This is a genomic window from Pseudomonas synxantha BG33R, from assembly GCF_000263715.2.
GTDB lineage: Bacteria > Pseudomonadota > Gammaproteobacteria > Pseudomonadales > Pseudomonadaceae > Aquipseudomonas > Aquipseudomonas synxantha_A.
In genome coordinates this window covers 2,391,420-2,506,762 of sequence record NZ_CM001514.1, presented here as the reverse complement: position 1 = coordinate 2,506,762, position 115,343 = coordinate 2,391,420, and the positions used below count along the sequence as shown (strand labels likewise).

Annotated in this window: 90 protein-coding genes and 12 pseudogenes (2 of these 102 cut by a window edge); 38 read left to right on the top strand and 64 right to left on the bottom strand. The window is 56.4% G+C overall.

The features are described 5' to 3' along the window. The 3 genes from PSEBG33_RS15955 to PSEBG33_RS28005 all read right to left on the bottom strand — a co-directional run. A protein-coding gene (locus PSEBG33_RS15955; RefSeq protein ID WP_005787337.1) for a P1 family peptidase crosses the window boundary here: on the bottom strand, positions 1–918 show its 5' portion. It extends 192 nt beyond the left edge of the window; only the first 918 of its 1,110 coding nucleotides appear in the window; the start codon lies at positions 916–918; its stop codon lies off the left edge, out of view. Between the two features lie 321 nt (positions 919–1,239). After that, on the bottom strand, positions 1,240–2,235 hold the full coding sequence (locus tag PSEBG33_RS15960; protein ID WP_005787334.1) for a fimbrial protein: 996 nt from the start codon (positions 2,233–2,235) through the stop codon (positions 1,240–1,242). A gap of 49 nt (positions 2,236–2,284) precedes the next feature. Then, positions 2,285–2,791 (bottom strand): response regulator transcription factor, encoded by a 507-nt coding sequence (locus PSEBG33_RS28005; RefSeq protein WP_232289433.1) that lies wholly within the window; start codon positions 2,789–2,791, stop codon positions 2,285–2,287. A gap of 384 nt (positions 2,792–3,175) precedes the next feature. On the opposite strand from PSEBG33_RS28005, the gene PSEBG33_RS15965 reads away from it, so the two are divergent. Next, positions 3,176–3,529 (top strand): hypothetical protein, encoded by a 354-nt coding sequence (locus PSEBG33_RS15965; RefSeq protein WP_005787330.1) that lies wholly within the window; start codon positions 3,176–3,178, stop codon positions 3,527–3,529. Positions 3,530–3,692: 163 nt separating this feature from the next. On the opposite strand, the pseudogene PSEBG33_RS29740 reads toward PSEBG33_RS15965, so the two are convergent. Beyond that, positions 3,693–4,108 (bottom strand): annotated as a pseudogene (locus PSEBG33_RS29740) (P1 family peptidase); the annotation flags it as partial. 115 nt (positions 4,109–4,223) lie between these two features. Between PSEBG33_RS29740 and PSEBG33_RS15970 the strand changes: the two are divergent. From PSEBG33_RS15970 to PSEBG33_RS15995, 6 genes are all read left to right on the top strand, one after another. Further along, complete coding sequence (locus PSEBG33_RS15970) at positions 4,224–5,933, top strand: ShlB/FhaC/HecB family hemolysin secretion/activation protein (protein WP_005787325.1); 1,710 nt, start codon at positions 4,224–4,226, stop codon at positions 5,931–5,933. Positions 5,934–6,045: 112 nt separating this feature from the next. Continuing rightward, the gene (locus PSEBG33_RS15975) at positions 6,046–7,338 is read left to right on the top strand and encodes a filamentous hemagglutinin N-terminal domain-containing protein (protein WP_005787323.1); all 1,293 of its coding nucleotides are present in this window, start codon (positions 6,046–6,048) and stop codon (positions 7,336–7,338) included. 214 nt (positions 7,339–7,552) lie between these two features. Then, the gene (locus PSEBG33_RS15980; RefSeq protein WP_005787321.1) at positions 7,553–8,770 is read left to right on the top strand and encodes an MFS transporter; all 1,218 of its coding nucleotides are present in this window, start codon (positions 7,553–7,555) and stop codon (positions 8,768–8,770) included. 62 nt (positions 8,771–8,832) lie between these two features. Further along, entirely contained in the window at positions 8,833–9,948 is a 1,116-nt protein-coding gene (locus PSEBG33_RS15985; RefSeq protein ID WP_005787319.1) for an efflux RND transporter periplasmic adaptor subunit, read from the top strand. An 18-nt stretch (positions 9,949–9,966) separates the two neighbouring features. Then, a complete protein-coding gene (locus PSEBG33_RS15990; protein WP_005787317.1) occupies positions 9,967–13,071 on the top strand; it encodes a MexW/MexI family multidrug efflux RND transporter permease subunit in 3,105 nt (1,034 codons plus the stop codon). A 10-nt stretch (positions 13,072–13,081) separates the two neighbouring features. Beyond that, a complete protein-coding gene (locus PSEBG33_RS15995; RefSeq protein ID WP_005787316.1) occupies positions 13,082–14,515 on the top strand; it encodes an efflux transporter outer membrane subunit in 1,434 nt (477 codons plus the stop codon). Between the two features lie 127 nt (positions 14,516–14,642). Here the strand turns inward: PSEBG33_RS15995 and PSEBG33_RS28690 are convergent, their stop codons facing one another. Then, positions 14,643–15,515: a fimbrial protein gene (locus PSEBG33_RS28690; protein WP_087945243.1), complete on the bottom strand. Its 873-nt coding sequence runs from the start codon at positions 15,513–15,515 to the stop codon at positions 14,643–14,645. A 1,481-nt stretch (positions 15,516–16,996) separates the two neighbouring features. Beyond that, positions 16,997–20,275: a hybrid sensor histidine kinase/response regulator gene (locus tag PSEBG33_RS16000; RefSeq protein ID WP_005787313.1), complete on the bottom strand. Its 3,279-nt coding sequence runs from the start codon at positions 20,273–20,275 to the stop codon at positions 16,997–16,999. A gap of 195 nt (positions 20,276–20,470) precedes the next feature. Between PSEBG33_RS16000 and PSEBG33_RS16005 the strand changes: the two genes are divergently transcribed. Both PSEBG33_RS16005 and PSEBG33_RS16010 read left to right on the top strand, forming a co-directional pair. Then, positions 20,471–21,319 carry an EAL domain-containing protein gene (locus PSEBG33_RS16005; protein WP_005787311.1) on the top strand — a complete coding sequence of 283 codons (849 nt, stop codon included), beginning with the start codon at positions 20,471–20,473 and terminating at the stop codon, positions 21,317–21,319. A 109-nt stretch (positions 21,320–21,428) separates the two neighbouring features. Then, positions 21,429–25,061: a transporter substrate-binding domain-containing protein gene (locus tag PSEBG33_RS16010; RefSeq protein WP_005787310.1), complete on the top strand. Its 3,633-nt coding sequence runs from the start codon at positions 21,429–21,431 to the stop codon at positions 25,059–25,061. An 11-nt stretch (positions 25,062–25,072) separates the two neighbouring features. On the opposite strand, the gene PSEBG33_RS16015 is transcribed toward PSEBG33_RS16010, so the two are convergent. From PSEBG33_RS16015 to PSEBG33_RS16040, 6 genes are all read right to left on the bottom strand, one after another. Further along, positions 25,073–25,702: a response regulator transcription factor gene (locus PSEBG33_RS16015; RefSeq protein ID WP_005787308.1), complete on the bottom strand. Its 630-nt coding sequence runs from the start codon at positions 25,700–25,702 to the stop codon at positions 25,073–25,075. Between the two features lie 148 nt (positions 25,703–25,850). Beyond that, positions 25,851–26,834, bottom strand: coding sequence for a fimbrial protein (locus PSEBG33_RS16020; protein ID WP_005787307.1), 984 nt, complete (start codon positions 26,832–26,834; stop codon positions 25,851–25,853). Positions 26,835–27,134: 300 nt separating this feature from the next. Next, positions 27,135–29,597: a fimbria/pilus outer membrane usher protein gene (locus PSEBG33_RS16025; RefSeq protein ID WP_005787305.1), complete on the bottom strand. Its 2,463-nt coding sequence runs from the start codon at positions 29,595–29,597 to the stop codon at positions 27,135–27,137. Positions 29,598–29,695: 98 nt separating this feature from the next. Next, the gene (locus PSEBG33_RS16030; RefSeq protein ID WP_005787304.1) at positions 29,696–30,415 is read right to left on the bottom strand and encodes a molecular chaperone; all 720 of its coding nucleotides are present in this window, start codon (positions 30,413–30,415) and stop codon (positions 29,696–29,698) included. A gap of 57 nt (positions 30,416–30,472) precedes the next feature. Further along, entirely contained in the window at positions 30,473–31,060 is a 588-nt protein-coding gene (locus PSEBG33_RS16035) for a fimbrial protein (protein ID WP_005787302.1), read from the bottom strand. A 511-nt stretch (positions 31,061–31,571) separates the two neighbouring features. Beyond that, positions 31,572–33,047: an aldehyde dehydrogenase family protein gene (locus tag PSEBG33_RS16040; protein ID WP_005787300.1), complete on the bottom strand. Its 1,476-nt coding sequence runs from the start codon at positions 33,045–33,047 to the stop codon at positions 31,572–31,574. Positions 33,048–33,133: 86 nt separating this feature from the next. On the opposite strand from PSEBG33_RS16040, the gene PSEBG33_RS16045 reads away from it, so the two are divergent. Continuing rightward, a complete protein-coding gene (locus PSEBG33_RS16045) occupies positions 33,134–34,054 on the top strand; it encodes an AraC family transcriptional regulator (protein ID WP_005787298.1) in 921 nt (306 codons plus the stop codon). On the opposite strand, the gene PSEBG33_RS16050 is transcribed toward PSEBG33_RS16045, so the two are convergent. The 5 genes from PSEBG33_RS16050 to PSEBG33_RS16065 all read right to left on the bottom strand — a co-directional run bounded on the left by PSEBG33_RS16050 (position 34,051) and on the right by PSEBG33_RS16065 (position 39,467). Further along, complete coding sequence (locus PSEBG33_RS16050) at positions 34,051–34,800, bottom strand: SDR family NAD(P)-dependent oxidoreductase (protein WP_005787296.1); 750 nt, start codon at positions 34,798–34,800, stop codon at positions 34,051–34,053. The genes PSEBG33_RS16045 and PSEBG33_RS16050 overlap by 4 nt on opposite strands. A gap of 145 nt (positions 34,801–34,945) precedes the next feature. Continuing rightward, entirely contained in the window at positions 34,946–35,755 is an 810-nt protein-coding gene (locus PSEBG33_RS27300; RefSeq protein ID WP_032803462.1) for a fimbrial protein, read from the bottom strand. A gap of 217 nt (positions 35,756–35,972) precedes the next feature. Then, positions 35,973–37,808 carry a Gldg family protein gene (locus PSEBG33_RS16055; protein ID WP_005787293.1) on the bottom strand — a complete coding sequence of 612 codons (1,836 nt, stop codon included), beginning with the start codon at positions 37,806–37,808 and terminating at the stop codon, positions 35,973–35,975. Positions 37,809–37,812: 4 nt separating this feature from the next. Continuing rightward, the gene (locus PSEBG33_RS16060; RefSeq protein ID WP_005787291.1) at positions 37,813–38,547 is read right to left on the bottom strand and encodes a heme exporter protein CcmB; all 735 of its coding nucleotides are present in this window, start codon (positions 38,545–38,547) and stop codon (positions 37,813–37,815) included. After that, entirely contained in the window at positions 38,544–39,467 is a 924-nt protein-coding gene (locus PSEBG33_RS16065; RefSeq protein ID WP_005787289.1) for an ABC transporter ATP-binding protein, read from the bottom strand. The genes PSEBG33_RS16060 and PSEBG33_RS16065 overlap by 4 nt, the downstream gene beginning before the upstream one ends. Positions 39,468–39,707: 240 nt before the next feature. On the opposite strand from PSEBG33_RS16065, the gene PSEBG33_RS16070 reads away from it, so the two are divergent. Both PSEBG33_RS16070 and PSEBG33_RS28685 read left to right on the top strand, forming a co-directional pair. Beyond that, a complete protein-coding gene (locus tag PSEBG33_RS16070) occupies positions 39,708–40,463 on the top strand; it encodes a hypothetical protein (RefSeq protein WP_005787287.1) in 756 nt (251 codons plus the stop codon). Between the two features lie 86 nt (positions 40,464–40,549). Beyond that, on the top strand, positions 40,550–41,518 hold the full coding sequence (locus PSEBG33_RS28685; protein WP_005787285.1) for a fimbrial protein: 969 nt from the start codon (positions 40,550–40,552) through the stop codon (positions 41,516–41,518). A 32-nt stretch (positions 41,519–41,550) separates the two neighbouring features. On the opposite strand, the gene PSEBG33_RS29335 is transcribed toward PSEBG33_RS28685, so the two are convergent. From PSEBG33_RS29335 to PSEBG33_RS16135, 15 genes are all read right to left on the bottom strand, one after another. Then, complete coding sequence (locus PSEBG33_RS29335) at positions 41,551–41,751, bottom strand: hypothetical protein (protein WP_157264149.1); 201 nt, start codon at positions 41,749–41,751, stop codon at positions 41,551–41,553. A gap of 27 nt (positions 41,752–41,778) precedes the next feature. Further along, positions 41,779–42,753 carry a type 1 fimbrial protein gene (locus tag PSEBG33_RS27995; RefSeq protein WP_122735736.1) on the bottom strand — a complete coding sequence of 325 codons (975 nt, stop codon included), beginning with the start codon at positions 42,751–42,753 and terminating at the stop codon, positions 41,779–41,781. Between the two features lie 60 nt (positions 42,754–42,813). Then, on the bottom strand, positions 42,814–43,317 hold the full coding sequence (locus PSEBG33_RS16080) for a GLUG motif-containing protein (RefSeq protein ID WP_198287280.1): 504 nt from the start codon (positions 43,315–43,317) through the stop codon (positions 42,814–42,816). A gap of 247 nt (positions 43,318–43,564) precedes the next feature. Beyond that, the gene (locus PSEBG33_RS27990) at positions 43,565–43,867 is read right to left on the bottom strand and encodes an integrase arm-type DNA-binding domain-containing protein (protein WP_232289419.1); all 303 of its coding nucleotides are present in this window, start codon (positions 43,865–43,867) and stop codon (positions 43,565–43,567) included. A 566-nt stretch (positions 43,868–44,433) separates the two neighbouring features. Then, on the bottom strand, positions 44,434–45,018 hold the full coding sequence (locus PSEBG33_RS16085) for a cytochrome b (protein WP_005787275.1): 585 nt from the start codon (positions 45,016–45,018) through the stop codon (positions 44,434–44,436). A 110-nt stretch (positions 45,019–45,128) separates the two neighbouring features. Next, positions 45,129–46,406: an OprD family porin gene (locus PSEBG33_RS16090; protein ID WP_005787273.1), complete on the bottom strand. Its 1,278-nt coding sequence runs from the start codon at positions 46,404–46,406 to the stop codon at positions 45,129–45,131. A gap of 163 nt (positions 46,407–46,569) precedes the next feature. After that, positions 46,570–47,070 carry a flavin reductase gene (locus PSEBG33_RS16095; RefSeq protein WP_005787271.1) on the bottom strand — a complete coding sequence of 167 codons (501 nt, stop codon included), beginning with the start codon at positions 47,068–47,070 and terminating at the stop codon, positions 46,570–46,572. 19 nt (positions 47,071–47,089) lie between these two features. Continuing rightward, the gene (locus PSEBG33_RS16100; RefSeq protein ID WP_005787269.1) at positions 47,090–48,052 is read right to left on the bottom strand and encodes a PDR/VanB family oxidoreductase; all 963 of its coding nucleotides are present in this window, start codon (positions 48,050–48,052) and stop codon (positions 47,090–47,092) included. A 60-nt stretch (positions 48,053–48,112) separates the two neighbouring features. Next, positions 48,113–48,853 carry an SDR family NAD(P)-dependent oxidoreductase gene (locus PSEBG33_RS16105; protein WP_005787266.1) on the bottom strand — a complete coding sequence of 247 codons (741 nt, stop codon included), beginning with the start codon at positions 48,851–48,853 and terminating at the stop codon, positions 48,113–48,115. 10 nt (positions 48,854–48,863) lie between these two features. Next, a complete protein-coding gene (locus tag PSEBG33_RS16110) occupies positions 48,864–49,340 on the bottom strand; it encodes an aromatic-ring-hydroxylating dioxygenase subunit beta (protein ID WP_032803841.1) in 477 nt (158 codons plus the stop codon). A 2-nt stretch (positions 49,341–49,342) separates the two neighbouring features. Then, positions 49,343–50,629, bottom strand: a complete 1,287-nt coding sequence (locus tag PSEBG33_RS16115) for an aromatic ring-hydroxylating oxygenase subunit alpha (protein ID WP_005787262.1) — start codon at positions 50,627–50,629, stop codon at positions 49,343–49,345. Positions 50,630–50,676: 47 nt separating this feature from the next. Further along, entirely contained in the window at positions 50,677–51,201 is a 525-nt protein-coding gene (locus PSEBG33_RS16120) for a nuclear transport factor 2 family protein (RefSeq protein WP_005787261.1), read from the bottom strand. A 9-nt stretch (positions 51,202–51,210) separates the two neighbouring features. Then, entirely contained in the window at positions 51,211–51,570 is a 360-nt protein-coding gene (locus tag PSEBG33_RS16125) for a hypothetical protein (RefSeq protein ID WP_005787259.1), read from the bottom strand. Between the two features lie 31 nt (positions 51,571–51,601). After that, the gene (locus tag PSEBG33_RS16130) at positions 51,602–52,774 is read right to left on the bottom strand and encodes an acyl-CoA dehydrogenase family protein (protein WP_005787257.1); all 1,173 of its coding nucleotides are present in this window, start codon (positions 52,772–52,774) and stop codon (positions 51,602–51,604) included. A gap of 28 nt (positions 52,775–52,802) precedes the next feature. After that, complete coding sequence (locus PSEBG33_RS16135; RefSeq protein WP_005787255.1) at positions 52,803–53,915, bottom strand: amidase; 1,113 nt, start codon at positions 53,913–53,915, stop codon at positions 52,803–52,805. A gap of 705 nt (positions 53,916–54,620) precedes the next feature. Between PSEBG33_RS16135 and PSEBG33_RS16140 the strand changes: the two genes are divergently transcribed. The 5 genes from PSEBG33_RS16140 (at position 54,621) to PSEBG33_RS16160 (ending at position 60,033) form a co-directional block, all read left to right on the top strand. Beyond that, complete coding sequence (locus tag PSEBG33_RS16140) at positions 54,621–55,769, top strand: ABC transporter substrate-binding protein (protein WP_005787252.1); 1,149 nt, start codon at positions 54,621–54,623, stop codon at positions 55,767–55,769. A gap of 80 nt (positions 55,770–55,849) precedes the next feature. After that, a complete protein-coding gene (locus PSEBG33_RS16145; protein ID WP_005787250.1) occupies positions 55,850–56,887 on the top strand; it encodes a branched-chain amino acid ABC transporter permease in 1,038 nt (345 codons plus the stop codon). Next, positions 56,884–58,674, top strand: a complete 1,791-nt coding sequence (locus PSEBG33_RS16150; protein WP_005787249.1) for an ABC transporter permease subunit — start codon at positions 56,884–56,886, stop codon at positions 58,672–58,674. The genes PSEBG33_RS16145 and PSEBG33_RS16150 overlap by 4 nt, the downstream gene beginning before the upstream one ends. 2 nt (positions 58,675–58,676) lie before the next feature. Next, a complete protein-coding gene (locus tag PSEBG33_RS16155) occupies positions 58,677–59,447 on the top strand; it encodes an ABC transporter ATP-binding protein (RefSeq protein ID WP_005787247.1) in 771 nt (256 codons plus the stop codon). A 109-nt stretch (positions 59,448–59,556) separates the two neighbouring features. Beyond that, entirely contained in the window at positions 59,557–60,033 is a 477-nt protein-coding gene (locus tag PSEBG33_RS16160; protein WP_032803452.1) for a MarR family winged helix-turn-helix transcriptional regulator, read from the top strand. 112 nt (positions 60,034–60,145) lie between these two features. Here PSEBG33_RS16160 and PSEBG33_RS16165 read toward each other — a convergent pair whose 3' ends face one another. Both PSEBG33_RS16165 and PSEBG33_RS16170 read right to left on the bottom strand, forming a co-directional pair. Continuing rightward, a complete protein-coding gene (locus tag PSEBG33_RS16165) occupies positions 60,146–61,633 on the bottom strand; it encodes an aldehyde dehydrogenase family protein (protein WP_005787243.1) in 1,488 nt (495 codons plus the stop codon). 61 nt (positions 61,634–61,694) lie between these two features. Then, complete coding sequence (locus PSEBG33_RS16170; protein ID WP_005787241.1) at positions 61,695–63,041, bottom strand: aminotransferase class III-fold pyridoxal phosphate-dependent enzyme; 1,347 nt, start codon at positions 63,039–63,041, stop codon at positions 61,695–61,697. Positions 63,042–63,240: 199 nt separating this feature from the next. On the opposite strand from PSEBG33_RS16170, the gene PSEBG33_RS16175 reads away from it, so the two are divergent. Further along, entirely contained in the window at positions 63,241–64,170 is a 930-nt protein-coding gene (locus PSEBG33_RS16175; RefSeq protein WP_032803839.1) for a helix-turn-helix domain-containing protein, read from the top strand. Here PSEBG33_RS16175 and PSEBG33_RS16180 read toward each other — a convergent pair. Beyond that, positions 64,141–64,719 carry a TetR/AcrR family transcriptional regulator gene (locus tag PSEBG33_RS16180; RefSeq protein ID WP_005787237.1) on the bottom strand — a complete coding sequence of 193 codons (579 nt, stop codon included), beginning with the start codon at positions 64,717–64,719 and terminating at the stop codon, positions 64,141–64,143. The two genes, PSEBG33_RS16175 and PSEBG33_RS16180, sit on opposite strands and share 30 nt — an antisense overlap. 172 nt (positions 64,720–64,891) lie before the next feature. Between PSEBG33_RS16180 and PSEBG33_RS16185 the strand changes: the two genes are divergently transcribed. Together PSEBG33_RS16185 and PSEBG33_RS16190 are read left to right on the top strand one after the other, a co-directional pair. After that, entirely contained in the window at positions 64,892–66,052 is a 1,161-nt protein-coding gene (locus PSEBG33_RS16185; protein ID WP_005787234.1) for an efflux RND transporter periplasmic adaptor subunit, read from the top strand. A gap of 30 nt (positions 66,053–66,082) precedes the next feature. Then, positions 66,083–69,223 (top strand): multidrug efflux RND transporter permease subunit, encoded by a 3,141-nt coding sequence (locus PSEBG33_RS16190; RefSeq protein WP_005787232.1) that lies wholly within the window; start codon positions 66,083–66,085, stop codon positions 69,221–69,223. A gap of 670 nt (positions 69,224–69,893) precedes the next feature. Here PSEBG33_RS16190 and PSEBG33_RS27985 read toward each other — a convergent pair. Continuing rightward, positions 69,894–70,389 (bottom strand): annotated as a pseudogene (locus PSEBG33_RS27985) (ABC-type transport auxiliary lipoprotein family protein). A 40-nt stretch (positions 70,390–70,429) separates the two neighbouring features. On the opposite strand from PSEBG33_RS27985, the pseudogene PSEBG33_RS29330 reads away from it, so the two are divergent. Continuing rightward, positions 70,430–70,546 (top strand): annotated as a pseudogene (locus PSEBG33_RS29330) (IS5/IS1182 family transposase); the annotation flags it as partial. 159 nt (positions 70,547–70,705) lie between these two features. Here PSEBG33_RS29330 and PSEBG33_RS16195 read toward each other — a convergent pair. Continuing rightward, a complete protein-coding gene (locus PSEBG33_RS16195; RefSeq protein WP_005787228.1) occupies positions 70,706–71,554 on the bottom strand; it encodes a VOC family protein in 849 nt (282 codons plus the stop codon). A 2-nt stretch (positions 71,555–71,556) separates the two neighbouring features. Continuing rightward, positions 71,557–71,721 (bottom strand): Com family DNA-binding transcriptional regulator, encoded by a 165-nt coding sequence (locus PSEBG33_RS28670; RefSeq protein WP_087945240.1) that lies wholly within the window; start codon positions 71,719–71,721, stop codon positions 71,557–71,559. Between the two features lie 920 nt (positions 71,722–72,641). On the opposite strand from PSEBG33_RS28670, the gene PSEBG33_RS28665 reads away from it, so the two are divergent. Both PSEBG33_RS28665 and PSEBG33_RS30130 read left to right on the top strand, forming a co-directional pair. Then, positions 72,642–73,076 carry a DUF932 domain-containing protein gene (locus tag PSEBG33_RS28665; protein WP_420066308.1) on the top strand — a complete coding sequence of 145 codons (435 nt, stop codon included), beginning with the start codon at positions 72,642–72,644 and terminating at the stop codon, positions 73,074–73,076. Positions 73,077–73,369: 293 nt separating this feature from the next. Then, positions 73,370–74,683, top strand: a pseudogene (locus PSEBG33_RS30130) (integrase core domain-containing protein). Positions 74,684–74,693: 10 nt separating this feature from the next. Here the strand turns inward: PSEBG33_RS30130 and PSEBG33_RS29985 are convergent. Together PSEBG33_RS29985 and PSEBG33_RS28645 are read right to left on the bottom strand one after the other, a co-directional pair. Continuing rightward, positions 74,694–75,038 (bottom strand): annotated as a pseudogene (locus tag PSEBG33_RS29985) (IS481 family transposase); the annotation flags it as partial. Beyond that, positions 75,022–75,582 carry a recombinase family protein gene (locus tag PSEBG33_RS28645; RefSeq protein WP_005787215.1) on the bottom strand — a complete coding sequence of 187 codons (561 nt, stop codon included), beginning with the start codon at positions 75,580–75,582 and terminating at the stop codon, positions 75,022–75,024. The pseudogene PSEBG33_RS29985 and the gene PSEBG33_RS28645, both read right to left, overlap by 17 nt. Positions 75,583–76,070: 488 nt before the next feature. Between PSEBG33_RS28645 and PSEBG33_RS27250 the strand changes: the two genes are divergently transcribed. The 7 genes from PSEBG33_RS27250 to PSEBG33_RS16225 all read left to right on the top strand — a co-directional run bounded on the left by PSEBG33_RS27250 (position 76,071) and on the right by PSEBG33_RS16225 (position 83,702). Then, positions 76,071–76,379: a hypothetical protein gene (locus PSEBG33_RS27250; RefSeq protein WP_032803446.1), complete on the top strand. Its 309-nt coding sequence runs from the start codon at positions 76,071–76,073 to the stop codon at positions 76,377–76,379. A gap of 69 nt (positions 76,380–76,448) precedes the next feature. Beyond that, positions 76,449–77,915 (top strand): calcium-binding protein, encoded by a 1,467-nt coding sequence (locus PSEBG33_RS16200; protein WP_005787213.1) that lies wholly within the window; start codon positions 76,449–76,451, stop codon positions 77,913–77,915. A 101-nt stretch (positions 77,916–78,016) separates the two neighbouring features. Continuing rightward, positions 78,017–79,285, top strand: a complete 1,269-nt coding sequence (locus tag PSEBG33_RS16205) for an HlyD family secretion protein (RefSeq protein WP_005787211.1) — start codon at positions 78,017–78,019, stop codon at positions 79,283–79,285. An 11-nt stretch (positions 79,286–79,296) separates the two neighbouring features. Then, positions 79,297–81,447, top strand: coding sequence for a peptidase domain-containing ABC transporter (locus PSEBG33_RS16210; RefSeq protein WP_005787209.1), 2,151 nt, complete (start codon positions 79,297–79,299; stop codon positions 81,445–81,447). Continuing rightward, positions 81,444–82,862 carry a TolC family protein gene (locus PSEBG33_RS16215; protein ID WP_005787207.1) on the top strand — a complete coding sequence of 473 codons (1,419 nt, stop codon included), beginning with the start codon at positions 81,444–81,446 and terminating at the stop codon, positions 82,860–82,862. The genes PSEBG33_RS16210 and PSEBG33_RS16215 overlap by 4 nt, the downstream gene beginning before the upstream one ends. 269 nt (positions 82,863–83,131) lie before the next feature. Then, positions 83,132–83,431 (top strand): hypothetical protein, encoded by a 300-nt coding sequence (locus tag PSEBG33_RS16220; RefSeq protein WP_157264147.1) that lies wholly within the window; start codon positions 83,132–83,134, stop codon positions 83,429–83,431. After that, complete coding sequence (locus PSEBG33_RS16225; RefSeq protein ID WP_005787204.1) at positions 83,421–83,702, top strand: hypothetical protein; 282 nt, start codon at positions 83,421–83,423, stop codon at positions 83,700–83,702. Before PSEBG33_RS16220 ends, PSEBG33_RS16225 begins: the two co-directional genes overlap by 11 nt. Positions 83,703–83,951: 249 nt before the next feature. Here the strand turns inward: PSEBG33_RS16225 and PSEBG33_RS28640 are convergent, their stop codons facing one another. The 23 genes and pseudogenes from PSEBG33_RS28640 to PSEBG33_RS16305 form a co-directional block, all read right to left on the bottom strand. Then, a complete protein-coding gene (locus PSEBG33_RS28640; RefSeq protein ID WP_005787202.1) occupies positions 83,952–85,211 on the bottom strand; it encodes an enterotoxin A family protein in 1,260 nt (419 codons plus the stop codon). A 463-nt stretch (positions 85,212–85,674) separates the two neighbouring features. Further along, positions 85,675–86,010 (bottom strand): hypothetical protein, encoded by a 336-nt coding sequence (locus tag PSEBG33_RS29325; RefSeq protein ID WP_157264145.1) that lies wholly within the window; start codon positions 86,008–86,010, stop codon positions 85,675–85,677. 351 nt (positions 86,011–86,361) lie between these two features. Continuing rightward, positions 86,362–87,747 (bottom strand): OprD family outer membrane porin, encoded by a 1,386-nt coding sequence (locus PSEBG33_RS16230; protein ID WP_420066307.1) that lies wholly within the window; start codon positions 87,745–87,747, stop codon positions 86,362–86,364. Between the two features lie 35 nt (positions 87,748–87,782). Further along, entirely contained in the window at positions 87,783–88,745 is a 963-nt protein-coding gene (locus tag PSEBG33_RS16235) for an HlyD family secretion protein (protein WP_005787197.1), read from the bottom strand. Next, entirely contained in the window at positions 88,742–88,945 is a 204-nt protein-coding gene (locus PSEBG33_RS16240; RefSeq protein ID WP_005787195.1) for a DUF1656 domain-containing protein, read from the bottom strand. Before PSEBG33_RS16240 ends, PSEBG33_RS16235 begins: the two co-directional genes overlap by 4 nt. Beyond that, a complete protein-coding gene (locus tag PSEBG33_RS16245; RefSeq protein ID WP_005787192.1) occupies positions 88,935–91,082 on the bottom strand; it encodes an FUSC family protein in 2,148 nt (715 codons plus the stop codon). Before PSEBG33_RS16245 ends, PSEBG33_RS16240 begins: the two co-directional genes overlap by 11 nt. A 7-nt stretch (positions 91,083–91,089) precedes the next feature. Then, positions 91,090–92,037: a pirin family protein gene (locus PSEBG33_RS16250; RefSeq protein ID WP_005787190.1), complete on the bottom strand. Its 948-nt coding sequence runs from the start codon at positions 92,035–92,037 to the stop codon at positions 91,090–91,092. Then, on the bottom strand, positions 92,034–92,453 hold the full coding sequence (locus PSEBG33_RS16255; protein WP_005787188.1) for an OsmC family protein: 420 nt from the start codon (positions 92,451–92,453) through the stop codon (positions 92,034–92,036). The genes PSEBG33_RS16250 and PSEBG33_RS16255 overlap by 4 nt, the downstream gene beginning before the upstream one ends. Positions 92,454–92,548: 95 nt before the next feature. Continuing rightward, on the bottom strand, positions 92,549–92,932 hold the full coding sequence (locus tag PSEBG33_RS16260; RefSeq protein ID WP_005787186.1) for a DoxX family protein: 384 nt from the start codon (positions 92,930–92,932) through the stop codon (positions 92,549–92,551). An 806-nt stretch (positions 92,933–93,738) separates the two neighbouring features. Continuing rightward, the gene (gene ycaC, locus PSEBG33_RS16265; RefSeq protein ID WP_005787184.1) at positions 93,739–94,365 is read right to left on the bottom strand and encodes an isochorismate family cysteine hydrolase YcaC; all 627 of its coding nucleotides are present in this window, start codon (positions 94,363–94,365) and stop codon (positions 93,739–93,741) included. 64 nt (positions 94,366–94,429) lie between these two features. Beyond that, entirely contained in the window at positions 94,430–95,119 is a 690-nt protein-coding gene (locus tag PSEBG33_RS16270; RefSeq protein ID WP_005787182.1) for an isochorismatase family protein, read from the bottom strand. A 929-nt stretch (positions 95,120–96,048) separates the two neighbouring features. Next, positions 96,049–96,556, bottom strand: a pseudogene (locus tag PSEBG33_RS28635) (transposase); the annotation flags it as partial. Positions 96,557–96,603: 47 nt separating this feature from the next. Then, on the bottom strand, positions 96,604–97,533 hold the full coding sequence (locus PSEBG33_RS16275) for a catalase family peroxidase (RefSeq protein WP_232289418.1): 930 nt from the start codon (positions 97,531–97,533) through the stop codon (positions 96,604–96,606). A gap of 215 nt (positions 97,534–97,748) precedes the next feature. Beyond that, positions 97,749–99,206 (bottom strand): aldehyde dehydrogenase family protein, encoded by a 1,458-nt coding sequence (locus PSEBG33_RS16280; protein WP_005787176.1) that lies wholly within the window; start codon positions 99,204–99,206, stop codon positions 97,749–97,751. A gap of 17 nt (positions 99,207–99,223) precedes the next feature. Then, complete coding sequence (locus PSEBG33_RS16285; protein ID WP_005787174.1) at positions 99,224–100,864, bottom strand: GMC family oxidoreductase; 1,641 nt, start codon at positions 100,862–100,864, stop codon at positions 99,224–99,226. 119 nt (positions 100,865–100,983) lie between these two features. Then, positions 100,984–101,898 (bottom strand): LysR family transcriptional regulator, encoded by a 915-nt coding sequence (locus PSEBG33_RS16290; protein WP_005787172.1) that lies wholly within the window; start codon positions 101,896–101,898, stop codon positions 100,984–100,986. Positions 101,899–101,955: 57 nt separating this feature from the next. Next, positions 101,956–102,953 (bottom strand): annotated as a pseudogene (locus tag PSEBG33_RS27975) (IS30 family transposase). Between the two features lie 297 nt (positions 102,954–103,250). Further along, a pseudogene (locus PSEBG33_RS27970) lies at positions 103,251–104,637 on the bottom strand (IS4 family transposase). Positions 104,638–104,874: 237 nt separating this feature from the next. After that, positions 104,875–105,837 (bottom strand): FecR family protein, encoded by a 963-nt coding sequence (locus tag PSEBG33_RS27225; protein ID WP_032803441.1) that lies wholly within the window; start codon positions 105,835–105,837, stop codon positions 104,875–104,877. Continuing rightward, on the bottom strand, positions 105,834–105,929 hold the full coding sequence (locus PSEBG33_RS28630; RefSeq protein WP_269745281.1) for a sigma factor-like helix-turn-helix DNA-binding protein: 96 nt from the start codon (positions 105,927–105,929) through the stop codon (positions 105,834–105,836). Before PSEBG33_RS28630 ends, PSEBG33_RS27225 begins: the two co-directional genes overlap by 4 nt. Positions 105,930–106,032: 103 nt before the next feature. Beyond that, a pseudogene (locus PSEBG33_RS29320) lies at positions 106,033–106,575 on the bottom strand (TonB-dependent receptor domain-containing protein); the annotation flags it as partial. Further along, a complete protein-coding gene (gene tnpA / locus PSEBG33_RS28625) occupies positions 106,536–106,775 on the bottom strand; it encodes an IS66-like element accessory protein TnpA (protein WP_005787162.1) in 240 nt (79 codons plus the stop codon). The gene tnpA and the pseudogene PSEBG33_RS29320, both read right to left, overlap by 40 nt. 278 nt (positions 106,776–107,053) lie before the next feature. After that, the gene (locus PSEBG33_RS16305; RefSeq protein WP_005787160.1) at positions 107,054–108,007 is read right to left on the bottom strand and encodes a LysR substrate-binding domain-containing protein; all 954 of its coding nucleotides are present in this window, start codon (positions 108,005–108,007) and stop codon (positions 107,054–107,056) included. 135 nt (positions 108,008–108,142) lie between these two features. On the opposite strand from PSEBG33_RS16305, the gene gtdA reads away from it, so the two are divergent. The 8 genes and pseudogenes from gtdA to PSEBG33_RS28620 form a co-directional block, all read left to right on the top strand. Continuing rightward, a complete protein-coding gene (gtdA, locus tag PSEBG33_RS16310; RefSeq protein WP_005787159.1) occupies positions 108,143–109,183 on the top strand; it encodes a gentisate 1,2-dioxygenase in 1,041 nt (346 codons plus the stop codon). Between the two features lie 22 nt (positions 109,184–109,205). Continuing rightward, a complete protein-coding gene (locus PSEBG33_RS16315) occupies positions 109,206–109,904 on the top strand; it encodes a fumarylacetoacetate hydrolase family protein (protein WP_005787157.1) in 699 nt (232 codons plus the stop codon). Positions 109,905–109,961: 57 nt separating this feature from the next. After that, a complete protein-coding gene (locus PSEBG33_RS16320) occupies positions 109,962–111,278 on the top strand; it encodes an MFS transporter (protein WP_005787156.1) in 1,317 nt (438 codons plus the stop codon). A gap of 10 nt (positions 111,279–111,288) precedes the next feature. Beyond that, positions 111,289–111,930: a maleylacetoacetate isomerase gene (gene maiA, locus PSEBG33_RS16325; RefSeq protein ID WP_005787154.1), complete on the top strand. Its 642-nt coding sequence runs from the start codon at positions 111,289–111,291 to the stop codon at positions 111,928–111,930. A gap of 69 nt (positions 111,931–111,999) precedes the next feature. Then, positions 112,000–112,158 (top strand): annotated as a pseudogene (locus PSEBG33_RS27215) (transposase); the annotation flags it as partial. Positions 112,159–112,241: 83 nt separating this feature from the next. Continuing rightward, the gene (gene tnpB / locus PSEBG33_RS16330) at positions 112,242–112,601 is read left to right on the top strand and encodes an IS66 family insertion sequence element accessory protein TnpB (protein WP_005787153.1); all 360 of its coding nucleotides are present in this window, start codon (positions 112,242–112,244) and stop codon (positions 112,599–112,601) included. Positions 112,602–112,619: 18 nt separating this feature from the next. Beyond that, positions 112,620–114,131: pseudogene (tnpC, locus tag PSEBG33_RS27965) on the top strand (IS66 family transposase). A gap of 45 nt (positions 114,132–114,176) precedes the next feature. Further along, positions 114,177–114,877 (top strand): annotated as a pseudogene (locus tag PSEBG33_RS28620) (IS5 family transposase); the annotation flags it as partial. 104 nt (positions 114,878–114,981) lie between these two features. Here the strand turns inward: PSEBG33_RS28620 and PSEBG33_RS16335 are convergent. Beyond that, a protein-coding gene (locus PSEBG33_RS16335) for a hypothetical protein (RefSeq protein ID WP_032803433.1) crosses the window boundary here: on the bottom strand, positions 114,982–115,343 show its 3' portion. The gene runs 208 nt beyond the window's last position; 362 of the gene's 570 nt are visible here — the last part of the coding sequence; its start codon lies off the right edge, out of view; its stop codon occupies positions 114,982–114,984.

Below are 115,343 nucleotides of genomic sequence, written 5' to 3'. Positions count from 1 at the left end.
TAAGGCCGTGGTCGGCGGGCCGGGTTGCCCGAGATTGGCAACCGGCAGGCCGGTATTGCCCACCGAAAACGCGATGAAGATGTCGCCGCTGTCGTCCTCGGTGCCGCCACCGACCCGCGCCAAACCGATACTCGCGCGCTGTGCCAGGCGCGTGCATTGATGGGGCAGCAAGGGCGCGTCGGTGGCGATGGTGATCACGATGGAACCCATGCCAGGCACGCCGACGTTCACCGGCCCGTCATAAGGCGAAGGCGTGTCCTGCAATACGCTGCCCACCGGGTAACCCGCCACGCGCAAGGCGCTGCGTACGCCGTAGTTGGCCTGCACCAGTGCGCCCACGGTCCAGCCGCCCTCTTCGGTGCTCAGCACGCGAGACGACGTACCAATCCCGCCCTTGAATTCATGGCAGATCATGCCGTTGCCACCGCCCACGCAGCCCTCCTGCACCGGCCCGCTGCGTGCATCCGCCAATGCGGCGTGCACATGCTCGGCGGTGACGTGCTGGTCCCAGATATCGCTCAAAATGCCATCGTAGGTTTCCAGCACCACCGGCATGCACCAGTAGGTGTGCTGCTTGCCCATTTCACGCTCGGCGGCCACCAGTGCGTCACGTACCACGCCGACACTGTGGGTATTGGTGTAGGCGATTGGGGTGGTCAGCAAACCTGCTTCGCGAATCCACTCCAGACCGGTGGCGTCACCGTTGCCGTTGAGTACGTGAACGCCGGCGAAACACGGGGCCAGATGGGCCGCGACCGGCCGCGGCTCGATGATGGTCACGCCGGTATGCGTTGAACCCTCCAAGCTTTCGGCATTGAGGGTGTGATGGCCGACGCGAACGCCGGGCACGTCGGTGATGGCGTTGAACGCCCCGGGTGTGCCCGTGCCAATGGTGATGCCCAGGTCTCGTAAGCGCATGTTTTTTCTCTCGATAAGCCCGTGAAGAATTGGCTCAAGTCTAGGTAGTCGGCCGGCCGTTGACGATAACCCACAGTTGTTACCCCCGATGAGTTAGGTCGGCCCCGCTTTGGACGATGGCAAATGAAGCCCGGGGTTTCGGGCATGGTGCCAATCGCACCGGTCCGTATCATTTGCCAAGGAGTGCGGCTGACGACTTATCTGACGCACCACCACTTACAACTCAACAGCCCCATATACATGACTGAAACTTGCAGAAATACCACGCACGAGAAATCAAAAGATTCGAGCACAACGCTAAGATTGCACATCTACTCGACATCAATTATAAGATAGAAGAATCACTACTTCGCCTACAAACTTTCCAGGGTTAATGGCTACCATGGAGCGGCGTACATAGCTGACGTCCAGGGTCTTTGAAAAATAGCCACCCTGGGATTGAACCAGCCCCAGGGAATAGAAAGTACCCATATTCATAACCGTCGAACCCTCGGCAATCTGTAGAGCAACTGAACCGATATTGTCACCACCCGATGCAGGGCGGAGCGCGACATACTTGTCGGTTGCCGACCAGTCATTCATATCAACGAGAGAATATTTTACATTGTAAGCAGAGGAAGCACCCTCGCACACGGCAGCAACCACCACCGGCGTTGTGCCGGCAATCGCGCCAACCACAGGAATATCAGCGAGTTTTATTTTAGGAAGTGCAATCGTCGTGGCGGACAAAAACAACTTGCACGTTGGACTTTTTGCAGTGACAACTGTTCCACTTAACGATGTAAGTGCCGACCCTGTGTACACTGCATCCTTAGTAATGCCGGTACTCAGCAGCGTCTCGGCAGAGACATTATACGAACCCGAGTCCAGCCTTGTTGTCGCTACCAGGCGGACCCTGACTTTAATTCCATATGTGCTGAATACAGGGGCATTGCCCTTATACTGAGTCAACTCTATGCCCTGATAAGGCAGCCACTTCCCATTGGTATCCGCCACCGCCATAATCAATGATATACCCGGGACTGAAGTATTGAGTAGCGCATAGAGTGTATTTTCAAAGGAAAACGTACCATTCACCGTCAGAGCACTGCTAGTCGTGACGGAGTACGGCCCGGAGCTCGTCAAAGTGCAAGTCATAAGCGTTGGACTACTTGCTTCGTGCCAGCTCGACGAGATCATCCCCGGCTGGCCGGAGTCATGAGCGAAGCTGACGGGCAATGTTAAACTCAAGCTACTGTAAGTGCAGCTCGTATCTGCCTTGACTTGCCAGCCGAACATAATTAAAGCCAGGCCGATACACAGTTGTATAATTGTCACGAGGAAGCTCCTTATTAAGTTTTACAGCCCTCAGGCGAACACTAAAAATTCACACAAGACCATTTCGTTTGGCCAGCTCAACCAGATGAATGAGATTGGCCACATTCAACTTGCGCCGCAAGCGGACTTTATAAATACTGACGGTCTTGTGGCTAAGCATCAATTGCCCGGCGACATCCTGATTACCCAAACCACAGACCAATAGTTTAAGGGCCGTGATCTCGCGGTCTGACAACAGGCTCAGCTGCATACTTTCATGGCTGGCAGCCTCTGAGTTATCGCGCAGTATATGAATCGTATTGGCCGGAAAATAGTTATAACCCGATAGTACCGCTTTTACGGCTCCAATCAGTTCATCGAGATTATCGTCCTTGCATACAAACCCGTCGGCATCTGCTTGCAACGCCAGAATTGCAAAATTACGTGACTCACCAGAGGTCAGAATCAGCACCTTGCTGGAAACAACAATCAATTTCAGATTAGAGATGACCGACAAACCGCCCATTTCGGGAATACTTAAATCCAGTACGACAAGTTCAGGCAGTAATTTACGAATGACCTCCAGCGCGTTAACACCGCTATCGGCTTCAGCCAGGATGCTGTGCCCTTCCCCTCGAGCATTACCCTTACTGCCATGCGCATCAATGGATGATCGTCGACAACGACTATGTTACCCATTACTTTACCTTTCAAAGAGATGCCGATAACAAAACAAACTTGATACCCTGCCACCAAACATGCTGCACGGTGGAATATTGCATTCTCTTGCACTGTGTAAAAAGACAATAAAAAACCATCGGTCAAAGAGTTCGAAAAGTCTACCCGAATCAGCGACTGCTACCACCGCAGGAATCTTAGTAGCGCACCAGATATAACCATAATCGGCGTAGGATTAATCCTACTCATAATAATTCCAGATACTACCCGCAGACCTCCAGACATGAGCAGCTCATGCTGTAAACAGGCTGAAAGCCCAGCACCGTTGACGCTACATGCCCCACTGCGCCTTAACCCGGCCGTGCAGCATGCCGTGATCAACACCCTCTACACTGCTCAGTCCTGCCCCGTCGCCGAAGGCATGTTTGTGCCATTGCACGTACTCAAAAGCCAGGGCATAAAGGCCGCCACCGCTATCCGCGCCCTGCGTGAGGTGTCGATGCTGATTCGCTCGACGCAGCACCAAACGCCCACTCATACGCGCGAAGTCGATGGCCATACCACCACTGGTGTGATTCTCGACCCACGGCCTATCGCGGGATTGACGCCGATGACCCCAGCGCAAGCGGGCTCATGACATGTTGCGTCCCTATGAAATGCCCTGGCGTCGCGCCTATGAACTGTACGCGGCCATGGCCTGGGGCGGCGCACTGCTGTGACTGCTGGGAGCCCATCTGGCGGGCGTTTTAACCGCCCCCCTGGCCTGGCCGCTCAGCGCGGTCGGTCTGCTCATGGCCGTGTGCCAGGCGCGTGCATTGATGGGGCAGCAAGGGCGCATCGGTGGCGATGGTGATCACGATAGAACCCATGCCAGGCACGCCGACATTAACCGGCCCGTCATAAGGCGAAGGCGTGTCTTGCAATACGCTGCCCACCGGGTAACGCGCAAGGCGCTGCGCACGCCGTACCTGCACCAATGCGCCCACCGTCCAGCCGCCCTCTTCGGCGTTCAGCACGCGAGACGATGTAACAATCCCACTAGTGCATCACGCACCACACCAACGCTATGGGTGTTGGTGTAGGCGATTGGGGTGGTCAGCAAACCTGCTTCGCGAATCCACTTCAGACCGGTGGCGTCACCGTTGCCGTTGAGTACGTGAACGCCAGCGAAACACGGCGCCAAATGGGCCGCGACCGGGCGCGGCTCGATGATGGACGTACGATTTATCGCAGCACCCATACGACAGCGACCTCCCCATCGTCAGTAACGTCCTTGGGTCGCCGAGCTTCATCTTATTTTTTCTTGCGCTCGGCCTTCTTAGCATAGGCGGATGAAATCAACGCCCGGCACGCTCGGCTTCCACGCCTGTATAACGACCACCCTGTATGTAACGACACTATGGCTGTTTACGGCGATTCAGGTCGCGCGAGCGGCCAGCCCGATCGATACCGTCACCAGCACTCAACGCCTGCAAGACCTCCAACTGAAAAGCTTGCAATCCCAGGCACTTGGAACCCCGGATGCACTGACCGCAACGCCCCTGCCCTTCGCCAATGCGCTGAAGCTGCCGGAAGAATCACCCTGTTTCGTTATCCGCACGGTGGAGTGGAAAGGTGCAGATGATTTCGACTGGCTGGAGCGCGCGCCGGCGATCCTGGGGCAATGTGTGGGCGGTGAAGGGTTGACGATTTATCGTCGCTGGGTAGCGGCGCAACTGATGGCGAGCGGATACATCACCACCCAGGTGCTGATACCGGCTCAAGACCTGAGTAGCGGGCACTTGATCGTCCAACTTATCCCTGGGCGCATGGGCAAGATTGATCAGCAACCGGCATCGCTTGGCTGGCCAGGCATGGCCTTTCCCGCAGCAAAAGGCGAACTGTTGAACGTGCGTGACCTGGATCAGGCACTGGAAAATGTGCGCCGCCTGCCAGGCCAGGCGACAACGGCGTTGAATCTGATTCCGGGTGCTGACCTGGGTGAAAGCGATGTGATCATCCAGCAAGCGCCGCAGGCGCGCCGGGTGTTTGGCTTGCTGACTGCCGATAACAGTGGTATCGACGCCACGGGCCGTCACCAGCTCGGTGGGATTGTCGCCGTCGATTCTCCGACCGGGCTTTACGACCAACTGCTGCTGACCTACAGCACCGACACCGACTTCAATAACCACACCCGTGGGTCTTCGGCTAAAAGCCTGGCCTGGAACGTACCCGCAGGCTATGCCCTGCTGTCGTTCGGTGCCAGCGAGTGGACCAGCAAGCAAGCCTTATTCAAAGACCCCGGCGGACGAAGCATTACATTCAGCTCCCGCACCCGACGTATAGATGCCGGGCTGGACTACGTGGTGAGTCGCTCCAATCGCAGCAAAAGTGTGCTCAACGCTCGCCTGGTCAATCGTGAGGATCGCGCCTGGGTAGCCTCCACCGAACTGCAGCAATTGCACCGGCAGATCACCAGCTATGAACTTGGCCTGACCCACCGAGCCAACCTGCGCTTTGGCAAGTTGACGGCACAGGCTGGAGTGCGCGGCTCACTGCCCGGACTCAGCAAGACGCCCGGCGCGCTCTATGAGCAACAGGACTGGAACGGTCGCTATCACCTGTTCACTGCCAAGGCGGCGTTTGAGATTCCGTTTGACCTGGGCGCAATGCGTTTGGGCTATCGCAACGCGCTGGTCTACCAATATGCGCCGGTGCCGGTGCCGTCGACCGAATACATGCAGATCGGCGGGCGCTACAGCGTGCGCGGCTTTGACGGTAACACCACCCTCGCCGGCCCCACTGGCTGGACCCTGCGCAATGAGCTGTCCATCCCCACCTTCAGTGGCAGCCAGGCGTATGCGGCATTCGATGCCGGGGCGGTGTCGCCGGTGGGCGGCCAGCGGCGAGGTCGGCAGCCATTGATCGGCGCAGCTGTGGGCTTGCGTGGCAATGTCAGTCGCTTTGGTTACGACCTGGCCCTGGGCATGCCGATCAAAAGCACCGACGAGATGAACACCGCCACGCCCACCGTCGATTTCTCTCTGAGCAGCCGTTTCTAGGCGAACGCTTTTTCCCAGGGATGGGAATCCGAGTGCCACCCAGTGCGCTCACCCGGCGCCCGCAGTCACAGCTGCGGGACGCCTCTTTAACCTTCAACTCTCGAGGTCTTGTATGAACCCAATGATCCAACCCACTCGGCGCCCATCCAAGCGCACGCTGCTGGCCCTCGCATTAATGGGCAGCCTGCCGCTGTTGCAACACAATGCCCAAGCGCAACCCGCACTGACGCTGGACCCAAGCGCAGCCCAAAACGCCGCGTTGTCGCAGATCAACGACACGCCCGTGGTCAACATCGTCGCTGCGAACGCCGCAGGTGTGTCCCACAACCGCTTCACCGAGTTCAATGTCGGCGCTGCCGGGCTGATCCTCAACAACAGCACCGCAGGCGCCCAAACCACCCTGGGCGGCGCCATTGCCGCTAATAGCCTGCTCAACGGGACCTCCGCCAGCGTCATTCTCAATGAAGTCACCGGTAAAACCGCCTCAAGTCTCAATGGCATGATTGAAGTTGCGGGGCCGAGCGCTCGTGTAATCATCGCCAACCCCAATGGCATCACCGCCAGCGGCGCTGGCTTTATCAACGCCAATCGCGTGTCGTTGGTAGCGGGCACGGCGGTATTGGACGCCAACGGCCAAGTAGCTCGATTGCAAACCGACCACGGCCAGATCCGCGTGGAAGGTGCCGGCCTTGATGCGTCCGGTGCCAATGAGGTCGACCTGGTCGCACGCACCCTGCAGATCAATGCGCAGCTGCAAGCCAAAAAGCTCAACGCCGTGGCCTTGAAAGGCGAAGTCGACGCGATGGACCCAACCACTGTTCTCAAGCACCTTGGCGCCGATGGCAAAGCCGATATCGCCATCGACGTGGCCCAATTGGGCAGCATGCACGCCGACTCGATCCGTCTGCTCGGCAAGTCGGCCGGCGTAGGCGTGAACGTTCAAGGCAACGTCAAGGCCCTGACCGGCGACTTGAAGGTCACCGCCGATGGCAAGGTACAGATCGCTTCAACGGGCGTGTTGGACGCCAAGCAGGCGCTGTCGATCGCTGGCGATCTGAACAATCAGGGCGTGCTGCGTAATGGTGGCCCGTTGAGTTTGGTCGGCAACATCAATATCCAGGGACCGATTCACTTCGGCGGCACGGCTGGGTCGGTTAACAATCTCAAGCCTGGCACTATTGTGACGGGCGGAGCCGCCGCCACAGGCGCTCAAAATGGTACGGGTGTGGTGATCAATCGACCGATCGCTTCGCGCCCGTCCTATGTCGTCGCGCCGCCTGTATGGAGCAAGCCGGTGGTGAGCTACCCAGCGTTCAACTGGAGCGCCTATCCGTCGTTCGCCTTTAACACTGCGACAAGCCTGAAACAACCGACCCGCATCCTCCCGCAACCACGCTACTGGTAAACCGCTCCAGCCGGGCGCGGTGGTCCACACCCGCCCGGTCACATCTCAAGCGTTGCTGCCTGGACGATGACGAATGAAGCCTGGGGTTTCGGGCATGGTGCCAATCGCACCGGTCCGTATCATTTGCCAATGGGCAAAGCCCTCTAAACCGCATTCACATCCCGCTTGCAAACATTCACTCGGCAAAAGCCCTGAGCGCTGGGCTGGGAGACACATGTCCGTCGATATCACTAAACACAGCTCAAAAGGCTTGTTGTTTTTTCTCGCGCTGTCACTGACCGCAGCGCTCATGAACAGCAGCGCACCCACGCCGCTGTACCCGTTTTACCAAGAACATCTGCAGATCAACGCTGTGGACCTGACCTTTATATTCGGCGCCTACGGTGCCGGTGTTTTGCTGGCTTTGATCACCCTGGCGCGCATCGCCGGCCATGTCAAAGACCAGCGTTTTTTGCTGCTCCCAGCCATTGCACTGGTGCTGATCGGCGCCTGGTTGTGCGCCGAATGCGATTCGTTGTGGGCCCTATGTGCGGCCCGCGCCATCTCGGGGCTTGGTGCGGGAATCATGACCACTGCCGTGAACGTAACGCTGGTACGGTTCGGCCCGCTCGACAACGGCAAGCTGGCGGCGACGCTGGCCACCTTGGCAATGATCCTGGGGTTGGCTTTCGGCCCGGTACTCAGCGGCGTGGCGTTGCAACTGAACCTGTACCCGGCCAGCCTGCCCTTTTGGTTAATCATGACACTGGTGACTGTCGCCGCCGTCGGCGTATTGCTGCTCTGGCCGCGTAACGCCACCCAGGCGGACAGCCGCGTCCACCACGACCAATCGTCGTTACGCGAAGGCCTGCGGGGTATCGGTCGGCCCTTCCACTTGTGCGCGTGGTCGGTGTTTTTCAGCTGGTCGTTCACGGCCTGCGTCTTCGTGATTGGCCCCGGCGCTGCCGAACAGCAACTGGGCTTGAGTGACCGTGGGATGTTTGGCTACAGCATGGCGGTGTACCTGTTGATCGCCGGGGCCAGCCAGCTGTATTGCAAACGCCTGGATGCAGCGCGTGCATTGCGTTCTGGATTGCTCGCCCAGTGTGCCGCCTTCCTGCTCCTGCTGACGGCCTTCTCGGTCCATTCGCTGACGCTCGCGGCGCTGGCCCTGGTAATCGGCGGCTACGCTTATGGCGCCATTTTTGTCGGCAGTGCGCGGCTGATCAATCAGCTGGCTCCCGCCAACTGCCACGCCAAGTTGGTGGCGTATTTCTATATGACTATCTACTTGTTCAACGCTGTGCCCATTCCACTTGGGCTGCTGGTGGATGCGATGGGGCTTGCCCCGAGTGTGCTCGCCGCCTTGGTCTTTTTTCTGGGGCTCGGTGCCGTGCTGGCGATTCTCGCTACACGGGTCCGACTCCCTCATGCGCATCAACAGTCCAGTTGAGCGCTCGTCACCGTTGAGCCATCAGGGCTCTTAATTTTTTGCCTTACGTCAGTACCGGAATCATGCATAAAAAACTCAAACTGTGCGTCACGATTGCTGCGGTGCTCGCCATTGGCGGCGCCGTCGGCCTGTACCGGCAGTCCACCTCTGCCCAACCTACCCAAACGTCGGCCGGAACGGCTGCGCCGGCCATCCAGGTGGCCGTCGCCACCGCCACGCAAGCCGATATGCCCAACACTCTGGCGGGTATCGGCGAACTGGAAGCCACCCGCCAAGTCATGGTCACCGCCGAAAGCGGCGGCCTGGTACGTTCCATTGCATTCCAACCCGGCGAGCGGGTGAAAGCCGGGCAAACCCTGGTGCAGCTCAACGATGCGCCGGAACAAGGCGAACTGGCCAGGCTTCAGGCCCAGGCCGCCAACGCCAAGGCCCAGTTACTGCGAACCCAGCGTTTGCTGCCTCAGCAGGCGGCGACGCAAGAGGAACTGGATCAAGTGCAGTCCGCCTACTCCCAGGCGCAGGCCGATATCGTGCGGATCAAGGCGCTGATCGATCAAAAACGCATCAAGGCGCCCTTCACCGGCGTGCTGGGTGTGCGCAAGGTCAACCTGGGTCAGTTTGTGCAGGCCGGCGATGCCATGGTGTCGCTGACCGACGCACAGACGCTGTACGCCAACATCACCCTGCCCGAACGTGCCCTGGCACAGCTCAAAACGGGCCAGGAGATGAGCGTCAGCGTAGACGCGTACCCACAGCGCTTGTTCAAAGGCCACGTCAGTACCCTCGAACCGCGTATCGACCCGGGCACCCGCACGGTGCTGGTCCAGGCCACGGTTCCGAATCCGGACAACCTGTTGTCACCCGGCATGTACGCCAATGGCGAAGTCCATCTGCCAGCCAAAAAAGATGTCATCAGCGTGCCCGAAACGGCTGTGAGCTACAGCGCCTACGGTGACTTTGTCTACGTGGTCGAGGGAGCCGATACACAGCTGACCAACACGGTACGCCAGGTCTACGTGAAGACCGGTGAGCGCTCCGAAGGCAGGGTCGTGCTGCATGACGGCGTAAAGGCCGGTGATCGCGTGGTCACCTCCGGTCAGTTGCGCTTGAGCAGCGGCGCCCTGGTACGCATCGCGCTCAAGGACACCGTAGGGCTCGACCAGGCCTCGAGCCGCTGATACACCAAGGATCTGAAAATGAAATTCACCGACTTGTTCGTGCGGCGCCCTGTATTGGCGCTGGTGGTCAGCACCCTGATTTTACTGATGGGGTTGCTGGCCATAAACAACCTGCCGATTCGTCAGTACCCCCTGACGGAAAGCTCCACGCTGACGATCACCACCCAGTACCCCGGCGCTTCGCCGCAACTGATGCAGGGCTTCGTCACCCAAGCCATCGCGCAATCTGTTGCTACGGTGGAAGACGTCGATTACATGAGCTCGACGTCGACTCAGGGCAAAAGCGTGATCACCGTGCGCATGAAGCTCAACGCCGACTCCAACAAGGCCATGACCCAGGTGATGGCCAAGGTCAACGAGATCAAATATCGCTTGCCGGAGCAGGCTTACGACCCGGTGATTGTGAAATCCTCCGGTGAAGCCACAGCCGTGGCCTATGTGGGTTTTTCCAGCCCAACGCTGTCCACTGCTGCACTCTCGGACTACTTGCAGCGCGTGGTGCAACCGCAACTGTCTTCCATCGAAGGGGTCGGCAGCATTGACCTCAACGGCGGGCAGAAGATGGCCATGCGTATCTGGCTGGATGCCAATCGCATGGCCGCCCATGGCATTTCCGGCAGCGATGTGGCCCAGGCCCTGTTGAATAACAACGTGCAGGCTGCGCCCGGCCAGGCCAAAGGTTTGTATGTGGTATCGGATATCCAGATCAACACCGACCTGGTCGATGTCGCCGAGTTTCGCCAGTTGGTGGTCAAGTCCAGCCCTGCCGGGGTGGTACACCTGAACGATATCGCCACGGTGGAACTGGGCGCGGCGTCCACCGACACCAGCGCCACCATGGACGGCGTGCAAGCGGTGTTTTTCGGTTTGAATGCCGCCCCCAATGCCAACCCTCTGGTGATCGTCAAGAAGCTCAACGAACTGCTGCCGGGCATCCGCGCCAATCTGCCACCAGACGTGAAAGTCGCTGTGCCGTTTGAGCTGGCACGCTTTATCAGCGCATCGATTGATGAAGTACTCGGTACGCTGGGCGAAGCCATCGCCATCGTGGTACTGGTGATTTTCTTGAGCCTCGGCTCGGCGCGGGCAGTGATCATTCCGGTGGTCACCATTCCCCTGTCGATGTTGGGTGCGGCCGCGTTCATGTCGATGTTCGGGTTCAGCATCAACTTGCTGACCTTGCTGGCGATGGTATTGGCCATCGGCCTGGTGGTGGATGACGCGATCATTGTGGTGGAGAACGTTCACCGTCATATCGAAGAAGGCAAGTCTCCCACTTATGCAGCCCTGCTGGGCGCACGTGAGGTGGCAGCGCCGGTGATTGCGATGACCCTGACACTGGCGGCGGTATATGCCCCCATCGGCCTCATGGGCGGGCTGACCGGCTCGCTATTCAAGGAGTTCGCCTTTACCTTGGCCGGCTCGGTGGTGGTCTCGGGCATCATCGCGCTGACGCTGTCGCCGGTCATGAGCTCACTGCTGCTCAACAGCCAGATGAACGAAGGCTGGATGGCGCGCAAGGCCGAGGGCTTCTTCCATCGCCTCGGCAGCGCTTACGGCCGCGTGCTGGATCTGTCGCTGCATCACCGTTGGGTCACGTTCACGATTGCGGTCATTGTGTTGATCAGCGTGCCGTGGCTGTACAGCCGTGCCCAAACCGAACTGGCGCCCACCGAAGACCAGTCCACCGTCCTGACCGCAATCAAGTCACCACAGAACGCCAACATTGATTACGTCGAGAAGTTCGGCAAGCAATGGAACGACGTCATGGTGACCTTGCCGGAGCAGAGCAACCTGTGGTTGATCAACGGCAGCAACGGCGTATCCAACAGCATCGGCGGGGTCAACTTCGTCGATTGGGAAAAACGCGAGCGCAACGCCGACCAGATCCAGGGCGATATGCAAAGTCGCGCCAACACCATCGAGGGCAGCAACGTCTTTGCCTTCCAGTTGCCTTCACTGCCGGGCTCGACCGGTGGCCTGCCGGTACAGATGGTGATCAAGAGCGCCGGTGACTACAGCGTGGTCTATGAGGCGATGGAAGCACTCAAGCACGCTGCACGTGAAAGCGGCTTGTTCATGGTGGTCGACAGTGATCTGGACTACAACAACTCGGTGATCAAGATCAAAGTCGACCGCACCAAGGCCAATAGCCTGGGCGTGACCATGAAGGATCTGGGCGACACCCTGGCGGTGCTGGTGGGCGAAAACTACGTCAACCGCTTTGCCATGGACGGCCGCTCCTATGATGTGATCCCGCAGAGCCTGCGTGGTGAACGCCTGACGCCAGAAGCACTGACGCGCTTTTATGTGACCAGCACCACGGGTGGGCAAGTACCGCTGTCCAACCTCGTCAGCGTCTCCACCGGGGTCGAGCCCAATCAACTAACCCAGTTCGACCAGCTCAATTCGGCGATCTTCCAGGCGATCCCCAACCCAGGCGTGGCCATGGGCGACGCGGTGAAGTTCCTCGAGGTGCGAGCCAAACTGCTGCCGCCGGGTTTCACCTACGACTGGCTTTCGGATGCACGCCAATACCATCAGGAAAGCGGCGCGCTGGTCATGGCGTTCCTGTTCGCAATCATCGTGATCTACCTGGTACTCGCTGCGCAGTATGAAAGCCTGCGTGACCCGTTGATCATCCTGATCAGCGTGCCAATGTCGATTTGCGGCGCCTTGATACCGCTGGCCCTGGGCATGGCGACCATCAATATCTACACGCAGATCGGCCTGGTGACCCTGATCGGCCTGATCAGCAAGCACGGCATCCTGATGGTGGAGTTCGCCAATGAGATGCAGGTCAAGCAGGGCCTGGACCGGCGTGAAGCGATTCTGCACTCGGCAAAGATGCGCTTGCGGCCGATCCTGATGACCACGGCGGCGATGGTGGCGGGCTTGATTCCCCTGCTGTTCGCCTCCGGTGCCGGTGCCCATAGCCGTTATGACCTGGGCCTGGTGATCGTGGTGGGCATGTTGGTGGGTACGCTGTTCACTTTGCTGGTTTTGCCGACCATGTATTCGTTCATTGCCGTCGACCATCGTATGGCGGCCACCACACCCCGCGCCCGTGAGCTGGCCGCTGCCGATGCAGCCGACGCCGCCGCCACGGCCCATACGGTGTAAGGAGACACATATGCACCCCTTTAATACCTTCGTGATTCGCCCGCTCGCGCTGCTGATCTGCTCGGCCTGGATGACGGGCTGTACCGTTGGCCCGGACTACCGGGCCAGTAACGAGCCCGCAGTAGAGCTGACTCAAAGCCCCGATACCGCGCTGTATAGCAGCACCCGCGTGCAACAGGATTGGTGGCGACAATTCCAGGACCCACAACTGGATGCGCTGATCGATCAAGCGCTGGCGCGTAACCATGACCTGCGCATCGCCCAGGCCCGGTTGCTGGAGGCACGTGCGGTGCTGGATCAGCGTCAGTTGGACCAACTGCCAACGGTGACCGCCAGCGGGGCTTATTCCCGTAGCCTGTCCCAGGCCAACCCCGGCCCGAGCGGTGAGCGCAACCTGGCCAAGACCTATCAGGCCGGCCTGGATGCGCAGTGGGAGCTGGACCTGTTCGGCAGGTTGCAGCGCCTGTCGCAAGCGTCTTCGGCACGCGCCGAGGCCGTCGCGGCAGACCTGGCGCAAACCCGCATCGTAGTGACCGCCGACGTGGCGCGTCACTACTTCGAACTGCGCGGCGCGCAACGGCAGTTAGCGGTGGCCCAGGCCAACCTGAGTAATCAGGAAAAAACCGTGGTGCTGGTCCAGGGCCGCGTGGATGCCGGGCGCGGCACCGCCGACGAACTGGCCAGCGCCCTGGCCGAGCGCGCACGGGTACAAGCCACATTGCCGAGTCTGGAAACCCGTCAAGCGCTCAGCCGTTATCGACTCGCTGTATTGACAGGTTCAAGGCCCAGTGACCTGCAAACGCTGACCGACCTGAAACCCTTGCCGGCACTGGTCACACGCCTGCCGATTGGCCAGGTCAGCGACTTGCTGCGACAGCGTCCCGATGTCGCCAGCGCCGAACGCGCTTTGGCGGCGTCGAATGCGGACATTGGCGCGATGACGGCCGAGCTTTACCCACGGATCGACCTGGGCGGCTTTCTCGGCTTTGTGGCCTTGCGCGGTGGGGATTTGGGCGACAGCGGCAGCCGCGCGTTCAGCGTGATGCCCTCGGTCAGTTGGCCGGCGCTGCACCTGGCCAGCGTCAAGGCCAGGCAGCGAGAGGCGCAGGCGCGTGAGGTGGGCAGCCGGGCGCGTTATGAGCAAGTGGTGTTGAATGCGATTGAGGAAACCGAGGGCGCGCTGACGACCTATAGCTTGTCGCAGCAACGGGTACGTAGCCTGGCTGAAGCAGCAGCGCAAAGTGAGCGTGCGGCTCGACTGGCACATGCGCGTTATGAAGCAGGTAGTGCGGCGTATCTGGTAGAGCTGGACGCGCAGCGTACGCAACTGAACGCTCAGGACGCGCTGACGCAGGCAGAGACCGCGTCGTATCTCAATGTGGTGCAGCTTTATAAAGCGTTGGGTGGGGGATGGCGTGCACCTCAATCAAGCGTATCGAACTGAGAGAATCTGCTGCCATCCATCCTGGTTGGCAGCACTCATCCGGTAATTATTTGCGTTAGGGAAAAAACCGATAAACAAGCATTCAGAATGGGTCACCTACAGACTTTTAACATGAAATGCCGTAAAGCTAATTATAGATAATATTAACCACTATACCAGCAGAAAACTTCCCGAGCGCTGCTGCAGGCGAGATCCATTTCAACCGAGCCTCATAAGCCTTAGAGCTTGACAAAGCAGTTTCTTTTGGTGAAAAGACAAACCGCTGACCATAATTTATTAGCTTATTCGCCGAAACGTCAAAAATACCTATCCCAACCGACTTATTGTTAATTGGCACCAACACATTCAAATCCTGCACGATGCCCGAAATAGCATTTATCGACAAATCCACACCATAAGCAGAGCTGCACGCGCGATTTTCAGTAATCGTGAATGCAACGCTTTTAACTACTTCTCCCTGCTTTGAGTTATTAAGATACGCTTTTCCGAAGTCAATATCCTTAGGACTGATTGATAGCCTTGACTCACAAGGCTCGTATTTTAGCCCGCCAATTCCACTCAGTGTTGGCGCCACTGTCTTAGGGGCGCCCACGCCACCAGCACCGTCAAATTGAAATGCAACCATATTATTTGTCGTGGATAGGTTTCCTGTTTTCAGCGCTGCTGATGGCGTTTTTTTATATAGAAATACCGAATAACTCAGGACCGTAGGATTACCTTGACGACATCCCGAACTACTTATGCACCTAGGCACCATTATGGGTGTTTGGATTTTCTTGGTTTCTGGATACGTGTAAGATTGCCCCATAAACTCGATGCCCAAGCCAATCTCCGCCCCCAGATCGACCGCCTTGGGATTCAAATAAATGTATATATACTCAGCCTCGTTGCGGTTGTCTGCCCAACATTCCAGGCTGATGGTTGTCGGGCTCACCGACCTCCAAACAAAATTGTTTTTTGGCATGATACTAGGAATTGGAGCAGGGTTAATAATAGCCATATGTGTAGAGTCCCCCGTTCCCTCGCATGTCACAGCACTGCATTCCGCACTGCAAACTGCGGCTAACACCACAAGCGCTGCATAGGCGATTCGCTTTTGCAAAACTTTATCTTGTTGATGGCACGACTGAAAACTCAAACTCCTCAAAACACTAACTCCTATTTGGGAACTTTAAAAACAGCCATAACCCTAACATACTCAACCACCTATTCAACCAGCAGTCGCCCCCCCCCCCGGAGACAAAGCCATTTTTCTATTCGATTTATCCTACACCGAGCCGTATGACGCGTGTCATTCTATTTTTAATGTCATTAATACTGTCAACCGAAATACTAGCGAACGGAGCGTACGCACCTGCAAACTCCATTATTCATCCTATAAGGCATCTCGGAAACCCTACACCTAGAACCGAATCCTCCGACAAAGCTAGGCTTTAAACCGTAGGATACTTACCGAACTCTTGTCGGGATTGACTCATAATTAAAAAATATGTTTTTTATTATTAATTTTGCTATCCAATATAGTTTTAGCAGACGGATTTTATACCCCCTCAACGTCTATCATTAAACTACCCAAAACACTCATTGTGTCAGGCAATATCCCGACAGGGCAAACCCTATGGAAATCGATACCCGTCACCACTTCTGCCACATTGAACCAATCCAGCTGGAGCCGTTCTGAGATTTATGCAACGATGAACAGCAGCGTTCTATCCTCTTACGGACAAGACGTTTATTAAACCAATATTCCTGGCATTGGCATTAAGTGGCGGGGCACATGGAAGGGCCCATCAATTCCATCTGGTTATACCGAGCCAATAAGAGGAGGAAATATTATCGAACCCGCCCGTGACATTAAGGGATTTACAGATACTCAAACCATTTGGGTGAAACTTATAAAAACGGGCCCAATCAAGCAAGGGACGTTATCGATCACATCAAATGTCGAAGTCGTGTACTACTGTCCTTGCGACAAAAAATGGGCAGTATCTGTTGTTGGTACCAGTTCAGTAGCAGCTGCACCGAAGTGCTCGCTATCTGCCCCGTATCAACGGTACCTCTAAGTAAATCTCTACAACTGCTTTCAATGGAGTAGGCGGACGCTCCAGCCCAGTAGTGTTTTCCATTAATCTGTCTTGCTCAGGAGGGGATCCAGGAATCAGTATTGCCTCGTACGTCACGCTCACAGATACCTCAAACCTCAATAATATTTCTGACATATTATCATTGCCCCATGAATCAAGTGCATCAGGGCCCGGCATTCAGATAAGCAAAGATGGAGGTATAGTCAAGTATGGCCCCGACTCCACCGCGATAGGAACTATCACCAGTGGAAAGCTGGCGACATACAAACTGGGGCGTCTGTATTTAGAATTCTACTTCGTGCCAGCTATATACAAACCAAGCCAAAAGCCACTACTGGGACAGCCATCGGCCGGGCCAATTTCACACTCAGCTATCACTGAGCCAGGTAGACGACCGTCATGACTGATCCTCCATTTTATCCGTTATGGCAGTGGCGCGCTTATAAACCAGAATTGCTACTTCGACTCGCCCGACGAACACCTCGACATCTTCATGGGTGCGGGCCAACCCATTCCGCGCAACTAATGCCTCCAACTCACGGCACACCAGAATCAGTGTTTTAGCTTTGCCGACAGCCAATGCACCTCGAATCCGATGCAATAACTGGACAGCCTGATGACTGCCCTGATCAGGATCCAGCGCTTTAAGCTCACTTAAATCTCGCGTGATAGTTTCAATGAACAGTTCGAGCATGCGTTCAGGCACGTTTATCCCGCCCGCATCGCTTGCCTGTGCCGCGATCTCGCAGACTCGGTATACCGTAGGATCAAGCACACTGCGCAAACACAGATAAAGCCCCTGGATATTCATCGGTTTGGACAACCAGTTGTTCATGCCCACGCGGATGCAATGCTCGCCCTCTTCACGCAGCGCATTGGCGGTGACGCCGATAATCGGCATATCCACATCGCGCTGGCGCAACGTATCGGCAAGTTCATAGCCGTCCATGAGCGGCATGTTCACATCCGTCAACAATACGTCGTAGGTCTTGAGTTCCAACTGCCGCAACGCCTGGACACCATCGGGCACAACATCTACCGCACAGCCGATGCGCTCCAGTTGCTCCTTCATCAGCACCTGGTTGACCGGGTTGTCTTCCGCAACCAGCACTTTCAGACCGAGCTGCAGGTGCGTCACCGGAGTCTGCTCCAACGCAACCTCCGGTTCACCGCTGATCGCCATCGCCAATGCACGGCACATGGACCCGACACTGTTCTGGTTGACCATCAGGTCCTGGCCGATGAACTGCGGCGTGCTACTGAAATCATGCTGAGCAAAGACGTTGGTCGCGCCTGAGCGTCCCACCTCGACCTCTTGCGGCATTACCGTCAAGATGGCATCAGGTACTGCGCCCGCGTCATCGCCCATTACGGTAGTGTGTGCACCGTGCCACTCCAGCCAGGCGCACAGGTTATCGGTCAAGGTTGCATAGGGCGTACGAACATCGATGCACTTGCCTGATAACTGGGGCAATAAAGATCGGGGGGCCTCTAGCGTTTCAAGGCTCAACTCAAATATGAATGTACTGCCCTCACCCGGCGCACTGTCCACGGTCAACGCACCTCCCATCATCTGGCTGAGGTGGGCGCAGATAGGCAGCCCAAGCCCGGTGCCTGCGACGGTGTGATGTTTGCTGTCGGCCTGGTAAAAACGCTCGAACAGTTGCGCCTGCACCACTTCGCACATCCCTGGGCCGCTATCGACCACGCGCCATTGCAGGCTCACCTCGCCTGCGCAGACTCCGATAGGCGACAGGAAGACTGCGACATGCCCGCTCTGGGTGAACTTGATCGCATTATTGAGCAGGTTGCCGACGATCTGCTGAATACGCAGGCGGTCGCCCTGCACCAGGTTCGGCACGCGAGGGTCAACACAGCAGTAAAGCGCCAGCCCTTTATTCGCAGCCATCGCCGAGAACCCGCGTACAGTTTCTTCGAGCATTTCCAGTGGCTGGAACGCGACGGACTCCAGAACCAACTGGCCCGCCTCTATCTTGGACAGGTCCAGCACATCGCTGATCAAGTGCATCAATACCGCGGACGAACTATCAATGGTGCGCAGGTAGCCACGTTGGCGTTCATCCAGAGAGGTCATGCCCAACAGCTCCAGCGTGCCCAGCACACCGTACAACGGCGTGCGTAGCTCGTGGCTCAGGGTGGCGACGAAGTTGCTTTTCTGTTCATTAGCCGCATCCGCCGCCTGGCGGGCGAGGAGCAACGATGCAGATGCTTCGCGGTGGGAAGAAATATCAGTGAAGGTACACAGCAACACGCTATCGCCCAGATATTCGGTGGGTGTATAGCGCACGTGCAAGACCCGCTGATTGACCAGCAGGCAGCCTTCACCGGTAAGGGGTTTATTTTGCTCAAACAGCGGCCATAGCGCCATCATTTGTGCAAACTCGGTCGGCTCGCCCAACCATTGCGTATACAAACTGTTCTGCGTCACCAGTTCGATCTGCGGCCCCTTGACCACACACAACGCCAGCGGCACCGTTTGCAACAAAGACAGGTTGAAGTCATGGTTGACCAATAACTCCCGAAAGTCATTACTCGCCGGCACCACGATGCGCCGTCGATACCATCGGATGACCGACCAGCCACTGATGACGCATAAACCCAACAAGCCGACCAGCCCAAGCAACTGCCAACGTGCATCCAGGATCAGTTGTTTATAGGGGATACGATACAGGGCCTGCCAGGCGCCCATATCCCCGGCACTGCGCTTGATCAGCAGCCCTGAAGTAGTGAAATGGAAGCCGCTTTCATATTGGTAGATCTGTGGCGACTTGCCGCCCACTACACGCGTGCCGTCCGGCGCGACGATGTCGACATTGCTGTACAGCGGCAGATCAAAAAACTGCTTTTCTATCCTTACCCCGGGCGTGTCAAATTCGTCCCAATACAGCAAGGTAGCGGCCACCAATTCCCTGGGGGGGCCCTTTCGTTCCCACTGGTCCTCTTCAATGCGACCGGAGACGTAGCCCAGTATTTGTTGAATGTCCTCACCGCCCAAAAAGAAATGACTGGGCCGCCAGCGCACCAGCAAGTCACTGCTCAAGGGCGGCAGCTGACGCGCAGATTGCTTGACCTCGTTCAAGACTTGGGAAAAATTGCGCTGGCCTGGATGAGGCTGGGGGCTGATCGCAGGAATCGCGATGTCGAAATCGCTCGACAGATCAAACACGAACATTTGCGGCGACGCGAAGGTTGAACCGCTCCAGAAGTCGCCATACACATTTGCCAGCGCACCCCCCAATTGCAACTGTTGGCTCAATACACCGTCATGCGCGTCGGCGGCCTTGATAGGCAATGCCGCCGAAAACGTTGTGGCGACCTGGGACGCCTGGCCTTCATAAATGCGCATGTTGCCCTGCGTCGTATGCTTGACCACATAGGCTTCAGGGTTAAATACCGGTTTGTATTCCAATTGGCTGCTGGCCTTAATGGCCCGCAACAGAAATATTTCATGGTCGTAAGCACGACCCACGAAACGCATAAAATGATAATCGACTTTAAGCACTTCCCCGCGAATGACCTTGTAGGTCACCCAATAGCCGGCCACGGCGAAGAACACTAGCAACAAAAAAGACACCAACAGGCCGAAACCCAGGCGCAGCGAGACTTTTTCAAGTTTACCGACGCTCGATTGCCTATAGCGCATACGCGGTGCCATTTGCAGCGTTCATGAGGGTGCTTTGAGCCTTTGAAAGTTCATGTGCGGTTACCGGACAACCGTCCGCTCGGGTGAGTCTATAGGCTTTTCATTAGTTGGTAAGATTAGTCCTACGCACACGCTCGAAAGAGCTGACGTTTATGGTTACGCATATCCCGCAAAATTGACTCATGGTCATCCCTTGCAGGGCATTACATGAAAACCTCAGCCGCACTCAGCCTAAGTCAGATTCCAGCCGCCCCCAAGGTTCAAGAGCCCGACGCCCAGGAGCTGCGCCAAGGGTTGGCGGATCACGCGTTTGTGGGTTTTTACCAACCTCAGCTTTCGTTGAAAACGGGTACGATTAGCGGCTTGGAAGTTCTCGCCCGCTGGCGGCACCCTCACAACGGCCTGTTGACGCCCGGTTATTTTCTACAGGCCCTGGAACGCCATGACCTGATGGATGAGCTGTTCCTGCGCCTCTTCGAGCAAGGGCTGATCCTGCGCCAGAAACTGGCCAGTCTGAACCTGCCATTGACGATGTCATTCAACCTTCAACCGTCTCAACTCAGCAACCCCATACTGAGCCAGGCGATTAAAGTGCTGCTGCGTGCACATGAGTGCCCTGCCCGAAGCATCATCTTCGAGATCACCGAAACCGGCACGCTCAATCCGTGCAGTGTCGCCATGAACAACCTCTTGCAACTCAAGCTGCTGGGCTGCGGTTTGTCCATGGATGACTTTGGCACCGGTTTCTCGTCACTGGAGCGCTTGTGTGATGTGCCTTTCACCGAGCTCAAACTCGACGCCGGTTTCGTACACAAACTCGACACGCACTCGGCCTGCACCGCCATTGTCGCCCATACCGTCAGCCTGGCAGCCAGCCTGGGTGTGTCGCTGGTGATCGAGGGTGTCGAGACCCCGGCCCAGCTCAAGCGGCTCAAAACCCTGGGCGTATCCATTGTGCAGGGATATGCCATCGCCCCGCCGATGGCGGATACCGCGCTGCTGCCGTACATCCTTGAATACATTGCGGGCTCACAGGTGGTGCTGACGTCAGTCTGAACGCCCATTCACATCGCTCTAACTTCCTACCCCACCCGCCACGTCCGTGGTCGACCTTGAGCCGGCCAGCGCGGCGTACTTGGCATTTTGCAGTCAGGTATACGTTTTCATGTCCACGCTCAAAGCCTTCGTGGCTTTCTTCACCGTACTGCTGCCGGCTGTATCGTACGGCGGTGCCGCAACGATACCCATGCCGCAACAGCCCCTTCACTTGCTTAGCCAAGTGAGTCAGGAACCACAAAAGCTGCAATTACCGGAAGCAGACTGGGCCTGGTTGCGCCAACGGCGTGTCCTCACCCTGGGCGTGGTCGCACCGTTCACCCTGCCCTTCGACATGGTCTACGGCAACGGTGATTACGAGGGCATCAGCGCTGACGTGGCGACAATGCTCAAGCAGCAACTGGGCTTGGATATCAAAGTCGTCGGGTTTGCTGACCGAGGGCAAGCGATGGCCGCCTTGCGAGCCGGCGAAATCGACTTGATCAGCCGGTCCAGCGACTATGATCGCGACTCTTCTGACACGGTGGTGACGCTGCCGTACAGCGTCAATGCCCCCGTACTCTATCAACGCCAGGACAGCGACATTGCGGTTCCCTCAGATCTCAATGGACTAACCGTAGCAGTCTCCAAGGACTACCTGCCATACGCGCTACTGACCGACCGCTATCCTCATGCACAGTTTTTTACCTACGGCACCACCGCGCAAGCCCTGGCCGCCGTCGCGTTCCAGAACGTCGACGTGTTTCTGGGCGACTCGGTAACCACCCACTATCTGGTCAACCATAGCTTTTTCAGCTATCTCAAATTTATCCAGTTTGTGAAAATCGACTCAGGTGGCTATGGGTTTCTACTCAAGCAGGAAGATCAACGCCTGCTACGCATTCTCAATGCTTCACTGACCACATTTGGCCAACTGCGCATGAGCTACCTGATCAAGCGCTGGACCGGTGGCGGCACGGTGATGCCGGACGATAATGTACACCTCACCGCCCAGGAAAAACGCTGGCTGGCCCAGCACCCAGTGGCGCGCTTCATGATCAACGATGACATGGCACCCTCGGCATTTTTTGACGCCAAGGGCCGCTTCAACGGTGTGATATCCGATTTGTTCGAGATCATCACCCAACGCACCGGGCTCAAGTTCGAGATTCAACGCGCCTCGAGTTTTGAAGGCATTCAGGACGCTTTACGCGACGGCGATACTGATTTAGCCGTGTTGACGGCCAGCCCGGAGCGCTTGAACCATATTCGTTTCAGCCATCCATTCGCAACCAGCTCGTTTGCGCTGGTCGCGCCGACGGCTGAATCGGGCCGAGAGCGTTCGAGTCTCAATGCTTTGGCCGGCAAGCGCCTGGCCATTGTCCAGGGGCATGTGCTGATCGACAGCATTCGCAAAGGCTTTCCCACGGTGCAGTTGATTACCCCGGCAAACAACCTGGAGGCCATGCGCATGGTGGTTAATGGCGACGCCGACGCTGTGTTGATGACCTTATCCATGGCTCGTTACTACACCGCGCGCCTCTATGAAAAAGAACTGCGCGTGGCTGGTGTCGTCGACGGCCAGGCGGCCACCGCCAACTTCGCCATGCGCCGAGGCGAAACCGAGCTGCAGTCGATCATGGATAAAGCCCTGCTGAGCATCCCACCTGACGAGCTTAATGCAATCACCATTCGCTGGCGTGCCAATGCGGCCATGAGTGGCCAGAACTGGCGTGACTACAAACTGGTAATCCTGCAGATCATTTGCTGCGCATTGCTGGTGCTGCTGGTTTCGATCATTCGAATCGTGCAATTACGCCGTCAGATACGGCGCCGAGTCACCGCTGAAAAAGCCCTGAATGATCAGTTGGAGTTTCTGCAAACCTTGAACCATGCCATGCCCGTGCCGGTATATGTACGCGACCGCGAAGGACGCCTGCTGTCATGCAGCCGCAGCTATGAACATGTCATGAAGCTCTGCCAATCCCAAGTGCTGGGTAAAACCGCGTTGCAAACGAACCACGGTGATATCGAACTTGCGCCCTCGCTTCACCAGAGTTATCTGCAAGCGATGGAGGATGGCAACGCCATCGAACAGCAACTGCAGATCACCATCGAGGGACAACCCCACTTCATCGAGCATTGGATTCAGCCGTTTCGTGACTCTAATGGCACGATCGCCGGAGTGATCTGCGGCTGGCAGGACATCTCGCAACATCATCAACTGATTGAGCAACTGCAGCAGGCTAAAACCCAGGCTGACGAGGCCAGCCGCGCCAAAACCCAATTTCTTGCGACCATGAGCCACGAAATCCGCACGCCCATGAGCGCGGTGATAGGCACATTAGAGTTAGCGCTCAAACGCGCTGATCATGGCGTACTGGATCGGGTGAACATCGACGTGGCCTACACGGCCGCCAAGAACCTGCTTGAACTGTTGGGCAATACGCTGGATATCGTACGCATTGAATCCGGGCACTTGAGCTTCTCACCACGCCGGGCCAACCTCAAGAATCTGGTGGAGATGGTGGCGCGGGTATTCGAAGGGCTGGCGAGAAAGAAGAAACTGGACCTGATTCTGGAAATCGACGCCGGTACCACCCTGGACGTCTCTATCGACCCTCTGCGCTTCAAGCAAGTACTGTCGAATTTGGTGAGCAATGCGATCAAGTTCACTGAGCGCGGCCGTATCGTCATCCGCTTGGTATGCCGCGTGTTGAACGGGCAGACACTCAACATGCATCTGCAAGTTCAGGATACCGGCATAGGCATCAGTGAGGCAGACCGGCAGACGCTGTTTCGCCCCTTTGCGCAAGTGATTCAGTCGGACCTCTCGGTCCATGGCGGGAGCGGCCTCGGGTTGGTTGTGTCGCGGTCGCTGTGCGAGATGATGGGTGGCCGCCTGGAACTTACCAGCACGCCGGGGCAAGGCACTACGGTCAATGTAACGCTCAAGCTCAAGCTTCTGGAACCGCTGCCTGAAGAAGAACTGCCATTGCCCGCGTCCTCCGAGGCTACTCCGAGCTGGGCCATGCGAGTGCTGATCGCAGACGACAACACCTTGAACCGTCAAATGCTGCGCGCGCAGCTGGAGTACCTGGGCTGCAAGGTGATTGAAGCCAGTAATGGACTGGAGGCGTTGGAGGCCTGGCGTGCCTTTCCGGTTGACTGGCTTATCACGGATTACCACATGCCGGTCATGGACGGAGTAGAACTGACACTGGCGATCCGCAAGGAAGAACAGCAACGCAACGCCAGTGCATTGACGATTCTGGGGCTGACAGCCGACGCCCAGCAGGAAGAAATGGACCGCTGTCTTAATGCTGGCATGGGCGACTGTCTGATCAAACCCATCAGCCTGGCCATCCTCGAACAGCGCCTGGCATCACTGGAGCCAGCGGATAAGCCAGCCTATAAAGGCGCCAAACCGACGCTGCATGGGCCTGAATTCGACATGAATCTGCTCCAGCCGATTACCGGTGGCAACCCGGCAATCATTCAACAACTGCAAGCTGAATTGATGCGCAGCAATCAACAGGATATCGAACAGTTGCGTGACTTCAGTGAGACACGGGACCTCGCCGGCATTGCCGAGCTGGCTCACCGTTTGAGGGGTAGCGCGGCATTGATGCGCAATGATTATTTGCTTGGGTTGTGCAAGGAACTAGAGCATGGCTGCCGAACCGGCGCCGAGGACGTACCGGCGCGGGTCAGGCAGGTGAAGAAGGAGTTACGGCGCATTCAAAATATGCTCGAACCCTAGGCTGTGAACGACTACGCCAAGCCATTGCGCTTGGCCAACTCACCCAGGGCAATCAGGTTTTCTACACTCAGCTTGCGTTGCAGGCGGATTTTGTATGTGCTCACCGTCTTGTGGTTGATCATCAACTCATCGGCAATGGCCTGGTTGCCCATACCCCGCGCCAGCAGTTTCAACACGGTGATCTCACGATCGGACAGTTGCGCAATCAGCTGGCTTTCCTCGCTGGCGGCCTGGGTATTGTCGCGTAACTGGTGGATGGTATTGGCCGGGAAATAGCTGTAACCCGACAGCACTGCCTTCACCGCGCCTATCAGTTCGTCCAGATTGTCATCTTTGCAGACAAAACCTGCCGCACCGGCTTGTAAGGAGCGCATGGCGAAGTTGCGAGTGTCACCAGAGGTGAGGATCAACACACGGGTGGAAATGCCGATAGCCTTCAAGTGCGCGATGACGGAGAGGCCATCCATTTTCGGAATACTCAGGTCAAGAACGATCAGATCTGGAAGCAATTTTCGGATAATTTCCACCGCGTCCACGCCGTTGTCGACTTCGGCGACAATCGAGTGGCCTTCTTGCTCGAGCATCACGCGCACAGCCATGCGCATCAGGGGGTGGTCGTCGACGATGACTATGTTGCCCATGGTCTGGTTATTCCTGAGGTAATATATTCATAGATAATGCCTTGCATGCAGAGCAAAACAAAGGATTATACGCACAAACGCAAAGAAAGCCTGCTGGCTAAACTTGAACTATTTAGGGAATAAAATAAAGCGTACCCAAGAACAAGCATTATTTGTAGGACAACGTAACTGTCACACCTGCCCTCACTGAACCAGGGCGCGCGATGGTCGAGGTTCGTATATAGCGAACGCTCATGGATTTGCTTATCATGCCGCCGCCATTTGGCATACTCCCGAGCAGGCGTTTCGACGTAGAACCGAAGTTAACTGGTGTCATGCCATCGACCACCTGTAATGAGACACCCGAGGCCTTTTTCGCCGCATCAGCTAATGTGAGCGTCGAGGACTGGTTGGCTGAATCGTTAACATCGCTCATCGAATAGCTGACCTGATAAGCTGGTGTACTACCGGCACAGGTTAACCCTAGTTGAAAGCTGGCAGCCTCGTTGCTATCCCCTGGCATAGGAATTGCCGAGAGATTTACTGATTTCAGCTTTAACTCAGCAGGAATTGCCAGTGTGCATGAAGGACCATTCACAATAAATGAGAAGGCCGAAAGATTCATGCCTGATTCGGCAACGAACCCCACAGAGGTAATCTTACCTTTGACTAACCCAGCGCTATTAATTGTGTACACACCAGGCGTCATCGATTTTGACGGAGAATAGAACTTGATTCTCACAGTAGCAGGAAGCTTGAATTCGGTAATCACGGGGGGGTATATAGCGTGGGAGTATGATGTACCAAACGGGCGAAGAACTCCGTCAGGCCCTGCCACACCGCCAAAATAAAAAACATCACGCTCGCTCGTCGTGTATAGCTTGTAAGAAACGCCCTCGAACAACTGCGTCTTGCCGGAATCGTTGCCCGCCGGCGTTATCTCATTTCTCAAGAGATAAGAACCGCTCATACCATTGCAGCTAACTTGAAGCTCTGCAGTGTGCCATGATTTCGACAACATGCCTCCCGTGTTATTGGCTATAGGTGGGATCCATGGAGCGAGGCTAAACCCCGACTCTTGCACACACCCAGCCGCCACTACGAATGGAGCATATGCGGCCAGCAATACAATAATAGCTTTGAGAAATTTCATTTATTTACTCCCAACATAATGAATCGTCGACTTTCGCGCTACCTCCTTCACTAAGAATTGCTTAAACTATAAATATCACTTACAAAAAGCGTCTCAACTAAACCCTGCATGAACAGACCGAACTACAATCTAACGCCTTATGAATAAAGTAGACACTCCTAAATTTGCCGAGTGCCTAGTCGTCATTTGGCGCATTATCAATACGTATTGATACCTACCTCCCTATATCCAATACCAAAAGAATATTGATATCCTATCCCCTATATCTTCCATATAAAAATACCAGCTTATCTCTCCGATCTACAAACACACACCGCTGTACTGCTCGTACATCAACTCTTTATTAACCGGCGGCAGATCATATCTAACTTCACACGCCAGACTACCCCATTTGACTTTGAATGTGCCCACATCTTTCAAACCAAAAACAAGTAGTTTCGAAGCGTTATCCACCAACCCAAGAACCTTCCCTTCATCGTCATATGCCTGCGCGCCAAATGGTAAATGCGCACCTTTGCCGTCCGTTAAGTTAAATTGAAGTCTACGCCCTGACTCGACCTCAAAGTGAGTTTTAACAACTGCGCCGCGAGTCGGCACTACTTTCTTCGAACTTTCCGCCACTTCGATACTGCTGCCCATCGTACTGGTATCCAAATTAATCCAGTTATAACGATAGGGCTGCGCATAAGGCACAACCGCATAACCCTTGCTATCGGTTCTTACCGCATTGGATGAATCAATACCGATACCTTTGGTATCAGGTATTTCGACCAAGGCAAATGTTTCACCCACGGGCTGCCCCAACGTGACACCACCGCTGTGAACGACAACCGAACCTGACGCGCCGACATCCAAATGCTTGTTATCACGTCCCTGCCCATAGTTACCGCTGACTTTTGCAGTCGGCGTATCCCAGTTGACACCGAAACTGGCAGAGCTGCCGCTGGTTTTACTGTGGCTGCCTTGCGCTGAATAATTTAGAGTGTTTTCATCATTCAAGTTACCGGACAGTCCTGTCTGAATCGCAGACTCACCCTGGTTTGAGGTGGTAACGCTGGTGTACAGACGCTGCGAGCGGCGAGTGTCGCCAAACGGAATGCTGAACGATGCCGTCATCTGATTATCGGCACCTTGGCTCCCAGCCTGCCCTTCGGTACGGGATACCGCAAAGCTGTAGCTGATATCCGAATAGTTACCGTTGTAGCCGAACTGCCAGCGCCGGGTACTGCCTTGCCTGTTCCAATAACTGGTTTCGCCGAGGCTCAAAAACAATGAGCCACGTCCGTCCAGAGATTGGTTGACGTTCACATCAAAGCGACTTTTCTGTCGGCCATAATAAGGTGTAGCTACGTGCTCTTGTTCTTCAACATGTTGACTGAAGGTGCGATAGGACTCAGTGGAGTAGCGATAACCGACCATCGTAAAGGTGGTATCGGTCTGGCTAAGTGTCTTGGAATAAAGGAATCGCGCACTCTGGCCGACGTTTTTACGCCCGGAACGCTCTTGCGAACTGCTGTTGGTGACGTCAAAGGATAATCCACCCCACGGAGAGTTAACCCCCACCCCCAAGTTTAATGCCTTATACGCCTGGGCCGCTATCAGGCCACCGTAGCCAGTGAAATTATCCGTCACCCCGTACACCAAGGTACCTTGGGTAAACTTAGGCGCTGCTTGGCCTTCATTAGAATATTCACCTGCCGCCAGACTGTAGCGCGTGTTACCACGACGGGTCATGACCGGGAGATAAGAATAGGCCTGGGAGTATTGGCGCTCGCGCCCGTCAGCCTCAATGATCTTGATGCTCAGGTCGCCGTTGGACCCACTGGGGTAGATATCGCTGATCTCAAATGCGCCCGCAGGGACAGTGGCCGAATAGATGACGTAGTTGTTCTGGCTGATTTCAACCGTCGCATTCGTTTCCGCAATACCTCGCACCACCGGAGCAAAGCCCACCTCATCATCGGTCAACATGCCCAATTCCGAGGATAGCTGCGCGCCTTTGAATCTCACGCTGTCAAAGATTTCACCCTGGCTGTACAACTCCCCCGCCGCGAGCTTACCTTTAAGGCTGCGAATGTCGCGCTCTACATAAGTACGGTTGCTGGTGAATTTGTCACGTACCCCCGTAGAACCTGAAATCGACGACTCATTGCGCAGGCGCCATGCGCCAATATTCAAGCCGTTGCGCAGACCGACATAGCGGTAATCGCTATTGTAGCCCTGGTTGATATTGCGGCTGAAATTGGTCTGGTAATTTGAGTAGAACGCAGTAATACCGTCATCCCATAATGACGGATCAACATACCCACGAGACTGGCGCTGGATATACGCTTGAGGCATGCTGATCTGCAAAGCCAGTGCCGTGACGTCGAACTCCACGCCCGCACCAGGCGCAAGCGACTCTACGTCAATCAATGTTTTATCATCTGCCTTCGCGGCAATCAGCTTTTCCTGCTCCAGGCGAACGACGTTGACGCCCACTGCCTTGAGCACCGAGAGAGGTATGAGCGGCTTGACCTCATTGTCTTTACCATTGGTAGCAAACTCAATACGCTGGCGCAGGATGAGTTGCTGGTTTAGATAAATATCGACATTGTAGTGACCAGGGGCAACCGAACTTCCCTGCTCGAAATACTTCAACTCAACCGGCGCACCCTGCTTACTCAGAAATGCACTATTGAATTCGACCGCAGACGCAACCGAGGGAACCGAGGCGCCGAGGGCAAAAAAACCCGTCGACCCAAGACTCCCGAGCAGCGTCATCGTGCGCCGACTCCCTGATCGAAACACCCACATAAGATTATGCCTCACAACTATCAACGCTTACTCTTAAGCGGCAACCAAACAGAAAACCTGAAAGATTAACCAGCAGCCCCTTCACCCACATAAGCTATTGGTGCCCCATAATCGTTAATGGCTTTATACTCAACGCTAAACCGCTCTTTGGAGGCCAATATGCCTCCCGAATCAACCGGGAATTTTAACGTTGCGCCAGGGCTGATCATTTCTGCTTGAACCGTATAGCGCTTGCCTGACTGCTTTAAATAAACCTCTCCAAATGAGATATAAAATGGCGATGTATTACTTGCGACAAGCCACGCCTTTCCGGACTCATGAATCAGCTGCCACTTCAGTTGCTTGGCGGACTCCTCCTCCGAACCTATAAGGCCTGTAGGACGGTAGAAAATCTTGATACGTTGGCGAATGGCGATCTGTAACGTATTATCCGATTCTGATTTTTGCGGTATTTCTTGTACGTTTAGCCAGAACACAGACTCTTTATCCGCTGGCAAGCCTTTGCCCGCATAAAAAATGCGCAAACTTTGTTGTTTACTGGCCCCGAGACGACTAAGTGCAGGGGTTAAAGCGAAAGGCACATCTTGTTCTGAAACATTGGCCGCTGGCTCTATCCATGACTGAACCATGATGTCTTTATCACCATCATTCTTGACCATGATTGAGGTTTCTTTAAGCTTCTCCTGATAAACAACACGTGTACCACCCAATGTAATACCCGCACTTGAAACACCACTGAACAGCAACACACATCCCGCCAAAAAACATTTGGATAGCAGCTTCATTATATTTTGCCTGTGCAGAAGCTGGAGAAGCACTTACGTGCTTCTCCAACAAATGACTTACTCGTAGGTCAGCGTAAACGGCAGGTTGCCATTGGCCGTACCCGGTACGACTACGTCACCGTTGGCGACATAAGAAGCACGCAAGTTCAAGTTAGCCGAGTATTTAATATCTGGATCAGTACCGGCCTTGATCAAAGGGGAGTCAAACGAACCGTTACCGGCCAAATTAATCAGGTTATTGCTGGCGTCATACAGACCGATCCCCACGCCAGTAGCAGTGCCCGTAGTTTTCAGCAAATTGTTATTTTTAAGATCTACACCGCTACCCGAATTCGGATCGAATTTCACCTTAACTGTGGTCAAGCCAGCAGCGGTATTACCGCAATCAAGATTGATATTGATCGCCGAGCCCGCAACGATTCCTGTCTGGCTATTTTTCAACGAGTCGATGCTCACCTTACCCATTTTTACGTCAATAACTTTCTGGGTGGTACCCGTGACACCGGTACCGGCACCGGCACTGATACCGCAAGAAGCCGCAGTCACTTCACCGGTAAAATTGATAGTACCGTCAGCAGCCATAGCAGATGTAGCGAAAAGCCCAACGATGGACGACGCGAGAATTAGTTTGAATGGAATAGACACGACTGTGTACCTCTAGGTTGGCAACAACAAATAGATAAGTTCACTCTGCTTAAGAGTTCCCGAATTCTACCCATCTCACACAAGCAGCCAACCGCAGCGATCCACACAGACCAAAGATAGATCCTCAGACGCTGTAGGACTATTCCTACACCGTATAAATAATTTTTCTCTGCCGACATCAACCCTAACAAAACATGATGAATTAGAGCATATAAAATATGATGAAATATATTCTGACGGGAATTCCGATAGCGGAAAACCAATCACACACCGAGAGGGATCATTGATATTTCTAACACGATTCACATTCAGGCATGAAGTGAGTCACATCATCAGTGGAAAAGAAACTCGACCGCACCGAGACAAAAAAATTGGCGTGCCTCTGTGAGGCAACGCCAACCTAAACTTCTACATTTTAACCTTGCATGTTTTTATCGATTCTAAAGCACTCAACATGCGCAAGGCGCTGGTGGGCGCAAAAAAATCAACTACCCAAATGAATTGCCTGTTTTTATCTTTCGGCGAACCATACATTCGGCAACCTTGCTTGTACCGTCACAGTTTTGATCTGCGTGTAGGCATTCAGGGTCTCCCGACAGAACTCTCGGCCAATACCACTATTTTTATAGCCGCCAAAGGCGGTGCCATCGGTAATGTTCGAATAACGATTGACCCACACCGATCCCGCCTCCAACCTTGCTGCGGTTTCCATAGCGTGCTGCAAGTTACTGGTATAGATTCCGGACGCCAAACCGTATTCGGTGTCATTGGCCTGGGCGATCATCGTTTCATAATCATCCCACACGATCAGCGAGAGTACCGGGCCAAAAATCTCTTCCTGGCAGATGCTCATGTCATTATGCGTTAGTAACAAGGTTGGCTGGATGAAGTAACCGTATTCACTACCTGATACGACTGCGCGACCGCCCCCCGCGAGCAGCTCGGCGCCCTCCTCTAAGCCCATAGTGATGTAGCTCAACACACGCTCACCTTGTTGCGCGTTGATCAGGCAACTGACCCGCGACTCTTCGGACAGCGGAGACCCCACTTTCACACGATTGAACGCGGCAATCAGCTTTTGCTTGAACACTTCAAAAATCGCGGCATGCACAAACAAGCGGGTGCCGGCCAGGCATGACTGCCCGTTGTTATGAATAGCTGCGAAGGTGGCGTTATCGACCACCGCATCAATGTCGTCGATATCGGGGAACACAATATTGGCGCTCTTGCCCCCCAGTTCGAGTGTCGCGGGCACCAGACGCCGGGCGGCCACACCGGCCACGGTGCGACCGACTTGCGTACTGCCAGTAAATGACAGCTTCCTGACCAGAGGATGCTCGCTCAACGCCGCACCGACTACCTCACCCAACCCGGTGACCATGTTTACCACCCCGGCTGGGAAGATCTTGTTAATCAGCTTGCCTAATTCAAGCGTCGATAAAGAAGCGTTTTCATCGGGCTTCAGGACAACGGTATTGCCGGCTACCAATGCCGGAGCGAGCTTGAACGCAGCCATAATCGCCGGCGCGTTCCAGGGAATGATCTGTCCGCACACACCCAAGGGTTCACGCTTGGCAATAGCGTAACCACCGTCGATTTCCCGACCAGTGTCTTCATGAGCCATGATCACTGAGGCGAAATAGCGATAGTGCCGGACGGCGGTAAGGTAGTCCTTGCGTACTTCGCTGATGCAACGGCCCACGTCATGGGCATCGATCATGGCCAGGCGTTCACTGTGCTCTTCTATCTCGTCCGCCAGCAGATTTACCAAACGTGCGCGCATCTGCTGGCCCATGGCACGCCAGGCTGGAAACGCTGCATGCGCTGCATTAACGGCGCGGTCGACGTCCGTGGCATCGCAATAGCGGATATAGGCCAAGTGCCTGCCCGTGGCGGGGTCGACTGCGGCAAACGAGCGCGATTTATCGTCAGTTTCAAACACCCCGTTGATCAGTGGACCATAAGACGCATCAAAATGGATATGCATGGAGAACCTCATATTTAAAGGTGAAATCTGGATGAACCCTGATATAAAATTGCAATTACTTTATTTTTCGTCCAATCAGGTGCTGCATGGATCCTCTGTCCGACGTCCTTTCATTGTTGAGAATCCGTAATTACCACTCCGCCACGCTGTCCTTGGGCGGTGATTGGGCCTTCACCTTTCCTGAACGCGAAGGCATCAAGTTCACCGCGGTGGTCAAGGGCAGTTGCTGGCTGCAAGTGGATGGAGAACAGCAACCGCAGCGACTGCATCAGGGCGATTGCTTTCTGATGACCAGAGGCATGCCTTTTTCGCTCTACAGTGATATGTCCCAGCCGGTGATGAATTCCGACGGTCACTTTCAAACCCTTGCGGCGGACGAACTGGCCCTGCATTACGGCGGCGATGAAACTCAGTTGGTCGGTGGCCGCTTTGACTTCACCGGTGTCCCTACTCAATTGCTACTCAGCGGCCTGCCCTCGCTGGTTCACGTACAAGGCAATGAACCGCAGGCCTCGGTCCTGCGCTGGGCGCTGGAGCGGTTCACCTCGGAGTTGCAGCAGAAGCGCCCAGGCCGCTCGCTGATGAACGAACACTTGGCGCACCTGATGCTGGTCGAAGTTTTGCGCACTCACTTGGCGACCCTGGAAAGCAGCGGCATCGGGTGGTTTTACGGTTTGGCCGACCGCAACCTCAGTGTTGCCTTGAGCGCGATGCACGCCGACCCAGCCCATCGCTGGAGCGTCCAGGAACTGGCGCAACTGGCAACCATGTCGCGCTCGGCGTTCGCGTTGCGCTTCAAGCAGGTGGTCGGCGCAGCCCCCATGGAGTACCTGACGTACTGGCGCATGTTGCTGGCCAGTGATCGGTTGAAGAACTCCGATGACTCGGTGTCCACCATTGCGTTCTCATTAGGTTATGAGTCCGAAAGCGCATTCAGCACGGCATTCAAGCGCGTCATGTTGCAGTCGCCCCGCCACTATGTGCGCGAGCATGCCGCCCAGGTTTAGTGCAGCCCGCCGCCGATTATCAGGGTTTCACCGGTGATCCAGCCTGCATCCGACGACGCCAGGAAGGCGACGGCGGGTGCAATATCCTCGGGCAGACCGATGCGCCCCAGCGGTGTAATAGCTTCAATTTTTTGCCGGAACGCCTCTTCGAAAAAGCCACTGGCGTGCACACCCTCGGTCACGACCAACCCAGGATTGACCGAGTTAACGCGGATATTTCTAGGCCCTAACTCGTTTGCCAGAGTACGAGTGATAGCGTCAACCGCAGCCTTGGAGGCGGTGTACACCGCCGAGTTGGCAGGTGTGAACGAGGTGACGCTGGAACTGATATTGACGATGCTGCCACCCTGAGGGTTGAACACTTCAACGGCTGCTTGCGTGCACTGGATCAGACCCAGGACATTGAGGTTGAACTGGCGGTGAAACTCCGCCTCGGTGATGTCGGCCAACGCGCTGGTCGAGTAAACGCCGGCATTATTGACCAAAATATCGAGGTGACCATGCTCATGCACAATGGTCTTGAACAGCGCCTTGAGGTCGGCGCTGTTGGACACATCGGCCTGCACTGCATGTGCTCTCGCGCCGGTTTGCAGGATATGTTCAACCACCCGGTCAGCGTCCTCGCGGCTGTTGGCATAATTAACGATGACAGTGGCGCCATCCTGGGCCAATTGTTTGGCAATGGCCGCGCCAATGCCCTTGGAGGCGCCGGTCACCAGCGCGACTTTCTTGTGCAACCTTTTCATGTTCACTTCCTTTCTGTTGCTGGCTGAAACTCAGTGAATCCAGCTTAAGAGGATGTGGGGAACCGGTTAATAGCCAATGCTCCAGAAAAGCTCTTTGATCGTCCAGCTGACAAACCGCACATTGATAATTGACGCGAGCCACTGACTAGTCGTACGTAAAAGTCACACTGACCGCCGCGGTTATTTTTCCGGGCGTGGCGACTTTTTCCGTTCGAATGTACTGAACATTCATCGCCTTACTAAGAGCTCCATGCGTCAAACTACCCATTGAAGATTTCACCGGTGGAGAAAAAATAACGGCCCGGCCCTCGTCCGATAATTGCAATGCTATGCCGTTCGCCTTCAAAGGTTCATCAGCCAGGGTTAAGACAGTAGATGTATTCGCTGGGTTGTAAACGTCAGTCATCGCGTAGCTGACCTTGAATGAGGGGGCGCTAGCATTACAGGCTAAACTTAAGGTGAACGCCCCCCCTTCCACCATTGAACCTATCGCAGGAATAGAAACGATGCTTACCTGTTTCAATTTGACGGTGGCGGGCGTTGTCAGTACGCACGACGTACCTTTTGCCACAAACGAAAAACCTTCACTTTGCATAATCCATCTACCAGAATAGACGCCGGGCTTCAAAGAGTTAATATCACCTCGAACAAGATCTAAAAGCTCTATATTGCGCACACCGGAAGACAGACTCTTGCCGGGGCTATAAAACCTTACTCTAACTAAAGCTTTCATATCAAATGCCGAGGTCGCGGGACCCGTTACTTCTTTTAAACTTACGTAGGGAACCGAACCGAACTGCTGTTCCGCTCCACTATCTACTGCAAAAGTACCAAAATAGAAAACATCATTAACATTTGTTTTATAAAGCTTGTAATTAACCCCTTCAAACATCACTGAAGTGCCGGCAAAGGCACCAACCGTACTCATGACGTTAGTATAGTCATCATTGGTCATTCGAACACACTTGAGCATCATGGTACCCGTATGCCAAACAGTAGATATCACACCCCCACTGTCGTATGGTACATCCGTAATTTTTGGATAGATTTTATTTCCGCTGATTACACAACCTGCCAATGCAGAGCCCGGCAATGCAATCAGTAGACCTACAACAACAATCCAGAGACTTCTTCTGCACCTGCGAAAACCCCACATATACTTAGTGCCTTTATTAAATATTGCGCTGGCGTTGCGCTCGCTTTCTTAAGAAGGCCACACACAACAACAAACAAGTAATCACCACGGGGACAGATACAAGATTGAGCCATCTCATACGCACACCCAATTGCTCAATCTGAAAGTTAAGATGGCGCGCGACCTGACGCATCTCCTTGTCTATCGCATCTTTTTCATTGCTGAACTGATCAAAAGTCGCTTGCTGCTCTGCCGTCCGAGGCATATCACGGCCCTGTTCAGCGGCCAACGCAACGAGACGCTTTTCAACCAGATCGAGCTTATCTTGCAGCTCGCGTCTCATGTCGCGATAACGCTCGCGGGCTTGCTGCTGCAACTGTTCGACCACAGTGAACGTTCGGCTGTAATGCCCCCGCGAGCGTAAGCTGATCAAGGCATCCGATCCGGACAGGCTGTCCAGCGCATTGAGCACCAACACCGCATTGTCGGCCCATGGCTCCGTGACTGGCCGCCCCCCTTGCTGCTGCACATCCGCCCACAGGTTGTCGCTCAATACGTCTGTATCCGCCACCACCACAACGTTGATATTCTGCGCCTCGGTAAGCGCTCCCGGAGAGTCCAGGAAAGCCGAGCGTGCCGCCCCTTGCAGGCGTACCGCGATCAGGTAACGCTCGCCGGTAGCCTTGAAGCTCTTGGACAACTCATCAGGCTTTTCCAGATGATTCAGAAGCGCCGTCTTGTAGGGCATAGCCTGCTCCGAACTGTGCAACAGCGGTGTCAGAGTAGTTGTTGCACCCGGCAAGGCGCTCAAGATACCGACGGTTGTGAGGTTAAGGCTGCCAATACCAGCAGTAATCACATCCTGTTCATTCATCGCAGAGGGTGACAGCCCCAGGGCGGTCGGTTGCCAGACCGGCTCTGCGCCTTGTGCCAATGCCACAAACTGACCGTAGCGGCTGTCGCCTAACACGCTATCGGGTAGAAGCTTGATGCCCCACGCCTTGAACAAAAGCGCGAGGTCAGAAGACTTGTCTTTGCTGGGTATCCCAAAATAGTAATCGCCACGATCCTGCTCACTATAGGGGTCGACGAACACCAACAAACGTCCACCACGCAGCACAAACTGGTCAATAGCGCGCAGTGTCGTCACAGGTAACCGTTTGGGATGCACGAGCATCAAGACATTGAGTGCACTGTCGATGGTGTCGACATCGGACGCCAATTCGCGCACTTCAAACGCATTGTTGATCTCCTGCATAATGCGCCACGGCTGCCGGGTTCGCCCCGACTGCACATCGAAGCCACCTGCCAATGGCAACGAAGACATCAGCCCAATCACGGGCCGCGCAGGCCGAGTCAACTTCTGCAATGTGCGGCTGATGTCGTACTCAAGGAACGTTTGTTGTTCAAGCGCAAAGAACCCAATGCTGGCGTGGTGCGCCTGGGCGTCAACGATGGCCAACCCAAAGAAAACCGCAGCACCCGCCTTGCCGATAGGGGCAGGTTGCAGGCCAAGTTCGACTGCGCGGGCTTCGTCTGCTGAAAACGGCGCAGGGTCAATCATGTGCACCCGTAGTCGGCCATTTGACACACGTTCATATTCACGCAGCAATGCTTTGATGCGCACCGCGTAACCGCGCATGACCGTAAGGTCCCTGGCGGCCTGGCTGGAAAAGTAGAAGTACAGGTCGGTGGGTTCCAACAAGGCCTGAATGATCTGACGCGACCCCGGGCTCAGGGTGTAAAGCTGCTGCTCGGTAAGGTCCAACCGCATGGACGCCAAACGTGGTGCCAACTCGAAGTTGACCGCCACGAACCCAGCGATAATGACCATTAGGCGCAAGCAAGTGCGCGTCACCGATTTGAATGACATGGCGTCATACTGCCTTTTTCAATTCAACCGCAATCACGGTGACGGCGAGCCAGCCAATGATCTGGCTGAAAAAATACAGCACGTCCTGCGGGTCGATTACACCTCGGCATAGTCCTTCGAAATGTGTGAGAAAACTCAACGAAGCCACCCCATCGAGCCACGGCAAACTTGACCAATCACGCAAGACATCCAATACCACCGGGAAGCCACAGGCCATGAATGCCAGACATAACGCCATTGCAGTAAGGAAGGCAATCAGTGGGTTCTTGGTCAGTGCCGACAGGCACCCGCCAATAGCCAGGCAACTGCCGGCCAGTAGCCAACTGGCCATATAACCACAAAGGATGACGCCGTTGTCTGGCGCCCCCAGGTAGTTGACTGTAATCACCAGTGGAAACGTCAACGCCAGCGCCAACCCGCTGACCACCCAGGCGGCGAGGAACTTGGCTACAACCGCCTCAGCCGTACCCACCGCCAGGCACATCAACAGCTCGATAGATCCGCTCTGCCGCTCGATGGACCACATGCGCATGGCAAGGGCCGGCAGCAGCAACGCATATAGCCACGGCAGATAGTCGAAGAACGGTGCCAGGTCGGCCTGGTTACGCTGGTAGAAGTCACCCAGGTAAAACGTGCTGATACCGCTGAGCAGCAGTAGCAAGAGGGTAAACACATACGCGACGGGAGTGACGAAATAACTGCACAGTTCGCGCTTGAACACCGGCCAGAACGTCCTCATGGTTGTTGCTCCCGCGTCAGCAACCGGAAGACCTCCCCCAGTGAGCCTCGCTCGACTTCCTGGCGCGGTACATCCCAACCGCGACTCAGGATCAACGAATTGATGGCCGGTAATATGACCGTTCCCGTGCGCGCCAGCACCCGCACGCTATAGGGTTCAGGCCCCGCCTCTATGCCTGCAACGCCGGGCAGCATGCCAAGCGTCATTACATCCAGAGGCCGGGTGGCGTACAACGTAACAGCCTGGTGATAGCGCGAACGACCTTCCAGTTCCAGAGGGGTGCTGTCGACCAACAGCCGACCTTTATCCATGACCAGCACGCGGCCGCACAATGCAGTAACCTCTTCGAGGATGTGGGTAGAAATGATGACGATTTTGTCGCGGGCCAACTCCTTGACTTGCTCGCGCACGCGGTACTTCTGATTCGGGTCCAGGCCATCGGTGGGCTCATCGAGAATCAGTATCTTTGGATCATGCAGAATCGCTTGCGCCAATCCGACCCGGCGCTGGAAACCCTTGGATAGGGTGTCGATGGTCTGGCCACGTACTTCCATCAGCTCGAATTGCTCAAGCATGGCCGTGACCCGCGCCGTCTTTTCGCGCCCACGAAAGCCACGCACTTGAGCAATAAAACCCAAAAAACTTGCGACGGACATTTCGTTATAGCAAGCAGCTGTTTCAGGAACGTAGCCGATCAGACGTTGAGCGTGGCGTGTCTGACGGCGTATATCAAAACCAAAGAGGTTGGCGGTGCCTGAGGTGGGCGCCATGAACCCGGTGAGCATACGCAGGGTGGTGGACTTTCCCGCACCGTTGGGGCCGAGCATCCCCAGTACCTCACCCGAGGTGGCCTTGAAAGACACATCGTCTACTGCCAGGGCTTTGCCGAAACGTTTGGTCAAATGCGTTATATCGATCATGGTTGCCCAGTTACCTGCTCAGACGCGGCGAAGCGTCTGAGAGTGCACGCTTCGTTTCGCGACGCACCTTATCGATAGGGTACGGATACTGAAACCTCATTAACGGAAAATCCGATTGTTCCTTGGCGCAAGTCGAAGTGTCTGCCGGAAAGCACGAATTGTCTTACGACACCTCCATCTTCCAGCGGTTACGCTACCGCCCCTCAACCAACCGCCCATGCTAGCGGAGCCATCTTTCCCATGTTATTTCGAACGCTTGAAGTACCCGATACCCAAGGCCAGCTACTCAACGCAGTGGTCCTGTGTGGCTTCACCGCAACCCGCATCAACCGACAGTTTCTGGTTTATAGCCTTAATGAAAAATCGGGCGATGAGTTGGTCAAAATTTACCTGACGAACATTGAGGGGGAGGGACAAAAACTGCATATGTGTGATGTGCCGGCCGAGATCCTTAAGACCGCCGCTCAAGTGCTCAAGCATATTTTCCGCGATGTCTGCGCGCCTGACCCCACACAAACCGAAGATACTTATGCGCTGATGGACCTGACCGACACAAACATTCAGTGCAGCGCTGTAAGTACTCATTACAACTTGAAGATCAGTGAGGCGTGGCTAACGAGCCTGCTGAGATACGACCCCCAGAAAAAAGCAAGTAGCGCCTCTGTGCAGTCAGATGACAATATTGGCTCCGCAACTATTACAGTCCCAGCGGCCGATGAGCCGTTGGCAACACCGATCGAACAAACCACATCTGAAAAATTTGAGGTGAACCTCAAATCACTGATCGCCAGTATCACCCACCACAAGCAAATACTATTGAGCCAGTATGTGTTGCTGGATGAGCGCCAACGACAACTGGACCAATTCGATCAGACATTAAAGCACCGGGAAGCAGCATTAAAGCTTAGCGAGCAAGAAGCATTAACTAATATTCAATTAATACAGGAGGCCGAAAAGATGCTTAACGAAATCATGAAAACCGAGGCAAACCCTTAATCTGAAGTTGAATATCGAACACTGAACACTACGCAATATATCACTTCATTGACAACCGCTTATCACTACCACCTAAAGATCAAAAAATGAAAACCATATGCTTTATTGCGACCCTATACGCAGTTCCTGCATTCTTCTGCCCCTCGGGCATTGTTTCAGCAGACTGTCATTATGGCAACATACCAATGGCACATGCCGATAAATTCTCAACCAGCATGCCACGCTCACTTGTTATCCCTCGAGATACACCAATAGGTTCAACCCTTTTTGAATCAGCGTTTTTTACTCATAGCTCATCCAATTACAGCATCATCTGCTCTGGCGGCAATACATGGGGCGCAATAAATAATTTGGGAACCACACCCGCCGGCTCTAAATTGCACCCCATAGACAACTCAGGACTGTCATTCCAGCTACTCTACGATGGCGTTCCAATCAAAGAGGCGAGCCAAATATCACTTCCAGACAAGACTTACACAATGGAGAACAGAACCATCCAACTAAGAATTATAAAAACAGGCGACACCATAAGCGGCGCAATCATCCCAGCCGGTGAAATTTCGGGCCTCAAGATGGGCAATCTTAAAGTTTCAACAATAAATCTGTCGAACAGCGTGACCCTGACCGCCCCCGCTTGTCAAACGGCGAACGTCAACGTCCACATGGGACAACACCGCCTGAGTGACTTCCCCAAAGATGGCGCACCGTCAAATAAAACCATCCCGTTCAACATCGAAATTTATAATTGCCCGGCCGGGATAAACAAAGTCATGTATTCGCTCGTACCAACGCCCTCTTCACCTTCGTTAAACGACAACCAAGGCATCATCAAGCCAAACCCTGGTTCGACAGCAATGGGAGTTGGTCTGCAAGTCACTGACGACAGTATGGTCCCGGTCCCCCTAAATATTTCCATACCATTCAAGGAATACTCAAGCGCCGGTGGAAATTTTACAATCCCTCTCAACGCACGCTATTTCAAAATCGCCGGTGGCTCAGGCATCACTCCAGGTACAGCAAATACCGAAATGACATTTGTCATGAGCTACCTGTAGTTGCCAGCGCTCACCACTTCGTCCAATCGATGTCACTGAACATGCAGCCGCCGCTCAAGGAAACGTAAACGTGAACTCCGCCGCCCATTAGCGGCGCCTGCCCTCAACGCTTCCTCACTGCTCAACCGAATATAGTGCGCACTTAAAGGTATTTTCGCGCCCTCACCTGCCCGCTTCATCGCATACCCTGCGCCGTCATATCGAATCACCTGCTGGCTCAGTTCATTATTCATGACAATCCCGAAACCCCGGGCGCTGGCCTATGTCGGCTCAAGCGTTAGAACGGTGGGATTCACAGAAGGTCCATACCTGTCATTAAACGTAATCACCGGCTTGGCATTGGCCGCGCATTGGCTCAACTCGATGGCGAAGTGCACAGGCATTGAAGTCGCACCCATCTGCGGAAAATCGTTCAGGCTCAAGCGCCCCAATTGCACAGGTATGGTCTTATAGGTTTGCACGTTGCAGGTATTGGGAATTTCAATCGGCCCACCGCCGTCCCCCATATTGATGATCGCCGGCCCCATTAGCAGGTAGGGCACGCGACAGACTCCACTGGGTCTGTTATCTATCGGTATATCCACGCTGCTGCCAAAACCCACTTGGCCTTTTAGTAAGTTGATGGCGTAGAGCGTGAGTTGAGAGCTCCCGGCGACGCGCTCGACGATCAGTTTACCAGCAGGCAACTGGCTGGGTGCGACCGTCAGGATCAACTGTTGCACATAGTTGGTGGTCAGTGTCGAACCACGCGCCTGGGCAGCGGCTGAATCATACTGCACTGACTCCTTCTCAACTGCGACGGGCAGAGGCGGTTGCAGCAAGGTCCGGTTTTGTCCGTCCGAGGAACGCACGTTAATTTTCAGGCCGATACCGTCAATATTTGTGGGAGCGATGCCCTCCGATAAAGTCGTCCCAGGCCCCCAATGGCCCGTAGAAACCAGCTCATGGGCGGCGCCGGAAGGTCCGGCGTAGGCATAGTTGACGTTGAGCGCTACACCGCGCTCCCATAAAACCGAGCCTCTAGGTGTAGTACTGGTCAAAGGCGTCACTTGCGACCATGGCCTGCCCGTGCCGTTGGTGAACGTGCAAAACCTCGCCACGCTATTGATAGCCTTGACGTCAGTCGCACCCCACAGCATCAACAGCCAGGCTCCGGCCCGCAAAAGCCTCGATCCGAAACACCGTATGTTTATTACACTTATATCAAGCACATCGCCGAAGCCGAAAGACTGCATGGCCAACCCAGCGCCATGCAGTCTATAGCTACTTCAAAGAAAGGAAGGAAAGCTCAACGATCAACGAATAGAGCCGCGATTGATGCTGTACAACGGCACCAGCGCAGCTTCTCCGGAGACTCCGTTAAACGCCATATCACCGAAGTTGGCCCCGACCAAGCCACCAAATGTCTGGCGATTAACAGGCGCCATTGTGGTGATCTTGCCCGAAGCGACAGACTGACGAACAGTGCCGGAATTCGTGCCGATCAAGCCCCCCAGTGTGGCCGCGACGCCACCACTGACCCCACCCGTGGCCGACGAATTGGTGATCTGGCTTTGGTTCTGGCCGACCAAACCACCCACGTTCGCACGCGCGCCGCCCTGAACCGTGCCGCTGGCCTTGGACGATTCAATGTAACTGGCGAAATTGTTGCCATGGGTACCCACCAAGCCACCGATGTAACTGCTTTCTCCGCCCACAACCGCACCGCTGGCCTCGACCGATTGCAACGCGCCGTCATTGGCTCCAACCAGGCCCCCAACTTTGCTTGAAACCAAGCCACTGGTCTTGCCGCGTGCCACGGAATGCAAACCTGCCTCCAACCGACGCAGCACATCGCTACCGTGACAGAGCGCGACCGTCTGTTAAGGCTGGTCAGTGATGAGAAGCCGCTAAATGAGCGCACTCAGAGCGGCTATGAATGTGTAATCGGCGCAATGTTGCAAGTTATCTTCGGGAGCTCTCCGGCAGGTCGGCGCTATTCCGTGTTCGAAAGCCAGGAGTTTCTGGCGACCGCTATTATTGCCCACAGCGGCGAGCTGTTTGGCATCAGCAAACGCAGGTGATGCTTTTGATGGGGCGCTCGGCCATCGTGGGCAGTACGTCCTTTTTAAAGACCCTGAGGATCTGCGACAGCGTGCTTTGGCGACCTTCATTCAAACTCAGGCGGCGGAAGTCGATCCACTCGTCATAGACCGCTTGGAAGGTATGTTTTACTTCGGCTTCAGCCTCAATGCGCCGCTGCTTACGGTGTTCACATGGGTTGATATTCTGAGCAAGCAGTTTGCGTGCTTCATCACGACGTTCACGTGCTTGTTTCAGACTGACTGCTGGGTAGCTGCCTAAGGACATTTTGGCTTGCTGGCCCTCCCAATAAAAACGGAACAACCATCGTTTTTTTGCCAGCGGTAGTCACCATAAGTGACAGGCCGTCAAAATCGCCAATGGTGTAGTTTTTATCTGTAGGTCGGGCGTGCCGAATTGCCATATCTGAGAGAGGCATGGTGAGCTCCTGTTAGAGAGTCAGCACCCGATGCTCGTCTGGCGACCTGAGAGGATCCATCAACAATACGAATTTGAGTCTCCCCGGAAAAAGGTACTCAAAAAGGTACTTAAACGTACTGGATCACCCTGGTTTTCAGTGGTTTTCCGCAGAAACGAAAAAAGACGCCTAAGCGTCTATTTCGTGGATCACAGCGCCCAATGGACATCTATGGATCAAATTTTGGAGCGGGAAACGAGACTCGCATCTAGCGTCAGACCCATTGAAATCTAAGGGGTTTCTTTTCTTTCGAAAGCAAGAAAAGACTCAATTCTGGACTTGTTTTTGGGGTGTTTCAAGAGCGAAAAAGGGTTCAATGGATTTAAATAATGAGAACAAAGGGCCAACGCACAAGAAGCATTGTTTGCAAGCGATGTTACGGATTATTACGGCGAGGCAGCATGCCTTTGAGCACCTCATCTTTCTGTACGAAGTGATGCGTGAGCGCCACGAGAACGTGCCCTCCCACCAAAGCTCCACATAGCCAAGAGATGTACGTATGAATCGCTTTCGCCAACTCATAGAGACTTTGATCTGGATCGACCAGGGGTGGTAGTAGAAAGAGCCCCGCCACCGAGATGGGTTTATCCGCTACCGAACTCCAATACCACCCGGAGAGTGGTAAACCAATCAGAGCGACTCCGTAAAGCAACAAGTGGCCAAGCAAGGCACCCCGCTTCATCAGTGGGCTCATTGTCTCAGGCAAAACCGGCGCGGGGTGAGTAATCCTCCAAGCGATACGCACTACAATCAAAAATAGCAACGGGCTTGCCAGAGCTTTGTGCAGGAATGTCAGCCCATGGTGGGCATTGAACTCATCACGCCAGTGAGTTGCTAGGATTCCAATGAGCCAGGCGCCGACCCAGAGGAGTGCCATACCCCAATGCAACCACTTCGCAAGACTTGTGTAGTTCTGAGCTTTTGCCAAAACCTCTACCTTTTCCGGCATGATTGAGCGCATATTATTGCCTTTGAAAACAATCAAAAAAAATCGTAATTATTGCTAGGAATTATCGAGTCCATCGATTCATTGGCATGCACCCAATTGCGTACCCCCATTAGCCAATGGGCTTAGAACTTGAGCACATAGGTGGTGATCAAACGTGTTTCGGTGTAGTCGGGGCCCGCCGCTCCACCACTGCCGTAGCGGGTCTTGACGTCGAAGCGACGCCACTCCAGCCCCAGGTTCTTGAAGCTGCCGTCCTGTACCACGTACCCTAGGCCCAGCCAGCGTTCACTTTCAACATTCTGGTCCAGGGCGTTACTGCCTCGGTCGATTCCTGTGCCACGAAAGTACCGGGTTTTAAACTTCAATCCCGGTATACCCATGGCGGCAAAATTGTAGTCATAACTCACCGACCAAGAGCTTTCATTAGGTTTGACGTAGGACACGATGGACCAATTCACCAGGTACGGCTGAGGCGCATAGCCATTGATGGTTGGAAAGGTACTTTCGCCGAGCATGCGCTGGTAGGCGACGCCAAAAGTATGGCCGCCCTTTTTCAAGGTGGTCATCAGGCCATAGGAGCGGTTGTCGATGTTTCCGTACAACGCCTTGCCATCTTCGCGGTTATCGAAATAACGCAGGTCGCTTTTCAAGGCATAGCCGCCGCCCAGGTCGAGGTCATGGCTCAGGCCGACGTATTGCTGCTGGTAGATATCTTCCAACTGGCCGTAGAAATACGTCGCCGATAACTGTGGGGTCAGTGCATAAGTGGCACCGGCAAAGTTCAGGCCGTCGCTGCGGCGTTTTATATCCGGGCCATTAAACAGGTACATTTTTTCGCGGTCGGATGATTCCCGTGAACTGATCTGGTTGAAACGCCCGGCGGTCAATGTCCACTTATCAATGTCCTTGGACTCGATACTGACCCCATTAAATGTGGTCACCAATTGCCGGGTATCGTCGTAATACGCCACCGGCAAGGTCGGGCGGTGCTCGCCCAGCTTCAATTCGGTTTTCGAATAGCGGACTTTCGCCGCGAACGCCGCCCGGCCGTAGTCCTGCACCGGTTCACCACGGCTGTCGTCGTACGGGATCACCGAGTCCGGCCCGCGCCCGCCGCCGCCGTCCAGGCGGTACGCATACTGCCCGTAGAGATCGAGGGCGAACTGCACAGGGCCTTCGGTGTAGCCTGAGGCGGCCTTGAAGTCGAAACCCTGGGTCCAACTGCCGACCCGGGACTTGGGTGCATCCGTCTGGTGAAAGTCCCGGTCCAGGTAGAAGTTACGCAGGCCCAGGCTGATTTGACGGTCGTTGATAAAGTCGGCGTGGGCAAATAGCGGCGTCAGGCAGCCCAGCAGGCCGACGAACACGCAGTCGCGGGCCATTCTATTTTCAAGAGGCATCGGTGGTTCCTTTATATGCGCGCAAAACATTTGAGTGGGGCAGATCACTAATGGGCAGTTAATCCGCAGTCTTATTTTTATAACCACTTGCTGCAAAAAGACGCATGCGTGCGGGGCACGCTTATTGTTGTTTTAGAGAACCGGACAAGTTAGTTGGCAACGATCAAGAAGCGGCCTTCGATGCGTCCCCCAGGCGATGATAGGCACGGTTGAAATACACCAGGCCTTCCTGGCTTTCGCCATTGCAGATACCCAGCACCTCACAGTAGAAAATCGTATGGGAGCCCACCTCATGGGCCTGGGCGATGCGGCAATCGAAACTCACCAGTGACTCCTGCAAAATCGGCGCGCCACTTTCCAGGGTCACCCACTGGGCACAGGCAAAACGCTGCTCGGTGTTCATGTCACGGTTGGCAAACACCCCGGAAATCGCCTGGTGATCGGCGGTCAGTACGTTGACACTCAACACACCGTTGCTCTTGAAGTTGATATTGGACGTCGACGCCCGGTTCATGCACACCAGCAGAGTCGGCGGCTGATCCGTCACGCTGCATACCGCCGAGGCCGTAAAGCCGAAGCGCCCGGCCGCACCATCGGTGGCGATCACCGAGACGGCGCCGCCGAGCAATGCCATTGCATTGCGAAAACCTGTTGTATCTACCATGGTCTTGCCCTCCGCCAATTCAGATGTCCAGCACCAGTTTTTTCGATTTGGCCCGCGAGCAACACACCAGGATCTGGTCATTGGCGGCCTTTTCGTCGTCGGTGAGGTAGACATCCCGATGGTCGGGCTCACCTTCCAGCACATCGCACAGACACGTCCCGCACACCCCCTGCTCGCAGGAGATTTCAATCTTGATACCGACACTGGCCAGGGCATCGAGGATGCTTTGGCCTTCTTGCACCTGCACCTGCTTGCCGCTGCGCGCGGCGACCACTTCAAAGCCCTGGCCGCTGCTATCGACCTCGACCTGGAAGTACTCACGATGGATATGGTCCTGGGCATGACCGGCCTTGGCCGCCTGACTGATGACCCAATCCATGAAGCCGGCCGGCCCGCAGACGTAGACATGAACCCCAGCGCCCGGCACCCCGAGCACCGCTTGCAGATCAAGCCGTTGCCCCTGGTCTTCGTCATCGAAATGGGTGTGTACCCGCGACGCGAATGACGCGTGCTGCAGCTCGTCAATAAAGCCGCAGAGGCTGCGTGACCGCGCGCAATAGTGCAGCTGGAATTCCCGCTCCTGGGCCTGCAAGGCATACGCCATGGCCACCATGGGCGTGATGCCGATACCACCGCCGATCAGGATCGAGCGTTGCGCATCGGCCGCCAGGGGAAACAGGTTGCGCGGCGCGCTGATTTGTACCACCTGGCCTTCGAGCAGTTGCTCGTGTACCGCCAGGGAGCCGCCGCGCGAGCCCGGATCTTTCAACACGCCCAGGCGATAGACCCGGGAATTGGCCGGGTCGCCACACAGCGAGTACTGGCGGACCAGGCCCGCTTGCAGGTGAATGTCCACATGGGCCCCGGCCTCGAAGGCCGGCAACGCCTGGCCATCAGGGTCGGCCAGGTCGAGGACCACCACCCCCTGGCCCTGTTCCTGGCGTTTTTGCACCACCACTTTCAATAATGTTTGCACGCTCATATCGGCTCGTTCCGCTGGTTATTATTGGCCAAGGCCGATCACGGTCGGCCCGTTGTCGCATCAGCGCATGAATAGCCCGCCGTTGACGTCCCAGGTCGCTCCTGTGACGAAATAGGCATCCTGTTCCGCCAGTTGCACCACCAGGCGACCGATGTAATCGGCACTGCCCAGGCGCTTGACCGGGATCGCTTCGAGCAGTTGCTCCATGCGCTCGGGCGCGACCACGGCATGCACTGCCGGCGAGTCGATCGGCCCCGGGGCGATGGCATTGACCGTCACCCCGCGTGCCGCCAGTTCCTTGGCGAAGATCTTGGTCAGGGTGATGATCGCGCCCTTGGACGCCGCGTAATGCCCACCGGTAGCAGTCCCGCCGTTCTGCCCGGCCAGGGACGCCATGTTGATGATCCGCCCATAGCCCTGGTCAGCCAGGTAAGCCCCCAATACCTGACAACCAATAAAGGTGCCGCGCTGGTTGATGTTGGTGACCCGCTCGAACTCCTCTGGGCTGATCTGCATCAACGGCGTTGCCAGGGTCATGGCCGCATTGTTGACCAACACATGCAGGGCGCCGAAACGCTCGAGGGTCGCCGCCAGTGCCTGCTCGAAATCGGCCTTGCAGCCCACGTCCAGACGTAGCGCCAACACGCGCTCGCCGCTCGGGTCCAGGCGCCGGGCACTGGCGTTTGCCGCCGCCAGGGAAAGGTCGCTGAGCACCACCGCATACCCCGCCGCGTACAACTGGGCGGCGATGGCGTACCCCAGGCCCTGGGCAGCGCCCGTCACTAAGGCTATGTATGTCATGCCGGCGCCCTCACAGGATGTAACCGATACCGGCGAGGGTGTCGGTGGAGTTGATCAGGTGGATCAGCTTGCGCTGGATCTTGAAACTGTCGCCGTCACGCAGCAGCTCGAACGTGATATCGGCGGTGTAGTGCTTGAGCACGTCCTTGCGGCATTCGCGCAGGTTCTGTGCGCAGCGCACGGTGACGGTTTTGCCGTCATCGGCGAGCAGGCAAAACCGTGACAGCGTGCGCACGGTGCGCGCCCGTGGCGTGGTGGAAATCGACTCGCCGCTGGTCAGGCGTGTGACCCGCAACTGGCGCATGTGATGGTCGTCATAGGCATAGTTGAGGGTGTTCTCAAAGTCGGTTTCCAGCGGGTCGATGGGGATGATGTAGGTCGCATCCTGGGTCCAGAGCGCCAGCCATGATTCAAACTCACCGTGATCGAGCATGTCCGCTTCTTGCCAGATAAAAGCGCTGGCCTGGTTGAGCAGTTGTAGGTTGATCATCACTGGGTCTCCTGGGCCGACATCATTTTTTTCCACTGCTGATAGCCGGCACGCATGCCGGTTTCGGCGCTGACATCACTGACCAGGCCATCGGTGCTGGCCTGCTCGCCCGCCAGGCCGCGATTGAGCATGACCCACAGGTCGGTGCCGGCACTGGCGCCCTTCTGCACCCGCTCCCACGCCTCGGAGTCGTCTGGCGTGCCAAAGCCCATCGGCCCCTGGAAGTACTCATGCAGGCGCAAGCGGTAGCGGTTGGCGACCGCCGGGCCGCCGTCCATGGTGATCACTGCGTGGTGGATCTCGGTCTCGTCCACGGCAATCGGTTGCAGCACCCGGAAGAACGCCATCGAGCACGCGATGTTGGGGAACAGATTGAGGTTGAACCCCGAGCCGCCCACGGCGCGGACGATGCGCCGCACTGCTTGCTCGTCATGCCCTTCTTCGCGCAGTTGCCCGGCCAGTTCTTCGAAACGCGCCGGGATCGGCAACTCAAGGTTGGCTTCCAGGTCGATCAGGTCGGGGATCATCACCATCACGCTATGGCCGTTGCCCAGGTCCTCGACATAACCGCTGCCGCCGACAAAATTGAGCATTTCTTCGGTCTGCTTATCCACCGACGACAGGAACGACTTGTGCACCAACGGGAAGTGGTAGGCGTCGGTGGTGTTTTCCAGCTGGATTTTCCAGTTGCCGGGGAAGCGGAAGCGGTGTTCTCCGGCGACCTTGATCGGGTAGCCACAGCCCTGTTTCATAAACAGATCCATCCATTTTTTCGCCGCACCGAGAAAGTCTTCCAACGGCTCGATGGCATCGTTGAAAGTGGCAAAAATCATCCCCGCGTATTGCTCGACCCGCAGGCTCACCAAGGGGTGCTCACCCTTGTCCAGCATGTCGGCGTAACTCTCCGGATGGGGCACGCCACGCAGCGAACCGTCGAGGGCGTAGCTCCAGCCGTGGTAGGGGCAGACGAAGCTGTTGGTCTTGCCCTTCTTGTGCTCGCACACCGTCGCGGCGCGGTGGCGGCAACGGTTGAGCAGCACATGGATCGCCTGCTTGCGGTCACGCACCACAATCACCGGCTGCTTGCCGACGTAGGTGGTCTTGTAGCTGCCCGCATCGGGAATTTCACTGACGTGGCCCACCCAGATCCAGGTCTTGTAGAAAATCTTCTCCAGCTCCTGGTCGAAGACTTGCGCATCGGTGTACAGCGACGTGTGCACCCGGTCCGGCAGGACGCGTTCGGACGGGCAACTTTCAAGGTTCACGGCTTGAATCAGGTTATTCACGATGTCTCCTCGTCGACCCACCGGGCCGACTCACTTGAATGCGGGTTTCACTCACCCGGCTTATGGGGCACCGGCAACCGGGCGCTGTGGTTCCACAGGCTCACGGGGCGGCTGAACAGGTTCTCGGTCTGGAAATGGGCGATCCGCCACTGGCCGTCCTCACACTCGAAGGTCACGCTCAGGCGTGCACTGTTCAAATGGGACGCGCCACTGGCAAAGGTCGAGGTCTGCAACATCACCCAGGCACCGCTGGCCTGCAGGCCCCGGACCTCAATCTGTTCGCTGGTCAGGAAGTGCACGTTGAGGGCAAAGTGCGCGGGCTCGACCATGTAGGTGGCAAACATCCCGCGAATGGCCGCACGCCCGTGATAGCCACCAAAGGCCTCCTGGTACTTGCTGCCCTTGCCTTCCCAGATCGCGCTGGGGGTGAACAGGCCGGCCAGTTCGTCCAGGGGCGAGTGGGCGCCCAGGTCGTCGCACAGCTGCATGTAACGGTTCATGCAGGCACGGATGGCGTTGGCACTTTCCAGGGCGTCCAGGCGTTGTTCCAGGGTTTGGAGTGGGTCGTTCATGGCCGGGCCTCAGCGCTGGATAATCAGTTCGCGGCCGGTACGGGCCTCGACCTTGCAGTACTTCCACAGCTTGTAGGTGCCGTCCCCCACCGGGGTGCTGCGAAACAGGTTGCAGGCCGCATGCACGCTGGCGATATCCGGCACGTCCGCCAGCAGGTAGGTGGTCCAGGGATAGCCGGTGGACGGGCCGACCATGCTCTGGTCGTCATCCATGTTGCCGAACACCTTGACGCCCGGCAGGTCATGGATGCCATTCCACATCTGGCTGAACGCCGCCCAGACTTGCAGTTGTTCGTCCCGCGGCGCGTCGAAGAAATTTTGATTGATGCCCATGCAAAACAGCACGCGCAAGGCTTTGGTATCGCTCATTGCAGTCACCTTTTTTCTTGAGAATTGAACGTCACAGGTAGCCGGGCAACGGCTTGTTGCCGAAGAAAATCGCACCGGCGCTTTGGTAAGTCATGTCACCCATAAAGGCGTGCTGGGTAATGACCTGGGCGTCGTTGACGAAGCGCGACAGCGGGCTGCTGCGGTACACCCCGCTCATCCCCGAGAGCATCTGCGCGGTGCGCGCCACATCAGCGGCCACGCGGGTGGCATGGGTCGACGACAGGCGCAGCAGGTTGGTTTGTTCCACCGACACCGGGTCGCCGGCTAGGATGCTGCTCCAGGCATCATCGATGGCCTGGTAGAACCAGGCCCGCGCCGAAAGCAAGGCCGCCTCGGCCTTGGCCACTTCCACCTGGGCCAGGGGGCGATCGGACAAGGACGGCGCGCCAGTCACCGAAATGCGCCCATTGGCCATGCCACTGAGTTCATCCAGTGCAGCACGCGCCACGCCCAGCCCGACCACCGACAACACCTGGGTGGCGAACGACAGCGACGGGTAGCGAAACAACGGCTCGGTCAGGCTCGACGGCCCGCCACGCACAAACGTCCACTCCTCCGGTACCACCACGCCCTCGACCACCAGGTCGTGGCTGCCGGTACCGATCAGCCCGGTCACGTCCCAGGTCTGCTCGATGCGCACCTTGTCCCTGGGCATTACGGCCATGCGTGGCAGGCCGAGCATGTCGCCATTTTTCGGGGCGATACCGACCCCGATCAACGAGGCGCCCATGCAGCCGCTGGAGAACTTCCAGCGCCCGTTGACCTCCAGGCCACCGTCGACAAACGCGGCCGGTTGCGGCGGGAAGATCCCTCCGGCGAACACCACATCCGGGCCGTTGGCGTAAACCTGCTCGATACTCGCTAGGGGCAAGGCCGAGAGGTACACCAGGCTCATGCCAAAACTCGCGACCCAGCCGGCGGAGCCGTCGGCATGGGCAATGTCTTCGACCATCTGGCAGAACTGCGCCGGCGAACACTCGTCCCCGCCAAAACGCTTGGGTACCAGGGCCCTATACACACCCAGGGTGCGGAAGCGCTCGATGATGTCCTGACTGATGTGTTTTTGCTGGTCGAACTCACCGCTACGCGCGCGCCGACGGATGTCATCCAACAGTTGCTGGAAGTCTTCACCGTCGATGATCGACAGGTCGGACCTCGGACTTTGTGCACGGAGTGCAGTCATGGAATACCTCCAAAAAGAATCAGGCTGGTTATTGTTCTAGGCGTTGCGAAATCATCAGGGCCACGGCGCACAACAACGCGTCCTGGCCTTTGCCGGCGATCAGCTGCAGGCCCACTGGCAGGCCACTCGGACCTTGCAGCGGCAGGCTCAGGGCCGGGTGGCCGGTGAGGTTGAAGGGGCGCACCAGGTGGGTCATGCCGATGGCGGCGCGGGTGTCTGCCGCCTGTGCCACTTGCAGGGGGTAATCGGGCAGGGTGGGCAAGGCCAGGATCGGGTGCTGCGCCAGGGCCGCGTCCACCTCATGGGTGAACGCTTCGCACACCTGTTCGGCCTGCTGCAGTGCTTCGTCGCTGGTCAAGGCCGCGGCTTGCAGGCGTGCTGCGATGTCCGCGCCCAGCAGGCCGCTGGGCAGCAGGTGGCCACAGGCGTTCCAAGTCTCACGATTGATCACGGCCAGGCCCGCGTTGTAGGCCGCCTCCATGCCAGGCAGCGGCGTTGGGTGCAGGGCAAAACCGCTGCGGGCCAATGCCGCGTCGAGGGTTTGCAGGATCTGCGGGTGCGCCGTGACGGGCACCACGCCGATGCTGAGATTGGGTGGGCAGGACTGGGCAATAAACCCAGGGTCAATGACCTGCATGGCCGCGATCAACAGTTCCATGCTGGCGGCAAAGGGGCCGACACAATCGAGGCTGGAGACGCCGGGCATCACCCCCGCACGGCTGATCCGGCCAAAGGTCGGCTTGAGGCCAAACACGCCACAACAGGCGGCCGGCACACGCACCGAGCCACCCGTATCGGTGCCCAGGGCGAAGTCCACCAGCCCTGCCGCAACCGCCGCCGCCGAACCACTGGAGGAGCCGCCAGGAATCAACCCGGGGTACAGCGGGTTGTCGGCGGTGCCGCTCCAGTGGTTGATCCCGGTGGTGCCAAAGGCCAACTCATGCAGGCTGGTCTTGCCGAGAATCCGACAGTTGCCCGCGAGCAGGGCCTCGACCACTTGGGCATGTTCCTGCGCCGCTGCTGCGTTCTCCAAAGCCTGGCTGCCAGCACGGGTTGCAAAGCCTGCGATGTCGATCGTGTCCTTGACCATCACCGACAGACCACTCCCCCCCAACGCCATATGCTCGACGACGATAGTCATGCCACCTCCCGCTCAATGTTGTGACGCCTGTGCGTCGCCTGTCAGTGGACTGGACAGATCAACCCCTGCCCAACGCTTAAATCTAAAATCATAATATTTACGTGAAATGTCAATTGAATTATCTATTTTAAAATATGGGTATTTTCGGTGCACATTTTCCACGAGATGCACCGGAGCCGTGCATTTCGGCAACACTCTTAAAAACGCAAAATCCAAACGAAAAATTATAAAATGTACTTATATTTTAAATAGATAAAAGAGAACCACAACATCGACAACGCTTTACTTCTGTTTACCTGAAGCACAAAAAATCTTAAAAAATACGCAGAAACGAAAAGTTACCGATTGTTTTCTTGCAACAAAAACCATCGAAATAATTCTGATTTTTTGCATATTTTTTCGATTAAAAAACCATAAAAAACAGCGATAAAACCGCGAGCTAGCGCCTTCGCATACCGCTGGCTTGCCTCGCCCCGGAACGACAAACACAGCGACCACTACCCGGGATAAACCCTGCTTCACACAGCTGTCCCGAATTTTTCTGGCATGCAACCTGCTATCGCCCTACTCGCCCATCAACAGCGGCTCGCGCCGTTGCGGTAACCGCCAAGGGCTCGCTTCCATCGCGCATCGCGACCGCTGTTCAAGCGGCGACGGGCCGAGGGACGGGCGCTTGCTTAGCCTTGCAATGCTTCGGAGAATTTCATGCTCTTGAAAAAAGCTGTGTCCACCTTGCTACTGAGTGCCGCCTGCGCATCCCTGGCCCAGGCGCAAGTCACGATCGGCGTGATCACCTCGGCCGCAGGCCCTTTGGCCATGATCGGCGTGCCGCAGAAAAACACCGTGGCGTTGCTGCCGACCCAGGTCGCAGACCAGGCCATCCGCTACATCGCGCTGGACGACGGCAGCGACCCGACAGCCACGGTCAAGGCCCTGAAGAAGCTGATCAGCGAAGACAAAGTGGATGCGATCATCGGCCCGAGCGGCTCGCCCAACGCCATTGGGGTGATCTCGTTTGTCGCCGAGGCCCAGGTGCCGCTGTTGTCGCCTGTGGGCACCGCGGCGGTGATCCTGCCGATGACGGCAGAGAAGAAATGGGTATTCAAGACCACGCAAAATGACGAGCTGATCGCCAAGGCGCTGTTCGAGCACATGGCCCGCCACGAGGTGAAAACCCTGGGCCTGATCGGCACCGCCGACCCATACGGCGAGAACTGGGCCAAGGTGGCCACAGCCCTGGCGAGCGAGCATGGGATCAAGATCGTCGCCAACGAACGTTTCCAGCGCCAGGACACCTCCATCACCGGGCAAAGCCTGAAAGTGCTCGCCGCACGCCCCGACGCGGTACTGGTAGCGGCCCCCGGCAGCCCGGCCGTAATGCCCCAGGCCACGCTGTTCGATCAGGGCTACCGTGGCCAGGTCTACCAGACCCATGGAGCGGCGCTCCCGGATTTCCTCAAGCTGGGCGGCAAGAAGGTCGAAGGGACGATTCTTGCCGCCAGCCTGATGCTGGTACTCGATGAGATACCCGACAGCAATCCATCGAAGAAAATCGCCGCCGACTACACCGCCGCCTACCAGAAGCTCTACGGCAGCAAACCCGCCACCTTCGGCGCCAACACCTTCGATGCCGGCCTGCTGCTGCAAGCCGCAATTCCCCTGGCTGCCGCCAAGGCCGCGCCGGGCACTGTGGAATTTCGCCGGGCGCTGCGTGACGCCCTGGAAAGCACCCATGAGTTGGCGGGCACCCAAGGGGTCTACAGCATGACCCCGGACGACCACAGTGGGTTCGATGAGCGAGGCCGGGAGTTGATCCAGGTGAAAAATGGCACCTGGACCCTGCTCAAAGACTGAGAGTGCACCCAATCGCCCGCTCGGCCAGCCGTGTCCGACGGGCGCCGCAAGCCTGATGACCCCGTACAAAGAGTTGCCCTATGAATGCCCAGATAGCCTTGCTGCTTGGCCAGGACGGCATCACCAATGGCGCCATTTATGCGCTGCTGGCCTTGTCGATTCTCCTGGTGTTTACCGTGACCCGGATCCTGTTGATCCCCCAGGGTGAGTTCGTCACCTATGGCGCCCTGACCATGGCCAGCCTGCAAGCGGGCCAGCCCACTGCACTGGTCTGGCTGCTGCTGGCCCTGACCCTGCTCGATGGCGCACTCGACCTGCTCGCCTCGATCCGCCGCCCCCACGCCTGGCGCTTGCCGCGCAAGAGCCTGGTAAAGATCGCCTACGCGGCGGCGATGGTGGGCCTGGTCAACAACCTGCCGCTGGCACAACTGCCCATGGCATTGCAGGCCCTGCTGACCCTGGCGTTGGTCGTGCCGTTGGGGCCGTTGATCTATCGACTGGCCTTCCAACCCATCGCCTCGGCCAGCTCGCTGGTGTTGCTGATCGTCTCGATTGCGGTGCATGTGAGCCTGGTGGGCCTGGGCCTGCTGTTGTTCGGCCCGGAAGGTGCGCGTACCCGGCCCTTCTCCGAACAAGGCCTGGAACTGGGACCGGTGGCGCTCAATAGCCAGACGCTGTGGATCATCGCCGCATCCCTGGGCTTGATCATCGGCCTGTTTGTATTCTTCGAACGCACCCTGTACGGCAAGGCCCTGCGCGCCACGGCGGTGAATCGCATGGGTGCGCGCCTGATGGGGATTTCCCCGGAAATGGCCGGCAAGAGCACCTTCGTCCTCGCGGCGCTGATCGGCACCCTGTCCGGGATTCTGATCGCACCCATCACCACGCTGTACTTCGACTCAGGCTTCATCATCAGCCTCAAGGGCTTTGTCGGCGCCATCATGGGCGGACTGGTCAGCTACCCGGTGGCGGCCCTCGGCGCCCTCGCGGTGGGCCTGATCGAAGCCTTCTCGATGTTCTGGGCCAGCGCCTACAAGGAGGTGATCGTCTTTACCCTGATCATTCCGTTCCTGCTGTGGCGCTCCCTCACCAGCCGTCACGTGGAGGAACACGAATGAAACCACGCTACCTGATCCTCGGGTTGATCGTCCTGCTGGGCCTGGCACCGCTGGTACTCGCCCCCTACTATGTGACCTTGCTCAACTACATCGGCCTGTATGCCCTGGTGGTACTTGGCCTGATGCTGTTGACCGGGGTCGGCGGCATGACCAGCTTTGGCCAGGCCGCTTTTGTCGGCCTTGGGGCCTACACCACGGCATGGCTGACTACCGCCGACCAACTGCCGACCTGGCTGCAATGGGCAAGCGCCTCGCCGTGGCTGACGCTGCTGGTGGGCGTGGCGCTGACGGTGACTGTGGCGCTGATGCTGGGCGCCATGACCCTGCGCCTGTCCGGGCACTACCTGCCACTGGGCACCATCGCCTGGGGGCTTTCGCTCTATTACCTGTTCGGCACCCTGGAACCCCTGGGCGGCCATACTGGTGTCGGCGGCCTGCCGGCCATTACCCTCGGCGGGATCTCCCTGGACCAGGGTGAAGACATGTTCTACCTGATCTGGCTGGTGCTGGGCGCCGCGATGCTGATCACCCACAACCTCCTCGACTCCCGCGAAGGCCGAGCAATCCGGGCGCTCAAGGGCGGCCAGTTGATGGCCGAATCCATGGGGGTCAACACCTTCCGGTCAAAGATGGTGATCTTTGTCATCGCCGCGCTGTTTGCCGCCGTGTCAGGCTGGCTGTACGCCCACACCCAGCGCTTCGTCAACCCGACCCCGTTCGGCCTGGGGATGGGCATCGATTACCTGTTCATGGCGTTGATCGGTGGTGTGGCGAGTATCTGGGGCGCATTGCTGGGCGCGGGCATCCTCACCGTGCTCAAGGAATGGCTGCAAGATTGGCTGCCCCACCTGCTGGGCGACGGCGGCAACTACGAGACCATCGTCTTCGGCATCCTGATCGTGCTGCTGATGCACTGCGCGCCGGGTGGCCTGACGCCGTGGCTGGGCAGATGGCTCAAGGGCCGCACACGCACCGCGCAGCTCCCACCATCCCAGGCCCTGCCGCGTCGCGATGCGGCAGAACACGGCACTCGCATCCTGCAGGCCAACCAGGTGACCAAGCGCTACGGCGGCCTCGTCGCCAACAACCAGATGAACCTGCATATCGACGCCGTGGAGATCCTCGCCCTGATCGGACCTAACGGCGCCGGCAAAAGCACCCTGTTCAACCTGTTGTCGGGGGTCGATACGCCCAGCTCGGGCGATATCCACTTCAAGGGCCAGCCGATCAATGGCAAAACCTCGCGGCATGTCGCCCGCCTGGGCATGAGCCGCACCTTTCAGCACGTCAAACTGCTGCCCGGGATGAGCGTGCTGGAAAACGCCGCCCTCGGCGCCCACTTGCGCGGGCACAAAGGGGTGATTGCCGCCAGCCTGAACCTGGACCGTGGCGAGGAACAACAACTGCTGGCCGAGGCGCGCTATCAACTGGAACGGGTCGGCCTGGGTGACGCGGTGCAGGAGGACGCCGCAAGCCTTGCGTTAGGCCAGCAACGCATCCTCGAAATCGCCCGCGCCCTGTGCGCCGACCCTTGCCTGTTGCTGCTGGACGAACCTGCTGCGGGCCTGCGCCTTCAGGAAAAACAGGCCCTGGCCGCCTTGCTCAGGCGCCTGCGCGCAGAAGGCATGGCGATCCTGCTGGTAGAGCACGATATGGACTTCGTCATGGGCCTGGTGGATCGCGTGGTGGTCATGGAGTTCGGCCAGCCCATCGCCCAGGGCCTGCCTGAAGAAGTGCAAAACAACCCCGCCGTGCTTGAAGCCTATTTGGGAGGCGCAGGCGCATGAATATGCCAATAGAACCGTGCAACGCCGGCACTACCCTGCTGCAGATCGATAACCTGAGCGTGGCCTATGGCAAGGTGGAAGCCTTGAGCAATGCCAGCCTGCGCGTCGGCGAAGGGCAGATTGTGACGGTGATCGGCCCCAACGGCGCAGGCAAGACCACCCTGCTGTCGGCGATCATGGGGGTGCTGGGCTCCCGGGGCCAGGTCAACTTCGACGGCACCCTGGAAACCGTGCCCGAAGTAGAAGTGATGGTCGGCCGCGGCCTGGGCCTGGTGCCGGAAAAACGCGAACTCTTCACCTCGATGAGCGTGGCGGACAACCTGCTGCTGGGGGCGTTCCAGCGTCATCGGCGGGGCGAGCGCGACCACGGCCAGACCCTCAAGCAGGTATACGACTTGTTCCCGCGCCTGTGGGAACGGCGCGAGCAACTGGCGGCCACCTTGTCGGGCGGCGAGCGGCAGATGCTTGCGGTTGGCCGGGCGCTGATGGCCAAGCCACGCCTGCTGATGCTCGATGAGCCCAGCCTGGGCCTGGCGCCCCTGGTGACCCGCGAGATCTTCCGCATCATCAGCAGCCTGCGCGAGCAAGGGGTATCGATTCTGCTGGTGGAACAGAATGCACGGGCGGCGCTGCGGGTCGCCGACTACGCCTATGTCCTGGAAACCGGCCAGATCGCCATGCACGGCCCCGCCCGGCAACTGGCCGACGACCCTCGGGTGATCGAGGCCTACCTGGGCCTGAGCAGTAAGCATCAGGAAATGCTCGCGAGCTGATTGCCCTATCCCGTGTGGGGCCCGATGGCTCCCACACGGCGCGACAAGCGCGACGTCAATCACGTGAATATGCAACAATCGACCGTTGTCCATTATTCGAAGCCCGAGCATGACCACCGCGAAAAAACGTGTGAATCGTCATAACCCTGCCAGCCAGGATTTCAAGAAAGAAGAGTTCCCCTTCTACTGGCTCGCCCGGGTCAACGGGCGCTATTCCATGGCGATGGAAAAGGCCCTGAAAAAAGTCGACATGGACATTCCGCGCTGGCGCATCCTCCTGATCCTCAAGGACAACGGCTCGTCGAGCATCTCGGAAATCTCCACCCACGCCATCGCCAAGCTGCCCACGGTGACCAAAATCGTCTACCGCATGAAAGCCGATGGCCTGGTGCAGACCAATGTCTGCGCCAACGATGGGCGCGTCACCCAGGTCTCCTTGACAGAGGCCGGGTACCAGACCATCGAGCAGAGCCACAAGGTCACGGCGGATATCTTCAAGACCAGCTTCAAGGGCCTGACGGACGCGCAACTCAACAAACTCAACAGCTTGCTGGAAACCCTGTTCGACAACCTGCCCGAAGACTGACCCTCCCCCCTGTAGGAGCGAGCTTGCTCGTAAAAATCCCACAAGCGCCACGGGCTACCTGTTGGCACTGCGTTATCGTTAACGTTTTTCGCGAGCAAGCTCGCTCCTACAACTAATAGCGGATCATCACCGACTTGAGCTCGGTATAGGCCTCTATAAACGCATCGCCAAATTCCCTGCCCATGCCCGACGCCTTGACCCCGCCAAACGGCAGTGCCGGGTCCAGAAAGGTGTGCATGTTGCCCCATACCGTACCGGCCTCTATTTGCGGGATCAGGCGCAATGCCTTGGACAAGTTGTTGGTCCAGACACTGGCCGTGAGGCCGTAGGGCGAGTCGTTCATCAGGGTCATCAGCTCCTCCTCTGTGTCGTAGGGCAATACACAGAGCACCGGACCGAACGCCTCTTCCTGTAGCAAAGGGTCATCCGGGCCATTGGCCAGGATCAGCGTCGGCTCGACAAAGTAGCCCGGTCGGTCAATGGCCTTGGCACCGCAGATTACCGTGTTGTTCTGATTGGCCCTGGCGAAGAAGTCGAGGATCTTTTCCAGGTGCGCCTGGTTGGCCAGCGGGCCAAACTGGGTGCTTTCATCGAGGGGTGAGCCAATCTTCAAGGTCCCCAGGGCCTGCCCGAGCTTTTCCAGGAACTCGCTGACCCGTGAGCGGTGTACATAGAGGCGTTCCGGTGCGGCGCACACCTGCCCCTGATGCACATAAGCCATCTGCACCATCCCGGCCACGGCCTGGTCCATATCGACATCGGCCAACAACGCCGCCGGGTTCTTGCCGCCCAGCTCCAGGGTCGCGCGCGTCAGGTCGGCGGCCATCGCCGCCTTGCCCACGGCGATCCCGGTCGGCACAGACCCGGTGAACGCGACTTTGCTGATTGCGGCATGGGCGATCAATTGCTGCCCCACCTGCCCTGTCCCGTTGACCACGTTAAATGCGCCGGCCGGCACGCCCGCCTCGAACGCCAGCTCAGCCACCCGCAACAACGCCAGGGGCGTGAACTCACTGGGCTTGACCACAATGGTGCAACCGGTGACCAGTGCGCTGGCAATTTTCCAGATGCCGATCATCACCGAGAAGTTCCACGGCACAATCCCGGCGACCACGCCCACGGGTTCACGCAGGGTGTAGGCCAGGTACTGCTCGCCGTCCATGGACGGAATCGAGGGGCTCATGGTCTGGCCGTTGATCTTGCTCGCCCAGCCCGCGAAGTAGCGCAGGAACACCACGCTCTGGGCCATCTCCAGGCCGCGTGACAGGTTGATCGACTTGCCCGAGCACAGGGTTTCCAACTGCGCCAACTCTTCGGCATGCGCCTCAAGCAGATCGGCAAATCGGTTAAGGACCACACCCCGTGCATAGGGCGAGGTGTCCGCCCACGCGCCCTTGAACGCCTTGCGCGCACTGGCGACAGCGTGCTCGATGTCCTCGTCGCTGGCATCGAGGATATGGCTGATCACCTGCCCGGTCGCAGGGTTTCGCACGGCGATTCGTTGTGTGGACGTACTGGGCTGGTAAGCCCCTTCTATAAAGTTGGCCGGTGCGCGGGCAAGAAATTCGGTAACCGCAGGCAGCAAGGCAATGTCACTCATCAACAGGACTCCTGAAGGCAATCGTCAGTGCGGCGCCCAATGGGCGCCGTTCAAGGGGAGATCAGGTATTCGCCAGGCCGGTTTCCAGGGCATGGCAGATCAGGTCGGCTTCTTCGAGCGTCAGGGTCAGGGGCGGCGACAGGATGATTTTGGTGCCCACCGGACGTACCAGCACCCCTTCCAGGCGTACCCGTTCCGCCAGGCGCGAGGCGTAGCCCTCGGCCGGGTCGACGGGGGTGCGCAGACGCTTGTCGCTCACCAGGTCCAGGGCCAGCATCAGGCCTTTGCCCCGCACCTCGCCGACCACTTCGAAGCGTTCGCTCAGGGGCTTGAGCCGCTCCAGCAGATAGGCGCCGACCTTTGCCGCATTGCCCGGCAGGTTCTCCTGCTCGACGATATCCAACACCGCCAGGGAGGCCGCGCAAGCCGTCGGATGGCCGCTGTAGGTGTAGCCGTGCATGATCACCTGGCCGAAGTTTTCAGCGGTTTCGATGGCCCGGGCAATGCGCCCATTGAACACCGTGGCGCCCAAGGGGATGTAGCCGGCGGAAATGCCCTTGGCCAGGCACAGAATGTCAGGCGCCACGCCCCAACCCCGCGACCCCAGCATCGAGCCGGTGCGGCCAAAACCGGTGACCACTTCATCGGCGATCAACAAAATGCCGTAGCGATCGCACACCGCACGCAGCTGCGGCCAGTAGCCTGCAGGCGGGACAATCACCCCGCCCGCGCCCTGTACTGGCTCGGCGATGAACGCGGCAATCGTCTGTGGCCCTAGCGCGCGGATCTGCTCTTCCAATTGGCGAATGCAGTGGCCGGTCAGGGCCTGCGGGTCTTCGCAGTCCCACGGGTTGCGATAGGACCACGGAGCATCCAGCAACGTGCAGCCCGCCAGCAGCGGCCCATGGTTGAATTGATAGGCACTGATCCCACCGACCGAGGTGCCCCCCATGTGCACGCCGTGATAGCCGTTGCGCAACGACAGAAACCGTGTGCGCTCGGGCTCCCCGACGGCAATCCAATACTGGCGGCTCATTTTCAATGCCGTTTCAATAGCATCGGAGCCACCACTGGAGAACAGCACCCGCTGCATGTCTTCCTGGGCAAACATGCCGGTCAAGCGTTCAGCCAGGTCATACACCCTGGGATGGGCAATGCCGTCGAAGGTCTGGTAGTACGCCAGCTCATCCATCTGGCGGTGGATCGCCTGCTTGACGCTTTCACGGTTATGCCCGACGTTGACGTTCCACAACCCGGCGATGCCGTCGAGCATGCGCCAGCCATGGATATCGGTGACGTAGTTGCCATTGCCCCTGGCAATGATCAGGGTCTGCTCCCCCGCAACGGCCGCGGCCGCTCGCATCGGGTGCCAGAATTTTTTTTCGGCGTTCTGATAATGCGCGTACATGATTGCACTCCCTTCCAAAAAGGTGGGCCGAGAGGTTTCGGGCCAGCCTGGACTGTAGGGAGCGAGGTGCCTGGGCCGTTATCCCAAATCGGCACACTTTTGCAGCGGTTGCAGGACCTGGGGCAACCGTGATGTATTGATGCCGCACCGCCGATGGACATTTCAATAACGGGCGGACACCCGCGCACCGGTGATGACCATGACGCAGATCGAAAGCCTTTGTTTTACCGACGCCAGCCAGCATGCGCGCTCGGTGCATGACTGGGAGCAGACCTACGACCAACTGTCCCCCGGTCGGTTTGCCAGCCGCTTGCGGCAACTGTGCCGCGGGCACTTCCAGATATTCCACGAGCAATTGAACCGGCGCATCGTGCAATACGGCCAGTCACCCGCCGAGCGCATGTGCTTTTCGATTCCGCTGTGCACCGACAGCCACGGCACGCAGGACTGCCTGGCAATCCTGAACAACCACGAAGAGTTCATGTTCCATGCCCCGGAAAACACCCAGGTCTTTGCCGCGACCTTTGCCCGCCAGCAGGTCCTGGCGCTGGCCGCGCTGAACCTGAGCCCCCGCAGCTACCGGCAGTTGACCGCCGCACCGTCGCTGCAGTCGCCATGGCAGCGCACCCGTGAGGTGTACCAGCGTGTACGCCTGCAACTTGGCCAGGCACTGGATTGCCCGCCGCAACACTTCAATGAAGCCACGGCCAAACTCATGGAACATGGCTTGCTCAGTGGTTTCCTCGATCTGCTGGGGAGCGTCGAGAACCCTGAAAAACGTCTGCGGCCCAGCACCCCCACGCGCCAGTACCTGGTAAAGATGAGCCAGCAGATCGCCCTCGAAAGCCACGACGAGCCCATCACCATTGTCGATCTGTGCGAACGCCTGCACGTCAGCCGGCGTGCCCTGCAATACAGCTTCCAGACCATCACCAGCACCAGCCCCGCGGACTACTTGCGCAGCGTGCGCCTGAATGCGGTGCGGCGCCGCCTGGTCATGTCGTCGCCGGCCGAATTGAGCATTGGCGACGCGGCGGCCCAATGGGGCTTTTACCACCTGAGCCACTTTGCCGGTCAGTACAAGGCGCTGTTTGGCGAGTTACCCTCGCAGACCCTGCGACAACGCTGAGTGCGGCGGCGCAGCGCTCACACCGTGCAAGAACATCTGCTCCATCACCCAGGCCGTCCCCGCCGGTGCGGCCCGGCCCAGGCGCTCTGCCTCGACCAGGCCACACAGTAGCGATGTGAACAGCTCGGTCATGACCGCCGCTGTGATATCGATGCGAAACACACCAGCCTGCTGCCCCCGCAGGAAGAAGCGGTCCAGGACGTTCAGGTACGGTTGCCAACCGTGATTGTTCAAGGTGTCCGGGCGGTACTGGAACACCATGAACAACACCCACTCACGATGGGCCAAGTGCTTGTCGATCAGGCCACGCAGGACCTCGGCCGGCGCGTCGCGCTCAAGATCTGCGTCGTCGACCACCTGCTGCATGAGCTCACGCGAGTACGCCAACAGCATCTCGATCAGGTGTTCCCGCGCGCCGCAGAAGCGGTGCAACGTGGCCTTGCTGATGCCTGCCGCACGCGCCAGCTCCTGGAGCGTGGCCCGGGGATGGTCAACGATGGCAACCGCCAGGGCCTTGAGAAGTTTTTCATTGGGGGCGGGCGAAGACATGGCAACAGGCTCATTGGTCGGACGTGAAGTGGAAGGCATTGTGCCGAAATTCCCCCCGACCTCAAGGGAAATGACACTTTTAAACACAAAAGAATCTTTTGAGACATTATTATCTCAATAGATCCATGTATATATCATGCGCACCTTTCCAGACCTAGCCTCCAGGTGACACATGAACGCTTTGCGCGACCTGCGTATTTTCAGCTTTGCTGCGCTGGCCCTTGTCGGCCTCGCCGGCTGTGGTGCTCCCGATCAGCCCGAGGCTGCCCAGCAACCCCGGGAAGTGGAGACCGTGACTGTCGCTCCCGAAGCCTTCTCCCTGTCCGCAGAATTGCCGGGGCGTATCGAGCCAGTCCGGGTGGCCCAGGTACGGGCCCGGGTAGCCGGGATCGTGTTACGACGCAACTTCGAGGAAGGCGCCGAGATCAAGGCCGGCGACCTGTTGTTCCAGATCGACCCTGCCCCCCTCAAGGCCGCCGCATCACGGGCACAGGGCGAACTGGCACGTATCGAAGCGCAGCTGTTCGAGAACCAGGCCAAGGTCAAGCGCTATGAACAACTGGCCGACGTCGAAGCGATCAGTCGCCAGGACCTCGACACCGCCCGCGCCGCCCTGAAAAGCAGCCAGGCCGCCCAGCAATCGGCGCGCGCCGATCTGCAAACCGCGGGCCTGAACCTGGGCTACGCCACGGTCCGCGCGCCGATCTCCGGGCGCATCGGCCGCGCCCTCGTGACCGAAGGCGCCCTGGTTGGCCAGGGCGAAGCGACATTGATGGCAAGCATCCAGCAACTGGACCCGATCTATGCCGACTTCACCCAGCCGGTGGCGCAAGCGCTGAAACTGCGCCAGGCCCTCAAGCACGGCAGCTTGTCGGCCGGCGACTCATCACAGCTGTCGTTGCAGGTCGAAGGCACCGACTTCCACAGCCAGGGCACGCTGTTGTTCTCCGACGTCGCGGTGGACCGTGGCACCGGCCAGGTCTCGTTGCGCGGACGCTTCAGCAATCCTGAAGGGGTGTTGTTGCCAGGCATGTATGTGCGCGTGAAAGTGCCCCAGGGCACCGATCAACAAGCCTTGTTGGTGCCCCAGCGTGCCGTGCAGCGCGGCAGCGACGGCCAGGCCCAGGTACTGGTGGTGAATGCCGACGACAGCGTCAGCCCACGCGCCGTACAAACCGGCGCCATGCAGGGCCAGCGCTGGCAGATCACCCAAGGCCTGGAGGCCGGTGACCGAGTCATCATCGGCGGCCAGAACGGCCTCGTACCGGGTGACAAAGTGCTGGTGAAAGCGCCCCTCGCCCCCGCTGCCCAACAACAAGCAGCACGCCAGTAAGCCCGGCACCACCGCGTTCGAGGTCACACCATGTCTGTGTTTTTTATCAAGCGCCCCAAGTTTGCCTGGGTCATTGCGTTGTTTATCTCCATGGCCGGGCTGCTGATCATCCCTGCCCTGCCGGTGACCCAGTACCCGAGTGTCGCCCCGCCGCAAATCACCGTCACCGCCACCTATCCTGGGGCGTCGGCCAAGGTGCTGGTGGATTCGGTCACCAGCGTCATCGAAGAAGAACTCAATGGTGCCAAGGGCCTGCTCTACTTCGACTCCACCAGCAACTCCAACGGCATGGCGGAAATTGTCGTGACCTTCAAGCCCGGCACCCAGCCGGACATGGCCCAGGTCGAAGTGCAGAACCGCTTGAAAAAAACCGAGGCGCGCATGCCCCAGGCGGTGCTCAACCAGGGCATCCAGGTGGAGCAGACCAGCGCCGGTTTTCTGCTGATCTACGCCCTGAGCTACAAGGAAGGCACGGCGACGCAGGATACGACCCTACTGGCCGACTATGCCGCGCGTAACGTCAACAATGAAATCCGTCGGGTCGAAGGCGTGGGCAAGCTGCAATTCTTTGCCTCGGAAGCCGCGATGCGTATCTGGCTCGATCCGCAAAGCCTGGTGGGCTACGGGTTGTCCATCGATGACGTAAGCCGGGCGATCAGCGCCCAGAACGTCCAGCTTCCCGCAGGCAGCTTCGGCAGCTCCCCGGGCGCAGTCGGCCAGGAGTTGACGGCGACCCTGGCGGTCAAGGGCACCCTGGACAACCCCGAAGAGTTCGGGCGCATTGTGCTGCGCGCCAATCAGGATGGTTCCAGGGTCACCCTCGCCGACGTGGCGCGAATCGAGGTCGGCAGCCAGGACTACAATTTCACCACGCGCCTCAATGGCAAGCCGGCAGTGGGTGCGGCAGTGCAACTGTCGCCGGGGGCGAACGCGCTGAAGACCGCCAGTGCCGTCAAGGGGCGCCTGCAGGAACTGTCGGTGAATTTTGCGCCAAACGTTGAATTCTCGGTGCCCTATGACACCTCGCGCTTTGTCGACGTGGCCATCGAAAAGGTGATCTATACCCTGATCGAAGCCATGGTCCTGGTGTTCCTGGTGATGTTCCTGTTCCTACAGAACGTACGCTACACCTTGATCCCCAGCATTGTGGTGCCGGTGTGTCTGTTAGGCACGTTGATGGTGATGTACCTGCTGGGTTTCTCGGTCAACATGATGACCATGTTCGGCATGGTGCTGGCCATCGGTATCCTGGTGGACGACGCCATTGTGGTGGTGGAAAACGTCGAGCGGATCATGGCCGATGAGGGCCTGTCGCCGGTGGCCGCCACCGTCAAGGCCATGGGCCAGGTATCGGGGGCGATCATCGGCATTACCGTGGTGCTGTCGGCGGTATTCCTGCCCCTGGCTTTCATGGCCGGTTCGGTGGGAGTCATCTACCAGCAGTTTTCCCTGACCCTGGCGGTGTCGATTCTGTTCTCGGGGTTCCTGGCCCTGACCTTCACCCCGGCACTGTGTGCAACCCTGCTCAAGCCCGTGGCCGAGGGGCATCATGAAAAACGTGGGTTCTTTGGCGCCTTCAACCGCCTGTTCGGACGCCTGACCGATCGCTACAGCGCCCTCAATCACCACCTGGTAAAACGCGCAGGCCGAGTGATGCTGGTGTATCTGGGGCTGGTGGTCCTGTTGGGCTTTACCTACCTGCGCTTGCCAGAATCCTTCGTACCGGTGGAAGACCAGGGTTATATGATCGTTGACGTGCAGTTGCCACCCGGCGCCTCGCGGGAGCGGACATCGGCGACCGGCCAGGAACTGGAGCAGTTTCTCGCCTCCCGTGACGCGGTCGCCAGCACCTTCCTGGTCCTGGGTTTCAGCTTTTCCGGGATGGGCGAAAACGCCGGCCTGGCCTTTCCGACCCTCAAGGACTGGTCGTTGCGCGGCGACGAGCAATCTGCCGAAGCGGAAACCGCAGGGGTCAATCAACACTTTGCCAACCCCAGCGACGGCGCGATCATGGCGGTGAACCCTCCCCCCATCGACGGCATGGGCAACTCCGGTGGGTTCTCCCTGCGCCTGCAGGACCGCGCCGGGCTGGGCCGCGAAGCATTGCTCGCCGCAAGGGACCAGTTGCTGGGCCAGGCCAACGGCAATCCGAAAATCCTCTACGCGATGATGGAAGGCCTGGCTGAGGCCCCGCAATTGCGCCTGACCATCGATCGGGAAAAAGCCGAGGCCCTGGGCGTCGGGTTTGATGCAATCAACAACACCTTGTCGACCGCGTTCGGCTCGGCGGTGGTCAACGACTTTGCCAACGCCGGGCGCCAGCAACGGGTGGTGGTGCAGGCCGACCAGCGGGACCGGATGACGCCGGACAGCGTGCTCAAACTGTTCATCCCCAATAACCTCGGCGCCCTGGTGCCCATGAGTGCCTTTGTCAGCACCCAGTGGGAGCAAGGCCCGGTGCAAATCGCCCGCTATAACGGCTACCCGTCGATCCGTATCGCCGGCGATGCGCCGCCCGGGGTTAGCACCGGGGAAGCGATGGCCGAGATCGAACGCCTGGTGTCCACGCTGCCGGCAGGTATTGGCTATGAATGGACCGGTTTGTCGTACCAGGAAAAGATCGCCAGCGGCCAGGCCTTGCAACTGTTCGCGCTGGCATTCGTGGTGGTGTTCCTGCTGCTGGTGGCGCTGTATGAAAGCTGGGCCATCCCCTTTGTGGTGATGCTGATCGTACCGGTGGGCGCCCTGAGGTCGGTGCTGGCCGTGACCAGCCTGGGCATGCCCAACGACGTGTACTTCAAGGTCGGCCTGATCACCATCATCGGGCTGGCGGCCAAGAATGCGATCTTGATCGTCGAGTTTGCCAAAGACCTGTGGGCTCAGGGCTACTCCCTGCGTGACGCCGCCATCGAAGCCGCGCGCCTGCGCCTTCGACCCATCGTCATGACCTCCATGGCCTTTATCCCCGGCGTCGTGCCCCTGGCCATCGCCACCGGCGCGGGTGCTGCCAGCCAACGCGCCATCGGCACCGGCGTGGTCGGCGGGATGTTCAGCGCAACGATATTGGGGGTGGTGTTTGTGCCGGTTTTCTTTGTCTGGGTGCTTTCTCTGCTCAAAAGCCAACGCACCGTCATCCTCGCTGACGACGAAATGAAAGCCGTCAAAGAGTAAGAGGTAACTGGCGCACAAGACGCTGATACGCACGCATAATGAAAACCCGGCCCCGCGTCGGGCTTTTCATGCCCCGCGCCTGATACCTTGGCTCCAAATCTGTACATCCCCGCGAAATGAACAGAATCGATGATTTCCTATTCTTAGCTGATACAACTTTGCTGCCCCATCTACCGCTTGCGACCTGATGGGCCACCATCAGGAATCTGTAAGTTTTTCGGCGGTTGGGTTCGGGTGTCACTTACTTAGTGCCCCTGTCTTCGACTTCTTACAATCCAGTCTAAGCCTTTCGTGTGCATCCGGCGCTATAGGAGCCGTCATCATGGCTCTGTATGCCATACATTCACAAGACTCTGGGGCAGTCTCGGTATGCTGGACAGTGCTCGTGAATGACGCACACCCCGCTAGGATCAGCATTGCAATTGCCGCTAACAATAATCGCATGTCACTATCTCATTTTGTCTGAAGGGTACAAAGCACAGGCGAAAGCAAGATCCGCGCCACCGATGAGATCATTCGCTAAGCTTGCTAGGGATATGGTAAAGCTCAGGCCAACTAACAGCTTAACGGTGCCCCTTGAGGTAGGGTATCGCAGTCCAATGTGTGGAGACTTATCTTGAGTAATAGTGAGCCGACAATGCGATCGTCAGCGTCTAGCCGCGTTGTTTCCCTACCCTACAGTCCGATCTACCACCTGTTTGCTCAGCGCATCCCCAACCCTGTAACCACCTCACCGGTTGGCGCACTTCGATTCTTCTACAGCTGGCAATAATCCGCTAATCACCGGCTCGCACCAGCCGCGCGTCGAAACGAATCATCACCTCGACCGCCCCGGCACTCAATCTGGAATGCCTGCAACTGCCCGCCTAACTCAAAGTCGGCCTGCAGATTGGTGTCACCAGTATTTACAGCGTTACCCGCCCATCCCACTGAAACACATCCAGCAGACGATTACGCAACAGCACCGGCTCCGGATCACTCCAGCACGAGTTCCCATAGCTGCTGATCAAGTCGCCATGAGGCGCCACGGCAATGCGCGTGCTGTCGAGGACCTCGCTAGTCTGTGGTTTGGCCAGGCGCAACGACCATGACACGGGCGTGCCATGGGTGGCGACCTGGGGCGAAAGCAAACGGTAGACGTCAGACGGATCTGCCTTGGGCAAGATCGAATAGACGCTGACAAGGCCAGGACGACAGGGGCGATAGCGGTGGGTGGTGGAGCGGACTCATGCTTGGAGCGAGAGAGCTCGGCGACTGATTATGCACCACGACCGGTTGTTTGCTGTGAGCGAGGCCTGGAGCTCGCACGCTGGCTCGCGACTTGACTTTGCCTACACCCTCCTAAGAGCGATGGATGTAGTGGAGTCGAATACAAATAGCCGCAGCATATGCCGGGGCTCGGAATGAATGCAAATGGCGCGGTTTATCATGCAAAAAAGGGGCTGGAGCTCTTGGCCCTCCCCCCAAAATCAATACCCAGCCCTACGCATTCTGGCGAAGCTCAATCACATACTCACCAGGGAAGCGCAATACCGCACGGCGATTGCTCGGATCGGTGTACTCAGGACGCACTAACACATCAACATCATTCTGACGGGCCTTCTCAACAACTGCAGCCAGATCATCGACGGTAAAATCTGTTTTGATATCAGTATACGGGTATTTCAACCCATCACGAATATCTGAGGTCACAGCAATTATGTTCACGTTACCCAGAGTCGACTCGATTTGAACCCGGCGAAACACTCCGCCCTCGACACCCAACTCCTCAGAACTGTAATAGCCGTCACTGATAAGCGTACCCTTGGTAGCTGCCAGAAAGTTCGTTACAAACGCTTCAGCATCAGTCTCACTCAGGTAATATCGAGTGTTCGATACCGACTCCTGGATTTCCCTGGCAGGTGCCGCACCTGAAAAAGCATAAAACTGAATTCGAACACCGCCCGGTGTCTCAATCATGGCCTCCTGGTTGCCAAGTACCTCCCAGCGACGCAAGACTTTAGCCCCACCCGAAGAAGCTACTTGAATTGCTTTGTTCATATCTACCACCGCAAACCCAACAGCCTCCTTGCCCATTGGGAAGGGAGGTGCATTGTCCTTGTAGGCTTGGGCAGAGATCGCACCAACGCTGGTGTAAAGGTCAGTGAACTGCATGGTGGCAGGCACAGCAGCTAAATTGATATCACTGATCGGATCAAAAGTACCGCCCAAAACGGCAATGAACTTATCAATGAACGTTTCAAGCTGGTCCGGGAACATGAATACGTGAGGGAGCGCGTATTGCGGACCATCACCTACAATAACCTGGGCCGATTTAGTTGTATCAGTCATCACTATTCTCCTAACGATTCATTTGGGCTCGTAGGCACTTCAGCGAGACTCTCGGTCTTCATATGGTTCAAGGTTCCGCAGCGCGGGCACTTGATTTGAATTCGGCTAAACTCACCCACACGGGCAAGTAGCTTGTTGCATTTGCCACAACGGCATTCTTTAAACATCTGCAAAGCCCTTTGCGTTTCTGCTAGGCTCCGTCCACTCTCGCGAGAGTGGGAGGGCCTTGGCTGGCTTGCAGGCTAGCTCTGCGATCCGGTGACTTCATTGGGTGCTGATACACCCCTTGGAGTCGCCCTCTTTTTTTGCGCCCTATAGCAAAGCCCCGATCTTGTCGGAGCTTTTGGGTATTTGGTAGGCCGTAAAAATCCCTCAGGTTAAGCGGGGCTTTCTCTGTGGTATTGCGCTTGAAAAGCTAAACACGGTGCGATGAAAACAGGTGTTTATCCGGCATGATAAAATTAGCGCAAATTTTTGCCACTGAGCCGTTGATCCAGGCAATACCGGCCTGGCACCGGTGCGTTGATTAATCCGTATGTGTTTCAAATTCATAGCGCCTCCAAGGGCGCCCTCTTCAGTAACACGGCCCTGGCCTTTCGGCGCTACTGGCACGATGCGGGTCCATTTAAATGATTAGCTCCGACCACGTTCCTTGCCTGCCGGATAACTGCTTCTGGTGTTTTACGCTGCACACCCGGGTCAGTTGCCAACCCTCTGAACCGTTAAGGCCGGTTCATCGCTGCCTGTATTGCGTGAAGCGGTGAAACTAAAGAGCCTCGGCATCCTTGCCGGTTTTGCGTGCCTTCCTTGTCTTCCCTAGCAGCACCCCTGCCGTCTCCACCAGACTTTATTGGCCGGCTTGAGGCAAACAATATGCATTTATGCATGACAAGTCAATGCAAAATCGCATTTATTTTGCAGCCAAAATGCACTGATGCATTTATGTCTTGCTGGTAAAGGGGTCTCCGGTTTTCCATAGACGAAAAAATCTATGGTCACCCTCCCTTTTTGCAATGCTGATTAACGGGCGATGTGGTGGCTCGCTTAAATCTACCCGGCGTCTGGTGGGGTAAGCCTCGCGCCATTGTTGGCCTTGCGAAACATTGCTACGCGCTTCGATCCTCACACCATCAAACAGCAACTGGGCATCACCGTCTCACGATGGGACGACTTCATGTACCTCATGCGTACACTCGCCGAACGCAAGGTTCAGTCTAAAGAAGCACTTGGCTTTTTATGGACGTACTGTGTGACACCTGCGCGAATGCCCCTATCCCCGATAGTACTGCCCAATAAGCGAGCAATAGAGAAGGTGCAAAGCCTGTATGAAGGAAAAGGTCGAGGTGCTGATCTGCTGTCCGCTCGCGGCACCGCCTGGGGTTTGCTGAACGCGGTAACCGAGTACGTTGATCACGAGCGACGAGCCCGAAGCTCGGAGTATCGATTGGATTCGGCCTGGTTTGGCCAAGGTGCGGCACTCAAACAGAAAGCCCTGAATGCTGCACTGCAACTCGTGGCGTGAGCCTTGGCGCATGCATCTGTTCAAGCTCGATGTAAACGACATCGCTCAAGACCTGAAAACCAGCACCGCCTTCCACCAAGAGCCCACCTCCAGTGGAACCGATGGTGTGGCTTATGCAAAACATGACGACTGCTGTAACCAGCGCCACCTCAGCGTTTCGCGGTAGTGACACATTTATTCAGGACATGCAGATGAACTTCAAAGGCCCGCCAGCGATGGACAGGGCCTTTTTATGCCCTTTGTCCCGTCCTGAATAAGGTTTACACCTTCTGACCGATCTTCAGGAGGATTCAATGGATACGGGAAAAAGGCGGAGCCAGCGCGATTACACGCGAGCTTTTAAATTGTCAGTCGTAGATCAAGTCGAAAAAGGCGAGTTGAGTTATAAAGAGGCTCAACGGCGCTTTGGCATTCAAGGCCGGTCCACGGTACTGGTTTGGTTACGCAAGCATGGCCGACAGGACTGGAGCCAAGGCGCCTCAATCCGAGCGCCGCGGAGCAGGCCGATGACCGACCCCAACCTCCCGCTGACACCCGAACAGCGGATCAAAGAGCTTGAAGAACAGTTGGCGCTGAGCAATCAGAAGGCCCAGTTCTTTGAAGCTGTCGTGAACGTCTTGAAAAATGATTATGGTGTGTCCATCGTAAAAAAGCGACCCGGCAAGTCCTCTCGCAAGGGCAAGTCCAAGACCTGAGCATTACCAGGGCTTGCCTGTTTATGGGCATTTCGCGCCAAGCGTATTACAAGCGCAACCGAGCCTTTGACGCGAGAGTTTGCCAAGACCAGCAAGTCGTGGAATTCGTTCTGGAAAAGCGTCGCCGCCAACCGAGGCTTGGGACGCGCAAACTGCACCATCTGATGGTAATTGAAGCCACAGCGGCGCTACGTGTCGGTCGAGACCGCCTGTTTTCCATCTTGCGAGAGGCGCGAGAGTTGGTCCCTCGCAAACGTGCTTATCATAAAACCACGCATAGCCATCATCGCTTCCGCCGTCACCCCAACCTACTCAAAGCTGGCCCGGAACAAGTTGTAGCCAGCAGACCTGAGCAGGTTTGGGTCGCAGACATTACCTATCTCCCAACGCGGGAACCAGCGTGTACCTACCGCTGTTGATACGCCAACGGCATGTGCTGCCTTTTCGCTTGTGATGCCTGTTGCAATCTGCACCCAAAATAGCCGCTCGATCTCATTACGAAGTGAGGGTGCACCTGGAGAACGCATCGCTCCCCGGCCCGTCAATTCTTGCATCCATCCTGCGGGTCGTCCCATAAACACCTCGATCAAGGTGTTGCGACGACCGGTTGAATCCGCCCAGTGCTGCTCCGATTTATACCAACGGATGCATACCCGGCATGGAATCAGGTGCTCAATGACTGACGGTTATGATTGCTATCAGAACGCGATGGCGGAGCGGATAAATGCGATTTTGAAGACTGAGTTTTTGCTGCATCGTCCTAAAGACCTGGCGGATGCAGTGAAAATGGTGGATGAGTCGGTGCAAATCTACAACCGGGAGCGGCCGCACTTATCCCTGAAATACAAAACGCCCGATGCGGTGTATCGGCGTTTTGAGACTGAAACAGGTGTAAACCTATTTCAGGACTAGACACTTGCTTCGTCTCAACACCGAAATCCTCCAGCAGCTTGATTGCGTTGGCTGTAGAGAGATGGCGCTTGTTCTTGTTGGTGGTGCGCAGTTTCAAAGCCGCGACCAGATCGCAATAGCGCTCTAGCTCGGCTTTGGGGAGTTTGCGTGGTTTGCCGTGGTCAGCGCGATGTACTGCGTGCGGTTTGTTGAAAGCATGCAATGCACGGTAGACCGTGGTCGACGACATGCCGTATAGCTCGGCAACGGCCTACACCTGTCTGGCGCGCTCAGGACTTTTGCGTGGCAAAAGATCCAATCGCTGCCGCAACTGCAACAGCGAGTCGACAGTAATGAAATTACGCTTGGTGTCCATGCTGAGCTAACACTCGATACACTGAGGCACGACCGACGCCAAGCCGTCGAGCAATCTCTGTCGCGCCTAGTTTTTCTTCAGCCCGCAAGCGTTGAACCTCCAGAGGGTCAATGGACGGTTTACGGCCTCGGTAAACGCCACGAGCTTTAGCGTCAGCAATCCCCTCAAGTTGGCGCTCACGTCGCAAGTTGGTTTCAAATTCTGCAAAAACGCCCAGAATATCCAGGAAGGCTTTGCCGGCCGCGCTGAGCGTATCGATTGGCTGTTCAGTCGCCTTGAGACTGACGCCGCGCTCTTTCAGCGTGTAAACGATGTCTTGAAGATCTTTGATGCTTCGTGCAAGACGGTCAATGCGTGTAACTACTAGCGTATCGCCAGGACGTAGGAAATCGAGCAGCGTTTGAAGCTCCGTTCGACCCACTCGGCTTGCCCCGCTTCCTTTTTCGGCACGAACCACGTCACAACCCGCTTCGCGCAAGGTTTTTTCTTGCAGCACAAAATCTTGGTCGCTGCTGGAGACTCGGGCATATCCGTATAGTGCCATGGGTGAGGTTTGTCTCGTTAGGCTTTAGACGTTGCAAAGCTAGCATACCAAAATCGAAAGACAACCCTATTGAGACAAGAAAACTGTCTCACCTGAGAGTATCGGTTGGGTATACCGAAATGAGAACTATAAAATTAGAGACAAGAGAGCCCCCCGCTTGATCTGGGATTTCTCCGCAACAACTTTAGGGCTTTGTTATCTTTCGACTTTTCCGACGGGGCTTTCTGGGAATTTGGCTTATAGTTTCTGGCGAATTTAAAATTTAAATAATTCTAAATTCATTGGCGTACACAATAGTTGACGCCAATAGTTCGACGGCAAATACCTGACCAATTAGTCATTAATCATCCAGCTCCCAACAAAACACGCCCCTTCAGTTAATGTGCTTGATATGTTGTTTTCTTTTGAGTAAAAGGAAATGTGGCAAAAGCATGCATATGCCTAAATGCCATATCGAAATACCCTAATCATCCGAAAAGGAATATTCTATGAGCGATAATTCTATTAAAGATCTGAGTCTGGAAGAAATCGAAGCAGTCAGCGGTGGTTTTATCCTGGACCGATTGCTTGGTAGTGCTCTGCAGGCTGGTGTAGACGTCAGTAATGGCCTGCTAAATGCGGTCGCCCCGATCGGACAGGCACTTAACCTGATCCCAGGGGTTGCACCGATTCACTATGCCGGAGATAAGATTATCGCTGGGATTCAAAGTGCCGTGAGCCAAACAGGCACCCTCTTGGGAGGCAATTACACACCGACTCAACCGAGTCACTTTGGACAGGAGTGGAGCAACTCCTAACCCCTAGGAAGTGCTATTACCATTACAGATGGCAATAGCACTTCTTTATTTAGACTATGGAGCTTTATTATGCCTTTCACAAATGGAAATGTACTGGTCAGCTACACGCAAGAACAAAAAGATGCCCTCTTGCAGTTTAATACCACTGAGCAATATGCCGACGGTTATCGCTACATCCGCGATATTGTCCACGAGGCTCGCGTTGCCTACGCAGGTGATGGCCCTCCTACATTCATATACTTGTTTGGGGACGAAAAATCCCGAGAGCTAATCAAACTCGAAGCCTGGATCAGCGATGTAGTGGGCATCAATGCGTCTGATGGCTCAATTTTCAGTGAATTTGTCCGTGGCTCGACCAGCATGGCCGGCGCATTGGCCGGACATCGGATCAGTGAAGCCGAATTTCAGATTGCCTCCAATAAACTGGCGCAAATGGTGATTCTGGACTCGGTCGAGGCCGGAGGTATGCCCAGCGCCAAAGATGTGGTTGCTACTGATGTTGGTCAAGCCTTGGAAAACCTTGGCCTCCCTGAAAGTGCCTGGGCAGGTGTTATAGGTGATATTTTCCCTCCTCCTCTAGGCTTTGGTGATAATTATGTAAAGTTCCCCAACCCTGCTGAGGTGGGGTTGGTGGCCTCACTCTCAGGTGTACTGACTGGTCTGATTTCGAATGTCGCCGGGGGCCTCGGTGTAGTCAAAGAGTTGCTCTCCGGAAACCCGCAAAGTATTACCAACTCGCTGGACCTGCTGTTAAAAGGGTTCGTTGATGTACCTAAGACCGACCAAACAATCAAGGGCAGTATTTTCTCCGATCATCTGCAGGGCGGTAACGGCAATGATTATATTAGCGGCGGCTGGGGCAACGACACCCTGCTCGGTAAAGACGGTAATGATGTACTGGACGGTGGAGCGGGTAAAGACAAAATGTATGGAGGTGGCAATAACGATACTTATATCGTTGATAACGTGGGTGACCAGGTTTACGAAAATTACGGCGAAGGTATCGATAGTGTGCACGCTTCGGTAACTTACACCCTAAGTAAGAATATCGAGAACCTGTATTTGACTGAAAGCAATAAAATCAATGGCTTCGGTAACGAGCTTTCAAATATTGTTGTGGGTAACGACAACGCTAATATACTGCAGGGCCTGGCGGGCAATGATCAACTATTTGGTGGTGGTGGCAATGATGCTTTGTACGGTGGCGCGGGTACGGATACCTTAGTGGGCGGTACAGGTAAAGATACCTTTTTCTATACCCAAGTCAGTGACTCCTACGCCAATGTTCCGGACCATATTCTGGACTTCACCAGTGGCGAAGACATCATCAATATTTCCGCTCTGGTAAAATTCGTCACTAACAAATCAGCTTTTGTTTTCGTCGACGCATTTAATGGCACTGCTGGCCAAATAGTCCTGACCAACGACAATAATAAAAACAGCAGCCTATCCATCGATTTTTCAGGCGACCATGTTGCCGACTTCTCAATTAACCTGTTAGGCACAGCAGCGCAAACCGATATTGCGTTCGCCTGATCTACCGTGGGCCTTCGATAGCCGTTGAGGGCTCACGTTTTTATATTTTCCCGCTGCGTCCTGACCCGTTTGAATTAGGGGTCAGCTCTTTGGAGTGATTTGTGAGCGACAAGCTTTTTCGAACCGCCGCGCAAGAAGCGCATCAAGCAAAATGGCTGGGTGAAATTGTCCTGATCCGACCAACGTCATTCACCTTTTTAACCTTGCTTGCCGTAGGTATGGCAAGCCTTGTGATGGTTTTTTTTATCACCGGCTCTTATACCAAGCGCAGCACGGTGACTGGTCAACTGGTCTCGGCCAAAGGACAGATAAAGGTACGCACTCCTCAAACCGGTATCGTCATCAAAAAATTTGTGGTCGAAGGCCAGGTTGTTCGCCGAGACGACCCGCTGCTGAGTATCTCCAGTGAGCGCTACGGCTCTGGTGCGGACCCCGTTCAGGCGAGCATCAGTTACCAACTCAAGCAACGACGAGCGTCGATATCTGATGAATTGGAGAAAACCCAACAACTGCAACGGGTCCAACGCAACAGCCTGACCAGCAAAGTCGCCAGCCTGCAAAGCGAGCTGATCACATTAGTCGAACAGGCCAGCGGCCAACACAAATTAGTCGCACTCGCCGGCGATGCCTCTAATCGTTATCAAGGTCTGCTGGACAAAGGCTATATTTCCACGGATCAGTTCCAACAGCGTCAAGCCGAATTGCTGGGCCAGCACCAGACGTTGCAGAGCCTGAACCGCGAGCGCACTGCTATGCAGCAGCAACTCACCGAACGCAAAAACGAGCTCGCAGGCCTGCAAACCCGCCAGACCAATGAGTTGTCACTCCTGCGCCGACAACTCTCAGGGATCGAACAGGAACTGGCGGAAAGCGAAGCCAAACGCAATATCGTGATCACCGCTCCTGGCGACGGGATCGCCACCGCTGTGCTCGCCGAAATAGGCCAGACAGTCGATCTGTCACGTCCATTGCTGAGCATCATGCCAACGGATAGCGTGCTCCAGGCGGAGCTCTACGTGCCCAGCAAAGCCGTGGGTTTTATTAAGCCTGGTGATGCGGTATTGGTCCGCTACCAAGCCTATCCCTATCAAAAATTTGGCCAGCATCACGCTCAGGTGTTATCGATCTCGCAGACCGCAGTTCCCTCTGCCGACCTGGCCAGCATGGCAGGCGAAGTCCCTGGGTTGGCGCAGAACGGCGAGCAGCTGTATCGCCTGCGGGTTCATCTCGACCAGCAGGCGGTCATGGCATACGGCAAGCCAAAGTCGCTGCAGAGCGGAATGCTCATTGAGGCCGATATCTTGCAAGACACCCGTCGACTCTACGAATGGGTACTGGAACCTCTTTACAGCCTGACCGGCAAACTCTAGGAAGAACCCTTATGTCTTTTCTCGACGCCATTGCTCTGCGTCTAGGCCGACGTTTGCCAGTAGTACTGCAAACTGAGGCCACCGAGTGCGGGCTGGTTTGTTTGGCAATGATTACCGGCTACCACGGATATAGCGCCAACATGGTCGAATTGCGCCAGCGTTTCAGCGTGTCGCTCAAAGGAGCTTCCCTCAAGCAACTGATCCAAACCGCGCACCGACTCAAACTTGGCACACGTGCCGTCAAACTCGACCTGAATGACTTGGGCAAGCTCAAAGTTCCTTGCATATTGCATTGGAACTTTAACCACTTTGTGGTGCTGCACTCCGTCAATCAGCACAGCATCACTGTGCACGACCCAGCCCATGGCTTACGCAAGGTCAGTCACGCAGAGTCGTCACGTAGTTTTACCGGTGTGGCTCTGGAGCTATGGCCAGACCGTGGTTTTGAAAAAAACGAGACCAAACCACGAATAAAGTTGCTGGGCCTGATGGGCCAAGTTACTGGTTTGTATCGCTCCCTGTTGCAAGTACTGCTTCTCGCTTTCGCCCTGGAGATTTTTGCCCTGACGAGTCCGTTTTTCCTGCAATGGACGATTGATAATGTGATCGCCAGCGCCGACCGCGACTTGCTCAACACTCTGGTCATCGGTTTTGGCTTGCTGCTGCTCATGCAGCAGGCCGTCAGTGGTGTACGTGCCTGGGTGATGATGCACTTGAGTACGTTACTCAGTGTGCAGTGGCGAGCAAACGTATTCAGTCATCTGCTGCGTTTACCGATGCAGTACTTCGAAAAGCGTCATCTGGGGGATGTGGTCTCGCGCTTCGGTGCAGTGGACAGTATTCAGCAGACTCTGACCGCAGCCTTTCTCACGGCGATTCTGGACGGTCTGATGACCGTCGCCACGCTAGGCATCATGTTGCTCTACAGCCCGATACTCGCAGCCATCGCGGTCATCGCGATGAGCCTGTATGCGCTGGGACGCTGGGCCTGGTATCGGCCACTACGCAACGCTACGGAAGAACAGATCATTCACGCGGCTCGGCAACAGAGCCATTTTCTCGAAACGGTGCGCGGAATCCGCCCGTTGAAACTATTCCAACGCCAAGAAGAGCGTCGCTCGGCCTGGCTGGGTCTGCTGGTTGAGCAAATCAACGCTGGCTTGCGCACACAAAAGCTGCAATTGCTGTATCAGCAAATGAATGGGCTGTTGTTTGGTGTAGAGAACCTGCTGGTGATTTGGTTAGGAGCAATTATGGTCATGGACGGTCAGTTCAGCGTCGGGGTTTTGATGGCTTTCAGCGCCTATAAATCCCAGTTCGACAGCCGAGTAGCAAACCTGATCGACAAGTTCTTCGAGTTGCGTATGTTGCAACTGCAGGGCGAGCGACTGGCCGATATTGTCCTGCACCCCCCCGAGACCAGCCACAGCAACATCGATACGAACTCACTAAGCAGCCGGGAAGCCAGCATCGACATACGCGGCCTGCAATACCGCTATGCTGAGCAAGAGCCTTGGGTCCTCGACAAGCTCGACCTACGCATTGAAGCGGGCGAGTCGGTGGCAATTGTTGGCCCCTCGGGGTGCGGGAAAAGTACCTTAATCAATGTGATGCTGGGCATCCTGCCTGCCACCCAAGGAGAGATCCGCATATCTGGTGTCGAGCTTTCGCAGTTGGGCCTGGATGGGCTGCGAAAGCTAGTCGGGACTGTCATGCAGGACGATGTATTGTTTGCCGGCTCGCTGAGAGACAACATTAGTTTCTTCGACCCCGATGCGGACATAGTCTGGGTGATGGAGTGCGCCGAGACCGCCTCTATCCACCACGACATCCTGGCAATGCCGATGGGCTACAACACGCTTGTGGGTGATATGGGTACGGTGCTCTCGGGAGGTCAGAAGCAGCGAGTGCTGCTGGCCAGGGCACTCTATAAAAAGCCGGCAATCCTGTTTCTCGACGAAGCCACCAGTCACCTTGATGTCGCTTGCGAGCAACGCGTGAACCAGGCGATTGATAGTCTACCCATCACCCGGGTGATGGTTGCCCACCGCCCGGAAACCATCGCCTCCGCGCAACGCGTGATTATGCTCGAGGCCGGTAAAGTGGTGCTCGATAAACGCAGGACACTACGCGCCACGGGCAATGTGCAGGAAAGCTTATGAAGGGCCTGCAACATGCTCTGTGGGCAGCCCTATGTTGGTACGCCTCACCAGCCTCGGCGTACGAGCCGGACGTGTTCGGCACAGCCAACGGTGTGGCCCGGCAAGCAGTCTATGATGAAAGCCGCAGCGATCTGGCTTGTCATTTCGCCCCGCCGTCCGCACCACTGTCGCTGGAGGAGGTGATTGAGCGGATTCTCTGTCACGACCCACAGGTCCGCCTCAGTTGGGCCAACGCCAAGGCCCGGGCCGCCCAAGTCGGAGTCAGCCAGTCGGCGTACCTGCCACGTCTGGATGGTCGCCTCAATGGCAGTCGCGGCAACGGCAATATTGATTATGACAACCCGGCTTTACGCTCCGGAGACGGCCATCGGCGACGCAACAGCTCCAGCCTGGATCTGAACTGGGTACTGTTCGACTTCGGGCGACGCGACGCGGCGCTCAATAACGCGCGCCAGTTGCTTCGAGCTGCCAATGCCAATCAAGACTCGGCTTTGCAAGCTGCGTTTATCCAGGCTGCGCAAGACTACTATGGTGCCTTGGCCGCTGAGCGTACTCTGGCAGCCTCGGACCAGATCGCTGAAGTAGCGGCCCAAAACCTTGAGGCCGCTGATGCCAAATACAAAGCCGGGGCAGCGGCCCTATCCGATCGCCTGCAAGCGCAAACTGCTTTCTCTCAAGCCTACCTACGGCAAATCCGTGACCGCGGCACCTTGCGCAATGCTCTGGGCAACATCGCTCTGCGCATAGGGCTGGCACCGGAGACGCCCCTGCATTTGGCTGGCGACTTGAATCGTTTTCCCGACACACATTTCGTCAAGGCAGTCGATGAATTGCTAGCCCAGGCCCGCCAAGAGCACCCGGCTATGCTCGCAGCACAGGCCAGGCTCGAAGCGGCCAAAGCCGCCATCGAGGAAACTCGTGCCGCCGGTATGCCCAGTATTGCGTTGACGGCCAGTCTGTCACGCGGGCGTAATGATCAATCGCAAGTGTTCAATGGCAACAGCAACGACCGTGATCGTAGCGTCGCTTTGCAAGTCTCCATTCCGCTGTTTGAAGGCTTTTCACGCAGTTACCAGATCCGTATTGCACAGGCTCAAGTCGAAGCAGGTCAGGCGCAACTGGCCGATACTGAACAGCAAGTTGCCCTGGATCTATGGTCTAACTATCAGACACTACGTATTGATACTGAAAGCTTGCAACGCACCAGTGAACTGGTTACACAGTCACGGCAATCACTGCAAGTGGTGCAAGGTCGTTACCGTTCAGGGGTTGGCAGCATGATTGAATTGCTCAATGCCCTGACCGCTTACACCGATGCCCAAAACCAACATATCCAGACTCTTAACAGTTGGCAGACATCACGCCTAGGATTGGCAGCAAGCCTCGGCCGCTTGGGGTTTTGGACGCTTGAATGAGACCCAGCAAAGAGCTAGCCAAAACCTAGATGGATGATCAAAAGGACCGAGCGTGCGATCTTGCCGTTGGTCATTTGCAGTTAATATGAGCCCGTCGCAATGAAATGCGAGCCCGAACCTTCGAATGCAAGCCTATTTGCAATTAATGTGAGCCGGTGACTTTGGCTGGATGCAGTTAATGTGAGCCAGAAATTCCGCTAAATGCGAGCCCACGTGTTTTCAAACGCGAGCCACTACACTTACCGCTATCGCAGCTGAACAAAGCCGTATTGCCGCTGAAGCTGAAGCACAACGCGTGGCGGCTGAAGCCGCAGAACAGGCGCGACTTGCAGCGGAGGCTGAAGCTAAGCGTATTGCCGATGAAGCGGCAGCTGTTGAGGCCGCCAGACTGGCGGCTGAAGCCGAAGCTAAACGTGTTGCAGACGAAGCCGCTGCTGCTGAAGCGGCCAGGATCGCCGCTGAGGCTGAAGCGAAGCGCGTGGCGGATCAAGCGGCGGCTGACGCTGCTGCAAAGGCTGCCGCTCGGCAGGCCGTTTCAGCGCAGCCGGTACCTTAGCGATGCCTGCTAATGCCAACGTGATCACAGTGGCGGGGAAAGGCATTATTCAGGCCGGTGAAGGGGCTGCCGCTTTGGCCCAGGCTATTGCCGATGCCATTGCGGCGCCGGGCCGAATTGCCGCAGCTGGGCCTGGCGCATACATCGCTGCATTTGTCTCATTAGGGTTGTACTCCCCTGCGACGGCTGACGGTTCACAGGATCGTACGCCTGACCGCATTCGCTATGGTTTTGGCCTGAAGGCAGAGCAGTTGGGGCTTCCGCCAGGTACGAACACTTACTGAGCAATGCAGGAGAGGGGCGCCTGTAATGTGGGAAATAGCCGCCGCGAGGTGCTCGCAGCGGCTAAAAAGACAGAAACGAGTGAGTGATCTGAGCGTTTTGGATCGACTCGCCACTTTCAAAATCAGCGGTGGCCGAAGTCAGCCAGAAACACATGACTACTTCAGACCACCCCTAAGACCATTGAGGCAGCTCACGGAGAGAGGACCGACCTTAGCGTACGCTTTCGTTCCGTTGAACTTCAACCCCCTTTACCAACCTTCTATTCCCCACTCAGCCCAACTATTGTTCTCTGGTTTATTATTATAATCTGAATATACGTATCCAAAAGGCGTAGCCCAGTACAGTCCAGAGTAGCTGAAGTTCATGTATTTTCCTGATGCACTTTGTAACGCACCGTCACTACTAATCGTTAAATGTGTGTCGCCACTAGAGCAATCTACCATTTTTGACCAAGACTTATAACTCATCGTCATCATAAGGCATTTGCCATCTTGTTTTAATTGTATGCTTGCTTCATCAGATGAAGATTTTAAAACATTTAGTACCCACTGCGCACTGTATCCATGATAGCGATCCGACACACATTGAGTAGCCCATAGATATTCATCTCCGCTCAGTCCAAAAACACAAACTTGTCCTCCCCAGGTAGTTGCCTCGGCCCCCTTCCAGGCCAGAATCTTGACACTTTTACCATTTAAAGCATCAATATTTTTTTTAAAAGAACTACTTGCAACAGGAGGTTTTTCTAGAACAGGATTTTCTAAACCACCTTCAATATTTCCCAAATTACAGAGATCCAAACTATCCTTGGGCCTTGCTTTATTTCGAGAACTAGAACACGTGTTTATTGTATCTCCGACATCTGCACTGGCGAAGTCATTAGGGGAGTACCCTAAAGAGTTAAGGTTATACATTGCATTGGTACTGTGGCTGACTACCCTCGCACTTCCTGCTGGTACCAACTGCCCCTGAGAGTTGGTGTTAAATGTTCTTTCATAAACGGTTACTCCATATATGGTATCATTTGGAATTCTATCTACTGCAACCCACTCATTTTGCCCACGATACCTGTCAAGAAACGCGCCACCAGGAAGTTGCGCTGGAATATAAAAGTAATTAAATGAGCTAGGTCTTATCTGGTAAACGTATGCGCGACAAACTGTCTGGCTCGATGAACAAGCGTAAGTATTTCTAAGAACATCATTGATCGCACTGTTCACAATATTGACTGCTGTTGATTCAACGCCGGTAGTAGAAACATAACCATCTTGCGCTAAATTTTCTGCACCTATCACGTGATTTGTTATCACATATGAATTACCCCTCGCCGAGAATCCGTCATTAAAAATCCGTTCTGGGGGTCTTGAATCTACGCGATACACCCATTGAGGAATGGGGGTGTCGGTGTTTATATTTGGATTTTTATCAACAGAATCAGCCAATGTAAAACTTGAAAAAGTAAGCAAGGCTATCATTGCGACCAAGAGCCTTTTTCCTTTACGATTCATATTCTCTCCTTATGTGTCATCCTGAATGAATTCCTACCCGGAAATTTTATTAATTTCAAAAAATGTTAGCTGTCTCATAACTCACTCCTTAAGTTATTTCAAGCTTCAATCACTGCTGCATGCCTACTTTGCGTTAATCATAAATAAAACAATGAAGCTCCAGCAAAAACACTTTACAGCTTGGAGTTGTTTTCCCTACTAGCAAAAGCGCTTAAATTCCATTCTGAAACATAGGCCTTAACTCCACCACGCCTATATTACCCAAGACATTTTAACCTACCTCTCTATTTCAAAAATATTTTTTTGAGGCGCCATCAGGCAAAATATATTATCTAATTCTTTCTTCCTGCTACAAGAGCGAACAGAGTTCAAAAACGAACATTGACACTTATTATACCATACCTATCGACCAATTTGGTCGCGGTCTTGACGACATGTTCGCCTCGATGAGTGGCCTATCTAACTAACAGGTATACGGCTGACGAAAGCCATCATCACCGGCAATGGTCAAAGCGCCATATGGCATCCCAACGCTTACTCGTGAAATACAGAGCACAGTGGACATACCATAGAAGGAGACTGGATGCCTTCGTGTGCCGACGTACATTACATCGTCGTCGCTCAGTTCCGCGGTGGATTCGAAAGGAGTTTCTTGGTCTACTTTGCCATAAGATACCTTAAACGCTTCAGGGTGCTGGGTATCAGACAGACGCTTAATTGTGACCTGCACACCCGGGGCCTTGCGCGCGCCTTCAGCAACGCGTTGTACCAAAGTCTTGATATGGCCATAGTTTTTCATATCTGCCTCCCGGCTCAGACACCACGGTTCGACTGCTGTGTAAGAACGTAAAGTAATGAGGCGCCTGAAGTAACCCTGTAAAAGTCGAATGAGCATTTCGGTTTTTACGAACAACTCGACCTGATCGAAATAGCTAACTACATGGCCGATAACATCCGCCCGCCGGCAAGATGACATCGCTCGTCTCAGGACCCCACTCGCTGTGAATACCGGGTAGTTCTACATCAGAACATGTCGACTTTATTCAGAAGCAGAGGTTAAAAAAAACACTAAGGGAGGCAACAAATCCGCACTTCATATGAAATTTTTTTAGGTTTAAATTCTCAGGCTTACATCCCCATTGACTGTCGATCAAAAAACGTTGAATGGATAATCGACAATCACCCGGTACTCATCGGCGTTTGAGTTGCCACGCGTATTGCCCGGCGCGGTATATCCCTGCGCTGAACGGTGTGCGGCCCAGCGCAGGGTGATATTCAAACCTTTGGCCTTGCCGTCCGGCACGGCATATCGCAGGGCGACGTCCCGCTCCCAATGATGGGCATCCTTACCGGCCGCGTTGTAGATGTAACCGTAGCCTTTACTGTTGGGGTCGACCCGGGTCAAGTCCGCTTCACCACGGGTGTAGGAGGTACTGAGCTGGAAGTCGGGCGCATCGATAAACGCCAGGTTGGTCTGGTATTGAATCTTCCAGGACGTTTCCCCAGGTGCGTTGAAGTCTGCGTATTGCTGGGAGTTGCTCAGGAAAAGAAAGGTCCGATCGTCCTGAACGACGTAATCGAACGGCGTGTCGCCATCCACCTTCTGTACCCCCAGTGTCAGGCTCTGGCCGGCACCTGACAGGGTCAAGCCACCGGTATAGGTGTTGTTGTCGATGCGCCCGAACTGACTCTGGCCCTGATCGCGGGTTTTGAAGTAATGCACATACGGCGTCAGCGTGACCTTGGAGGTCAGCGCGAACGGATGACTCACCCCGGCGTAGTACTGGTTCCAGATATCGCTCAGTTGGCCGCCATACACCGTCAGCGTCATCCCACCCGGCGCACTGTAGACCCCGCCCAACCAACTCATGTGCGAACTCTCACGATCAGCGGCCACCCCAGCCTTGTTACCCGTGCCGTAACTGGTGGTCAGGTGGCTTTGGCCACTCTGGTTACGCAGGCGCGTGGAGTCGACCCAGCCCGTGTCAAAGGTCACATTCTCCAGGCTGTAATTCTTGAGCGTCACCCCACGAAAGGTCTGCGGGAAGACCCGGCTCACACCGCTGGCCACCAGCGGGTTCTCCAGGTACTGATCACCGGCCTGCACCAGGCTGTCAAAGCCGCGCAGCTTAAGTGCCGCGCCCGCAGCAGAGAACTCAGACTCCGGGGAATTCCTCGAGTCCAGCGGTAGCAATCCGGCCCCGCCGCTGCCTGAGCCTCCGTCGAGCTTGAGCCCATAGAAACCATGAATATCGACCCCGACGCCGATCGGCGTGTCGGTGTATCCCGAGCGAAACGACAGGTACACACCCTGTACCCATTCGCGCTGATCCAACCCCGACGGGGTGTTGTGATTATCGCGACCCAGGTAGTAATTACGCAGCAGCCCATTGAGGGACGAACCGCTGACAAATCCCGGTGTGACCGCCAACTCTGCCTTCTGTCGTGCATTGATGCCCGTGCTGAGGTTATCCCGCTGGTCCATTGAGTTGTCGGCGTAAGCACCTGCTGCCGACAGCGACACACTTAGCGACATTGAAAGCCGCATGAGCCGCTTCACAGAGATAGACATTAGCGTTGCTCCTGTTGTTCAAGCACTGTAACCGTCGCGGTAGTGCCCGCCCGTAGGCGGCCCTTGCTGGCGTATTCAGGATCAATCTGGATTCTCACCGGTACCCGCTGGGCCAACTTGACCCATGTGTAGCTGGGGTTGATGTTGGCCAGCAAGCGACTGCCGAGAGCGTTCTCCCGGTCGGTAATGGCGAACGCAATGCTCTGCACCGTGCCACCAAAGGTTTCGCCACTCATCAACTGAATCCGCACCCGACTGCCCTCCTCAATCCGTGGCAATTTGGTTTCCTCGAAATAGCCACTGACATAAAACGAGTCGCTGTCCACCAGGGCCAACAAGGCGCTGCCGGCGCTGGCGTAGTCGCCCTGACGCGTCAACAGGTTCGTGACATAACCACTGACCGGCGCCACCACCCGGGTGCGCTGTAAATCGAGTTCAGCCTGAGTCAAGGCGGCCTTTGCCAGTTGCACATTGGCCTGGGCCAGCCCGAGATTGGCCTGGTTGCTGAGCAATTGCGCCTGGGCGACCGCCACATCGGTGCTGGACTTCTCCCACTCTTCGCCGGAGATGGCAAAGCCTTGCTTGAGGCTGCGCCGCCGCCGCTCTTCGCTCTGGCGCTGTTTGAGCTGGGCCTCACTGGCGATGATCGCCGCTTCCGATTGGCCCATCGTGGCCTTGGCAACTTCCACCGAACGCCGGGCGTGCTCGACAGCCAGGGCGTAACGCGCCGGGTCAATTTCCAACAATAAATCGCCTTTCATCACATGCTGGTTATCCTGCACACGCAAGCTGACGATCAGCCCCGAAACGTCCGCCGACAACGTCACGACATCGGCACGCACTCGCGCATCACGGGTCCAGGGCGAGCGGGTGTAGTGCTCCCAGGCGAACCAACCGAGTACCAATGCCAGCAAGACCACCAGCAAGGTGCTCAGTTGGGGAATGCTTTTTTTCAAGCTCATGGGGTTCCCATCACTAAAATGACAACAGCACAGACGCCGGCATAGAGCGCGCCCTCAAACAGCGCCTCATGCCACACAAACCGCAGTACACCAAGCCGCCGCAAAGCCCAGTCCAGCAGCATGAAAATCGGCAGCGCCAGCAGCAAGGCCTGAGCAATCGGCGGCAGGTAGACACCGCCGACCTCGAAATCAATGGGCAAGGGTCGGTACTCCTTCTTCTGCAGGCTCAAGAAACTCGCGGTAGCGTTCAATGAAAGAAGCGACAATCAGCAGCGCTACCCGGATGCGGAACACCCACCACAACTGCTCATGCCCGGATGGCGAGGCGGTGCCATGTAATTGGTCTAATTCATCACCCAGACGCCGCAAATCGGCGGCCAAGGTCAACACATCGATACGACCCCGCCCCGCCACATAGCGACCGGACTGATTCAGAACCGACTGCAAGCGCGATTTGGTTTCCGCCGTCAGCAGTTCATTGCTTTGGCCTTGCTGGCTGAGCTGACTGAGTGCCACCCCCAAGGCCATGCATGCCAGGCTGACCTCGAATAACGCGTTGGAGCGCTGATCGCTGGTGGCCGGCAATAACCCCAGCATCATCGTCAGACGGTCCATCATCCGGCTTTCAAAAGCGAACTGCTGTTGGTCCGCCGCTGAGGTCTTGAGCAAGACGTACACCTGCTCCCGGCTCTCATCGAACAGACGCTGGATACGCCGGGCCGGATTGAATGGAAACACCCAGGAGTACACCAGCAACGATAAGGTGCAAGCCCCGATATAGGCGCCGGCAAATTCGAACCAATGACTCGCGGTGTTCTGCCAGGCCCCGATATTCTGCGGGCCCACCATCAAGAAGGTCGAAAGCCCAAGGCCCATGCCTATCCCGGCCGTCAGCGGGCTGGCCAGCCCCACGGCGATCACATAGAGCAGCGGCGCCAGAACCAACAGCAGCATTTCGACATCGCCAATGGCGGGCACCAACATGAATTGATAGACCGCTGAAATCACCAGCGACAGGCCAAACCCGCGCGCGTAGTTCTGACTCGCAGCCAGGGGCCGAGGAAAGGTCGCCATCAATGAACAGAGGATACCCACCAGAATCATCCCCGCCCGGGCACCGTCCCAAGCGGTTTCGATCCAGATCAACCCACAGGCAAGCAACGCGATAAAGGCCCGCGCCGCGTTCATCCCAGCCAGGCGCCAGTCCAGGTACAACGGGTTGCTCTGCCCTTGACGGTGCACACAACTGGCCTGACGGCCATCTTGAATCGCATCGCTGAGTTCAAGGATATCTTCCAATTGCTGCAGCAGACGCGCCTGCTCCCAACGCAAGGCCCACGCTAATGCGCGCAACGTGCCAGACATGGGCTCATCGCGTTGCTCGGCCTTTTTTGCCTGTTGATCAAACCGCAGTTGGAGCGCGGTAAATCCTTTGCGCGCCTCGGCCGATAATGAGCGCCCCGCCACTGCCAGCGCATCCAGAAACGCCAGTTCTTCAGCTCGTAGCTGTTGAATATCTTCGGGAAGATCGCCTTCCCAGCGCTCGCCGATCAGCGTGCGCTGTCGGCGCAGGACCGTCAGCCGAGACGTCAGTAACACCAATTGATTACCCAGCAATTGCACTAGCCCATTGGCACTACGCAACCGTGGCGCATCGAAATACAGATGCCGGCGCAATCCTTCCAGTGCACCGATTTCCCCCAATAGGCGCATCTGGCGCTTGTGGAAGTCGGCCTCGCTCTCTTCGGTACGGGTCACTGCCGCAGCGTGGGTAGCCATCAGTTTCAGCACCTGATCGACCTTGGCGAAGTAGCCCCGTGCTACCACTTCCGGGCGCGCGGTCAATAGGCTAACCAAGAACACACAAGCGACCGCCAGCAATGTCTCAGTGAGTCGGGTGATCGCCAGCATCAGGGTATTGTCTTGCTCCGGTACCGCCAGCAACCCCACCACGACGGCGGTAAAACCGCTCAGCACGAACGCGTGGGAGCTGGTGTAGCGCAGCAGCGTGCCGCCAGCAGTACAGAACGCCAACCATAACGACAGGGTGACAATAAAGGGCAGTGGCGCTTGAGGGAAAATCCCCATGATCAATACCGCCACTGCAGCGCCGACCAGGGTGCCGATAATCTGCGAGAAGCTGCGCTGCAACGCCATGCCTCCCAAGGGCTGGCTGACGACAATCACAGCCATTACCGACCATTTCGGCTGATCAAGATCGAAGATAAACGCCAGGTACAATGTCAACAGCCCTGCTGCAACGGTGCGCAAGGCAAACAGCAATACCCCGAGGCCGGGGTTGAATACCACTTTGAAATAGTTGATCAGTGGCTGCATAAGCGACTCAAGGGCGCGGCCACACAAACTCAGGGGCAATCAGACGCTCGCCGTCAAACCCCTCGACATCGCCGAATCGTTGCAGGTCATGGCTGCTCCAGGCATGCAGGGCCTCGGCGATCTCGGCCTTGTCATGCGCCACGAAGTTCCACCATAGATGAATCTCCTCGGTAAACGGCACACCCCCCAGGAGCAACCCACGTGAGGCACCGAACGCTTGCAAGGTAACGTCATTCAGGCCACGCCCCAGATAGGCCAGTTCGTCGCTGACAAAGGTCTGCCCGTTGATACTGAAGGCGCCTTCCAAGGGCAGGATGCCGTACTCGAACTGCGGGTCCAGGCTCAACGTTGCAACCGCAGTATCGTCACATCGCAGGTCGATGCCCACCAATGGCGAATAGAATCGACCCGGTGCGGTTCGGCCGGCGAAACTTCCGGCCAGCAAAGTGGCCTGCAAGCCACCTTCGGACCAGGTCGGCAAATCGGGGTAGTGATCAAACGCCGGGGCGCAGTCCTTGTCGGCCTCGGGCAAGGCAATCCACAACTGTGCCGCGTGCAAATGGTGCTCCTGCGCCAGCGACTCTTCGGTGTGGGTAATGCCACGCCCGGCCGTCATCAAGTTGACCTGGCCTGGACGAACCACCTGTACGTTGCCCAGGCTGTCACGGTGCAAGACTTCACCTTTGATCATCCAGGTAAAGGTCTGCAAGCCGATGTGCGGGTGGGGGCCGACACGCAGCCCGGCGTGGCTTTCAAAGACCGCCGGGCCGGCGTGATCGAGAAAGCACCAGGCACCGATTGTACGTCGTTGCCTTGAAGGCATAAGCCGGTTAACCGGGATTCCGCCGCCGACCAGTGCGGTACGTGCAGCAATGCGTTGAATCTCATGGGCGCCCTTTTCCCTCGGGCAATCTGCCGAACTGGACAGCTGGCATTGGTGCTCTTGATTGCTCATGCATGCTCCTGCGTAGCCAATTGACTGTGGATGTCGACAGCCCCGTTTAACAGTGAGTGGATCGGACAAGCATTGGCGACTTGCAACAAGCGTAGTCGCTGCGTGTGCTCAAGTTCTCCATACAGTGTGATCGTGCGTACAATTTCGGTGCGAGTCGAGGCGATCTGTTGATCTTCCACAATGCTCAGCTCGACATGAATGCCGGCCAGCGGTATCGCCTTACGCTTGGCGAACATGGACACTGTGATCGCGGTACAGGCCCCCAGCGCAGACAGCAGTAGCTGATGAGGGTCGGGACCTGAGTTGACGCCGCCTAAACCGTGACTTACATCACTGAGCCAACGATGCACTTCATTGGTGAGTGTCACTTGGTAAGGAATATCGCCCAGCACGGCTTGGACAACGGACTCGCTCATAGAAGAACTTCCGAGCATGTTTGATATTATTTCGTTAAAAGGAGCCGGACGCACGATGTAAAGTGCGCCAGAACTTAAACAAATTATCTAAGTCATTAGTTCCTACTAAGTGAACTGTCCAAGCTGTACGCCCCACCGCCCCCGGCAAATACGTACAACAGACCACCACTGATGGTCAGGTTTTTCATAAAGTGTGTTATTTGGTTAGCATCGTCTGGATGGAGATGAAAAAGCACAGCCGCCACAACGGAAAAGGCACCGATGATCGCCGCTGCCATCTTGGTTTTAAAACCAAGCAATAGCGCTGGAGCGACGATCAACTCTACACCAAGGGCAATAAAATAGGCTAGTGAAGCGAATGGCAATCCAGCACTATTAATATAATCTATCGCTGCTCCATAGTTCATCAATTTACCCAGACCACTCCAAATAAAAAGCAAACTAATTAGGACTCGCCCAGCGAGCATTATAATATTCATGGTTAAATCACTCCTATGAGTACAGGCCCGACTAGCCTCAACGATCATTTAAGCTGAGTGAGGCATCGGATAAGTTAAACATCCAAAAAAGACAGAAGTATTTATAGGGGCACGGCCGTCAGCGGGTCCCTTCGCTAAGCACGAGAAGTTACCACTCCTAACTCGGTAAAGAGCTTCGACACATCACCTGCTGTTTCGTCTCGAGACCAACTCCGTTGCAATTCTCTGATATCGGCCACTACGGTCAGTGGTCAGACAACAAATTGTGCCATGCGCTGCACGCTACGCTCATGACCCTCCACGCCCCCACCCGCCATATCGATTACGATCTATTTTCGTAACCGTTCGCTAGTCTACTCAATACTGAAAAGCTCAAGCAGGCTTGCGCCACAACCCCGCAATCACCACCTTGCCGGATTTCTTCACCCAATTGCGCACCTGAGAATCATCCCAAGAGTTCAAGCTGATACGATCGACAGGTCGCTGCTTGGTAAATACTGTCTCCAGCCCTTGGAATACTTTTTGCTACTTAGCATAAGTTATGGTAACAGAGTCGGGACATTAAGAATCTTTGCCTCTTGTCCAACGTTAACAAGGTAGTGTTGGTGACTACCGCTTCCGCTGAATGGGAACGAACCGCCAGCAGTTGGAGGTATTGGTGATCAATCAACAGCACGGCACGGCACGGTTGTCTGCGTCAACAACGGGTCGTTGGATTGAACCTTGTGCCTTGCCATCTGAACGCTCGCTCTCCAAGACTAAAGCGGAGAAGACTGCCGATACCCGCACAGCCCCCGCATTTTGGCTTACTTGCCTTCAGTCAACACGTTATAGCTGGTGAACAGGTTGCGATAGTCCGGAATATGGCTGGAGAACAAAGCGCCCAAACCTTCGATATCGTTGCGCCAGTCGCGATGCAGCTCGCAGGCCAGGCCAAACCAGGTCATCAGTTGCGCGCCATTGGCCGACATACGAGCCCAGGCCGATTGCTGGGTCAGTTCGTTGAACGTGCCAGAAGCGTCGGTCACAACAAACACTTCATAGCCCTCGGCCAAGGCCGACAGCGCCGGGAATGCCACGCAGACTTCGGTCACGACGCCGGCAATGATCAGTTGCTTCTTGCCGGTGGCCTTGATGGCCTTGACGAAGTCTTCGTTGTCCCAGGCATTGATCTGGCCAGGACGGGCGATGTACGGGGCATCCGGGAACAGCGCCTTGAGCTCTGGAACCAACGGGCCGTTAGGGCCGGTTTCGAAGCTGGTGGTGAGGATGGTCGGCAGCTTGAAGTACTTGGCCAGATCAGCCAGGGCCATCACGTTGTTCTTGAATTTGTCCGGGTCGATGTCGCGGACCAGGGACAGCAGGCCAGCCTGATGGTCGACCAACAGCACGGCGGCGTTGTTTTTGTCCAAGCGAACGTAGGGTGTAGACATGATCAAACTCCTGATAAATAAAGGTGTCGCCCGAAATGGGCGCACCGCAAAGGACCAGCCGCTTTTACTTGCGCTGTGAGTCTAGTTCTTCGTGGTTGTTTGCCACTTCCTGGGCCTTGATGTAGCTCTCGATCAGCAGTTGGTAGTGCGGCATGGCCTGGGTGTAGACATTTGCCCACTCCTGGGCATCTGGACGGTTCCAGGAGCCTTGCAGCTCCGACAGCGTGCCCATGATGTCAATCGGCACCACGCCGGCTTGAGCCAGGCGTGCGACAGTCAGGTCGGTCGCCAGCTTGGAGTGGTTGCCCGAAGCGTCGACCACGGCGAACACTTTGTAGCCTTCATGCACCGCCGCGATGGACGGGAACGCCAGGCACACGCTGGTCAGTGTGCCGGCAATCACCAGGGTCTTCTTGCCGGTGGCTTTGACGGCGGCGTGGAACTCAGGGTTATCCCAGGCGTTGATTTCGCCGCGGCGGGCGACGTACTTGGCGTGCGGGGCTGCTTCGTGGATTTCCGGAATCAGCGGGCCGTTGGGGCCTTGGGGCACCGAAGCAGTGGTGATGACCGGGATTTTCAACAGGGTCGCGGCCTTGGCCAACGCGATGGCGTTGGCGCGCAACTGAGGAACATCAATGTCCTTGACGATCTGGAACAGACCACTCTGGTGGTCGATCAGCAACATGGCGGTGTCGGCGGGATCAATCGTCGGCTTTTGGCCATTAAAGTTTGCAGCGTTACCTGATGCGCTCATTTGCATTTCCTCTTGCGTGGATGTACCTCCCTGGTGTTATTGCCTGCCAAGTATCCGGCAGGCTCTGCACGTCCTGTGCAGATACGAATGGGGAATAAGTCAAGGGTGCCGTGATCTGCCATCGCCCCCTTCCATTAGACGGGCTATTTTCTTGGGCTCGCAGAAAGGGATTCGGCTTTTTTCCCTGTAGGTCGCTGAACGTGACGTCGAAATTTACACAATATCCGAAGGTAGACCCTCAAAGATCTTTAACTGTCAAGGCCTCATTGATTTTGTAGCTAGTGGCCACCTGCTTCGAACCCAGCATTTTCTGCATGTTGAGATCAGCGCCAACCGATGACGCCACCTTGTCGAGTGCTGACAGATGCTCAGATTCTAGTCGCTCCTTCACATACGCCAAGTCCGCGACAGTGGCCTTGGATTGTGAAAGCCCCGCTTTAACATGCTCATCGGAGTATCTTCTCCAAGAACTATTCCCTACCTCATTAATGACATAAAGTCTAAACCGGTGATCTTGGTACGCTAACACTATCACCGCCCTATAAGAGGCCGTCGTTGCGGCATAGTTCACACTTTTTCTGGTCGCGGCTGTAATGCCCAAAAACCAACAAAGTGAAGGGCGACACACGCTGTGGGTCGTCAACACGCTGGCTGCATAAACGGTTAGCGAGGCAGACTCAAGGGGGTTTGGGCCAGAGACAGAATCCGTTGCGCTCTCAGTAAAATTTTATGTGGCTGCGCGGCTTGTAGAAGAAGGCAAACCGCCGATCGTCTTTAGGGATGGTCTCAAATAGCCCTATATTTTCCAGCTATCGAGCCGTCAGCACTTTTTAAAAAACGACCCACGTCGAAATTTGGCCCGCTCTCTTCATTTTTTAGCCATTCCGGCCGCTACAAGGCGCAGCGCTTTTCGGCCGCCATTTTCTGCATTACACGCGCACCTCTCCTGCGTGCGCCAACAAATATCGGCGTGCCATCCACAGGTTTGACAGGGCAAACAATGTCACCATCTGTGCAGTATCCTTGACCAAGCCTCGAAAGCCTACTCTTTCATAATCAAACTGGCGCTTGATCACCCGAAACGGGTGCTCGACCTTGGCGCGAACCTGGGCCTTGGTCTTCTCGATCTTGCGTATCGCTTTGTACAGGGAGCTACGTTTTCCATGATTTTTGTAAGTACTGCGCCACGCTGTGCACCAGGCCTGACCCGTCGTCGACACCGATATGGGCTTTGGCGCCTAAGATAGTATTGGTTGCCTTTCTTGGTCAGATGCATCTCAGGATCGCGTTTTCCGTCCTTTTTCTTGGTCGAACTGGGCGCATGAATCAGTGTGGCATCGACGATAGTGCCTTGACGCAACGATAAGCCGCGCCCCCCCAGAAACCATTGATTACACCAAGAATCCTGTTCGCCAGTGAATTCCACGCCAAAGTCTTGATATCCGGATCATCAGAAGATCCTCGTCATCATCCAAGCCACTTCATCAATGTTGCTGCCTGCGGATCAGAGCACGTTGGTAAATTCCCTCTCGTGCGCCAACCATTGGGTCGGAACTGGGTGTGATACCTAATGGCAAGCGCCCCGGGTTGAAATCCAGGCGCTGTTGGGTCGCGATCTGCTCTTCGAACGGGATCAGTCGATCTAGCCTCAGTTGGCCCAGTTCGACCTTTGGATTGCTTTCAGGCCAGGGGATGGAGCCATCGCTGACCACGTCGGTCGGCTGCGCCAGCTGCAGCATCAAGCGCAAGGTCACAGTTGCCCGACCCAAACGGTGAGCGAGCTCATGTTGTAGGTAATCCGCCGGCTGTGCCGCCTGGCTCTCATTCAAGGTCGCTTCGATCTGTAGCGGCTCAATGCGATAACGCCCCGCCCGTAACACACCGTCAGGACCCTTGAACAGCAGCGCATTAACCCCAAAATACGTGCTGCTGAGGTAGCTACGTGGTGCCGGTTTCGGGTTGTCGAGAAAAGCTTTTGCCCGAGAATGTCCGGCCAAAAACGTCTGCAACGGCGCCGGATTGGGCGGCGTAGCGGCGTTCGCGGCGATACCTTGCAGAAAACTCAGGAACTCCTCGGGGGTGGCTACCGGAAAACCATTGAAGGAATGTGCGACGATGTCCGTGGCTTGATCATCCGGTAAGGCAAAGCGAATCGCCAGTCCATGGGGGCTGGCCATCGGGTCGCCGTCAGGGGTGGCGGGCAACCCGCTGAAATTGGAGAACCTCAGCAGCACTGAAACCGGTTGGCCTTGCAGATGAGGCGCGATGCTCAGTCGCCCGGCAGCCGCGCTGGCCACAAAGGTGCCGCTGACCAGCACACCTTTGGCGTGGGTCACGCGAAACCCCGGATGGTTGCCAAACGTGGCGTATAGGGCGTCGAGCAAGGCGTCGTACAGGGAGTTAGGGTTTATCACGGTGTTGGCTTCGGGCTCAGGGGTTAAACGGCTGGCGACGGCGATCGGGCCTGACAGTAGTCCGATCAGCGCCAGGACACGCCATCGGCCTGCAAGTCTCACGACTCAGGCCCGTACGACCAGGATGAAATACTCAACAGGGTTGGCACAGCGCTCATATACAGGGACAGCTCCTAAAAAGGCCCGTGCACAGCAGGTGCACGGGCAAAAACACGTCAGCTCAAGCGCAGTCCCGGGTTGAGGGCGATATGTTTGTACTCCACAAAGTCATCCATGGCCGCGACGCCATTCAGGCGTCCCTGGCCGGACTGCTTGAACCCACCTTCCTCGAACTCGTCGTAGACTACCGCCCAGTCGTTGACCCACACGGTACCAGCTTCCAGCTCCCGGCCGACACGCAAGGCGCGGTCCAGGTCACGGGTCCAGACACTGGCTGCCAGGCCGTACTCACTGTCGTTCGCCAACTCGATAGCCTGGGCTTCGCTATCAAACACTTGCAGTGTCAGCACCGGGCCAAAGGTCTCCTCCTGGACGATGGGCATTTTCGGGTCCGTGACCTGCAGCAACGTCGGACGGTAAAAAGCGCCGGCTGCCAACGGCCCCTGGTTCACTGGGCCGCCCCGCACAATGACCTGTGCACCCGCGCTGATCGCCTCCTCTACCAACCGGTTGACCCGCTGTACGTTAGCCTTATCAATCAATGGCCCCATCTCACTGAGCGGGTCCGCTGCGGGACCGACTCGTACCGCCGCGAGTCTAACAACCAGTCTTTTTGTCAGTTCCAAGGCTATCTCGCGTTGCACTAACAGCCGTGAACCGGTCATGCAGAACTGCCCGGCGAACACCGTTAGCGCTTTCTCCAGAGTCGGCACCACGGCATCTATATCGGCGTCGGAAAACACCACCATCGCGGTCTTGCCTCCCAGCTCCAGGCCAAACCGCTTGAGGTGTTGCGCACCTGCCGCCGAGATGGCGCGACCGGTAGCGGTGCTGCCGGTGAAACTGATCACCGGCACCTGGGAAGACTCCACCAAGTGTTTGGAGCCAGCGGCGCCCAGTTCGCTGAACAGGTTGACCACGCCTCGAGGTAGCGATACGGATTCAGACAAAATGCGCGCCACCAGGCTATTCGTCTGGGCGGTCTGCCCCGGCATTTTGATCACAGCGGTGCAACCTGCCGCCAATGCGGGGGCCAGAGAGCGAATCATCAGCACGACGGGCGAGTTCCACGGCACGATAATCCCCACAACGCCGACGGCCTGGCGCAGTACCAGAGAGATTTTCCCCATAGCAGGCTCAGCCGCACGGCCATATTCGGTACGGGCCAGGCCTGCGTAATAACGCAACTTACCAGGCACCATGCTGACCTCAAACTCAGCTTCAGGTTTGATCTTGCCGTTCTCCAGGGCCAGGGTGTCGATCAGTTCCTCCGAGTGGCGCTCAAAGGCGTCTGCCAGCTCCAGCAGGACCTGCGCCCGCAAACTGCGATCGTCCTTCCACGATGTCTCGCTAAAAGCCCGGTGCGCGGCACTGATTCCCTGCTCCGCTTCCTTCAGCCCGCCCTCGGCGTAGCGGCCAATACGCTGGCCGGTGGCCGGGTCGATAGAATCCTTGTAGTCGCCGGAGTCCAGCCACAGGCCGTCAATCCAGCTCAAAACCGGTGTCGGGTTCATTGGGTACATTCCTTGGGTCAGGCGTAGCGGCGGGCAATTTTTTCGGCGGTGGCAATCACGGTCAGGTTGGTGGCCACGGACGGCACGTCAGGAAATATCGACGCATCCACCACGCGCAGGCCTTGCAGGCCCAGAACCTTGGCTTCGAGGTCGACCACTGCGTGCGGGTCGCCTGGCCGGCCCATCGGCGCGGTGGAGGCGGGGTGGTGATAGGTATCGAGACTCGCGCGAGCACTGGCCAGCAGGGCTTCGTCGGAATCATTGCCCTGGCCCGGGTTGAGCTCGGAGGCGATCAGGCCGTTCAGGGGGGCCGTCGCGCCAATTTTGCGGGCCATACGAATCCCCTCCAACAGACGCTGGCGGTCGCCGGCCTCAGCCAGAAAGTTAAGGTCGATCTTCGGTGCCACGAACGGGTCACCACTGGCCAGCGACACCGTGCCTCGGGACAGTGGCCGGGTGAGTGCCACGGCGAGCACAAAGCCGACGTTGGTTGGGCTCTGGTCGTGGGGAAACAGGTGGGTGGCGGTGATATGCAAGTCCAACTCACCGGTTTTGGCGTGACTGCTGTGGGTCCAGACTTTGGCGCCAATGGCCGGGGACTGGCCGCCAATCAACTCGGGCTTGGCGGCGTAGGCGTTGTAGTAGAACGGGTGGTCCACCAAATGCTTGCCCACCGGAAGATCGGCCACCACGGGAATCTCCAGGGCCCGCAAGTCATCACCCGGGCCAACGCCGGAACGCAGAAGAATCGCGGCGCTGCCATAGCTGCCGGCCGAGAGGATGACTTCACCGGCGAGGAGTTTTTCGCCATTGGCCAGTTGCACACCGATGGCGCGTTTGCCGTCGAACAACACCTTGTCCACCAGGCTATCGGGACGAATATGCAGGTTGTTGCGGGCACGCACTTCATCGGTGAGGTAAGCCATACCGGTGTTGACCCGTACGCCGTTGACGATGTTCATCGGGTACGGGCCGACACCATTGGCATCCGCGCCGTCAAAGTCGCCGATCACCTTGAAGCCATTGCTCACGCTGGCGTCGATAAAGGCCCGCTGCATGGGGGTGACGTCGGCGCGATCCAACTGGTGCACCGGCAGCGGCCCGTCATGGCCGTGCAAAGCGCTGGCACCGCCGCTGTGGGTTTCCAGTTTCTTGAACGAGGGCAACATGTCTTCGTAGCTCCAGCCCGGCAGGTCCCAGCGCTTGAAGTCTTCGGGCCGTGCGCGAATCGCTACGGCACCGTTGATGGCTGAACTGCCCCCCAGCACCTTGCCGCGCAACGCACCAATGGGATGATCGATGTAACCGGGTTGGGTCTTGTAGCCCCATTCGAATTCAGGGTTGCCATTGGCACCGACGATATCGCTCTTGGCGAGAATCTCGGGGTACTGACGCGGACCGTAGCTGTGACCGGCCTCCAGCAGCAGCACCTGGCGCTTGCTGTTCTCGCTCAAGCGCCGGGCCAGGACCGCGCCGGCCGAACCGCCGCCGACGATGAGCACATCTACCGCCACGCCTGCACCTGGGGTTTTGCCGGTTTTGCCGGAAGGTTCCAGCGCCTGTGCCAGGCCGCTGCCTGCCGCCAGCGTCGCGGCCACCACCACGGTGCCCGCCATCACCGCGCGCCGTGCTGGACTCTCGAGGGTGTTGTTGTTCATGCCCATTCTCCCGATCAGACGCCAGGTTGGATTCGTCTATTGGGAATGAGCCTAAAACAGTGGTATGACTCGAATAAGCCGGTAAAAAACGAATCGACGTTTCGCTTTTTACGAACGCCTCAAGGCTGTGCGAGCAGTTGCTCCCACACCGGCGGGCTGCCGATCTGTTCGCTCAAGAAGTTGGCCAAGGCTTCCAGCTTGGCTGAGCCGCGATGAGACTGGCGATACACCATCGAAATAGTGCCACCGCGGGGCGCAAACTCAGGCAGCACTTCCATCAGTTCGCCAGTCACTATCGCTTCAGTCGCCAGGAACGCCGGCAAAATCGCCAGCCCCATACCGGCCTTGGCCGCTTCCATCAATTGATGGCCATTGTTAGTGCGCATCCGGCAGCGTACGCGGAACGATCCCAAAACATCATCCACCGGCAGCGTCCACATGCCATGGGGTTCGCGGTGCACATACAACAAGCCAAAGTGGTTCGCCAGTTCTGCCGGCATTTGCGGTGTGCCGTGGACCGCAAGATAAGCAGGACTGGCACAGATCACATGGCGGTTGGCCGCAATGGTCTTGGCTACCAGAGAGGAATCGGGTAATTGCCCGATGCGGATAGCCGCATCGAAGTTTTCTTCGTGCAGATTGACGTAACGGTCGTCGAACTCCACATCCAGCCGCAACTGTGGGTAGCGCACGGCAAAGGCCGCCAGGATCGGTGTCAGGTAACGAATGCTGAACGCCATCGGCGCCGACAGCCGCAAGTTGCCGCGCAGGCTCGACTGGAACGCGAGCACCGCGTCTTCAGCGTCGTCGACATCCGCCAGGATGCGCACGCAATGGCTGTAGAACACCTGACCTGGCTCGGTCAGGCGCACCTGGCGTCCGCGCTCGAGCAGAATGCTGCCCAAGCGTTTCTCCAACTGCTGGAGCCGTTGACTGACCACCGACTTGGCCGTACCCATGCGCCGCGCGGCTTCGGAAATACTGCCGGTGTCGACCACTGCAACGAAGCAGTGCATTTCAGAAAGTTTGTTCAACGTGGAATCACTTACATTAAGGAAAATGGGCGGTTGCAGGAACTGAGTGCAACACGGTTATTGAATTAAAGCGGGCGCAGCATGATGCATGCCCATCACCTCTGTAATCATTTCAATCGGACATTTGTAACCGAAACGTTTTCGGGGACGAATATTCATTTGATACGAAATAGCATCCAACACTTCCTGACTATGTACCGACAAGTCCGTGCCCTTGGGCAGGTATTGGCGAATCAAGCCATTAATATTCTCATTACTGCCGCGCTGCCAAGGGCTATGCGGGTCACAAAAATAAATCGCCACCCCGGTGTTTGCGTGATTTCAGCATGTTTTGCCATTTCGCGGCCTTGGTCATACGTCATGCTTTTACGCACCGCCAGCGGCATGCTGTTCAGTGCAGCACTGAAGCCTTGAACAGCAGAAGTCGCCGTAGCATCGTTCATTTTTACCAACATCAAATAGCCGCTCGTACGTTCCACAAGAGTACCGACAGACGACCCATTATCCAGGTCGCCTTCCCAGTGGCCGGGCATCAAACGGTCTTCGATTTCCGGAGGGCGCACGTGAATACTGACCATCTCCGGGATTTGTCCACGACGATCAACCCCATCAGAACGTGGCCTACGGGTACTTTTCCCCTGGCGAAGGCACTGGATCAGTTCTTTGCGCAACTCCCCGACAGGCAACGCATAGATGGCGCTGTAGATCGTTTCGCGGCAGACGTAGGCTTCTTCAAAATTGATTTTCATAAGGCGCAGCTTGCCCGCGATTTGCTCGGGAGAAAAGCGTTCTCGAAGCAAGTGGATAACCAGCTCAAAGCGCTCATTACCCATGATCAGTTTCTTGAGCGGTCGACAGACTATACGCCGACCACGAGTAAACGCTTGAGCCTCGTGGGCCGAATAACCGGCAATGAGCCGATTTCGACGAAGCTCACGACTGATCGTGGACGGGCTACGGCCCAGCATCCGGGCTATTTCGCGCTGGCTAAGTTTCTTGTATTGCCCAACTTGAATGGTCGCGCGTTCTTCAATGCTGAGTTCTGTATAGGACATGGTGGCACCTTACCGGAGGGTGAGGTGTTGCACTCAGTTTTTGCGGCCGCCCTTATATTAAGTAAGGGCGTTTTTACGTTCACTGGCGTAAACGTATGACAAACGATGATGTAATGGCAAGGATTCGTATGAGTGATTATATCTGCAAAATCACGCCCTAATAAAAACGATGAAATCAGCCAACACCGCCGCCATACTCTCGGAACTAATTCAGAAAATCATAGATGTAGCGGCTCGTGCTTGAAGAAATACACGCATGCGTATTTAAAGTATAAAATCGTCAAACTCGAATGGCACTTACTTAACCCTCTTCGGGTGTCCATTTCTCCTCACCTCGGCCCTTGCCGCCGAGCGCGTCTGCATCAGCATCAGGTAAGGCTTGGGCCTTCGTTTTATGACACGAGGCTCAATCCGTCCTGGCCGGTTTCCGACACGTTTGCTGGCGATCAACTTGAGTAAATCCTGCACCCTATCGTCTTGTTTGTCGGAGCTGTACTGCCGCATCGCAAGGATTAATTGAAGGCTATGTTTAAAGCTAAGCTCGCGTGGCAAGCAATCAGCTAATAGCGCTGACTTGGCCATGATCATCCGAATCAAATTGTGCGCCAGCAGATACACCCATAACTCTTTTACAGCCATGCCAGGCGTCTTACAGCTCAACGTTTCAAGTCCCAGCGTTGTCTTGATATTGCGCAGATCCAGCTCAACATGCCAACGGTCTTTGTACAGTGATTTGAGCCCAGCTTTGGGTACCTGCTGCGGGCAGTTCAAGGTGGTCACTAGAACTTTTCCGCCGGTTTTCAGCTCACGTACTGTCAGTGTTTCAGGCGCATCGTCGTAATAAGTTTGGCTCATCCACGAAGGTCGATTCCTAGGTTTTGTCAGCTCAACCAAATGATCTTCCGGCCCCAGCGATTGCCCTAGCCGAAAGTCGATACTGCGCCGCCTGGCGCCATATTGTTCGAACACGCCATCGATCCCACGACGTTGCAGTTCGCACAGCAAAAAGTACGTTGCGTAGTAGGCATCGCCCAACACAATGTCGCCTCGATTCAGAGTGTCGAGCATCGTCCTGAGTAGCGTCTGTTCATCGCCCCCTTTGCCTCGAAAGCGTCCCAGCGAAGCATCTAAAACAGCACCGCTGGCCAGGCAAATGATTCCTACCAAACGGCAGATGGGGAACCCCCAGCCCTGCTTTCTGACCACGCGATTGCGGATAGGCAGCTTGGTTGGCCGCAGTGTCTGGCAGGGCCACCGTGGTGCCATCTACGAGGCGCACCGGGCGCCCCATCCAGCGCCAGGATGGTGACGCGTTGTTACTCATTGATGATCCCGTGGAGCGCAACAATGTTGAAACCATCTCTACCGGTAATCGCGCCCGCGCTTTGCAATAAGCGCCGGTGTACACGCTGCTGGGGCTTAGCCCATCGCAGCAACGCTTGATCGAAAAATCATTCACGGCCTTCTGACAGGAACGGTCGGCATTCATGGCTTGAGCCAGAAACATCGACAGTGTTTCAGTTGGCGGGAACAAGCGTTGACGATGCTTGGGCATCACTGACTCGACACGCTGTAGCAGCGCCGGATCGGCTAGCAGTTTAAAGAACGCATGGGCATTGCTGTTTTTGGCGTGCTGCTGAATGCGCTGCTGTTGATGCCTGACGATTTGACGTCTACGATTCACGCGGGCTGTCCTTGTTCTAGTGGTGTGTGTTCGCAACTATCACCGTAGACCAAGGACGGCCTTTTTCATTTTTTTTGTAGTTATATCAGCTGGTTAGCCGTTAAGTAAGTGCCATTCTCGTCAAACTCCTTTATGACTCCATTGGGGGCGCGACTGCACTTGCCTAATGACTGATCTCTTACAAGGTTTTCCATAACCTCATAAAATCCGTCATGATCAACATAGAAAAAACCACGATCAAGGGTGTAAGGAAATAATACTGATCCAGTAATCACTGTAACGGACAACCTCAACCGGCAAACTCTGTTCCAGCATATCTAGTGAAATCGTTATATCGTCTAATGGAAACAGGCCATTGACACGAATCTTTTTGATCCTGTCGTCGAGCATAATCAAACCGGGCAGGTAAGGTCTGAACACATCGGTGACCCAACTCAAAGGCTTGTCGTTCACTTCAAGCCACCCACTGGCCCAGGAGCCTTCGCCCGGTTGCAGCGGTGCCCGTGACAGCACGCCATGGGCATCGAACAGCAGGGAATGGGCGCCGGGCACCGCCACGTTCTCGCCATTGGGTAAACGCAGGAACGCCACGCCTTGCAAGGTCAGCAGACGAATACCTACCCCCTCTTCTCCCACCTGCAGCCGCCCCGCCTGGCTGTGCACGACCCCGACCGCCGTCGCGATCTCGAAAGACGAAACAGTGTTCTCGGCGATGTCCAGCAGCAGCGTGCCCTTTCGCAAGACCAACGCCCGCTGCTGGTCGAAAAAGCGCGGCAATACGCGGCTGCGGGCGTTGAGTTCCAGGCGGCTGCCGTCGTCGAGCTGCCAGTGTCGCCGCTCGCCGGTACCGGTCGCCCACTCACCAGGCAGCCCCGTGCCCGATTGCAACCAGCGTCCGAATAGCCCGGCGCCCAGGGCAACCCCGAGCATACCGAGGCTATTGCCGATAAATCGCCTTCGACTGGAAGGCTGCTTCAGGGCACGCAATAAAGGCGTGCTGGTACGCCCGCGCCAGGGAGAGGCTTGAACGGCCGCCAGCCCTTTGAGCAACTGATCGAATACCTGGGCATGGCGTGGCGATTGCCCGCGCCACCGCTCCAGGGCGCGTTGCTGCTGGCTGTCAAACGCGCCGGACTGAATCTGCGCCATCCATTCAATCGCCTCTTCCAGCAACGGGTCGTCGCGCTCGTCCGTGCTCATTCGGCCAGCCCCCGGTAGCAGCAGCGCAACGCCTCTTTCATCAACTGATGAATGCGCGCCTGAGACAACCCCACACGTTCACTGATCTGCAGGTAGGTCAGGAAACGCCGGCCTGGCGTTCAAACACCGTGTCACCGGCGACGGCACAAGCGCGCACGCCGCCGCGCAATTCAATGGACATCGTGTTCACCTCCCCTAGAAGCTGTAGACCGCGTTCACGTAATAGAAAGCCCCGTTGAAGCTGATCTGCGAGGCATAGGTGTCGTAGTGGTTGAACCCTAGGTAAGCGCTTTCAGCGGGCAGTTTGTCGGGCTTGACGTCGAACACGTTGTTTACCCCCACGGCCAGCGACAGTTGGCGAGTCGCGGCGTAGCGCAACTCGATGTCGGTGAGGTACTTGGGGGAGTTCTCGAAATGGTTGAACTCGGTGGTGGAGTACGCATTCGGCCCGGTGTAATAGTCCAGCTCAGAGATGGTTTTGCTGTAGCGCGTCTCGCGTACGGTCAGGCCCCATTTATCGCGACTCCAACTGGCTTCCAGGGACACCTGGCTACGGGGTGTGGAACTGGTGATCCAGGCCTGTTGCTGATCGTTGAGCAGCGGCCGGCCGTCGCTGCCGATGTGGTTTTTCGGCAGCTTGGTACGGTTGAAGTTGGCGCCCAGGCGCCAGTCGATCTGGCCCCAGCCGTCGAGCCGGGTCAGGTAAGTGGCCGTGATGTCGACACCGCGGGTGGCCGTTTAGGTGCGACTTTCAGCGGCACAAAGGCCGGCAGTGAGGTCGTTGCAATCGGGGTTCGATAGAGCGGTATCCATTTGCGGATGACGTTGGCATTGATGCCGTGGCTGATGGCAACACAGGACACGGTTGCGCCAGGTTGCAGGCACTCCTGAACGACCTGGGCTTTGAACGGTTTTGGATAAGAGCTTCGTTGGCGCATGGAAATCCTGGCGATAAGGGTGATCGCGTCCGCTTAAAATACGCGGACACCATCGCCCTTAAAGCTGGAGTTCGGAAGGTGAGTTCGCCGGACGCTTACCGCCGAACGCCTTTCGAATACAGGATGTATATGAGGCACCGAGCTAGCGATGGTATGGCTAGGCATTACCGACGGCGACACAGCAGAATGCTGGCTCAGAGAACACTTACAGCCGCATGTGAGTGGCGTTCGCGAGATGGGCGCAGGAGCATGCCAAGGAGCGCTATCTGCGTCGCCCATTATTCTGGAAGAAGAAGCGGATTGCCCGCGCTCGGAAGAACCCTGGCAGCGCCAGCTTCGCGCAAACACTCCAGCAGGTCGGCCAAGCTGAAATGTATATCGACGTCGTCGCGCCAGCACATCCCGAGCGAACCAGTGGCATCCAGTGGGAAACCAGTATCTACAATCAGGCCGCGCTCAGAGAAATGTTCTGCAACGCGTTCAGAGGCGATGGATAACAGGTCGCTGTATTGGAGCATCCAGAGGTTTCCAATGAGTGAGGACGACTCGATCCTGTAACTGGGAGGCTTCCGACCCGCTGCGGTAATCGCAGCATCCAGCCGTGCTCTGATAGGCGTCCCCCTTGGCCAGACTATCCATTCGTATTGATAGAGCGCTTCCCAATTGATCTCGTCGTAACGTGTCAGCGGGTGGCCAGGCCTGCAGATCACACGCATGGATTCGGAGTAGAGCATTTCCGTACACAGAGAAGCTCGCGGCTCGTAGTTGTCCAACCGCCCTACAACGAGATCAAGCGCACCTTGCTCCAAGCGTTCAAGCAGATGATTCATCGTACCTTCCTGGAGTTCTACGTTCGCTCTCGGATGCCTCTGAAGAAAACGGATTATCGCATCGGGAACCAGGTTTGGTGCGGATGCAGGAGAGGTACCGATGGAGACCTTGAATGAGCTGCCCTGGCTGATAGCCGCCAAACTCTCCTGAGCGCGTTTCATCTCCGAGAGTACGCGTTGCGCATGAATAGTCAGCATGCGGCCCTGCTCAGTCAGACGAAGTCCTCTCGCATGTCGTTCAAAAAGCGCGGTGCCGATGCCATCTTCTAGCTCCTTCAGCCACTTGGACAATGCCGGCTGCGTTGTAAAACAAACGCGGGCGGTCTCGCTGATGGTGCCGGTCTCGGCGAGTTTCAGCAAAAGCTCCATGTGCTGCACCCGCAGACGTCGCGTCCAATCCATACCGCACCTTACCTATGTGTTTTTTGATATGCCTTGATCGCAAAATAGCATTATTCCTGCATTGGTTGATTAACAATAATCCAGGTCATCACTTGGCGGGCTAGACGGCCCGCTCAACATGCCTGGGTAGGTCAAATGAATAACAACACTCAACAGACCCGCGCTGATTTCTATCAGCGTATCGACAAGCATCACCTGTTCCCGCTGTGGGAGCAGCTCCACAATCTCGTACCCCACCAGCCTGCAGATGTCTGCCAACCTGCAATGTGGCGATACTCAGAGCTCCGTCCTTTCCTACACGAAGCCGGTGAGCTAATCACTGCTGAGGAAGCTGTACGTCGCGTGCTAGTACTGGAAAACCCATCGATTCGGGGCCGAGCCTCCATTACTTCGAGCCTGTACGCCGGCCTGCAAATGATCCTGCCGGGTGAAATCGCCCCTAGTCATCGACATACCCAGTCAGCCCTTCGCTTTGTAGTGGAGGGGCGGGGAGCGTTTACGTCGGTGGACGGTGAGCGTACCGCCATGGTACCTGGCGACTTCATCATCACACCTTCGTGGACATGGCATGACCATGGCAATCGCCCCCAAGCCCAGGGAGGAGAGCCTGTGGTGTGGCTGGATGGCCTGGACATCCCAATGGTGCGCTTCTTCAGTGCGGGGTTTGCAGAAAACCATGATCTCGCCGCTCAGCCATTGACTAGGCCAGAAGGGAACAGCCCAGCGCGATTCGGGCACAACATGTCGCCCGTCCGGCATACCGTGAATGGCCGCACTTCGCCGCTATTTAACTATCCCTATGCCCGAAGCCGTGAAGCGCTTGACACACTGTTGCGCCACGAGGCGATTGATCTCTGCGAAGGTGTGAAGCTGCGTTACATCAACCCGCTGACGGGCGGGTGGGCCATGCCCACAATCGCGACCTTCCTCCAGTTGCTGCCTGCAGGGTTTAAAGGCCAAGCGGCCCGAAGCACCGATGCAACTGTCTATTCCGTAGTAGAGGGGCAGGGCTCGGTTCAGATTGGTGAGCAGACGTTCACGTTCGAACCGAAAGACATTTTCGTAGTGCCCAGCTGGATTCCTGTGTCCTTTACGACGCAGTCCGAATGCGTGTTCTTCAGCTTCTCTGACCGTCCTGTGCAAGAGGCCCTTGGCCTTTTGCGCGAATCTCGTTGACCTTATCCCCCAGAGGTATTTCATGACATACGTTGTAGCTCCACAAGCAGTTACTGCACTCGCAATCCATGGTAGCGATGACACATTCCCTGTTCGCCGCGTGTACTGCGTCGGTCGCAACTACGCAGCGCACGCGCGTGAGATGGGGTTTGATCCTGACCGCGACCCTCCGTTCTTCTTCTGTAAGCCAACCGACACCGTCGTTCCCGTGCAATACGGTCACACACTCGAACTGGCTTACCCCAACGAGACGAACAACTACCACTATGAAATCGAATTGGTCGTCGCGATCGGCAAGGGCGGTAGCAACATCGAGCAAGCCGATGCACTGGGTCACGTATGGGGCTATGCAGTTGGTCTCGACATGACACGCCGTGACCTGCAGATGAAAATGCGTGAAATGGGGCGTCCATGGGAAATCGGAAAAGCATTTGATCGCTCGGCTCCAATCGGCCCCATTCATGAGGCGGCCAGCTTCGGCGACGCGACTCAAGCCGGTCTCTGGTTGAAGGTTGATGGCGAAGACCGCCAACGGAGCGACGTCAGCCATTTGATTTGGTCTGTCCAAGAGACCATCGCGTGGCTGTCCCGCTACTTCGAGCTGCAGCCTGGCGACCTGATCATGACCGGTACGCCAGATGGCGTCGGTGCGGTTAAGCGCGGCGAAGTGATGACGGGCGGCATTGATCGCCTAGGTGAGATCGAAGTCCGCGTAGTGTAAGAAACGCCGGCTGATTCAGCTGGCTACTACGTTTTTTCTATGCTCGCCGAGGTCATCATGTCTGCAGCGCAAAATAAAAATAGTGTGGACGTTCAAGATTTCATCAACAGCCAACCGATTGGCCGCCTTCACTTGCTAGTGATCGGCTTGTGCTTTCTCGTGACTGCCGTTGATGGATTGGATACTGCTGCCGTCGGCTTCATCGCACCAGCGTTAAGAGCTGAGTGGGCCTTGCCCCCTGAACAGCTCAACCCTCTTCTAAGCGCCGCCTTAGTCGGGCTGATGCTCGGCGCCTTTGGGGCAGGCCCATTGGCGGATCGCTTGGGGCGCAAGCGACTCTTAGTCGGGTGCGTCCTGCTCTTCGGGGGATGTAGTCTGGTTTCGGCGTTTGCTCACAATGTCGAAATCACGCTGACCTCAGAGTACTGCCCTTCACGAAGACGCAGCTTGATGGTGACGGGGATGTTCTGCGGGTTCACTTTGGGATCGGCTCTGGGTGGTGTCGCCGCGTCACACTTGGTTCCACTGTACGGATGGCGTTCTGTTCTCTTGCTGGGCGGCACGCTTCCGATTCTCTTGGTGCCCCTTTTGATGTGGCTAATGCCTGAGTCGGTGCGCTACCTGGTCTTACGTGACGCTTCTGACGCGCGCGTCGCCAGACTGTTAGGACGCCTTGGCCAGCAACCTGAGCAAACTCGGACACAGTTCTTTTTAAATGAAGAAGAGCAGGGCGGCTCCGTTGCACCAAGCGCAGTTATTTTTGGGCCAAAGCTACGTTTAGGTACCTGCCTGCTCTGGGTTAACTTTTTCACGAGTCTATGCATCATCTACGTAATTACCAACTGGTTACCGACACTGCTCACCGACAACGGAAGGACAATCAGTCAGGCCGCTTCGATCAGCTCGTGGTTCCAGGTTGGCGGCACGATGGGGGCGCTTTGTCTCGGGGCTGCCATGGATAAGTTGGACAGGTGGCGGGGGCTGACATTTGCCTACCTGGTGGGCGCAGCTGGGCTCGTAGGGATTGCACGATTTGCAGATCACTACCTGATCCTCATCCTCTGTGTCATCACCCTCGGCTTCTGTATCAGTGGATCGCAAGTGGGTGGCAACGCGCTTGCTGCAGCATTTTACCCGACCTCAGGCAGGGCCACTGACGTGGCTTGGGCTCAAGGGTTGGGCCGAATAGGTGCAATCACGGGGACTATCCTCGGCGGCTCGCTGATCGCTAGCGGATTTGGATTCACCACCATCTTCACACTACTTGCGCTGCCCGCAGCGCTCGGCGCTTTGGCCATTTTCGCAATGGGTCAGCACTACCGCGTGCCCCGAAGCACCGAGTCGACCAGAGCTTCAAAAATTCTTCAGCGTTGAGGGACAATGTATGCAGCTTTTCAGTTTTTGCCACAGCTCCACGTCTTATCGAGTGCGTATTGCGTTGGAGTTGAAGGGACTTCAAGTCGAGTATCGACCAGTCAACCTGCGAGCTGGTGAGCAGCGCAGCGCCGAGTACTTGGAGCTAAACCCAGGAGGCGCCGTACCATTGCTCATCAGTGATGATGGTCAAGCACTGAGCCAGTCTCTGGCGATCATCGACTTTCTGGACGCACGCTATCCCGGGGTTCAGCTCTTACCCGCAGATCCCGTTCAGCGCGCACGAGTGCTGGAGATTTCCAATTTGATCGGCTGCGATATCCACCCGCTCAACAACGTCAGGGTGCTCGGCTATCTGACCAAACGGTTGGAAATCAGTGATAATGCTCATCAAGAATGGTACAAGCACTGGGTTGATCTGGGGCTTGCCGCGGTTGAAGTGCTCCTGAACCTTCACGGTGACGGGCCATACTGCTTTGGCGATCAGCCAACAGCAGCTGATTGTTGCCTGATCCCCCAGATTACGAATGCCTTGCGGTTTGGAGGAGACGTAGAAAAGTACCCGCGCTGCATGAGCATCTACCAGCATTGCATAGAAAATCCTGCCTTCCAGCGGGCGGCCCCAGCAAACCAGCCGGATTTTGTACCCTAGGTTCTGTACGAAAACCCACGAAACATAGATTTCTGTAAAACTCATTGCCATTACAGCCAGGAGGCCAAGATGGCAAAGCGGTATGAACTCCCTGACATAGCCTGGGATCTAGTTGCTGATATCTTTACTCAAGCCCGACACACTGGGCGCCCTCGAATCGATGATCGCCTGATGCTCAACGGCGTGCTTTGGGTGCTCTGCTCGGGAGAGGCCTGGCGAGACATGCCGTAACCGCTCCATGAACTACACATTCAAAGCGCTTAGCTGATCCCTGATGCTGTGCTCCCGATTCCTTCTGGAGCCCATTTGCCATGATGCGAGCCGATGCCAAAGTCGAAAAAGTCTATTTGTATCCCAAGCCTGTCGACTTCCGAAAATCCATCGACGGCCTGGCTGCGCTGGTCGAGCTGCACATTAAAGTTGCGGTTTTTGATCCCGTGCTTTTCGTCTTCCTCAACAAGCCCCGCAACCGAGTGAAGATTTTATATTGGGAGCGCAACGGCTTCTGCCTCTGGCTCAAACGGCTGGAGTCCGAGCGATTCAAAACCTCGCCCGATGTCACCGAAGAGGCCATTGTCCTGACCGTCCAGGAACTTAACTGGCTGCTCGACGGTTTTGACCTCTGGCGTAACCGTCCCCATCAGGTTTTGACGCCACGATTCGTGGCCTGATTCGGTATAATCCAGGGCATGATTTCGATGCCCAAAGACCCTCCTAACGACCCCGCGCTGCTCAAGCAATTGCTCGAGCAGATGCTGCTTGAGCGCGAGTCCAATAAGGGTCGCATCGTTCATCTTGAAGAAGAAAACGCGCTGCTGCGCCAGCGCCTGTTCGGGCGTAAGTCCGAGCAGACAGCCGATTCGGCAACGCCACAACTTGCCCTTTTCAACGAAGCGGAAAGCATCGCCGAACCTGTCGACGAAGACACAGAAGAAGAGGTTGTCTCTCCGGCCAAGCGTCGCGGCAAACGCAAGCCGTTGCCTGCCGACCTGCCACGTATCGAAGTTAACCACGAACTTCCCGAGCATGCACTGACTTGCGTCTGCGGCTGCCGCAAACACGCCATTGGCGAAGAAGTGAGCGAGCAGCTTGAAATCGTGCCGATGCAGATCCGTGTGATCAAACACGTTCGTAAAATTTACGGTTGCCGCGACTGCGAGACAGCACCGGTCACTGCGGACAAGCCGGCTCAATTGATTGAAAAAAGCATGGCCAGCCCAAGTGTTCTGGCGATGCTGCTAACCACCAAGTACGTGGACGGTTTGCCGCTTCACCGCTTTGGAAAAGTACTAAGCCGCCATGGCATCGATATTCCACGTCAGACCCTGGCTCGCTGGGTTATCCAGTGCGGTGAGCACTTCCAGCCGCTGCTGAATTTAATGCGCGATAGCCTGTTGGCCAGCTGGGTCATCCACTGCGATGAAACACGCGTGCAGGTGTTGAAAGAGCCTGATCGAGAGCCGAGCAGTCAGTCCTGGATGTGGGTGCAAACTGGAGGCCGCCAGACAAACCCGTGATCCTTTTCGATTACTCCACCAGCTGGGCGCAGGAGGTACCGACGCGCCTGCTCGATGGCTACTGCGGCTATCTCATGACCGATGATTACGCCGGTTACAACGCGTTGGGCGCACGGGCCGGAGTTGAGCGTTTAGGGTGCTGGGCTCATGCTCGGCGCAAGTTTGTTGAAGCACAAAAAGTGCAGCGCGCCGATATCGCGCTGAAGCTGATCAGCAAGCTATACGGCATCGAGATCGCCTTCAAAGAGAGCAGCGATGAGGGGCGGAAAAATGGACGTCAGGATTTAAGTCTCCAAGTGATGAGGGAGCTTAAGGCCTGGATGGAAAAAACGCTCCCATACATGACCACGCAGAATGCACTGGGTAAGGCTGTAACCTATCTGGCAAACAACTGGAGCAAACTGGAACGGTACGTCGAAAGGCTACCTGCCCATCGACAACAATACCGCCGAGCGCGCGATCCGGCCTTTCGTCATCGAAAGGAAGAACTGGTTGTTCAGCGATACGCCCAAAGGCGCGACGGCAAGTGCTCAACTTTACAGCCTGGTCGAGACCGCCAAAGCCAACGGCCAAGAGCCTTATGCGTGGCTGCGCCACGCACTGGAGCGCCTGCCACAAGCATCCTCGGTCGAAGATTACGAAGCCCTGTTGCCGTGGAACTGCAAGCCTGGACCGCACAGATAAACGCGCCGCCCACTTTTGACTAGGTGGGGTTTATGGAGCGCTTACGACATGCCAGAGCGCTTTGGCCCTTGGTCAACGGTGTATCAACGGTTTCGCGACTGGCGCAATTGTGGCGCTTTCGATCAGATGCTCAAGCGTCTTCATATCCGGTTGAACGAGCAGGGCTTGATTGATCTGAAACCTGGATGATCGACTCCACTGCCGTTCGCGCAACCCGAGCCTCATCAGGCGCTGGAAAAAAGGGGCCTGAAGAACCGCAAGATCACACGCTCGGACGCAGCCGGGACGGCCTGACAACCAAAGTCCACATGCTATGCGACGCCAGTGGTGTGCTGCTGCGCTCCCTGTTGTCAGGCGGGCAAGCCAGCGATATTGCCTATGCCCAACCTTTACTGGATGAGGCTTGCATCCCAAGCTTGCGCGGCCGTCCTCGCAAACGCTGCCGATGGCTGTTGGCCGACAAGGGATACGATGCTGAAGCCCTGCGCCGGTACTGTGATCGTTATCGAATGCAACCGGTAATCCCCTTGCGCAGCATGAAACGCAAACCCAAACCGGGTTTGCCCAGATTGTTCGATCGGCCCAAGTACCGGCAGCGCAATATCATTGAGCGCATGTTCGGGTGGCTGAAGGAGAACCGCCGCATCGTTACGCGCTTCGACAAGCTCGCAACAAGTTTTGCGGCGATGGTCTCATTGGCTTGCGCCATGCGGTGTTTGCGACAGTACTTTTCGTACAGAACCTAGGAGCGCCTCTTCAGAGCCCCTAGTGTTCGAAGTTTCTTATAGAGCAGACGTCGGGATTGATCGCTCTGGTTTGATAATCGCATATCTATCTAAATTATTTGCTTTCAATCACCCTTGCCCTTCGGAAAGGATGAGGCAAAATCATCACCACATAACGGTTTAAAGTCTTTAACAAGCGCCGATGTTAAAAATGATATCTTCTGCTCTCTATCGACGTATATGAATTGACCCTTTAGATCGGCTTCACCTTTACCCTTTACTTGACTCCCCCCTCTTAAATCGACCATGTCGTAGTTAACACAATAACCAAGCGCTTTATTGTTAGCATCGTAAATAGAAACAACACCATTATAATGATAACTCACATTTTTTCCGACCAGCATTTTTTCATCAGACGCTTTTTCTTTACCAAACGCACTGGCAAATTCATAAAATGACTCTAGATACTCCGAGTTCATTCTTTGCG

Bases quoted from the DNA above. Each gene is read 5' to 3' on its own strand.
- PSEBG33_RS15965 (WP_005787330.1), top strand. From the start codon at position 3,176: ATGAGCAGCTCATGCTGTAAACAGGCTGAAAGCCCAGCACCGTTGACG.
- PSEBG33_RS15970 (WP_005787325.1), top strand. From the start codon at position 4,224: ATGAAATCAACGCCCGGCACGCTCGGCTTCCACGCCTGTATAACGACC.
- PSEBG33_RS15975 (WP_005787323.1), top strand. From the start codon at position 6,046: ATGAACCCAATGATCCAACCCACTCGGCGCCCATCCAAGCGCACGCTG.
- PSEBG33_RS15980 (WP_005787321.1), top strand. From the start codon at position 7,553: ATGTCCGTCGATATCACTAAACACAGCTCAAAAGGCTTGTTGTTTTTT.
- PSEBG33_RS15985 (WP_005787319.1), top strand. From the start codon at position 8,833: ATGCATAAAAAACTCAAACTGTGCGTCACGATTGCTGCGGTGCTCGCC.
- PSEBG33_RS15990 (WP_005787317.1), top strand. From the start codon at position 9,967: ATGAAATTCACCGACTTGTTCGTGCGGCGCCCTGTATTGGCGCTGGTG.
- PSEBG33_RS15995 (WP_005787316.1), top strand. From the start codon at position 13,082: ATGCACCCCTTTAATACCTTCGTGATTCGCCCGCTCGCGCTGCTGATC.
- PSEBG33_RS28690 (WP_087945243.1), bottom strand. From the start codon at position 15,515: ATGGCTATTATTAACCCTGCTCCAATTCCTAGTATCATGCCAAAAAAC.
- PSEBG33_RS16000 (WP_005787313.1), bottom strand. From the start codon at position 20,275: ATGGCACCGCGTATGCGCTATAGGCAATCGAGCGTCGGTAAACTTGAA.
- PSEBG33_RS16005 (WP_005787311.1), top strand. From the start codon at position 20,471: ATGAAAACCTCAGCCGCACTCAGCCTAAGTCAGATTCCAGCCGCCCCC.
- PSEBG33_RS16010 (WP_005787310.1), top strand. From the start codon at position 21,429: ATGTCCACGCTCAAAGCCTTCGTGGCTTTCTTCACCGTACTGCTGCCG.
- PSEBG33_RS16015 (WP_005787308.1), bottom strand. From the start codon at position 25,702: ATGGGCAACATAGTCATCGTCGACGACCACCCCCTGATGCGCATGGCT.
- PSEBG33_RS16020 (WP_005787307.1), bottom strand. From the start codon at position 26,834: ATGAAATTTCTCAAAGCTATTATTGTATTGCTGGCCGCATATGCTCCA.
- PSEBG33_RS16025 (WP_005787305.1), bottom strand. From the start codon at position 29,597: ATGACGCTGCTCGGGAGTCTTGGGTCGACGGGTTTTTTTGCCCTCGGC.
- PSEBG33_RS16030 (WP_005787304.1), bottom strand. From the start codon at position 30,415: ATGAAGCTGCTATCCAAATGTTTTTTGGCGGGATGTGTGTTGCTGTTC.
- PSEBG33_RS16040 (WP_005787300.1), bottom strand. From the start codon at position 33,047: ATGCATATCCATTTTGATGCGTCTTATGGTCCACTGATCAACGGGGTG.
- PSEBG33_RS16045 (WP_005787298.1), top strand. From the start codon at position 33,134: ATGGATCCTCTGTCCGACGTCCTTTCATTGTTGAGAATCCGTAATTAC.
- PSEBG33_RS16050 (WP_005787296.1), bottom strand. From the start codon at position 34,800: ATGAAAAGGTTGCACAAGAAAGTCGCGCTGGTGACCGGCGCCTCCAAG.
- PSEBG33_RS27300 (WP_032803462.1), bottom strand. From the start codon at position 35,755: ATGACCAATGATGACTATACTAACGTCATGAGTACGGTTGGTGCCTTT.
- PSEBG33_RS16055 (WP_005787293.1), bottom strand. From the start codon at position 37,808: ATGTCATTCAAATCGGTGACGCGCACTTGCTTGCGCCTAATGGTCATT.
- PSEBG33_RS16060 (WP_005787291.1), bottom strand. From the start codon at position 38,547: ATGAGGACGTTCTGGCCGGTGTTCAAGCGCGAACTGTGCAGTTATTTC.
- PSEBG33_RS16065 (WP_005787289.1), bottom strand. From the start codon at position 39,467: ATGATCGATATAACGCATTTGACCAAACGTTTCGGCAAAGCCCTGGCA.
- PSEBG33_RS16070 (WP_005787287.1), top strand. From the start codon at position 39,708: ATGTTATTTCGAACGCTTGAAGTACCCGATACCCAAGGCCAGCTACTC.
- PSEBG33_RS28685 (WP_005787285.1), top strand. From the start codon at position 40,550: ATGAAAACCATATGCTTTATTGCGACCCTATACGCAGTTCCTGCATTC.
- PSEBG33_RS29335 (WP_157264149.1), bottom strand. From the start codon at position 41,751: ATGAATAATGAACTGAGCCAGCAGGTGATTCGATATGACGGCGCAGGG.
- PSEBG33_RS27995 (WP_122735736.1), bottom strand. From the start codon at position 42,753: ATGCAGTCTTTCGGCTTCGGCGATGTGCTTGATATAAGTGTAATAAAC.
- PSEBG33_RS27990 (WP_232289419.1), bottom strand. From the start codon at position 43,867: ATGTCCTTAGGCAGCTACCCAGCAGTCAGTCTGAAACAAGCACGTGAA.
- PSEBG33_RS16085 (WP_005787275.1), bottom strand. From the start codon at position 45,018: ATGCGCTCAATCATGCCGGAAAAGGTAGAGGTTTTGGCAAAAGCTCAG.
- PSEBG33_RS16090 (WP_005787273.1), bottom strand. From the start codon at position 46,406: ATGCCTCTTGAAAATAGAATGGCCCGCGACTGCGTGTTCGTCGGCCTG.
- PSEBG33_RS16095 (WP_005787271.1), bottom strand. From the start codon at position 47,070: ATGGTAGATACAACAGGTTTTCGCAATGCAATGGCATTGCTCGGCGGC.
- PSEBG33_RS16100 (WP_005787269.1), bottom strand. From the start codon at position 48,052: ATGAGCGTGCAAACATTATTGAAAGTGGTGGTGCAAAAACGCCAGGAA.
- PSEBG33_RS16105 (WP_005787266.1), bottom strand. From the start codon at position 48,853: ATGACATACATAGCCTTAGTGACGGGCGCTGCCCAGGGCCTGGGGTAC.
- PSEBG33_RS16120 (WP_005787261.1), bottom strand. From the start codon at position 51,201: ATGAACGACCCACTCCAAACCCTGGAACAACGCCTGGACGCCCTGGAA.
- PSEBG33_RS16125 (WP_005787259.1), bottom strand. From the start codon at position 51,570: ATGAGCGATACCAAAGCCTTGCGCGTGCTGTTTTGCATGGGCATCAAT.
- PSEBG33_RS16130 (WP_005787257.1), bottom strand. From the start codon at position 52,774: ATGACTGCACTCCGTGCACAAAGTCCGAGGTCCGACCTGTCGATCATC.
- PSEBG33_RS16135 (WP_005787255.1), bottom strand. From the start codon at position 53,915: ATGACTATCGTCGTCGAGCATATGGCGTTGGGGGGGAGTGGTCTGTCG.
- PSEBG33_RS16140 (WP_005787252.1), top strand. From the start codon at position 54,621: ATGCTCTTGAAAAAAGCTGTGTCCACCTTGCTACTGAGTGCCGCCTGC.
- PSEBG33_RS16145 (WP_005787250.1), top strand. From the start codon at position 55,850: ATGAATGCCCAGATAGCCTTGCTGCTTGGCCAGGACGGCATCACCAAT.
- PSEBG33_RS16150 (WP_005787249.1), top strand. From the start codon at position 56,884: ATGAAACCACGCTACCTGATCCTCGGGTTGATCGTCCTGCTGGGCCTG.
- PSEBG33_RS16155 (WP_005787247.1), top strand. From the start codon at position 58,677: ATGCCAATAGAACCGTGCAACGCCGGCACTACCCTGCTGCAGATCGAT.
- PSEBG33_RS16160 (WP_032803452.1), top strand. From the start codon at position 59,557: ATGACCACCGCGAAAAAACGTGTGAATCGTCATAACCCTGCCAGCCAG.
- PSEBG33_RS16165 (WP_005787243.1), bottom strand. From the start codon at position 61,633: ATGAGTGACATTGCCTTGCTGCCTGCGGTTACCGAATTTCTTGCCCGC.
- PSEBG33_RS16170 (WP_005787241.1), bottom strand. From the start codon at position 63,041: ATGTACGCGCATTATCAGAACGCCGAAAAAAAATTCTGGCACCCGATG.
- PSEBG33_RS16175 (WP_032803839.1), top strand. From the start codon at position 63,241: ATGACGCAGATCGAAAGCCTTTGTTTTACCGACGCCAGCCAGCATGCG.
- PSEBG33_RS16180 (WP_005787237.1), bottom strand. From the start codon at position 64,719: ATGTCTTCGCCCGCCCCCAATGAAAAACTTCTCAAGGCCCTGGCGGTT.
- PSEBG33_RS16185 (WP_005787234.1), top strand. From the start codon at position 64,892: ATGAACGCTTTGCGCGACCTGCGTATTTTCAGCTTTGCTGCGCTGGCC.
- PSEBG33_RS16190 (WP_005787232.1), top strand. From the start codon at position 66,083: ATGTCTGTGTTTTTTATCAAGCGCCCCAAGTTTGCCTGGGTCATTGCG.
- PSEBG33_RS16195 (WP_005787228.1), bottom strand. From the start codon at position 71,554: ATGACTGATACAACTAAATCGGCCCAGGTTATTGTAGGTGATGGTCCG.
- PSEBG33_RS28670 (WP_087945240.1), bottom strand. From the start codon at position 71,721: ATGTTTAAAGAATGCCGTTGTGGCAAATGCAACAAGCTACTTGCCCGT.
- PSEBG33_RS28645 (WP_005787215.1), bottom strand. From the start codon at position 75,582: ATGGCACTATACGGATATGCCCGAGTCTCCAGCAGCGACCAAGATTTT.
- PSEBG33_RS27250 (WP_032803446.1), top strand. From the start codon at position 76,071: ATGAGCGATAATTCTATTAAAGATCTGAGTCTGGAAGAAATCGAAGCA.
- PSEBG33_RS16200 (WP_005787213.1), top strand. From the start codon at position 76,449: ATGCCTTTCACAAATGGAAATGTACTGGTCAGCTACACGCAAGAACAA.
- PSEBG33_RS16210 (WP_005787209.1), top strand. From the start codon at position 79,297: ATGTCTTTTCTCGACGCCATTGCTCTGCGTCTAGGCCGACGTTTGCCA.
- PSEBG33_RS16215 (WP_005787207.1), top strand. From the start codon at position 81,444: ATGAAGGGCCTGCAACATGCTCTGTGGGCAGCCCTATGTTGGTACGCC.
- PSEBG33_RS16225 (WP_005787204.1), top strand. From the start codon at position 83,421: ATGCCTGCTAATGCCAACGTGATCACAGTGGCGGGGAAAGGCATTATT.
- PSEBG33_RS28640 (WP_005787202.1), bottom strand. From the start codon at position 85,211: ATGAATCGTAAAGGAAAAAGGCTCTTGGTCGCAATGATAGCCTTGCTT.
- PSEBG33_RS29325 (WP_157264145.1), bottom strand. From the start codon at position 86,010: ATGAAAAACTATGGCCATATCAAGACTTTGGTACAACGCGTTGCTGAA.
- PSEBG33_RS16230 (WP_420066307.1), bottom strand. From the start codon at position 87,747: ATGTCGCTAAGTGTGTCGCTGTCGGCAGCAGGTGCTTACGCCGACAAC.
- PSEBG33_RS16235 (WP_005787197.1), bottom strand. From the start codon at position 88,745: ATGAGCTTGAAAAAAAGCATTCCCCAACTGAGCACCTTGCTGGTGGTC.
- PSEBG33_RS16245 (WP_005787192.1), bottom strand. From the start codon at position 91,082: ATGCAGCCACTGATCAACTATTTCAAAGTGGTATTCAACCCCGGCCTC.
- PSEBG33_RS16250 (WP_005787190.1), bottom strand. From the start codon at position 92,037: ATGAGCAATCAAGAGCACCAATGCCAGCTGTCCAGTTCGGCAGATTGC.
- PSEBG33_RS16255 (WP_005787188.1), bottom strand. From the start codon at position 92,453: ATGAGCGAGTCCGTTGTCCAAGCCGTGCTGGGCGATATTCCTTACCAA.
- PSEBG33_RS16260 (WP_005787186.1), bottom strand. From the start codon at position 92,932: ATGAATATTATAATGCTCGCTGGGCGAGTCCTAATTAGTTTGCTTTTT.
- ycaC (WP_005787184.1), bottom strand. From the start codon at position 94,365: ATGTCTACACCCTACGTTCGCTTGGACAAAAACAACGCCGCCGTGCTG.
- PSEBG33_RS16270 (WP_005787182.1), bottom strand. From the start codon at position 95,119: ATGAGCGCATCAGGTAACGCTGCAAACTTTAATGGCCAAAAGCCGACG.
- PSEBG33_RS16280 (WP_005787176.1), bottom strand. From the start codon at position 99,206: ATGAACCCGACACCGGTTTTGAGCTGGATTGACGGCCTGTGGCTGGAC.
- PSEBG33_RS16285 (WP_005787174.1), bottom strand. From the start codon at position 100,864: ATGAACAACAACACCCTCGAGAGTCCAGCACGGCGCGCGGTGATGGCG.
- PSEBG33_RS27225 (WP_032803441.1), bottom strand. From the start codon at position 105,837: ATGAGCACGGACGAGCGCGACGACCCGTTGCTGGAAGAGGCGATTGAA.
- tnpA (WP_005787162.1), bottom strand. From the start codon at position 106,775: ATGCGCCAACGAAGCTCTTATCCAAAACCGTTCAAAGCCCAGGTCGTT.
- PSEBG33_RS16305 (WP_005787160.1), bottom strand. From the start codon at position 108,007: ATGGATTGGACGCGACGTCTGCGGGTGCAGCACATGGAGCTTTTGCTG.
- gtdA (WP_005787159.1), top strand. From the start codon at position 108,143: ATGAATAACAACACTCAACAGACCCGCGCTGATTTCTATCAGCGTATC.
- PSEBG33_RS16315 (WP_005787157.1), top strand. From the start codon at position 109,206: ATGACATACGTTGTAGCTCCACAAGCAGTTACTGCACTCGCAATCCAT.
- PSEBG33_RS16320 (WP_005787156.1), top strand. From the start codon at position 109,962: ATGTCTGCAGCGCAAAATAAAAATAGTGTGGACGTTCAAGATTTCATC.
- maiA (WP_005787154.1), top strand. From the start codon at position 111,289: ATGCAGCTTTTCAGTTTTTGCCACAGCTCCACGTCTTATCGAGTGCGT.
- tnpB (WP_005787153.1), top strand. From the start codon at position 112,242: ATGATGCGAGCCGATGCCAAAGTCGAAAAAGTCTATTTGTATCCCAAG.